The organism is Microbacterium sp. oral taxon 186 str. F0373 (assembly GCF_000411455.1).
GTDB lineage: Bacteria > Actinomycetota > Actinomycetes > Actinomycetales > Microbacteriaceae > Microbacterium.
Map to the genome: position 1 here is coordinate 217853 of NZ_KE150458.1, position 113531 is coordinate 331383.

Below are 113531 nucleotides of genomic sequence, written 5' to 3' on the forward strand. Positions count from 1 at the left end.
TCTACCAGCAGCCCACCAGCGAGCAGATCCTCGAGGTCATGCAGGCTGCGACGAACCGCCAGATCGCCCACTGACCGCGCCGCACTCATGGTGGGCATGAATACCTTCGACGAGTCCCTTCACCCGCGCGGAAACGCCGGGCAGTTCGCCACGAAGACCAACGACGCGCCCGCCGGCACTCTCGCCCCCACCGTCCGCGCCCGGGCGTGCGCGGAGTGCGAATCGAACGCCGAGTACCGCTACGCGAACATCCCGCGCGGCTACCGCACCAAGAATGACCCGCTGTACTGCGGCGCCCACGCTGCGAAGGTCGCCGCCGAGGGGCAGCCCATTGAGGCAATCCCCACCGGACCGGCGACCGTGTGGCTCGTCGAAGGGGACGACCACGAGTACGAGCTCGTCGAGGCGTGCTCCGAGGATGAGGCGCTCGACATCGCCGCCGATCAGTTGAAGGATCGGTACGGCGACGAGGAAGACGGCGAGGACTACGATCCGCGTGACTCCCTCACAATCGTCGGCGCCTTCACGGGTGACCCGGACGACACCGACGAGCTCGTGTTCATCGAGACCGAGGGCGCTGACGACGAGGCCCGCGCGCTCGAAGCGCTCGCCTACATCTGACCGTGCATGTGAGGACCGATGAGCACCTTCGACGAGACCAAGCACCCGCGCGGCCAGGCCGCCAACTCCGGCCAGTTCGCGGCGAAGACGAACGAGCCGCCGGCGGGAACGCTCGATGACCGTGCCGCCCGAATGGCGGCCGCGGCATCCCTTGAGGTTGAGCTGAGCGCACTCCGCAGGTCGCGCGTCCCATCCGACGAGGACAAGGCTCGGGAGGCCGAACTGAGATCCCAGATCGCTGACGCCTACGCGCGTCCCTCCCGGCAGCGGAAGCCGATCAGCAAGCTCAGCCTGACGCCCATGAACCGCACGGCGCAGTCGTTCATCCCCTACGACGATCGGGAGGACAAGCTCGAGCTGAACCCGCCGTATCAGCGCGGTTCTGTTTGGTCCCTGGGCCAGAGGCGCGCACTCATCGAGTCCATCCTGCGCGGGATTCCTATCGGGGCGGTCACCATCAACGATCGCTGGGCCACAAACGGGTACACCGGCACGGTCGGGTATGCGTGCGTCGATGGCAAGCAGCGCATCGAGACGATCCGCGGCTTCTTCGCCGACGAGTTCTCGGTCCCCGCCGACTGGTTCGAAGACAACGAGATCGCTGACGAGGACGAGGACGGAGAGATCCGCTTCTCCCAGCTCGCTGAGCGCGGACGACGCCGTGCGGAGAACTGGGCCATCCCGACGATTCAGGCAGCTGTCCCGACAGTTGCGGGGGAGGCGCGCTTGTATGGGCTTCTCAACAGTGGCGGCACCGCCCAGACCGAAGAGAACCTGCGGATCGCTCAGGGCGTCGCCGAGGGGGAGCTCTAGCGCTGAGGACCGTGCATGTGTGAAGCAGACAACAGTCACGCGCACGAAGGACGTCCCATGAGTGTTCAGGTGAAGACCACCCGTACTATCGTCGAGACCCGCCGCTACGAGCGTACCGTTCCCGACCTGCAGCTTGACGTCCTCCCGCGCAAGCTCCGAGCAGAAGCCCTCCACATCGTCGTGACAGAGACGATCGGCGGGCCCTACGCGGGAACCTCGGTCTGGCTGCACACAAACCGCTACCGCAAGGATGGCGAGCTGTCCGCGGCGCAGCCGCGACGGTTCCCGATCCACGAGCTCGCCGACGCACGATCGCGACTGCGAATGTGGACGCCCCACATCTTCGAGACCACGTTCACAGATGAGACGAACGGCCGTCTCGTCGACCTCCACGCGCAGGTTCTCGAGGAGCTCACCAGCGTCGACTGGGACAGCATCTGATGGCGATCCGGTTCTGTGGCGACGCGGATCTGCACGCCGCTCACCGCTGGCCCTTCGTCGTCCCGGCGGGAGAGTTCGAGGAATACTGCCTCGGACGGCACTCTGTAAGTGAGGGCAGCTGGTTCGCAGCGAGCCACCGCCGCGGAGACCACCGCAGCGCCCACTTCTACCTCGAGGTGTCCGCAAGGTCACTCTGCGGATACGGGCACCAGAAACAAGGCGGTCTGCCGTTCGACCCGGGCCTGGGCTGCACGACCGTGCCCGATCCTCGTCTGGGCGAACCCCGCTACCGACGTACCTGCTCGCACTGCCTCAAAGCGATCGGCTGATAGCCGCACTCATGGTGGTCATGAGCACCCACGACGAGACCCTCCACCCGCGCGGCCAGGCCGGCAACGCCGGACAGTTCCGCGCGAAGGAGAACAGTGCCCCTGTCGAAGCGCTGAACCCGCGCGGTGAGCTCGACGACGCCAACACGCTGTACCACCAGAACACCGACCAACTTCGAAACCTGGTCGTTCGCTACCTGCGCGTCGGCATGCCCGCCGACGCGGCACGAGTAGAGTTCGAGCTGTCCGACCAGGGCGACTATGTCTACGTAGCGCGGGCCTTCGACGCCAACGAGTCGGAAATCGACATCGAGGATGACTACGACACGTGGGCAGACGTGGACGACGTCGTCTCACATCTCGGCGACCCAGACGACAACCGCACCGTCTTCCGGGACCTGTTCGAGCGCACCGACCGACAGGTGTTCACCTGGGTTCGCTCGGAGCCTTCGGACGAGGCCGAGGCCGCATCCATCCGATCTCGCATCGACCGTCTGCGCCAGACTCGGCAAGAGCTTGGTGCCCGATCCCAGGCGGCCGCGATCGTCGCCGTCCGCCGACTACTTCCGGAGGGTGCGAAAGCGACACTCACCTGGGGCGACCAGACCGGTCCCGACTACCTCACCGTCGACAAGCTCACCCTCGCCGACGGCTCGATCGTCGATGGCGGGGAGTCCGCGGACGACGCCGGCGTCGACTGGGACGAGATTGACATGGCGGCCAGCGATATCCGTGACGGGAAAGACCCGAGTCTCCGTGCCGTCGACGACCGCGGCATGTACTTCGAGCTCGACCAGCTGGCGGCCTAACGCCGTACTCATGGTGGTCATGAGCCCCTTCAACGAAAGCGATCACCCGCGCGGCCAGGCAACGAATGCGGGCCAGTTCCGCGCGAAGGCCAACACGATGCCAACAGCCAACCTCGCGATGTCAGCGAACGATCTCGCCTCCCAGCCGATCGGTTTTGAAGAGCTGGTCGAGATGCAGATGAACCCTGACCGCTACGCGGTCATCGACGTCGACCACAGCGAGATCACGTCGCGGCGCTACGCCGCCGAAGGTGACATTCCCTCACGACGGCTGAACAGCGATCGACCGAGCTTCATGGGAGGAGGTGAACGTGACTTCCATCTCGCCCTCGAACGGATCGACGCAATCTGGGATCCCACCGCGCCTATTGGAGCGCGATCTGATGAGCTCATCGCCGACATGCGCCGCTCCGGTGCTCTCGGCGTCGGCGGAGAGGCTGGACTCGAGGCTTACGCGCGAGCGATCGTCTGGAACGAGTCCGGCGGGTACCTCGACGAGGAGCAGGTCAATCACCCCCTTGACCACATCCAGTCCGGCGGCACCAACTATCGCAACGAGGCACGTGCGTTCGGTTACCACCCGGAGCAGTACGTCATCGATGTCGCCGCGGCAGCGCGGGCGGCCAGCTACCGGGAGGCACACGCCGAGAACGATGAGGCTCGCCTCGCCGCGGCAATCCGACGGGTCACGCTCACGGAAATCGCGGGGCACGCATCCCGGAACCTTGATCGAGGATGGTCCACTCGCGAGGACGACATCGAACAGCTCACCGAACGCGCTCGGCGATACAACGCCGCGGCCACGAACTCCACCGACGCGATGATGCGTTCGCAGAGCGCGGTTCGGGCGCGCGCATGCCAGGACGCACTCGACCTGATCCTCCGAGACATCTGACCGCGTCCAAATCACGACGCCAGCGCCCAGCCAACGATGCGCGCCAGTTCAGACAACGGGCCATGCGAGCGAGCTCTTCCAACCGGCGCTAGCCGTTGGGTGTGCCGCAGGGGTGGTAGCCGACCGCCACTACCCGGAGTGTGATCGACCATGGCTAACCCGTTCCTATTCCTCGGCGGCGTTGCCGTTGGCGTCATCACAGCAGGTATCGGTGTACTCGCCGTCCCCGGCTGGATCAACTCCGCTCACGACGCGGCAGCAATCAACGACCTGAGCACCATTCGTGCCGCAGAGTCGGCCGCGGTCATGCACCTAGGCGCCTACACCGACAGCCTGGGAAAGCTGAAGGACGGGTCCCTCGGCGTCAAGTTTCAGGCCTCAGACGGCGTGCGACTCTTGGGTATCAAGGCGGACGGTCAGGACTCATGGTGCGCAGCAACGCTCTCGCAATCCGGCATCATCTTCGCTGCGACCGCATCAAACGCCACGACACCTTCCGGATCGGACGCCGGCGCCGTGATGCGCGCCGCGGGATGCTCAACGGACGCCATCAACGCCGTTCTTGACACGGCCTACGGTGCCCTCGTTGAGACACGACGCAACCTCGTACTCAACCCCGTCATGGGAACCGGTGACGGACTCGGATGGTCCTCCTACTACAACCCCACCGTCGAGTTCGCGCCCAGCGATGGCCCCACCGGCGGGACCATGCAGGTCGTCAAGAAGGGCGCCGGGAATGCGAATCAGGGGCGGGCCGCGAACACTTCGCTCGCGATCGCTGATCTCCCACTGAACACGCCCTTCCAGCTCATCGCCCGGGTGAAGGCCCCTGCAGGTCGTGAGTACCGGGTCGCGCACAACGCGGATGCCGGCGCCGGCGGTGAGGCATTCGTCGACATGGTCGGCAACGGATCCTGGCAAGAGATCGTGTTGACTGGTGTCACCCGCGGCGCGATCGCTTCTGTCCCAGCGCCACCGCGGGTGCTGGTGATCTCGACCGCCGCAATGAACCCAGGGCTGGCAGTTGGCGAGACGCTGTTCATGATCGACTCCGCTTCACTCGAATACAACACAGCCGGAGCGTTCTTCTACGGCGGCGCCGATGCTGGCGGATCCCTGAGCGCGACCCGCTGGGTCGGCGCTCCAGATCGGAGCCCCAGCATCTACCTCGAGCGCAAGCGTCCCTAGCGTCCCGGAGTCGAGATCGCGGGAACTCCCTGGAGAGGGCTCGCCTACTTGTACAGGACCGTTCCGGGTCGCGAAGTTGTCCAAGCCGCCCGGAAGCCGTCGTCTGCAGGAACGCCGGGGTAGAACCACGGACGGGCGGCATCCTGCGGCCCCAGATAGAGGTCTGCGTCGCCAAACTCGATGACGGTGCCAGCAGAGTGCCCTCGAATGTCGAAGCCTAGGCGGAGATTGGTTCCCGGCTGAACGCCGGTGGGCACCCGGACGGTCGCCCAAGCTTCGACGACCTCACCGGCTTTGATCACAGACGATGCGGGGTGAGATGAGGCCAGAATGGCGGTGCCCGCATCCTCGTTCCAGAAGCGCATCGCGCTCAGACTGAGGTCTTCGCTCACCTTCAGGCGGTATCTGACGGTGAATGTCGCGCCCGGCGGGACGTAGTCGCCGACCCGGACGGAGAAGTCACCGTTGTTGGCGCGAACGGTCGTGAAGGTGATCCGGTAGGCCTTCTTCGACAACGACCAATCGACGCCAGCGATGCTTCCGACGGCGGTGTTCTGCCCCGTCGTCCCCTGCCACATGTAGTACCCAGTGAAGGATGTCGCCCCGGGGTTCGGGTGGAGGTTCTCGTAGGCCACGAGGGCCAAGTCCCACGGCTGCGGAAGCGGGACTCCTTCAGCGGTGATCCGACTCGTTGCAGGGCCACTGATTGTGGTGCCGGCCGCAGTCACAGCTTCTTCGAGCGTCAACCCCTTGCCCACTGTCGTCCCCCCGGACAGGCGAGCCAGATAGATGCCGGTCTTCGCGCGGGAGACGCCAAGCCACGCGGAGCGGTCTGCGTTCGCGGAGACCGCGAGCTTGGCGCCCTCGGAAGGCTGGATACGAACGTCTTGCGCGGCGCTCAGGGCAGGCAACGTCTGTGCGTAGAAACCGTCAACCGTCAACCTTGCGCTCTGCGCGTCGGCCACCATGCTGAGATCGTTCAGCGCATTGGCTTCCTGTGCTGCGTTGATCCAGCCCGGCACTGCGAGCACTCCGATGCCCGCAGTCACGACTCCGACGGCGACACCGCCGAGCACAAGGAAGGGATTTGCCATGGGGTCACACTCCGGTCTGAGGTCGTCTGGACCGCCACCCCTGCGGCAACCGTCAACGCTCCGGCGTGGTGCTTCTCCGCATCGACAGCCGCCGCCTCCTCCTGGATGCTTCGTCCAGGATGAGTCGGTGGCTGTCGAGACGATCTCGGTGCGCTCCTGCCAAGACGAGCGCCCTCAGCTTGAACTTCGCCAGGTGCCTCGCTGACGGGGCGCGATCATCCGCTAGTGAGCGGCGGAGGGCTAGGGGATCTGACGTGATTCGTCGGCAGCCCAAGCGCTGTTCGGTGAGATCAGCTGATTTGAGTCCGACCTAGGGCGTGTTGATCAAGAGGTTCAGGCTCAGGATCGGCGAGTCTCGATGGTGTGACGCGTCAGGAGATCTCGGATGAGGTGTGGGCTGTTCTGGAGCCGCTGATGCCGGTGCCGGTCGGCAGGTCGCGGCCGTGGACGGATCATCGTCTCGCGGTCGAGGGCATGGCCTGGAAGTACCGCACGGGGGCGCCCTGGCGGGATGTGCCGGAGCGGTTCGGGAAGTGGAACTCGATCTACAAGCGGTTCGCGCGCTGGGCCGAGGACGGCACCTGGGAGAAGCTGCTCGCCGAGGTGCAGAAGCAGTCGGACGCGGCGGGCAAGCTCGACTGGGTGGTGTCGATCGACTCGACGATCGCGCGCGTGCACCAGCACGGCGCGACCCTCAGCCGCGACACAGGGGGCTGTGTCGAATCACAAGAATCCGCGGGAAGAGCCGCCTGATCACGGGATCGGCCGCTCCCGTGGCGGGTTGACGAGCAAGGTGCATCTCGTCTGCGACGGGCGTGGACGTCCGCTGAGCTGGGTGATCACCGGCGCGAACATCAACGACACCACGATGATGACCGCCACACTCGAGCAGATCCACGTCCCTCGAGCTGTCGGCCGTCCGAGGCGGCGCCCGGATCGGGTGCTCGCCGACAAGGGCTACCCGTCGAAGAAGAACAGGGCGTGGCTGCGGGAGCGGAAGATCGCCGCGACGATCCCGGAACGCGACGACCAGATCGCGCACCGCCGCAGGAAGCCTGGCCGGCCCATCGACTTCGGGGAAGCCCAGCAGGAGCGCTACAAGGGACGCAACGTCGTCGAGCGCTGCTTCAACAAACTCAAGCAATGGCGCGGCATCGCGATGCGCTCAGACAAGACAGCCCGCTCCTACCGCGCCGCGATAGCCCTCGCCGCCACGCTGATCTGGATCAAGACCGACTTAATCCACACGGCCTAGGAGTGATCTGGCTGAGCGATGCGCCGATCTTTTGGTCGTCCGGACCGGCGGGCCAGAACTGAATCAGATAGTGCTCGCACGCTTCGGTGACGACTTGGTCTGGGGCGGCGGCCCTACCTCTGGCCGATATGCGAAACCGGAGGTTCCCGAGAGGCGAAGCGTCCGGTGCCGATGCGCTCGCACCCGGCGGAGGTAGCTCGGAAGCGCCGTGTACTGCCACTGGCGATCCGGGAATGTGCTCGGCGGTGAACTCGACGACGTCCTCCCAGCCGCTGCCGGCGATAGCCGCCACGCGGGCAGGAGCCTCTTGGAGGCACTCGAGTTCGACGGCGACCGGGCCCATCGCGATACCAGTCCGAAGGTACAGCTTCGGCCAGATGATCATGATCAGCCCGGTCGCCGCGAGGGCGGCGGGGGAGGCAGTCGACGGGTGCACAACACCGTCGAGGTCGATGAGGCCGTTCTCGGCCCGCACTTCGGCTCTTGCTCCCACGATGTCTCCCTTCGCCGCTGTTCGAATCAGACGATCTCGACGTAGAACGCGTCGGCGTCAATGACGCGGAACGGCGCGTACAGCACCGAGTTCAACAGGCTACCGGCGGCACTGTTCTGGGTCGCGTCAATCATGCACACGCTGTAGCCAGCCGCTCCCGTCGACGGCGGACCGCTGAGCGTGACCTGGCACCAGCTCTGCGTGCGAGGCCCTCCACCGCTCAGTGCTGCGCCCTCGTAGGTGGAAGCGAACGGGTACTCGTCGCAGCTCTTGCCTGCTGGGCGGGGGAGTGACGCCGGGCAAGAGGTTGCCCGGTTCGCTGCCTGCAGCGAGCTGTCCACGAGGCGGTGCATGGGGTTCGAGTAGGAACCGCCGCGCAGGCCCGAGGCCTGAGCGCCAGCGACGTGTGGTCCAAACTCGGTGAAGGAGGTGCTGTCGTAGCGGATCACCGGAGTGATCGCGGGTACGACGCACCCGATCGCCGCGCGCCCAGGCACCGCATTGTCGCAACGGACGGGCACCGGAGAGGTCTCGGTCCAGAACGCCGGGTTTACACTCGTCGGCGACTTGAAGGTGATGGTCCACGTCGGCGTACCAAGCGCAGACTGACCGGTCGCGCCAGTCCATTGCCAATAGGCCTCACCGTCCGCGTTGCCCATGGCTGATGGGGTCTGCACGGGGAATGTCTGGCTGGTCTGCGCACAGTTAGCTCCGGAGCAGGTCGCCGTTCCTGAGATCTGTGTGCCAACAGCCGCCCCGGTGATGACGGTCGGGGAGACGCGAATCTGGTCCGCCCAGGTGTTCAAGCCTGCGTCCATGTAGATGTAGTTGTAGACCAGGAAGTTCATCGTCCCAACCACGGGCCCTGTTGGTGCACCGTTCACCATCTGGCGCACTTCCAACAGTCCCGAGCTGATGCCGCACAAGCTCGTGCGGGTTCCCCGGTATCCAGCATCAGCTCCGGCTGCGAGGCACCAGCTCGGCCAGGCGACCATCGCGAAGGGCTGAACCATTCCCTCGGAGCGGTTCGCATCGGGAATCTCCGCGGTTCCGGCGCCCATCGTGATGCACAGTGCGACGTCGTCGGAGACGGTGCATTGCGGCTCGGACGACGTCCGCGACAGGGATCTTGACCCTTCTACGGGCTGCGGCGAGTCTTCGACGCTTACGGCCGCCGCCAAGTCGTCCGGCACCGGCTCGGCGGCGCCTGTGGCAGCGGTGTCCGCAACCGCAGGCGAGGCGAACCCGAGGGTTGTCGCGCTCAGCAGCAGCACAGTCAGCAGGCTGGCTTTGATCGGCTTTCTTCGCATGTCTGTCTCCTTCGATCGAACGTGCCTGGCGATCAAGGGAAGACATGTCGCCAGGTCTCTCTGCGCTCAGTCTCCGATATATCGCAGCTCATCGATAGCTACTTAAGTGCTAATTCATAGGTTGCTGTAGACGTCAATTCATCCTCGCCACCATGCGCCAAAATCCGCCGCACTCATGTGTGCATGAGCACCTTCGACGCGTCCCTGCACCCCCGAGGCCAAGCAGCCAACCACGGCCAGTTCATCAACAAGGCGAACGATGCTCCGACTGGTGTGCTCGCGGCTCCGGTTGAATCGTCCACGGGATCTATCCTTAAGGAGCGCTCGAGCGCCGCGTCGCTGCACGCCTCGGCCCGCAACACCTATCTCCTGGCCAACCGTGACGCCGCCACCGCACTGCTTCGCGAGCAGTTCCCGGGCGTGCAGATGGCGATCTTCACCCGCAACTGGGATGACGACCAGGTCAAGCTCCACCAGCTACTCGGAACCGCCAACATCGACTTCACCGAGAGCACCGACTGGGCTGAGCTCAGCAAGGAGCAGCGGGATGCCTACCGGGATGCACAGGCGTGGGTGGGGGAGATGGGCGATGACATCGCCAGCTACCTCGAGCCCTCTGACGAGGAGCACGACGGGTGGTACGAGTACCAGATCGATCTGACGACGCAGCCGAAGCACACCGACGCTACGCACTACACGCTCGAGCAACTGGAACGCTCTGAGCGGTCGGCACTGTGTGCCGCGCTCAGCGATATGGACGGGCGCGCCATCTCCACCTTCGACACCGATGAGATCGTCTACCAGCTGCAAGAGGGCTACTGGGCGGAGGCAGATGAGCTCGCCCTCGCCGACAAGCTCACCGCCCGGTACGGGAGCATCGAGAAGGCAGCCGACGCCATCGCCGCATCGACCGAATGGGGCGAGTTGCGAGAGGAGGTCGACCGGCACGCGCGCGAGCAGATGATCGACCACCTCGCCCGCGCCGCCACCAACCTCATCTGGGCGGAGGGGGCCGAATGACCACTTTCGATGCTGCGCTCCACCCCCGAGGACGGGCACAAAACGCAGGACAGTTCCGCCAAAAGGAGAACGAAGCTCCAGGCGCCGGCCTGGAGAGGCGATCTGTTGCCGAGATGCAGGCAGAACGCATACAGGAGCTTGAGGATCACTGGTTCGCCCTGTGGACCGACGCCGGACCGAACGCAGAGCTGGACCTCGCAGGAGAGGACCCCGGTCGCCAAGCAGACCTCGCTCGCACCACAACCGACCCGCGCACGCTCGCACAGCTCGCCCGGAACACGGTCGGTGACGTCGGCAGCGCCGTCGCACGCAACCCCCACACACCAGCCTCAGTTCTGCACTACCTCGCGACCAGCCAGGACCGAGCCCGCGCGTACGAAGACCGATTCCATGCGATCCACAATGTGGCGTGCGACCCCGCGACAATCCGAGGCCTGTGGGATGCCCCGCTGAACAGCGAGTGGTCCCGGCCCCTTCGCATAGACATAGCCACCGCACCGAACACACCCGGCGACATCCTTCGCGACCTCGCCTTCCGGTCCTACTCGCCGCAGGCCGGCGATCACCCCAACTTCCCCGAGGAAGCTCTCGCCGCGGCGGTCTCTGACCCCACCCGCGCTCACCTGGTGGTCGGCAACGCGAAGCTCACCGACGAGCAGCTGCGAGCTGCTCTCAGGGCGGTCGACCCATTCACAGATGATGATGACGACGAGATCTGGGCCGTCCTCACGGCAGCCGGGGCAGCCAAGCATCCGAACGCTTCCGAAGAGACGGTCAAATCGCTGCTGACGCACCCGGACGCGCACGTACGGAAGACCGCGAAGGACCGACTCACCGGCAACCGCATCACCCGGTCCCGCGCCGCGGCGGAACGTGAGATGCGCGATGCGGGAGGCAGCGAAGAGGAGATCACGCTTGCGGGCAACATCGCCGCCCGTGGCGCCCTCGAAGGCAACGAGTGGGGGCAGGCGTGAACACTCACGGCGAGGACCTTCATCCTCGCGGGCAGGCCGTCAACGCTGGCCAATTCCGGACGAAGGCGAACGACGCGCCCACACAGGGGCTTAGTGGAACCGCGGACGACTACGCGGGCCGCGGACCGCTTTGGTGCACGAACCTCAACCCGCACGGGGAACATTCGACGCGAAACCAGGTCGGCGGCACGGACTACTGCTCCGGCCGCCCCGACCCCGCGGACCCTGCCACCTACCTTCCGACCCCCAGCGACCAGGACGGCACGGCGCGGGCTGCCGCATATCGCGCGGACCACCCCGCGACCGCCAGCGAGCAGGCAGCCGCGGATGACGCCATCGCCACGTTCATCCGCAAACGCGGCATCACTCCCGCGTTTGCGGACGGAGAAGAACCGCCGGTGGTGACACTCGGATACGCACTCGGCGATCAGGTGGCATATGAGGCGATCCGCGAGCTCCTCGTCGACGCTCAGCGAGCCGCTCTCTCCGAAGCGCGCAAATCCGCTATCCGGGCGGCAGCAGGACTCTGGGGGCCAACAACGAAGGTTCCCAGCTTCGACGAACTCGAGTCCGGAATCAGCGGACCGAATGCTCACGCCGTCGAGTATCTGCGTGGGCAAGTCGAGACGATCGCGGACACGTTCGGCGCAGGACAAGTCGCTGATGCGCACCACGTCATCTACGACGAGATCCGCGCCGCCGCGGGGGAGCTGTGAGCACTCGTACCGGCTTGGAGTTGCCGCAGGGGTGGGTGAGGCAGGGAGCAACCGCGTCGGGGCTGGCGTTCAGTGAGTGTTCTGCCAGCCCCGACGTACCCGTCTAGTCCGCAGGCTCAGCAACGACAAGGGGTCAAGCCCCGGGACGTGGTGTAGCGGTCGGTGATCCTTCTGCTGTTGATTTCGGTTAGGCGCTGAGTTCGAGGACGGTGTCGGTGGTCGCCTCCGTTCCGGTGTCGGGGACGAGGGTGAGGCGGGACTTGGCGAGGATGTCGAGGCCGAGGTAGCGGCGTCCTTCGGCCCATTCGTCGGTCTGTTCGGCGAGGACCGCGCCGACGAGGCGGATGATCGCGTCACGGTTGGGGAAGATCCCGACGGAGTCGGTGCGGCGGCGGATCTCGCGGTTCAATCGCTCGTTCGGGTTGTTGGACCAGATCTGCTGCCAGAGCCCTTCGGGGAACCCGGTGAACGCGAGGATGTCCGCCCGGGCGGTATCGAGGTGGTCGTGCGCGTCAGGGAGCTTGCCGTCGACGTAGTCCAGGAGCCGGTCGAACTGCGCGTTCACTGCGTCAGCGTCGGGCTGGTCGTAAACGGAGTGCAGCATCGCCTTCACCGCCGGCCACATGCTCTTCGGCGTCACCGACATCAGGTTCGCCGCGTAATGGGTTCTGCATCGCTGCCAGACCGCGCCGGGCAGGTTCGCGGCGATCGCTTCGACGAGACCTGCGTGAGCGTCGGAGGTGACGAGGCGGACCCCGCCGAGTCCACGAGCGACGAGGTCGGCGAAGAAGCTGTTCCATGCCGCTCCGGTCTCCGACGTTGCGACCCGCAGCCCGAGGACTTCGCGGCGCCCGTCGGCGTTCACGCCGGTCGCGACCAGCACGACCGCATTGATCACGCGGCCACCCTCACGGACCTTCATCGTCAGCGCATCGGCGGCGACGAACGTGAACGGGCCGGCGTCGCCGAGGGGCCGGTGCCGGAACTGGTCGACGTGCTCGTCGAGGTCGGCCGCCATCCGGGAGACCTGCGACTTCGACAGCGAGTGGATCCCGAGGGTCTTCACCAGCTTGTCCATCCGACGCGTCGAGACGCCCGCGAGGTAGCAGTCCGCGACGACCGTGATCAGCGCGGTCTCGGCCCGTTTGCGGCGTTCCAGCAGCCATTCCGGGAAGTACGTCCCTTGCCGCAGTTTCGGGATCTGAACGTCGATGGTGCCGACCCGGGTGTCCAGGTCGCGGTGCCGGTAGCCGTTGCGCTGGGCGACGCGGTCCGGGGAGGGCTTACCCCACTCCGCGCCGACGACGGCATCCGCGTCGGCGGACAGCAGCGCGTTGATCGTGGACTGCAGCAGGCTGCGCATCAGATCCGGCGACGCGTCGGTCAGGGCTTCAGCGAGCACGCTCGCAGGGTCGACAATATGAAGTGCGGTCATCGTGATGATGCCTTTCGAGTGGAGGTAAGAGACTTCTCGAAGGATCACACGGTGACCGCGCTTACGTCGGGAACGACGAGCCGGCCACCGCGGGCTACACCACCTTAAGGGGCACTACTCGACAAGGTGCCCGAAGCCCGCGGTATCTACACGATTGTGCCGTGAGTGATGCCACTCACCAGGTGCCGTGTTCCCCGCCTCGTAGGCAGCGTCCGCGAGCTCATCAAGCGTGCGGCCGACGACGGGCTCACCTCGCCTCTGAGCTGATGCGATCAAGGCCCACAGGTCCCGGGAGTGGATCGGTGTCGTGGTCGTGATGGACTTCAGGTGCGCGTCCCAAAGGTCATCTGCATCCCGGCCGTAGTCCTCCTCGAACCTCTCCCGGACCGCGGCGACCTGCGCTTCATAGATCGCAGTCTCGATGGGGCGAACGTAGCGGTAGGCGGCCGTCTCAGCGGCACGACGTTCTTCACGTTCAGCCTTCGCGGCTGCCGCGCATCGCGAACGGTAGGCCTGCACGAGCTCGTGGAATGGCTCGTCTAGCCACACCAGTCGGGGGCGCACTTCGGAGTACCGGGTCGCGTCGTCCGGCCACCAAGGGATTCCGTCGGCGTACTTCGCGAAGGAGTAATCGCCCGTGTTGGAGGTTGCGACCAGCTGCGGCGACTCGCCACCCGCGTCGACCCGCCAGCTGAGCGCCTTGATTGCCGGGTTGGTCAGAGCCCACCGCCAACCGAATGAGCTCTCATCGGGGACGACGATCGCATTCTCCGGGTCGTCTCCGACCCAGTAGTAGGCGCGCATTCTGCGCTCGACGGGATTCTTCGGATCCCAGAACTCGATGACGCAGATGGCGGTGCCGGCCGCTGCGGCCTGCTCCCGCGCCTGCGCGACGAGGGTGGCGCGTTCCGGCTCGCTGAGTCTCTGCTTCCGAACCTGACCGTGCGTCCACGTCGCCCACTCCTCCGCCTGCCACGCGACGTGCAGGGCCGCGGCGGTGCGCGTCGCAAGGATCTGCCACCGCTTCGTGTCCCCAAGAGAGCCATTCCGGCGGATCCTTGTGACGTCGAGGAAGACCCCCGGCTCGTGAGCGCCGGGGGAGGGTGCATAGGCGAACCATCGGCCCTGACGGTCGCGCGCAACGGCTATGACGCCGGGCACGGTCTGACCGGCGGCGACGATCAAGTCTTCGGCGGCGTCGCCGGCGGCAGCGCGCCGCGAGCGGTACTCCGCGAGAATCTGGTCAGCGGCCTTCTTCTCGTGGGACCCAGAGCCATTGAGTGGCTTGGACCACGTGTGAGCAACCTTCCACCAGTGCACGAGCTCGTCCACCAACGCGGGCGCGTCTGAGGCCTCTGCCCCCTCTGTGGCGAGTAACGCTTCAAGTAGGACACGGAACTCCCGCTCCGCGTCTGCCTCCGCCCGCTTGGCCTCGAGCGCGGCACGGATGACCGGGACCATCGACAGGAAGTGTTTCGAGCGTTCCTCCCGCGAGGCGAGAAACCATTCCAACTCCGGGACTGTGATCAGGTCGAACGGGAGCACCCAGTCGTCGGATGCCATCACGACGCATGAGGCGCGCTGCTTCGGGGCGACGGGCATCTCACCCACGTAGTGGTAGCCGGGTCGGTCGGGGACGGGAACGTTGCGCTTGTAGACGCTGTCCGTACGTTCGAACCGAATGACGAACCCGCCATCTTTGCGTCCCTCGATGAGGTGCGGCACCCCTGTTGCCGGGCGAGTATCGATCCGGTCGGGGTACAGCCGAGGGTGGTAGCCGCGCCGGTACGACTCGCCTCGCACGTACTCGTCACGGAAGCCCTCCGAGTGCCAGTCTCCGATCACGCGCAGGCCGGGGCGCAGGAGCGCGTTCAGTCGACGCTGCCACTGCGAGAACGTCTCGCTCGCCTCTCCGAGCTGCAACGACTGGTCGCCGTCCTGGATCAGCTGGATCTTGCCGCGGTCCTGGTCACGCACGGACATGAAGTCAACGCCGCCCTCAGGGAGCGGATGCCAAACGGGAGTGCGCTCCGTGATGCCTTTGAGGACGAGCATGACCCTCATGTAGTGACGGCGCCGCGCGTCAGCGACCTTCTCGAGCTTGAACCATTCCTCTGACCCTGGGCGGACTGGCTCGCCAACCTTCATCCCGAACAGCTTCTGGTCGAACACGTCGACGAACTCGGTGCGGTTTGGCAGGATCCGGTCGATGAGACGCAACTTCGGGTCCACGGTCAGGAGATACAGCTTCTCGCCGTTGCGTAGGAGCCAGAACGATTCACTGTTCGCTTCATCGCGGGCCGCGTCCTCGAAGGCGTTGCCGCTCCTGCTTTTGACCCGGGTGGGCACGAGGACGACAACTCCCTTCTCCTCGGGGAGCACCCGCGAGAGGTTCGCGTCGTCGGCGCACAGCCACGAGATGAACTCGGGGATGCCGTCAGCGTCCATGCCGGTCTGCCCGGCTCCCATGAGCACGAGCGATTCCTCGGCCATCACGAGAATCTTCTGGCGAACAGTGATGGGAGTGTCGGCCGGCGCAGGCTTGCCGTCCCGGATCAGCTGGAGGCTCTCGTCACGGCCGAGGTATAGGTCGACGGACCACATCACCTCGGTCATCTTCGCGAGCTGCTCCTGCAGCGGGCGCATCTGAGCTTCGAGCTCGGCGCGCTCCTTTTCGAACTGCGCCTCCATCTCGCGACGTTGCCGGTCGAGCTCTCCACGCTTGCGGGCGAGGTCTGCTCGTGCCTGCTCCTGCGCGCGGCTGATCGACGCGCGCTGCCTTGCGAGTTCGACGCGGGCGTTCACGATCGCTTCACGCGTGGATGCCGCGTCGGCACCCGTGTAGGGGATGAGGCTTCCGCCTTCCGTCTCGGTCATGGCCTGCACATGCACGGTGGCGGCCGGCTGCTGCGCCGCACTCATGGTGGGCATGACCACCTTTGACGAATCGCTCCACCCTCGCGGCAACGCCGGACGGTTCGCCGCGAAGCGGAACGATGCGCCGGCGCAGACGCTCGACGCGCCCATCGCGGACCCGTTCTCGCATCAGGCAGCCTTCCCGATCCCGGACGCCGACCGTGAGGTCTTCGCCGAAGCTGCCACCTTCCGCGATATCGACGACCTGTACATCGCGCGCCCGCGGGACCGCGGGTACACGGCCGACCTCACCCTCCGGTGGGCGGGGATCGCACGCGGCCGTGAACTCCGCGCGGCCGGAGACGCCGGCATCCCGACCTCGCTTCCCGAAGCGAACCCGTTCGCTCACACGCAGAACGACGTGGAGCTGTTCGAGATGTACACGCAGATCACCGAGGAGCCGCCCGGCGACGGCGAGATGTCATCGAACCAGTGGTCGAACTGGGTGCTCCGGCTGACGGAGCAATACAACGCGCGTCGTATGGAACTGGTCCGGGCGGATGTCCTGGGCAGCTATCGCATGTGACATCGAGGATGTCGCCGGTGCACGCCAGGATTTCAAGGAGGAGGTCAAGTGGATCAGATGGCCGTGATCGTGGGCGACTCGCTCGCTCGTATCCAGCAGACCTTCGAAGCGTGGGTGGCACCTGCGGCGCCCGCCGTGGAGGAAGCTCATCGATCCTTCAACGAGGTGGTGTTGCCGGGCCTCACCAGCGTGACCAGGGGAGTGGTCGCCCTGCAGGAGTTCACCGGACCGCAACTCTTCACCACCATCGTCCTCGTCTGCGGCGTATTCGTGCTGCTCGCTGTGGGTTCCGCTGTTGCGTACCGCTCCCCGTAGCGATCGGCCGCATGTATGTGGGTATGAGCTCCTTCGACGCCTCGGACCACCCTCGCGGGCAGGCCGCCAACGCCGGCCAGTTCCGCGAGAAGGCTAACGACGCCCCCGACAGTGAGCTCACCGCCGATGTCGACGACGAGCCGTGTAACAAGTGGATGATCCTCGCCGACCGGCTCCTCGACTTCTCAAAGGCCGTCGAGAGGGAGAACCGCCGCCTCGAGCGCGCGGGCGTCGACGAGCGGTTCACGTTCACGCACGAGCGTAAGGTCTGGCGGGACGAGCACGGTCGACCGTGGATGGTCGAAGCAATCGAGCTGAACCGGCCCCGCATCGCCGTCGGCGACTGGCAGTTCCTTGCCCAGCACGAGAAGACCGCCGCCGGGGCGATCATCACCTACCAGGCCGGGTCCGCCGGTGAGCGCGTCGAGGGCGACCCGTCGATGCGATGCGACCACTGCGGTCAGTTCCGATCCCGGCAGAAGGTGTTCACTCTCCGGGACCGGAACACTGGCGAGCTCAAGCAGATCGGGTCGAACTGTCTGTCCCTCTTCCTCGGAACGAAGCCCGAGGGCTTGTGTGCTATGGCGCGCGAAGTCGGCGCCGAGCTCCGCCTCGACGAGGACGACGACTTCGCGTCGGGCAACGCCAAGCCGAACGCCTTCGACGGCGACATGCTGCTGCTCGCCACGATTCGTCAGATCGCGCTGGATGGCGGCGAGTACGTCTCCCGCTCCAAAGCGGGCATGTACCGTACGCCCACCGCCGAGAAGGTCAAGGGACAGCTCGCCGTCCTCACCTCTGAGCCGCCGGCCCCGGCCGAGCTGGCGGAGATGAACGCTGTCGTCGACTGGGTCGGCGCGCTCGAACCGGGTGACGAGGACGACTACTTGCGCAACCTCGTCGCCGCGTTTACCCGCGATGACGACGGTGAACTCATCGTCTACTCCAAGCACGCCGGTCTCGCCGCCAGCGCCATATCCGCTTACCGCCGGCACATCGCACGCGAGGCGGAGCGTCAGAGGAAGGAGGAGCTCGCGAAGACCAAGCTCGCAGCTTTCGCCTTCAATCCCGGCGAAAGCCTCAAGGACAAGGGCCTGGAACTGAGCGTGGTGTCCATGAGGGAGGGTCACGACTACGGCTACGGGGCCCCCACCCACATCACATTGTTGGACGACGACGGGCACGTCTTCTATTGGAAGTCGACAGGGTTCCTGAGCATGCCGGTTGAGCTCGCGGACGGCACCGGATACACATTCGCGCCGAGCGAGGGTTGCCGCGTGCGAATCACGGGCGGCTCCGTGAAAGAGCACCGAGTCTCGGACTTCAACGGAGACCATGAGACCGTCATCTGGCGAGTGAAGTTCGCGCCAACGCAGCAGCAGCTCGACGACTGGGAGTCGGAGCGCGCCGCCGAGCTTGCCTCGCTCGTTTCGTCGCGCGATTAGCGCACTGACGCTTGCAGGCTATTCACGTTCGGGATCACTTCATTGCCACAAGGGTGGGACTTGTCGACCGTTGGTAATCCGAACTGGCGTTCCGCGGACCCCAGTACACTCCGATCATGTCGCTCAGCGTCGATCTGGATAGTCTGAAGGGCCTCCTCGCGCGCAAAGCCGAGACCGACGACCTCGAGTTCAAGTCGCAGTGGGATCCCGATCAGAAAGCCGATCTGATCGAGCTCTGCAAGGACATCGCAGCGATGGAATCACTTCCCGATGGTGGCTACATCATCGTCGGCGTCGACGATCATGGTGAGCCCAGTGGAAGGTTCACTGCTGAGCATGGTCGCAGTTTCGATGAGCAGAAGATTCGGTCCAAAGTCGCTTCCGTCCTCGCGGAGCCGCTCGACATCAGGGTGGCGTTGCACCACATCGATGACCACAGCTACCTCCTGATCGGAGTCGGTCCGAACCGCGACGGCATGCGAGTCATGACGAAAGACGGCGAGTACGAGGCAGAGAAGAAACCCGTACGGGTCTGGGGTGCAGGAGACGTGTTCGTGCGTCGAGGAACGTCCAGCATGCGTTGGAACCAGCACGAAGCTCGTGGCCTCATCGAGAGGATGGTCGCCATCCGGAAGGAAGAGTGGCGGGCGGACGTCCTTGCGACGATCCGAGCAGCGACGCCAGCGTTTGAGCCGGGTGGGTTCGTGAACATCAACGTGGAGATGCCGGCGCATTCCTTCGGTGCGGCCGTCGCTGAGACGATTCGCCGCGGCGACCGGGTCGGCCTCGACATGCTCCTCCGAAAGACGATCAGCAGGGCGGTCAGAGTCGTCAACGAGATCGAGGCCAAGGATGCGAGGGCGGTCGCCTCGGAGCTCAGCGAACAGCTCGACCGTCTCAACGTGATCGCTGCTTTGTCGGCTCGCTACGAGTTCGAGTCGGCTTTCGCTGACTCAATGCAGGGATACCGAGAGATCTACGACGCAGCAGACGAGGATTTCGCCAGCACTCCGCGACGATTCGCGCTTGGACACAAGGAGATCTTGGTCCACCTGTACGCCCTTGGTGCTGTACTCGTGCAGGACAGGAAATGGGCGGAGATCGCGACCGTCGCCCGTCTCACCCCGATCAGCACACACAACGGGTACTGGAAGCTGCTGCTCCGCAAGGCCGAAGTGATGGTAGCCCGCGCAGGGGTCCTGGAGGACGAAGGGCGCGCTCGCACAGGTGTCATCGAGGCCGCCAAACCAGCGGCGGCGCGTCTGTTTGAGTTGCTGGGAAGCGGGATGCCGGTGGAGCTCACGAATCTGCTGGTTGAGTTCGACATCTACCGAGGCATCGCCGCCGCGAATACAGATCCCACGGAGAAGATCGGCGCCTACACGAACTTCGCCCTCTACAACTCTGCTCGCGGCGAGCCGGCTTTCCTCACCGTGCTCGACGATTCGGCCGCACGCGCCGCCCTATTCAACGGGACAGACGCCGAGCTGGCATCTGTCTACCGGACGATGGACGCTACGGCCCAACGCGAAGCATTTCTCTTCAACGGGTGGGACGGATTCGAGAACGCACACCTCAGGCAGTTCGCGCCAGAGGACGACCCCTCTTAGCAGCTGCTCCGGCGCCAGCATCATCGCCCTCGACTCGGCGACTGCACCCCCTCGGAGCGCCTTCTGCTCCACATCACATCGTGAGGCGCCCGCGAAGCAGAAGGCTCAACAGCGTGCCGATGCCGCAGGGGTGGATCGTATGAGGCATCTCAGAACGGAAGCTTTCGGCTCATTCCCGCTAGCGGCTGCACTCTCGCTCTTCGTGTTGATCCCGTGCGCGGCCGCACTCCAGATGGCCGGGGCGATCACGACCGCCGGCTCTGCCGTCGCGGCAGGCGCGGTCGGTGTCGGCGGTGTGTACGCCGTGATGAACCTCCTCGCGTGGGGAGCGGCATTCGTCGCCGAACGATCGATCATGGCCCTTGGCTCCGTTGCCAGTTCGCACGCGGAGGACATCTAGGGCTTGCGGCCTGTGGCCGACACGCGGAGCTAAAGGACTTCGGGTACTGGCGCCGACGCGGGGTTACCCTCGCGGATGAACTCCAGAAGACGACGGCCACGGCGAGTTGTCTGCCCGGCGAACTGACCTCGGTCGGACCGCTGAGTTTCGAGCACGAAAGTGCCGAGGATAGTGTCACGCTGTAGGTCTTCGATCGCATCGCGGACCGCCGGGGTTCGGATCACGTCGGTGTCTAGTGCATCGCGAAGGGGCTCATCCATGCGGCCCCCACGGATACCAGGAAGGGCCGCATAGCTCTTTCCGTTCGCGTTGAGCCACGCCGCGGGGTCGCAATAGAAGGAGATGAGCCACACTCGGAGATCGTCGTACTGCTCGACGAGGCGGGTGTAGGCATCGATCTCTGAGGTCTTGAAGTTCGATGGGACTACGGACCTAGCGACAGCCTCGGCGAGACGACGTCGCTTCCCAGCGCTAGCCGTTTCGGAGGCGGCTCGCGAAGCGCGCTGATAGGCGGCAATGAACTCGTCGGAGTCGAGTACGTCCTCGATGCTGATTGCGTCGTCGAGGCGCTCGACCGACTCGGTAACCGCCCGTGCGATGAGAGCGTTGAAATCGTGCTGACGAGCCGCATGCCGCGACTCGAGGGCGTGCGAGAGCGTGTCGGCAGCGATACTGCCGACGAGGGGGATGAGGCTTAGGACTCCGCGGGCGGCGAACGCGAGCGCGTCCTCTGCAGGCTCGTGAGGAGGAACGGCGCCCTCGAGATCGGTCATGCGTCCCATCATGACGGGTACGGCCGACCCGGTTCGCAACGCGCCGCTCATCGAGCTTCGAGGACGACTCCTCGGACGCGCCTCGGGACACTCCCTCCACCGCGCGACGGTGGTTGATGCGACGAACGGACCATCGGAGTCCGTGATGCCGCAGGGGTGGAAGGTGCCCCTGTAGGTTTGCAATCGAGACGTTCAGCAGCGGTAGCGCAGCCCGAAGGCCAAGAGAGCTAGCCGTCCGATCGCACCGGAGAGCGTAGTGAGAACGAATGTGGTGAATACCGTGCATGTGATGAGCAGCGGAGCAAATGGCTCCCTCTAGCGAACGGAGATCACCCCAGGAACCACGGAGACCCAGAACCATGAACGCCACGCTCAAGACCATCGCCCTCGCGGCATTCGTCGCCGGTGCCATCACGCTCAGCGGCTGCACCAGCCCCGAGCCGACCGCAACCGCCCCATCACCCACGCCGTCCGCCACGAGCGCAGCTCAGCAGCCGACGGCCACTCCCACGCCGTCGATCGACCTACCTGCGGGAGTCGGAAATGGTGACCCCATCGACGCATCCGCCGCAGAGCAGCTCAACGCCGCGGCCCGCGCTGGCGGCCAGGACCGCGCCTATCAGCTTCCCGACGGACAGTGGGTGTACCTCGCCGCCGGCCAGCCGCTCCCGCAGCCTGTCCTGGACGCCGCTGCCACAGCGGCAGCATCACAGGCCGACGGCATCAACAGCTCCGACTCCGAGGTGCAGGGCGAGGCAATCAACCGGATGCTCGCCGAAGTGAAGCGGCAGAGCTCCGCGACCGGCAAGGGGTTCGTGATCGTCACGCGGATGATGTCCTACGTGGATGGATCCGGCACATCCGAGCCTCGTTGGGCTGTCAACAAGGGTTCCGGCGGGCCGTTCTCGACTCGTGATGAGGCGATCGCCTATGCGCAGACCCAACTCGGAGGTACTCCCGAGTCCACCTCGATCCTGGTCATCGACACCATCGGCTGATCGTCCGTCGGACAACACGAACGCCCGGCCAAGACAAATTGGTCGGGCGTTCGTGTTGTCGTTCAGCTCACGCACCCCGGAGCCTGCGACGGGGAGATGCTCGCAGTGCCACTCGACCCGGCGGAGTTGTACGCCGTGACGCTGGCGATAACGCTCAGTGTGCCGCTCACCTGCCCGCCTGCGTACAGGCTCATCGACGTACCTCCGGTCGTGCCGAAGTCCTTGCTGGATCGACCACCCAAGGAGTTCCGCCAGCTCGCGTACACGCCGTAGTAGCTGGCGTACGCCGAGGGGGACCAGGAGATGCCGGCGCTGGACCAGCCGCTGTTGTCGCAGAATCGGACGACCCCGCCGCTGACCGAGAGTCCACCTGGTGTGGAGGGGGCCGGCCATGGGCGCGCGCCGGACCATCCGGTCATCGCTTGGACTTGCGAACCCTGCGTGAAGTCGCTCACGCAACGCATGGTGACGTAGCCGCGGAGGGATTCGCCGTAGGGGGTGTTCCCGGATCGGGTGCCGTAGCCGCCCACGGACCCGGCGCCCATCCAGTCAGACCAGCTGGACCACCCGCTCGCGGAGTTCTGGGTCTGGTACGCCCACTGGTAGCTCGTACCAGCGGGGCATCCGCGCGGGTTGTAGTGATAGAGCGTCGCCCAGCCAGTCGAGACGTCCGACCAAGGCGTCGACGTGATCGGACGTACCGTGCCGGCAATGTAGGGGCCGTTCTGCGGACCGATCGCGAAACCGCTGATGCAACGAACATGGAAGGCAGCTTGGAAGCGCGCTCCTTCGTTCATCCAGCGTCCGGCATCCCAGGTGAAGTTGCCTCCGTTGGGCAAGCCAATCGACCAGGAACCGGCGCTCCAGCCCTCGTAGTCGACTGCAGACTGGCCGTAGCCCTGCAGACTCGTGCCCGCGGGGCACGTTGTGCCAACGGTCCCGTTCCCGAAACCCCAGGCGGGGTTGGTCGTCGCCCACCATGCGGAGAGAGACGGCTGTGTGGTGATCGGCTTCACACGCGCGGCCGAGTCGAACACTCGATTCTCAGGGCCCTGGGTGTAGCTGCTGACGCAGCGCGCTCCCGCTCCGGCCGTGAACTGAGACCCCTGGAAGATCTCCAGGACGACCCAGTCGACGTTTCCTGTCAGGGTGGTCCACTGTCCGTCGGAGGTGGGCTGGTTGGTCTGAGTGTTGATCGAGTGAGACCGCACGGACAGCCAGGCCGGGCACGTTCCGATGGTTGCGGTGACCCGCGCCTGCTGGTTGGAGTCGATGCTTGAGACGACGTTCGTCACCGTCGGCTGGGACTTGATCGGGTTGATCACCCATGCCGAGTCTCGGGACGCGGTGGGTGACGCCGAGTAGTACGGAGAGACGCACTTCGCGACAATCCGGCCCTGGTAGCGCTCACCCTCTCGAATGAGCAGCGAGGACAGGTAGGAGGGCCGCTCGGTCACCTTCAGCGAAGGGTTCGGAGTAGCCATCGCGGGGTCCTCGTTGCGACGGTCTACCCAACCCGCAGCGTACGTCGTGTCCGCAGGACAGCTGGACAGGGAAGCCTGCAGCGTGCCGTACAGGTTCCACTCTGGTCCCTCGAGCGTCGCTACGATCGACTCGATCTTCGGCGCGGTGACGATCTGCTGGACGGACTGCTTCTCAGCGGACGACTTCGACCACTCGCTCACTGCATACGGTGTACGGCACCGAGCCTGCGCCGCTGCAGTGATGCGGGCCCCCTCGGGGACACTGATTGTCTGCGATGCGCCCTCAGCCCAAGACGTCCACGTTCCAGCATTCAGGTAGTAGCGCGTGCGCGATTCCGCGGTTGTGCCCGGGGCGCAAGTCGCTGGCACCGAACTGATCGTCGCCTTCTTGTTCGCCGCGTCGTGAGCGATGTTTACGGTCGGCGGCGCCGGCGCAGCGATCGGCCGAACCCACGTCATCGTCACGACCTCGGATTCGGCGGTCCTCCCGCTCAGCACCACCCGGTACTTGGCTTGCACCTGCCACTTCGCACCTTGGAGAACGGTGGCATCGAAGTAGTTCAGCGTCGTCCAAGCCTGCCAGGTGCCCCACTGAGATTCGGTGGGCAAGCTCGTCGCCGTGGCTCCGACGTTCTGAGCCTGTCGCCAAGACCACTGAATCTCGGTTCGAGGGTCATCCAGCACAGTGAGTGCCGACAGGGTGGCTCGGAAGACATCACCGGAACGGAAGGAGCGCTCGATGACAGGAGGCCCAAGCTGACCAAGGTCAGTATCCACAACGCCAGGACGCGGTTGTTTGAGGGGCGTCTTCGCGGAGTACTTGACGGTCGTGGAACCGAACACCTGATTCATCTCGGCGTTCACATCAACGATGCTGGGTTGACTGAATGCCCACTCGTTCGCGAATAGGCCTTCCGGGCGCGCGTTCGATGAGGCTGTGACTCCACCCTCAGCGCCGCCGGCGTAGTGAAGATCACGGCCGGAAGCGTTCGTGTAGGTGAAGTGCGAGTCTGGTGCGAAACCGGTGAGCTCCCATCGTCGCTCACCGGTGACCCTCGAGTCGCAGGAGTCGCTCTCGTGTGTCTGCTGCACGTTGACGAGTGCCCGGGTGTCTCCCTTGTCTACGAACGACCACGAGTTCGTCGTGCAGAACGCTGGCATTCCGGGAGTCGGCATGTAGTACGCGAGCCGCTTGGACGGCTGATCCTTGGACGTGAAGCTGTACTCGTCAGTGACATCGACGGCTGTGGCGCTGGACAGCTGCAACTGCATCCGCTCGACCATCTGCGTCATGGAGGCGTCGCGTGTGAACATCGTCGTGAGATCGCCGCCGAGGCGGACGGCCGAGAGGATACCCAGAGCGAGTGCGCCGATGACGATGGGCCCGATGACCAGAGCTGCGAGTTGAAGGAATGTCATCCCACCCTCGTCGCGGCGGATGCCGGCGAACGCGCGTGCAGCCTTGCGAAGCCTGTGCATTATTCTCCCCGCAGTTGTCGGTGGGCCATTCGGGAACCACCCCTGCGGCAACTGCTGCGACAGGCCGTCGCCCCTATCGCTTCACCAGCTTGATCTCGATTGCTTCGATCGCTCGTCCCTGACCGGTGGTCCCCGCCGTGGCTCCGTCGGCGACCCAGGCAGTCCATCCGACGCCGCTGACGTAGACGCGGTAGGTGACCGAGTAGGCGCTTGCCCACCCGCCGGTTGTGGTCAAGGAGATTGCCTCCATCTGGAGGCCCTTCCGATCCGGGAATCCCCACGTGTTGGTGAGAGATGTTGCGTTGGCCGGAGAAGTCAGCTGTGCGCTCGCTCGCCATCCAAGGTTCGCCCAGTGCCCGTACCAGCTGATTCCGCCAGCGGTGGCTCCGGACTTGAACGCGACATTCCAGTCTTCGATCGGGACACCAGAGCCTGGGACACCGGACGTTTCACCCTGAGTCTTCAACGCTCCGTAGTTGTCTCCGATTCGGAGCACCCGGTATTGCAAGGAGGCGTCGATGCTGGGTGCGACGGGCGTCGGTGTTGGCGTAGGAGTCGGGCTTGGTCCGTACGTCGCGATGGGAGTCGGAGTAGGGACGGACGGATCGCCGCTGCCTGCGTTGGGTGCGACATATCGCAGCGTCACGACTGTCGACTCGATCCAACCGGACTCGCTCGTTGCGGATGCCACGCGAACGCGGCCCTGAGCGTCCACGGTCTGCCCCGATCGAAGCGCGATCTGGGCGGCGCTGTTGGCGCTCCATGTCGTCCATGTGCCGCCGTCGACCCTCAGACGCACCTGCTCGGTGATGGAGAATCCCGCGGTGGGCGTCACAGATGAGATTGCGCGAGCACTCGCGTTGCCGGCGCCGTCGATGTCGATGTAGACCGCTGGGGCGGCGGGAATCTCCGTTGAACGCATGATCTGCGCAGTGAGGACGACCCACTCTGAAGTTCGGGATGCCGTCGAGCAACGGGCGCGTCCCTCGGCGGTCATCTGCTGGCCCGGGGCGATCGAGCCCATCTTCGTCTTCAGCCCATCGCGCGGTGACCAGACGTCCGTTCCCATGCGGGTCCGAGACTGGAACTCGACCGAGGTACCTGACGAGCACACCGGTGTCGTGAACGTGAAGGTCGCTTTGTCGGAAACGAGAGACTTCGTGACCGCGAACCCCGTTGGCTTCGCCGGGATCCCGGTGCCGGTCGTCGCATCGAGGAGGGACATCTGACCGATTGTCCACAACGCCACATACTGGTCTGCGTTCGGGGTGCCGTCCCTTCCGGCCGCGAAGTCCCATACTGCGCGGTTTCCGTCAAGATCGGCGAGACTTGTCGCCTGCGCGAGCTTCAAGCTTGCAGTGCCGGCGCGTGTCCACGACATCCGACCGCTGGCCTGCACATTCACGTCGACGAAGACGGTTTCACCGTCGAACCGTGCCGCCGACACTTTCGTGGTCACCGATGTGCCACCGTGAGCGGACGTGTTGAAGGTTCGGCCGCCAATGCCTGCCACGACTGTGGAGGTATCCGGGTTCGCATTGACCTCAGCGAGAATCGAGCCGATGGCGGACCGCATGCTGGCTTCCGCGGCCTGCGATGCTCGCTGATTCATGTTCGACATGCTTGATGTGATCGCGATGCCGGTGAGAATGCCGAGGATCGAGACGGCGATCACTGCGTAGCCGAGAACGATGAGGACTCCGCCTCGTTCGTCGTTGCGGAGCGCGTTGAGGCGTCGTCGAAGCTTGATCATGGCTCCCACCCCTGCGGCAATCACACTCATGGCTTTGCCCCGGTCGCGTACACGAGCGGCGCGAGGACAACCTTGACGTCGGCAGCTCGAAGCGGTGCGCCGTCCAGAACTGCGGACATGACCGGAGCTGTGCACCCCGCCACTGCATCCGGCAAGGTGACGTTCGCGAAGTCGAAGTCTCCGGATGACGGTACGGCTGGTGTCATGTACCGGTTGCCGTCCTCGCAGTCGAAGACGATGCTCAACAGGGGCATGTTCGCGTCGACGTTGACCTGGAAGGTCCTCGGGGCGGATGCACTGATGCGTGCGATGGGCCATGTCGTTGTGATTCGAGTGGCCGACATCTGCGGGCTGAAGACCGTTCGGTTGCTGTCTCCGATGGTGGTGACCATCGCTGACGGCGCCGCGGAGTCACGCCCCAGCTCGCCGGAGGTGTTCATGCCCCACGTCCAGACCGAACCGTTGACGTCGAGAGCAGCCACATGCCGGGTGGAGGTGGCGACGTTGGTGAAGACCACCGCTGTCGGTGCGCTCGAGTCCACGCCGTAGGTCTTCAACGCGCTTGCGCCCGTCACTAGTGCGAAGGCGCCGCCCGACCCGCTGATGCTCTTGCTCTGTCCCGGCGACGCAGGCAGCGAAGGCCAAGGCGCCGGACCCCAGGTCGTCATGCCCGACGTTGACTGAAGAGCTGTGAAGCTCGTCCCCGCGACTGCGGCGATGATCCCTTGCACGGCGGAACGGAACGGTGTGATCCGACTCGTCGACGCAGTGGGTGTACCGAGCTGCTTGCTCTCGTTGGCACCCCAAGAGAAGGCGGTTGCGCCGTCGCGGCTCACCGCGACTCCATGCGCGGCGCCCGCTGCGACGATGCTGTACGAGCCCACGATGCTCATTCGCTGCGGCAGTCGAGTGTCGAAGGTGCGCCCGTTGCCGGCGTTGATGCCCGATCCCCACGCCCAGACGGCTCCGTCCGAGGTCGTCGCGAGGACCGTCCTCAGTCCTACGGAGACGCTCGTGAACCGCGCCGCGGAGCTCACCAATGCCGCCGTCAGGGAGTTGGTGTTCGTGCCGAGACCGTTCATGCCGTCCAGGCCGGCGCCCCACATCCAAAGGTGGCCGTTGCTGTCGATCGCCGCGGTGTTCGAGCCACCAGCCGCGATTGAGGCGAAGCGGACCGGGCCACTCTTCGCATACGCGGGTGAGTTGGCGGTGATGGTGGTTGCCCACGGGCTCGCCGTGGTGAAGTCGGCCGCGTCAGTGGTGGATCCTCGGCCAAGTTGCCCTTCGGCGCCGGAGCCAGTAACCCAGACAGCGCCGGTCGAGGAGACCGCGATCGTGTTCGTCGTCCCAGCGGCTACAGCGACGACCGTCCTGCCAGAGAGAACCTTCGTGGGCGTCGCGGAAGCGGCCGAGCCGGCGCGGCCGCCGCTGACGTCGCCCCATGCCCAGACATCGCCGATGTTGTCCAGCGCCACTGTGTGGCTTGCGGTGGCGTCGATGGCGATGAAGGTTGCCGCCGTCAGACCCGGCATCTCCGTGGGGGTGAGGGCAGGGCGTCCCAGCCCGTTCGTCGTCGGGTTCGCGCCCCAGCTGTACAGCTTGCCGGTTGCGGTCAGGAGGGTCGATGAGTCGGCGCCGCCGTCAACCGCGACCACTGGTGTGCTCGAAGGCCATCCGATCGCAACGGGGACTGTCCTGGGGGCGCTCTGATCACCGATGCCCAGCTGGCCGCCGGCGTTCTTGCCCCACGTGAAGATGGCTTGTGTTTCGCGAACCGGATCGACAGCTACGGCGAGGGCGTGCTCCGCGCCTGCCCCGATCTGCACCACGCTCTGGGTCGCGAGGACATTTCCTGCGACGTCCCGATCAATCGTGGACCCGTCGCCCAACTGTCCAGAGTTGTTCCGTCCCCAGGTCCAGACAGTTCCGTCCGCGGCCAGCGCCATGGAGAAGTCGTCGCCCGCTGCTACATCGACAAATCCGACCCCCGTGGGCAGCCCCTGAACCTCAACAGGAGCGGCGGAGCTTGTCCGTGTGCCGTTTCCGAGCTGACCGAAGTCGTTTGCTCCCCATGCCACGACGCGCCCAGTGTCGCGCGTGATAGCTACGACGTGACGGCCGCCCGCGGCGACGCTCGAGTAGGACCCCGCTACCGCCTTCGGGGAGGTCGTGGAGGAGGTGACGCCAAGTTGCCCACTGGAGCTGACGCCGGATCCGACGGTTGTGCCGAGCCGTCCGCCGACAATCACGAAGCCGTTGCCGGCTGTCACCGAGCTCGCCTTCTCGGAGTAGCTCGCCGACGCCTTCACGACCTTGCCCGTCGCTGGCAAAGCAGTGCTGTTGTTGCCGAGCTGACCGGCGAATGCCGCACCGAAGCTCCAGACCGTGCCGTCGTCGCCGAGTGTCACGGTGTGCGCGCTGCCGACGGCAACCGCCGTGACAGTTGCTCCGCCGTTCGAGCGAATGCGGTTCTGTGTTGCGAAGTCACGCGGCGCCGCTTCCGCATCCCCGGTTCCCCAGAGGCCGGGGGAGCCTTCTCCCCAGAACCACAGTCGATTTGTGGTGTCGATCGCCCATCCGCTGTTTCCTGCAGCGAGGACCTTGTCGAAGCGCGATGCGTCCACGACCAGGCCCGGAAGCGTTCGTCCGCCGATGGACCCATCGCCAAGAACGCGGTTGCTGTTCGCGCCCCAGGAGTACAGCTCTCCACTTCGAGTGACAGCGAGGGTCGTCGCGCCGTTGGACGACACGCTTCGGATGAGGAGATTCGAGGCTGCGCGTACGGGAAGTCCCGCGCCCCTGTTGTCGCCGTTGCCCAACTGACCATTGCCATTCGCGCCCCACCCGTAGAGGCGACCGTAGGCGTCGATGGCGAACGATGTATCCAAAGATGCGGAGACGCTGACCACAGCGGCCCCGAATGATGTCGGAGGGAGCTTCGTGGGTGCCGTAGCTGTGGTGGTGGAACCGAGTCCGAGAGCGGGGGACTCGCTCTGCCCCCAGCTGTAGACCACACCGCTGTCGTCGACTGCGAGCTGATGCGTCCCGCCGACGGCGACGGACGTAAACCGGGTGGATGCCGCTGATCCGGGCGTTTCTCCGGTGGGGATGATGCGTGTAGGGACGGACGCGTCGACTGTGCCGGCACGCCACTTGCCGGCTGCTGATCCCCAGCAATACAGGCCGCCGTTGGTGTCGATTGCGCACGCGTGAGAAGCTCCTGCCGACACCGACAGCCATTCGGTGCTCGTGTCGGTGATCTTCGGCTTCGTCACAGTCGAAGAGGACCCGTTTCCGAGCCGGCCATTGGAACCCAAACCCCAGGACCAGAGGTGACCGTCCTCGTCGATCGCGTACATCGAGTTTGCGCCGGCCGCGACGCTGCGGAAGGTGGTGGTCAGTCCGGTGAGCGCGGCGGGGGTGTTCACGGGCCCCGTGCCGCCTCGTCCTGCCTCACCGTTGGCGTTCGCACCCCAGGTCCACAGCTTTCCGTCTCGGTCGATTGCGACGGCGTTGCCATCGCCGACGGCGACGTCCTTCCAGTTGAGTTCGGAGGAATCGGCGATGTTCGCGGACCCGTCGAGCATGGAGATGCCCTTCACCTTGGGGAAGGTTTCGGACATCGATAGCGTCGAGGTCTCGGTCGCCGAGACGCAGTTGGTCGCCGCCGCCGAGCAGTCTGCGATGCTGCCCCACTTCCCGCCCGCGTACTTCGGCGCGCTCACGGTCACCGTCGCCGTGCTGGTTGCGGTGTTCAGTGTCAGGCTGCGTTGCGCCTGGACGGCTGTACCTGCGATGTTGACGCTGATATCAGTGGTCGTGGGAAGCGCGGACAAGGCGGTGTAGCCCTTCGCTGCCTCCCGCATCGCAGTGGCACTGATTGTGGATGCGAGCTCCCCGTTGACCTTCTGCTGTTGCATGGACGTCATGGCTGACTGCAGGCCGCCGCCGAACGCCATGCTGATGATGGCGAAGACGACAACGGCGCCGAGCAGAAGGAGCGGCTGGGAGGCTCCGCGATCGTCGCTGGCGAGACCGCGGAGCCTCGAAAGGAACCGCGAGCGGTGAGTATGTGACGAGATCATCCCAGTCCGATCCGAGCAAGAGACTTATCCGCTGCCCACCCCTGCGGCAACCAGGTGTCGGCGTCAGGCGTAGACGGCGAGAGCAGCCACGCCGGCGAGGAACAGCCCTGGCGCGAGCGGTACCGGCTCGTTCACCCGCATCCGTCCGAGCTGATGCAAGGCCATGGTGATGCCGAAGCTGGCGAGGAGAACCGAGGACGCCACGAATGCCGCAGTAGGCAGCTGCGCGCAGGGCGTTGTTGCGGCGAGCACCAGGCTGGGGAGCGCTTTGACATCACCGGCGCCCGTGCCGCCGAACGAATACGCGGCAAGCATGATCAGGCCTGTTGCGAAGGCACAGATGAGAGCGGGAAGCGGAGCTCCGCCGGCGGCCCAACCGGACAGGGCGCCAGCTGCGAGCCCGATGCTGACCGCGTTGGGGATCCGCATCGTTCGCAGGTCTATGACGGCGGCGGCACCGAGAAGGGCAACTGTCGCGGCCAAGGCCGGCGGGGCGGTGTGCCCGCCGACGACTAGGCCAAGAAGGGCCAGGAACCCGGCGGCCGCGGCCGCTCCGATACGGGATCGAAGTGCGCGCGAGCCGTCGAAGTGAAACGCGACGCCCGCGCTCATCGCAGAGACGAGGACGACGGTAGCTGGCCAGCTCAGCATGTCCACGCAGCCCTACTGCTCGCACGATCTCGCATGGTCCCCACCCCTGCGGCACGACAAAGGGGCGGCTCACGCATAAGCGAGCCGCCCCTTTGTCGTGGAGGTCAGTTGGTGACGGTGATCGGTGTCCCCGAGCCGGCCAAGACCGTCGCGAGGGTGTGGGTGGCGGCCGGAGTGCCGGTCGTCCCGACCGAGAAGCCCGAGAGTCCGGTGAGAACACCAGACGCGCTGATCGTCACCGTCCCACCCGAAGGCGAGGTGAAGCTGATCGCGCTCATGAGGTCGCTGCCGACCTGCTTGGCGTTCGAGACATACACCGCGGTGGAGTCGCTCGTGCGGAGGAAGACGCGGCCGGACTTGGACTGCGAGAGCGCCACCCACCGGTTGCCGCTGGAGGAGAGGTACACGACGTTGTTCACGCCCGACGACTCCTGGAACTTGACTCCGGTCTTCACGGCGGGGGAGCCGTACTCTCCGGAGAGAAGGTTCGCCTCGGGGATATAGCGGCCGACCTGCGTGTTCGCGGCCTCCTCAGCGAGGGCGACCTGGGCGAGATCGTTGCGGGCAGCGGAGTCGTTCGCACTGTCGATCCAGCCGGGGACCTGCAGCACACCGATGCCGGCGGTCACGACTCCGACGGCGACGCCGCCAAGGACGAGGAAAGGGTTTGCCATGATGAGTATCTCCTGGTTGATGCTGTCAAGCGAGTTGGCCGCACCGGGATCTGCTCCCTGACTGCGACGACGACGAGGAGGCGGCCTGGGGGTGGCCGCCTCCTCGTTGGATCACGAAAGCGTGATCGTCGGAGCCGTGATGGTGCCGCCGAGGGTGACGCCCGTCGGCAGGCCGCTGAACGCGGAGTTGGCGATCGCCGCGCTGAGCTTCGAGGTGCTCTTGATCACCGTGGTCGAGTCGCTCGTGCGGACGAACACGTTGCCGGACTTCGACACCGTGATCGCTGCCCAGCGGTCGCCGGCGGCGTTCAGGGCGACCGCGGACACGACGCCCGACGACTGCTGGATCTTGACGCCGGTCTTGACGGCGGGGGTGCCGTACTCGCCCGAGATGAGGTTCGCCTGCGGGATGTAGCGACCGACCTGCGTGTTGGCGGCCTCCTCGGACAGCGAGATCTGCGCGAGGTCGTTGGTTGCCGCGGAGTCGTTCGCGCTGTCGATCCAGCCGGGGACCTGCAGCACACCGATGCCGGCCGTCACGACACCGACAGCGACGCCACCGAGGACGAGGAAGGGGTTTGCCATGGGAACTCCTGATGTTGAGGGGTGGGGCGCGACGGGGTGTCTTTGCTCCTACTCGTTAGTGGTCGCTTCGTCCGCTGAGCAGCACTCTGGGGCCATATTTCCCAGATCAGAGGCCTGAACAGGGAGCGGTGGCCTAGAACAGGTCATCCGTGGTGGGCAGCGTGACACCGGTCCGGGATGTCCACAGAGCGTCAGCTCCGATCGAAGCGAACGCTCCTTGGCTGCCCACCGCGGCGTGCCCCGTAGTGGCGAAGATAAGCACTGTCCCCGCCGAGTCCTCGCACAGCGTCGCCGAGTGCACCCCGTTCGCGCTGATCGCGGTCGCGCATCGGAAGGAGCCGTTAAGGGCGCCCAGCTTTGAGGTGATGCCGAGCTCTGATGCCGCAGTCTCGGGGCGGGTGGAGGGGCGGCTCGACTTGGTGGGCGGGTCGATGCGAGCGTCAACGCCGTGAGAACCCCGCGCAAGCGTCAAGACGGCGCCGTCGCTAGCTTTGATGGTGCGAGGCGTGTCATCGGGAGTGAAGTCGACTCTCCACCCCGCAGGGTCTCCGCCAGCCTCTGTGACGGCTTCTTGCCAAGTGTCGCCGGTGCCAGATCGCGGCACGGGCACTATTGATGCGATGCTCGTCGCGTTCTCGGGCGAGGTGGTCAGGGTCAGGATCCGGTCCCCATCGACCGTCTTCGCCCCGTGTTCGGTCGTTCGCAGGATCCTGGCATCCAGCCCAGCAGCGTGCAGCTTGTCGGCCGACCAGCCTGCTGCGTCGATCGCATCGTTGAGGCTTCCGCCTGCGCCTTGGTCCCTGGTCGATGCGGTCACGATGATCACCGCGAACTCGTCGTTGCTGTTCCTGACTGCTCCGAAGTAGCTCTCACCGTCAGAGGACGCCCCCGTCGTGAACCAGAGATTGGGTGGCGGGATGAACGGCAGGGTCCCCTTGGTCTCCAACTCGCTCATCGATGGCGCGAACCTGCCAAACTCGTCGCGGAACCGTTGCTGCGCTTCGCTGATCGGGCCGACGCCGGCGATGGCCGCCGTGTCAGGGAGAGCTTGGGGTGATGCAAACCTGGGGACCACGAGCGCCGCAGCGGAGATGAGTAGCAGAAGTGCGGCTGCGCCGATCGCGATGGCGGTGGAGCGACGGTTCTTGATACTCAAGGCCAGGCGACGCCGGCGACGCCCCGTTGGCGCTGCGTTCGAAGGCGCGACAACGACGACCTCTTCCTGCATCCGCATGCGCTACTGCCCGTAGGAAAGCGTCGAACCGAACATCTCGAGCGGCGGCACCGTAACCATGGTCACCACGACGGTGAAGATGAGGGAGGAGACTCCCGCGACCGTCCCGGACACCCTCGAGACTGCCTGCTGGGTGGCGACTTCGGCTTCCCGCTCGTAAACGGTCTCAAGGTCCAGGAGAGCTTCAGGAACACGACCGGCCTGTTCGCCGATCCCGATGATGTTCTTTGCCATCGAGGGGAAGAGTTCACTGTCGAACGTGCCAGCGAAGGTGCGGCGGCCCGCCATCATGAGCTCAGCTGTGGTCAGCAGATGCTTCTTGATCGCCCGGTTCTTCGTTGCTGCCGCAGCGTCGACGAGCGCTTCCCGCTCCGGCGCACCCACGTTGATGTATGCCCCGAGCACCTTGAGCAGCTGGTACGTCTGCTGGGTCATGTTCGCCTGCCCCATGAGCGGCATGTGGAGCGCGTAGGTGTCCAACCAGGTTCGCCAGCGGTCCCACGTTCTGCCGTACACGGAGTACCAGATGAAGTAGCCGAGCACGAGCGCGAAGGCGGCACCAAGCACCCACACCGTCACATCGCTCATCACCAGGATGGCTGCAGAGACCGGCGGCACCGGCATCTCCAAGCTCTTGTACATCTCGACGAACGACGGCATGACACCGTAAGCCGTCGCGAACAGCGCCGCGAGCGAGAGCAGTCCGACCGCGACAGGTTCCGAGATCTCGCTACGCAGCTTGCGACGTGCGTCGTTGCCTGCATCCATCAGCTTCACTGCCGTGCGCAGTGCGGGCCCTGGGGCGATGGTCTTCTGTCCGACCGCGAGCATGTTGTGCACCTCGGTCGGGAAAACGCGCTCGGGCGCGAACGCCTCCACCAGCGACGCGTTCTGATCGGAGACTCGCAACTGGATGCGACGGAACGCTTCTCCGATCTGCGTGCCTTCGTACTCGCGCGCCATCACACGAATCGAGTCGAGCTCGCCGGGGGAGTTCTCGAGCATCGTCGCGAGGGCACGAACAGCGTTGGTCACGTCGATGGACTTCGGCTTCGACGTGTCATTCTTCGGGCGCTTTGGGCGACGGGGCGGCCTCGTGCCGTTGGCCTTCGCCACCTTCACATCCGACTTCCAGCGTTCGATGGCCTCCTTGTACGCCCGGTCCCGGGACTTCTTCGCCTGCGCCGACGATTCCTTGTCTGCACGCTTCTCGGCCTGCAGCTCTGCTCGCTTCGCCTTCTTCTCGTCTGCGCTCAGCTTGGGCGCCTTCTCCCGTTCCGAGAGAAGGCGCTTGGTGGCCTTGGCAGCTTTCGCCTGGTCGGCGCGAGCGGCCCGCTCCGCGGACTTCAGCGCTCGCTTATCTTCCCGGGAGAGCGCAGCATCGGAGAGAAGGTCAGCGTCGTTCGGGTCGTCCAGACGCTCCGGGTCGTGATCAAGACCGATAGGAGACTGTTTGCGCTCAGCCTTCGCGGCAATGCGCTCTCGCTTTGCCGCTTCACGCTCCGCGCGAGCAGCCTGCTTCGCGAGCAGCTTCTCCTCGCGGCGCTGCTGGCGCGCCGAAGGGGCGGGGGCGTCCATCTCGCGGGTTGAAGAGCGTGTGCGCACGGTGTTGGATCCGCTGACAACGAAGTCCTCGGGTTCACCGACGGTGTCTTCTTCGCCGACGATCCGCTGAGCCGAGCGGATCGAGTCCAGCTCGACAGCAGCCTGAGCGGACGTGGACACAGTAGGGGCGAGGCCATCATCGGAACGCCCGAACACTGTTCGCCACGAAGTGACGAGGGTCTTCCACCACCCCATTCGACCCTGGCGGTTGGAGAATGGGAGGGCAGCGTCGGCCGAGGTATCGGTGCCGAATCGGTCCTCAGCATCGGCTCGCTCCTGCTCGCGTCGGCGGAGGAAGTCATCGACCTCCTCCTTTCGTTGCGCGTCCTTCTTCTCGCGCGCCTCTGCGAGCAGTGCCGCCTCTTGCGCCTCCTGCTGCTGGAAGCGCGCTCGCGCTTCGGCGATCCGCTCGTCGATGCCGACGACGTCCTCCGGCCGCCAGACGAATGAGGTGAGCTGTGCTGCCGGTGCGGGGATCACTCCCTGGAGGTGTTCGGGGATGGGCGTGACGCCGCTCAGCATGTCGCGCACTGCCTGAACGTCGAGGCCCGCCATCCGGGCGATGTCCTCTTCAGTCACCATGGGCCGTGGTGGGTTCGCCGAGACGCTGTCTTCCTGCGTGGTGTGGGACATCCCGTCCGCTCCTCCGTGTTTGGGGGTGTGCATGCCCACCCCTGCGGCATGTTCGACCGATTACTCACCCGATGGGCGAGCCGATGGGTGGATGTGATTGCGAATCAGTCGCTCTTCGACCTCCTTCGGCTGCGACGCCTTCATTACCGCCGTCTCGAAGGAGATGATGCGTGCGACTGCGAGCCGGACAAGGTCTTCGTCGCGCGAGAACGTGCCTTCCCCCTTCGCACCCGACGAGTGGAGCGCGGCTTCGAGCTTCTCTGAGGAGCTGGTCTCGCGAATCTTCGATGCGATCGTGGAGTTGACCACGAGCAGCTCCCTCGCGGGCACGACCTTCCCATCCGTCGTCGGCACGAGCTGCTGGACGACCACAGCGCGCAGCGATCCTGCAAGCCGCTGACGAATCTCGGGCTGCTCGTCGGCGCCGAAACTGCCGACGAACGCGGCAATCGCCGAAGCGACGTCGGACGCGTGGCTGGTAGCAAGGACGAGATGGCCCTCCGCCGCCGAGTTGATGGCAGCTCGCATGACTGTCTTGTCTCGCAGCTCTCCCAGGAGGATGACGCCGGGCTTCGAACGCTTCGCGGTCACGAGACCTTGCTCGAAGGAGTCAACGTCGGTTCCGACTTGACGCTGGGAGATCAGCGAGCGGTGAGAGTGGTGCACGAACTCGACGGGGTCTTCGAGGGTGTAGATGTGACGCTGCTGCGTACTGTTCACCTCGGCGACCAGAGCCGCCTGCATCGTCGACTTTCCCGAGCCGGTCGGACCCTCGAACAGAATCAGGCCGCTCGTGTTCTCCATGACCAACTTGATCAGGGCATCCGGCACAGGGTTCCGGGAGAATCGCGAGCTCGTGAGCGATGGCGGCTCCTGGGAGAGGATACGGACGTTGAGCGCGAAGCCTCCCATCTGCCTTCTGAACGTCATGCGGAGGCGTACTCCAGCGATGTCGATCGCGTTCTCGACCGAGCCCGAGGGACCTTCCCGGAGGTCGCGGTCTCCATCGCCGGAGCGGCCGAAGATCTTCGCCCAGAGCAACAGATGATCCTCGTTACTCAGTTCCACAGTGGTGCGGTGCTCCGCGCCGTTCTCATGGACCCAGAGATTCCCGCCGCCCACGAACTGCACGTCCGAGCAGTCGGGGAACTTCCCCATGGCGGCGATCAGCAGATCCTCGAACTCCTCGTATGCGTCGATGAGGCGGCCCCGGTCATGCCCTCCGAGGGATCGGAAGGGTGCCGGGTACAGCTTCTCAGCCGGGTGCGGATCCGGGGAGGGGGAGGAGTCTTGCTGGGGGATGTCCGGCTGCGATCGTCCGGGCACTTGCGACATCGGGGGCAGCGTCGCCGTTGGCATCGCGTCCGTCACTGCGGGCAGCGGAAGCGGCAGAGGCATTGCGTGTTCGTTCATGGTCTAGCTCCTCAGGGCTGTTATCTGTCGTGATCGGGGAACCTTCGATGTCAGGGCCTCGCTCGGTTGCGGGTTGGAGGCCCAACACCCGGACTGCTTCGCGGTGGTCGGTGACGCCGTCGTCTATGAGTCGCAGCGCGCACTGCCACAACGTCTCCATTCCCTGGCCCTGCGCGACGCTGCGGAGGGCAGATGCGGATGCCCCGTCGACCATCGCCTGCACGATGACGTCGTCGATGACGAGGACTTCGTGGATGGGACGGACGCCCTTGTAGCCGGAGTCATCGCACTCCTGGCATCCGGCGCCGGCGCACGCCTTGTGAAGGACTCGGAGAAGTCTCTGCGAGACGACACCGCGAAGCTGGTTCCCGACCATTCGGGGGCTCGTCTTCGAGAGCTCGAGAAGCTGGTGTACGGCACCGATCGAATCGTTGGCGTGGATGGAGGACACAACCTTCGCGCCAGCGTTTCCGATCTCGAGGGCCGCCTGTGCCTGCTCGCCGTTGCGCACCTCACCGATCATGAGGACTTCAAGGTCAGAACGGCGGAGCCCTCGAAGTACCTCTGGCCAGCCGTTGCGTGCATTCTCGTTGATTTGAATCTGCACAGCGCCCGGCACGACCCGTTCGGCTGGATCCTCGACGGTGAAGACGTTCTTGTCAGTGCCGCCCAGCTCGCCGAGGATCGCGTACATCGTCGTTGTCTTGCCGGCGCCCATGGGCCCAGCCATCAGCAGGAGACCGTTCGGCATTCCGAGCAGGGAATCGAGAAGCCTCCGGTTCAACTCGCTGAACGCGACGTCGTCGATTGTCGGCATCTTCTGGCTTGCGGGAAGCCGCAACGCCAAAGCCTCACCCTCGACCGAGGGGAAGAGCGCGACACGAAGATCGTGCGTGCTGTACCCGGTTTCGTGCACGTACAGACCATCGGCGATCGCTTGAGCCGGCCCCGTCGAGATCGAGGCGTGCGACTTGATCCGATTGACGATCTCATAGGACAAGTCCCCCGACGCGGTCGCAACCTCCTCCATCACTCGATTCAGACGCGCGCGGACTGTGAGCTGCTTCTCGTCACGGTCAAGACGAATCTGAAGGTCGGTGACGCCCATGTTGATGGCACTGTTGAGAAGGTCGTTCACCCACTCAGTGGCATGGCGTGTGTCGCGGATCATCATCCGCATGGACGGTCACCCCCTCTCGGTCGAGATGCTGGTCGTCAGCCGAACAGGAATCCCACGTCCGCGGGACTGTGGGCCGCGCCGAGCTCAATGCCCGATCTGGCAATCGGCTTCTCCGGCACGGAGAAGTCATACTCGGGCAGAGCGGGCGGCACGAACTGCATGAGGGCGCCCATCGTTTGCAACTCATCGAGGAGATCAGCCCGTACTTCGGCGTCGCCTTCGGCGGCCGCAACGAACCGGGGGAGTTCCGCCTCGACGGTTGTTCCGCATGCTTCAGTGATGCGCGAGAGGTGAACCTGTGCAGTGTCGACGCCCTCATCTCGGATGGTCTGCAGGCACAGGTCGAAGAGGTCTTCGAGGGTGATCTGATCGGTCATGACTGTGTGAGCTCCATGGTCAGTGCGCGTCGAATGCTGTCCGCGGTGCGCTCAAGCTGAGTCGCAACCTCGGCGCAGCGTTCACGGAGGTGGGGCGGGAGCGCGCTTCCGGCGATGGCGGCAGAGATCGCCCCCGCGTGGTCGGCGTCTGCGGCATGCGCAAGGTTCTGCATGTGTGCGTAGACGCTCATTGCGAGAGACCGAGAATCGTCTGATGCATCCCCGACGGTGAAGCGGAGGACACTGAGCTCCAGCTCGAGCTCCGCAGCGTCATCGATCGTGTCGAGATACGCCGCCATACGCATTGCGTCCGGATGGGTGAGATGTGCCAGCTCGGGGTACCGTGAGGTCGTTTGCTGGCTGCTCAGCGCGGCAGTGACTCGGTTGAGTACGCCGTTTGCCGACTCGCCGGCGGCGATCTGCGCGACGCCTTCGGCCGCGATGAGGCGCACAGGAAGCGGAAGCGTGGCGTCCTCAGCGACGCTGAACACCTTGTCTACGCGGTCGAGGGTTGCTCGGGATGCGCCCACGAAGGAAGGGGTCGCGAGCCCGTGTCCCTTGCAGCAGCCGCGGATCGCGGCCGCTTGAGTGACGTCCGTAGGGGAGAGGTCGATGCGAATCGCCGGCGCCTCGACGGCTCCGAGCATGCGAATCGCCCGGGCGCGTTCCTTACCATCGACGATTTCACCGTTCGAGTTCACGACGACCGGTCGCAGGAGCCCAACCTGGGTGATCGAGTCAGCGAGCTCACGCGCCCGCTGCCCCCCGCCGGACCATTCTGTGCCGATGGGTACGGTCAAGTGGCTCGTGCCGCGGATCGCGAAGACCATTCGTCCGATTCCCCCTTCGGTGGCGATGGGCTGGGTCGTCACGCCACCCCTGCGGCGACCGCACCGTCCTGTTGCAGGAAAACGGGGAGGAGCTTCTGAATGTGCGGCTCCGACATCGGCGATGGATGCCCGTGCCCGATCAGGTGCATGATGCCGGGTGCTCCTTTCGCTGTGCCGAGCACGAGCGCGCTGAGGGCCTTCCAGCGATCTGATCCGAGCGGGGTGGCGGGTGAGGGGGTCCGGCACATCGCCTCAGCGGCAGCCCGGATGCTCGACGACGTGGTCACGTGTCGTGCGATCTCATCGAGGACCAGATCGCGCTGAGCGGGGGTGAGACCCGCCATCACGAGAAGGTGTTTGACGGCAGCGATCGCCTGAAGCTGACCCGTCGATCGTCGCGGCACTTCCGGCCGCTCGTCATTGAACGGGTCAGCGACGAGGTCGCTGGCGCTGAGGCCAGCGAGAGCCTCGGCAGAGTTGAACCGCAACGGCGCCTCCCTGCCGACGACGGCGACCTGCCGCACGGCGCGGGTAGAGGTGAGCCGCGACTGTGCCATGCTCTCGGTGGCCATGTGGTTGCGGATCGCTCCGCCGGTGAACTTCCACAACTCACTGCGCCGCGATGTCAGCTGAGCATCGGTCATTTCCTGCGTCCAGTAGCACCAGGCATAGCTGGCGCCGTCGCTCTCGTCGAGTCCGCACGCGGTCGCAAGCCGCGCGAAGCGGATGCGCGCCTCCGCGAGGACGGATTGACCAAGCTCAGACCGCCAGAGGGTCGGGTCGCCTCGAAGCGCGGAGAGGCGCTCGGCAAGAACCTCATCGGGGAGCGCGTCGACGCGCGCAGAGGAAGGCAGACCCATGCTGTCCACCCCTGCGGCACTTCACACAGGTCTGTGCCCTGGTCGAGCAGATCCTTCAGTGCATCCCCCTATGGGGGATGCACTGGCACTGACGTTCTTGGTCACGCCATGAGCGTCAGCCCGACAGAATCGCGGCTCAGCCCGACACCTCAACGCGCTTGTCGGGCTGAAGGATCCCTTGATACGGCTGGGATCAGAGCCTCCAGCCCGGCAAGCCCGACAATGCCCGACTTGCCGAGGGACCTATACGGGGAGAATCATCAACCCTCACTCATCTATCTATCTCTCTCTCCTAATAGGTATAGATATTGGAATATGTCGGGCTGGAGGCCTTCGGTAACCTCCGATCCCAGCCGGCACAAGGGGTCTCTCCAGCCCAACATGTGTCGGGCTTTGTCGGGCTGGAGGTCGGGCTTTGTCGGGCTGGAGGACCTTCTCCCTTCGCCTCGGCAGCTCGCTCCCGCCACGATCGCCGCAGGGGTGGGTCACATGGGACGCACCCACTACGACGTGCTCGGCATCACCCCGGACGCGACCAATGCTGTAATCCGTGCTGTCTACAAAGCGAAGATCCGTGAGACACACCCCGACAACGGTGGCGACGAAGACGAAGCGGCACTCGTCAACGCCGCCTTCGGAGTGCTGAGCGATGAGCAAGCACGCATCAAGTACGACCGCACGCTAGAGGCCGGAACGGGGACGCACTACACGACTCCCACAACTCCACATCCCGGCTACGTGTCCACGCAGCACCAGTCAGCCGGCGAGCCCGACCATTACCGGCCGACGGGTGCGCCACGACTACCGATCTGGCGTCGCCGCCCGATCGGACGGAACCTCCTCATCATCGCAATCGCGTGGACTCTCATCGCGGCCATCATGGGATTCATCGGCGCGCAGCGCGCACGCGACCTCGACATCGCCCAACCAGGCATTGCCGGATTCCTCCTCGCCGCACTGCCGGCACTTATCCTCTTCCTGGTCATCTCGCGTGCGAAGTGGTGGCTGCTGCTCTGCTCCTGCGTCGGATACGCACTGTTCACCGGATCCCAGTACCTCAGCGGGATCGGCACTGTCATGCTGATCGTTACGATCGCAGCGGGAGCGACCGTACGCGCCTTCATGGCCTCCGGGCGAAAGGCGCTCTCGCAGGAACTCGCCGCCGACTTCTGGGCGGCCGCCGCGAACCCGGACTTGTCCGCATGGTTCATCGCCAGAAGCATGCAGGACCGACAATGCTGTCTCACACAGCTCGTCGACGTGACCGGCTCGGGTCGCCCGGACACCTCCGCAGTCTTGTGGGGCAATCACGTCGCCGGGACGTACATCATCACGGACTTGTCCTCTTCGCCGGCCGCTGTCCTGCTCACAGTCACCGCCGCCCAGATGAAGGCGGCGAGAAAGGCTCGCGGGCGCCGATGATCACTCAGTCGAGTTCGCCGCACTACATGTGACCATGAGCTTCGACCATTCGCTCCGTCCCCGCGGGCAGGCGATCGGTTCCGGCTAGTTACGGACGGCCGCAATCACGTACCTCACGCCCGTCGGCAACGGCGTCTCCCGGCTGCAGCTCAACCCTTGATCCCTATCGCGAACGGAATCGCTATGTCTCTGACCACCGAACCCTCGAGCCTCGCCATGATCCCGGTGCTACCGATCCAGCCAGTCGGCGACGAAGTCCTCGTCTGGTGCAACCTCCTTCTTGCGTCTGCGCAGTGTTGTGAGTGCTCACTTTCGGAGTAGTCGCCCTTCCTCCCGCCCAGGCGCGCGTTGCGGGCCCGTTACGGTGGTGTGGTGCAGTCGAGTCGAGCGGCGAGGGGCCCAAGGGTCATTCGTGGTTCGTTCGCTGCGGGAATCGCGACGTTCGTCGCGACGATGTCGCATGCTGCGGGTGGGGACGGGTTGCCGCCGTGGTTGAACGTGCTGGTCGCGTTGGTGCTCGCGTTGCCAGTGTGCGTGTTCCTGGCGGGGCGGGCGTTGTCTTGGTTCCGCCTTGCTGTGGCGGTCTCGATCAGTCAGTTGCTGTTCCATGCGTTGCTGTCTGTTCCCCTCGGGGTCTCGGGTGCGCCCGCCCCGGCGCATGATCACCACGCGATGGGCTCCTCGATGCTGTCGAGCATCGGGTGGTGGCCGTTTCGATGCCGGATCACGCGGTCGCGGACGGGTCGATGTGGGTCGCGCATGTTGTCGCCGCGTTGATCACCGTGTTGATGCTCGGCCGCGGCGAGCAGGCGGTCCTCGCGGTCGCGCAACTACTGGGGCTCGCTGGCCTGGTTGCGTTGCGGTTGTTCGTCCCGTTGCGCCCGTTCCGGGTGGTGCGGGTGTTCGTGGCGGAGCCGGTCCTGGCGTTGCCTGGCCGGTTGTTCTCGGTTGTGCGGTGGCGGGGGCCTCCGGTCGTCTGCTGACGGTCCGATTTCCCTTCTTGTCATCCCTCGCGTGTGCGGCGGTGGTCGTCGCGCGCGCCAACCGAAAGGTGTTTTGCATGTCTGGACGATCTGTCCATCGTTTCCTTGTGGTCGCTGCGGCGGCCGCGATCTCCGCCGGCCTGGTGGTCGGGTCTGCGTCCGCGGCGTCCGCGCATGAGGCGCTGTCGAACACGAACCCCGAATCGGGGGCGACGGTGACCGGCCTGCCCGAGATCGAGCTGGTGTTCACCGATGTGATCCTCGACGAGCCGACCGCGGCGAAGACGGTCGTGATCGGCCCCGACGACCGGTATTACGAGACCGGGTGCAGCGACGTCGATCAGGCGGTCATGACGACGCTTGTCGAGCTCGGCGCGGCGGGCGAGTATCGGGTGCTGTGGCGGGCGGTGTCCGGTGACGGGCATCCGATTTCCGACGAGTACTCGTTCACGTATCAGCCCGCCGCCGGTGCTGCTGCGGCCGCGGGGCGTGAGACGCCGGCGTGTGGTGATGACGGTCAGCTGGCCGAGGAGTCCCCGGCCGCTCAGGTCACGGTCGCGCCGAGCGATCTTGCTGCCGAGTCTCCGGCCGCGTCGACTGAGGCGGATGCCGCGGTGGTCGCGGAGGAAGGCGCCCCGGTGTGGGTGTGGGTCGTGGTCGCGGTGGGTGTGGTCGCGGTGGCCGCGATCGTCGCGGCTGTGGTGCGCGGGTTGCGCCGCAAGACCCCGTAAGGCGCAGACGGCCGGTCGGAGATCTCCTGTCTCCGGCCGGCCGTTGTCGTTTCCGCTCGCATCGCGGGGAGCCTATGCCGTCGCGGGCGCTTCAACCTCGGGCGCTGTCGCGGGGATGCGGCGGGCAAGGACGAAGGCGGCGACCAGCCCGCCTCCCGCGATGACCCCGAGGGCCACGGCGGCGAGGATGAGGCTGACCGCGCCGAGCCATCCCGCGATCGGGTAGGTGATCAGGAAGCAGGCGTGGGAAAGGGCGAACTGGGCCGTGTAGACGAGGTTCCGGTTCGCCGGTGTGGAGGCGTCGGCGAGGAGCCGTGACGAGGGGGTGTTCACCAGCGACGTGCCCATGCCGAGGAGCACCCAGGTGCCCAGCAGCAGGAACCAGCCGGTTCCGGTGGTGACCGCGAGGGTCGTGACGGCGATCGCCGCGGTCAGTCCCGCGGTGATGACGATGCCGCCGGCGACCATCACTCGGATCACCCCGAACCGGCCCACGAGGGTCGGGATGGTGAACGCGACGATCAGCGATCCGATGCCGTAGCTGCCGAGCGCGATCGCGAGGGCCGCATCGTCGAGCCCGAACACGCCCCGCGCGTAGACGACGGAGTTGACGAGCACGATGGCGGTCCCGGCGGCGACGATCACGTTCGTGATCATCAGGAACCGCAGCGACGGGGTCCGGGCGAACACCTTGAGCCCGAGCGGGAGCCGCTGCCAGAACGTCGAGCGTGAGGGCTCCGTGTCGCGGGCGGGGAGGCGGGAGGCGAGGACGAGGGTGGCGGAGCACGTGAACCCGATCGCGGTCCCGACGAACAGGTTGTTGTAGCTGATCACTGTCAGCAGTGCCGCGGCGATCGTGGGACTCAGGATCGCCTCGAGGTCGTAGGCGAGCCGTGAGAGCGACAGGGCCTTCGTGTAGTCCTTCGCCTCCGGAAGCACGGCCGGGATAAGCGACTGGAACGCCGGGGTGAACGTCGCTGATGCGGACTGCAGCACGAACACGAGCACGTAGATTTGCCAGGTCTCGGTCACGAACGGCAGCATCAACGCGATCGCCAGGCGGATCAGGTCGGCGCCGACGAGCACCGCCTTCTTCGGTAGCCGGTCGACGAGAGCGGCAACGAGGGGCGCGACGCCCACGTAGGCGACCATCTTGATCGTCAACGCGGTGCCCAACACCGACCCGGCCGCGGACCCCGCGATATCGAACGCGAGCAGGCCGAGCGCGACGGTCAGCAGGCCCGTGCCGACGAGCGCGATCACCTGCGCGGAGAACAGCTTCGCGTAGGTGCCGTTGCGGAGAACGGTGATCATGCGTGGTGCCCCGGCGTCTCCTCGACGGTGTGCTCCGCCTGGCGGATCGCTTCGACCACCAGCCGGGTCGCGTGTTCGTCCGTGAGCCGGTAGAACATCCGGTTCCCCTCCTGACGGACCCGCACGAGCTTTCCCCACCGCATCTTCGCCAGATGCTGAGACACCGCCGCGGGGCTCCGGTCGACGATGTCCGCCAGGTGGTTCACCGAGAGCTCCTCGCCCTGCAGCGCGAGGACGATCCGAATCCGGGTCGCGTCCGCGAGGAGACGGAACACCTCGACCGCGATGTCGACGAAGTCGTTCGCGGGAGTGAGGTCATCAGGAAAAGTATCTACGTGCATACGCAGATACTAATGCAGATTGGGGTTAGTCGAGGCGGAGTGCGGGGTATCCGGAGTAGGCGGCCGCGGCGAGGGTTTGCCAGCGGTTGGCGACGCCGGTGCTGATGCCGGTGAGGTCGGAGAGGGGGCCGGCGGGCATGGTGGCGGCGAGGGCGAGGAGTGCGGCGCCGCGGAGGGAGACGATGCTGCAGCCGAGGGTCTGCAGGTCTTTGACCATCATGCTGTAGTCGGTGTGCGCGCCGGCGCGGAGCTTGGAGGGGAACAGCCAGTCGGAGTCGGTGTCCCAGCGTCGCGGGGCGTCGAGCTGCCGGCGGATCAGGGCGGGGAGCGGGTCGCGGAGCCTCACGGGTGAGGTGCCGATGGTGACGGTCATCTCGTCGCCGGTGTCGGTGATGGCGGTGCGGGTGAGTTTCGCGACGGTGGAGCTGGGGCGTCCGAGGGTGCCGCAGAGCAGGCCGCAGATCCGCGTCCGCAAGGGGATGGTCTCGTCGGTCTCGAAGCGGTGCATCCAGTCCCGTAGACGGGTATCGGGTAGCTGGTGGAGGGGTCGACCCAGCGGGACGGCGGCGGGCTCATCCGCGTCGCGCGTCCGGTGTCGGCGGCCCAGCGGATGAAGGTGCGGACCTGATCGAGGTGCCGAGGGAACTGTTCTAGGTAGTCCTCGAGGATCGTCTGGGACCCGGTGTGCAGGTCGAGGGCGTTGTCGTGGAGGTAGGTGAGAAACGCCAACGCGATCCGGCAGGAGGAGCGGGCGCGATCGAAGGTGCCGTCACTGAGGCCGTTGCGGGCGATCAGCAGCCGGGTGCGGGCGATGACGGACCATCGGCAGTAGGGGCCGAGGATGCGGGAGATCTCGGCGGGGTGGCCGGTGAGGAACCGGTCGAGCCAGCGTTCGAAGTGCGACCAGGCCTGGTCGCGGGGTGGGAGCACGCCGACGTCGGTGAGGGCGTGACGCATGAGTTCGGCGACTTGGGTGACAGGGTGCTCGTCGAGGTCTTCGTGAGAGATCTCGAGGCGCCCGGTAAGCATGTCGCGGATCAATCGGGCGGAGGCGGAGCGTCGCGGCCATTGGACCATGGATTTCGGCTCGGGGTGGTTCAGGAGCCTGACCCGGAGCGGCTCGAGCACCCCCTGCCGGTCGGGGGTGCCGGCGGCGAAGAGGGCGTCGACGGCGTCGCGGGCGCTGCAGGGATAGCACTTCTTGCCGTGACGGATGTCTTCGATGCCGCAGCTGACGCAGATGAACGGAGATGACCGTCCCGCGCAGGGTGTGCAGGCGAGGGTGCCGTCGTCTGCGACGGATGCGACCAAAGTGACGCGCTGGCATCGGGGGCAGGGTCGGCGCGTGTTGCGGATGACGTTGAAGCAGGGGCTGCAGGTCGCGCCGCCAGTGAACCGCACCCTGACGCGGGCGGTGCGCCCGCAGTGCACGCAGGGTTCGACTTTCCCGGGGGCGCATTCTGGGCAGAGCGGGCCGGCCGCAGTGGTCGTGTGCACCAGGCGTGCGTTGCCGCAGCGGCTGCAGGACTTCTTCGCGTCCGGGAGCCGCCGTCGGCAGTTGTTGCAGAGCGGTTTCCCGCCGCGGCGCAGGCAGACGAGGCGGATCCTGCCGCAGTCGCTGCATTCCTCGGCGCGCAGCACGTCGGTGCAGGGCTTGCAGATGCGCCGATCGTCGGGCCCGCGGCCGATGATCCGTTCTCGTCCGCATCGTTCGCAGACGGGCACCACCACGGCGTGCCCGTTATCGCGAACTCGGCGGAGCAAGCGCTGCACGATCGCGGGCGTCATCCGGTCACCGGCATGGGCGAGGTCGGTGGTGGTCCGGACGTAGCGGGCGATGTGCCCGCGGGTGACGGCGGCGGGCGCGAACTCGACGATGAACTCCGTGAGCGAAGCTTCGCCCATGCTCACCCAGGGTTCGCCCTGCGCGAGGAGATGGTGAACGGTGTCGGGAAGTGCGGTGGTGGGTGGCGAGGTCACTGCTTGTCGGGGCGGACGAGCTTGGCAGGGACCGTCCGCAACGACCCGAGCTCGGTGACCGTTCCGCCGACCACGCGGGTCTGCTTCACGGTGATGTCCTCGAACGTGATGAGGTCGTTGGGGGTGCAGCCGAGGATCACGCAGAGCGCGTCGAGGACTTCCATGTTGAGTCGTTGCGGCGGGCTCGTCACCAGCCGGTAGACCTGCTCTCGGGAGAGGGAGACGCCCTGCTCGGCCAGTAGCGGGCCGAGGTCGGTGGTCTTGAAGATGTCGCGCTCGGCGAGACGCCGACGCAGGTGCCACTCGAACTTGCGGGTCATGCGACGTCCTCCTTCTTTCCGAGCACCCGATCGAGCGCTTCGTGGAACACCCGGTTCTTCCAGTCATCACTGACCGAGGTGTAGATCGCCGTCGTCGACGAGTGATGATGCCCGACCTGCTCCTGAACGAACCTCTCGGCGTAGCCGAACTCGATCAGGTGCGTCACATACGAGTGCCGCAAGCTGTGCAGCGTCAGCATCGGGTCCAAGTCGAGGTCGTCGCGGATCCGCGCGAACCGGACGTCCGCGGTGCGGGTGCTGATCCGGTCGCGGCGCTCGCTCAGCCAAAGCGCCGCGGCGTTGTCCGTCGCGATCCGCGGCCGGACCTCCTCGACCCAGACCTTCAACCCGCGGGTCGCCCACTCGAACTCTGGCAGCGCGAGGATCGTGCGGCGCCGCGGTGGCGAACCTTTCATCGCCTTCCCGTAGCGAACGTGGACCTTCCCGTAAGGGCCCCAGTCGGGCATGTGCGGGTTCGGTCGCAGATCGTTGAGATCGAGCATCACCGCTTCCCGGCGGCGCAGCCCGAACGCGTAGACGGTCTTGAACAGCTGCGCGTCCCTCAGCGCCGGGATCGCCGCCTTCCCGCGGCTCGCGATCAGATCCTCCGCCATCTCATCGGCCCGCGCGAAGAACGCCTCGAGCTCGTCATACCCGAACGGTCGCCGCGATGCGCGCGCTTCGAACTCCGCCAGATGCGAGTGCGTGTTCCACGGGTGGCAGATCTGCGCCGGGACGAGCCCGAACCGCTCGAGGCAGACGTCATGCCAGTCGTAAGTCGGATTGACGAGAAACTCGCAGAACAGCTTCACCATCAGGTGGTAGCCCCGGATCGTGGAATGCGCGACCGGCTGCGGCCGCGACAGCAGCGCAGACGTGAAGTCCTCAACATCCCGCGGACCCCAGTTCCACGGATACTCGCCGGTGAACTCTTGGAACCGTCTCACACCCCACAGCCGCGCCTCAATGGTCGAGGTCGACAGGCCTCGGGACCGCAACGAGATCGCGTACCGATCGAGCATGTCGGTGAACGTGGCCCGCTCGGGGTCGAGTTGCACAACAGGCGCGAGCATCAGCGGGCGCGAAACCATTCACCCTCCAGGGATGCATCAGACGCAACGGAAACGACAGTAAATGTAACACACGGTCAACAGGCGCAACGTCTATTGCGCCTTGCCCCTCAGTTGCATCGGGCGTTACGCCGTGTACGCGGATATCGATGATCTCGCGGCTCGTCAGGCAAAAGCTGGCTCAACGCTGCCCGCGCACAGCCGATCGAGACCGCAATGACCCCGGCTCAAGTCGGCGCCCGACCATCATCAGTAAGCTGGCACGGCTTCGTTTCCGCGCCAGATCAACGATCATGCGCCAACCCGCACAGTTGCAGGAAATGCAACACAGCCCGCTTGTCTGGGAGAAGCCCAGCTGCGTCCAGTGCACCGCAACCCTGCGGGCGCTCGACGCGAAAGGTATCCCGCACCGCATCCTGGACCTCACCGAGCACCCGGACGCGATCACGATCCTCAAGAACGCCAACTTCATGCAGGCGCCCTTCGTCCAGCACGGAGATGACGTGTGGACGGGGTTTCGGCCCGACAAGATCGACGCGATCGCCAAGGCGATTGCCTGAGCAGGAGGCCAAGATGACCACGTTCAATGAGCGACTGCACCCACGCGGCCAGGCCGCGAACGCAGGCCAGTTCGCGGCGAAGAGCAACGACGCGCCACACGCGGGGCTTGCCGCAGACGAGAGCACTTCCCGATTCATCGCAATCGCCGACCAGCACGACCGCGCCGAATGGGCAGCTCGCATGGAGGCCCTGCAGTGGGAGAGGCGCGTCCGCCAGGCTTCACTCGAGAAGTTCATGGCTCTCGCTGCAGCGCACGCGCCATCCGACGCAACGCACGCGATCTTCGATGAAGAGAGCGGCACGGTCGAGCTGATCGGCTGGCAGAACATCGCCGGCGATCAGCTCGACGAAGAGCCGTTCGACGGTCATCAGCTGATGGGGTTCGAAGACTCCCACCACCTCCGCGATGCGGGCTTCGAGTTCGACGATCACAGTTTCAGGTGGGTGATCGAGCTGCGCGAGCCAGAGGCCGCGCGTCGAGACCTTCACGAGAGCGCCGTGAACTGGGGAACGGATGCTCACTACATCGATGACCGGGTCCGAGGCGACGGGGCGCTGGGCGCATTCCTCTCCGGGGTTGCCCGCCGCAGTCCCGAGATCGGAGTGTCACTGGCGCAGCTGACTGACCAACAGGTCGCGTCAGTCAACCGCGACTTCGAGGCGTTCACATCCCTGATGGCGAGCAAGATCCGAGGCGGGGTTCAAGGCTGACTGATTTGCCCTCCCCGAAGCGTCCGGAGAACACGCCACCACAAATCGAGACGCGCTCATTTCCGAGCCTCCTCGCGGAGGCGAGAACACGTGTTGAGACGCCGTACACATGGTGAGCATGAGCACTCCTTCGCCAGCAGACCTCCTTCGTCGTCAGCCCGCAGGATCGCCGGGCGGCCGCGGTGGGCAGTTCCAGGAGAAGTCGAATGACGCTCCCGCGAACCCGCTCGCCGCTGGCAGCGCCACCTCACCGGACGATCTCCCCATCCCCGATCTTGTCGAGGAGCTCCCCGCGTGGGTGTCCGACGCGGCCGCCCAGCTCACCGCCGAGTACCGGGATCTGTGGAAGCGGATGAACGCGAAGCACCGCTCCAGCACGTACGGGGCAGCCGCCCAGCTCTCTGTCCAGTCTGAAGACCCCGCTGAGCTCGCCATCCTCGGACAGTTCCAGGGCCCTGGTATCGCGCTGAACGTCGCACGCAACCCAGCGACCCCCGGATGCGTGCTGCACATGATCGCTGTGGGGGAGTCGGAGTGGCGCGACCCGGAAGCACGCCGTGCCGCCGTGGTACACCCGAACTGCCCCGAAACGACTATCCGCATCATCTGGGCACACCGGAATGTCCTCGACTATCCGGGCGTCGGGAAGGCCGCGATCTCCACAGCACCGAACACGCCCTTCGATGTTCTCGACGAGGCCGCTGCCGAGGGCGATATGACCGCGCTGGCACGACTCGCGAGTGCCACAGGATGACTCACGCCTTGCGACCGCCTAACCGGGGCCGTGCATGTGGGTGGAGACCTCCCATTCGGCGGGGTCCGCGCGCCGCGCGCCCCGACGCAGAAGAGGTCACTGCTCTTGTCCGCACCCCAGCACAAGCCCACCGATGAGCAGCAGCACGCCATCGACCTGTTCGCCAGCGGACGCAACACCGTCATCGACGCTCTCGCCGGATCCGGCAAGACGTCCACGCTGCAGATGATTGCCTCCCACGCTGGTCGGCGCCGAGGGCTCTACGCCGCGTTCAACAAAGCGATCGCTCTCGAAGCGGGTAGGAAGTTCGCGGGGACCGGCGTCACAGCGAAGACTGTGCACGCCCTCGCCTTCGCGCAGTTTGGCACGCCCATGCGTGAGCGGCTCGGGAACAAGCGGCCCGTGCAATGGGCGGAGAAGGCCCGCATCCTCGGGATCAACGATCGCTACCTCCTGCCGCCCGACCACAACGCACTCACCGGCGCCGTATCCCGCCAGCAACTCGTCGGGATGGCCACGGCGACCGTGAAGGCGTACATGCAGTCAACCGCGGAAACGATCACCGGGGACCTGGTTGAACTCATCCCTTCGCTCACCGGTTTGAAGCCCAAGTACGAACTTGAGCTTCGTGATGCGATCGCCTCTTTCGCGGAACGCTATTGGGATGACCTCACTCGCCCTGACGGTCAGCTCCGCTACGAGCACGGCGCCTACTTCAAGCAGTACGCGCTGTCACGCCCCAGCCTCCCGTACGACTTCATCATGCTCGACGAGGCGCAGGATTCCGATCCGCTCACCGTCCAGATCATCAGCGAGCAGACCAACGCGCAAGTGGTCACCGTCGGCGACGCTTTTCAGTCGATCTACGGGTGGCGTGGTGCGACGAACGCGATGGATGCGTTCCAAGGAGACCACGCCGCGCTCACGCTGTCCTTCCGCTTCGGTGATCAGATTGCCGAGTATGCGAACGGGTGGTTGGCGCTGCTCGGAGCGCACTTGCGCCTCCGGGGGATGCCCGGCTACAAGTCATCCGTCTGGCGAACCGACAAGCGCGTCCCCGAAGCGATCCTGACTCGCACGAACGCGGGCGCGATCTGGGAAATCGTGCGATGCCAGGACGAAGCACTCTCGACCGGGATCGCCGGTGAGCAGAAGGCGAAGGAGATCCGCGACCTCGCACGCGCGGCCGTGGACCTCACCGAGCGCGGCGCTACCGACCATCCGGAGCTTTCCGCCTTCAACACGTGGGCTGACGCTGTCGAGTACGCCCAGTCCGACGAGGGCGAAGACCTCCGCCCGCTCGTGGACGTGATCGAGAAGTACACCGCTCGAAAGGTCGTCCGAGCCATCGAGGCGTGCGTGCCGACCGAGAACGCTGAGGTCACCGTGTCCACCGCCCACGTGTCGAAGGGGCTCGAGTGGGTGCAGGTCCGTATCGCTGAGGACTTCCACCCTCCGCGCCCGAAGAAGGGCGTCCCCCAACCGATTCCGGCGGAGGAAGCGCGTCTCGCATACGTTGCGTCGACACGCGCTCAGCGGCATCTTGACCCGCGCGGATTCGAATGGCTCGCTGACTACCTCGCGGAGGGCGGCTGGGTTGAGGGCAACCCAGCTGGCGCGGTCATCCCGGCGTTGTCACATGCCGTGCATGTGGAAGGAGAATCGACCCCCGCGGCTGTGCCGCAGGCCCACTGATCGGAGACCACTATGACCTTCCCGGGCAACGAACCTTTCGCCTTTGACGTGACCGAGGACGGTCGGTACATTCCCGAGCACCTCGTGGCGCCCGAGCCGACTGAGTGGCAACCCGCGCAGACCGTCGTGTCTACCGAGTCTCTTCCGCTGGGCGGCGATCGGAGCCCTGAAGCGAAGGTAGCCGCCGCCATCGCGAAGGCGACGGCAGGGGGCCTGGCGGGGATGAGTCCCGCTGACCGCATCGCCGCGCTCTCCGCAATCCGTGACGCCATCGACGGCCGGGTGAAGTGGGAGAAGCAGACGATCATCGAGAACCTCCTCGGAGCACACAAGGCGCAGTCGATCCCGTCCGCCCTCGGCAACCTGTCCTTCAAGCCGGAGACACGACCGGTGAAGATCGATGAGGAGAAGCTCCTGGCATACGTGCGCGAGATCCACCCTGAGCAGATCAGTGAGCGGGTCGTCTACGAGATCGACCCTGAGTTCCGCAAGCTCCTGGTCTCGGCCGTGGTCGACGTGGCAGATGGCGACTTCGCGCTGAGCACGGATGGCACCCCCGTGGACTTCGCCTATCTGGGAGAGCCGATCGCCGCTCAGATCGCCTACCCCGCCAGCTCGGAGCAGAAGATCGTGAAGGCACAGGCTCGCCAGGCGATCGATGACCACTTCATGACTCTCGCCTCCGGCATGCTCGACGCAGCGATCGGTGGGGGTCTGTGAGCGTCCCCGGTGGCGCTGTGAAGCGCACGGCACAGATCAGCCCTGACCGTCTCACCGTCGGGTTCTTCGCGATCTCGCTGGTCATCATCGTCATGGCCTCGTCGATGGTGTTCTCCTACGTGGGAATCGCAGAGGCAGCAGCGTGGACGGGTGTGCCCTCCGGCATCCACGTCATCGCACCGATCTTCATCGACGGCGCGATCATCACCTACACCGTGTCGCTCACGATCTTCGAGTGGCGTCGCGAGGACCGGAGGATGATCCGGCATACGAAGCGTGTTCTTCGTGGCTTCACCGCGCTGTCTGTGGGCCTGAACTTCGCGCACACAGCTTCCTACTGGCGGTGGGACTTCACCGCCTACGAGGCATGGTTCGGATCTCTTATCAGCATCTCTGCACCGATCGCCGCGCTGCTTTCCGCGGAGGAAGTGGTCCGTCTTGCGTTCCGCCGCAGAGCAATTGCAGCCAGCGAAGAGCAGCCCTCTACCCCAATCGAGCCGACGATTGCCGATGTCACATGGTTGGAGCCCCGGACGAGCTCGGCCACATCGACACCGACACCGCCAGAGGAGGCTTTCATCACAGTACCGATCGGCACGCCCGTACCTGCCGAGGCACCGGCTCTCGACACAGCGGACGTCATCGCGGAGGCGGAGCGGCTCACCAAGGAGAGTGCCTTCGATCAGCCAGAACATGATGGCATCGTGCGATACCCCGCTCAGGGCGAGGTGCTGCTGCGCTTCAATGACGATGGCGCTGTGAGCCGTGAACTGTGATCTGAACGTAGCCCCTGCGAGTCGCGCCGTGCGCGGTGGCTGACGGCAGGGCTAGTCAGTTCGCTATCGATACCATGAGACCCGAGGCCGCCGGCTAACATCACCGGCGAGATTGCGGGGCATGATGCGCGCTGGACGTCTTGTGGGTCTACTCGCAGTTGCAGTGGCGGTCGCTGCGTCGCTCTCCGCCTGCACCTCGCCGGCCAAGGGGACCGCCGAGTCCGTCTCCGGAACGGTCGGCGAGGCGGGGATAGAGCTGCACCTCGAAGGCGTAACAGTGACCGCCGGCGCTGATGTCGCACCATCGGGTACGACGATGACACTTACTTCCGACACGAGGGCACAGGAAGATCTGGGCGAGTACGCGACAGCACTGTCAGGCGGGGTGTCGATCACGCTGGGTGACGGATTGCAGCCAGCCTCACCGATTTCGATATCGTTCGACGTCGGCAGGGATCTACAGGCCGGCGTCGACGTCGACGGCACCGTGGTTCCGAACATCTTCGCGTTGTCATCGCAGACGGCTGCGGGCGACTGGGTTGCGCCGACGATCGCGCAAGCCGACCTGAACACCGGGATCGTGTCAGCGCAGGTCACGCATCTGTCTTGGTTCTCACCGATCTCCGTCGCGATCGGAGAGGCATGGAAAGCCGTAAAGCAGTCGATGGGCATCGAAACGGCCCGACCGGAGTGTGCGACCGATCGTCCGAAGTTGAACGGCGTGGAGGTTGACGGCCAGCCGTGGAATGCATGGGTATGTCTCGTAGCTGACGGGAGTGGAGTCTCGGTTGAGTTGACATCGAACGCGAACTTGCCGTTCATCTTCCTTACGCGTCCCGCAGCGACAGTCACCACCCATCCTGAAGTGAGCTTCTCCGCTATCGGTACTCAGGCGTTCTTCGATGTACTCCGGCCGGACAAAGCCGACCTGCTATTGCAGGGCGGGAGCGTCACTCTCGATTTCGGTGGCGCGACACCCGACAGGATCAGCATGCGTCAGGACGGTGGGCTGTCGGTAATTCGCATCCTCCTCGACGTGGCGGGAGCATTCACGCCGGCGAAGGCGGCCCAGTCCCTGCTCATGGACAAGTTCGGTCAGCTCGAGTGCTTTGCCAAGCTCGCCCAGACCGGCCTCTCCGTCTCCGCGAGCGTGGAGCAAGTGGCCAGCTTCACCGGCGCCTTCTTCTCCTGCGCTTCCGCCGCGTTGGGCGACTTTCCTGGCGTGTCTACGATCCTCTGGGTCCTCGGCGCTGCGCCAGGCAGTGTCGTCGCTATGGTGCAGGGAGCCTTGAACTTGGTCACCGGCCTCAATGAAACCCAAGTCGTGTTCTTGTCGTCGGCATCCGCGAAACCCGAGGTCAACTGTGAGCAAATGAACGCTGCTGCGTATCAACGCGGGGTGAGAACGGCGGAGCTGCACAGCGAGATCCCACCGTTCATCCATGGGACTACGGACGGGATGCTGCAGTTCGCTGGCGGCCCGCTGGCAACCGCCACGATGCGCAAGGCAGTTCGTGTCAACGCGTGCGCCTACCCGACGTCGTTCGAGTCCGCGATCACTCAATGGAATGCTCAGCTGAACCCCGCGGACATGAAGGCGCTCGTGGACGGCCTCAGATCATCTGCCGACTACGCAGAGTCGACCAGGGGAAATGCCCTGGTGTTCACGGCTGTCATTCCCGGTGAGGACAACGGCATCATGAGCGGCTACGCCCGCTCCTTCACTTACGCGTTCGTCGGAGAGACGTGGGTCGCCCTGTCCGCGGTCGAGGACACGCTGCCCTACCTCGACTCAGCGCTAGCGGGCATCAGGTAGCGAGGCCGGTGGCGTGGTCGCGGAGCTACCCCTGGTCTCCGCGCAGAATCGCGAGAACCGAATCGACCTGCCGCATCCGCTCACGCGCCAACGGCCGCGTGATCTGGAGCTTCACCGCGATCGAGGAGACCGTGGGGGGCTCGTTGTCGAGAACGAACTCCATCCACACGTGCAGCACTTCCCGCACAGTTGGTTCGGTCACCGCACCGAAGCGCGCCTCAGCGATCTCGGCGAGGCGCCTCGTCGTGATCGACAGCTCGCCACGGACACGTACGGTGGAGTCTTCCGTCGGCCGGCCGAACCCTTCGCCTTCGCCGTCTCCAAGCTGATGGTCCATCGAGTACGACTGCAACATCCGACCCGAAACGTCCGACTCTGAAACGAGAGCCCCCTGTTTCGCCGCGTTCTTGCGGGTCGCGGTTACCTTCGTGTTGATGTACTCGACGAGCTCTCTGTCGCTGGGTTCGCGCTCGAACTTCGTGACGAACTCGCTTCGCGCGACCATCGACTGGCGGTAGCGCCGGGAGATCCCCGACATCTCTGAGGCGACGGTGACAGCGGGGGAGTCCAGCCAGCGAACGACGGAGGTCTTCGCCTTGAAGTACAGGTGAGCGGCGATCCGGTCGATACTCCCGACGGTCTCAGGTGTGATCTGACGGATGTAGCTGATCAGCTCCTCCGTGATGACCTGACGGACTTCTTCCCAGTCGTTCGTGCGCCCGTAGTGCCGCGCCAGACTGCGTCCCCACACCTCGAAGACATCGAGTGTGTAGAGGTAGGTCAGAAACGCGTCCTCGTGTACCTGCCGCACATCGGGGTCGCTCGACTCGACCGCACGCTCCAGGTAGGAGCGGAGGGTGCCCTCGTCCAGTCTCGCGCCCATCAGATGTTCACCTTGATCACTGTCATCTACCTGTCATCCTCGAGCTGGGCACTGCGAACGGGAATCCCGTCCACGGCGGAAGCTCCTTCGGGTCGAGTACATCCGCAAGCGCTCGTGCTCGACGTCCTCCTGCGCGGGCGTCGATCAGCCACATGATGGTCAGCTGATCGACATCGCGGTCGCTCGTGTGGCGATCACCGAGGATCGCCAGCACGAAGCGCAACGATGCGCGGGCTTGGCGCTTCGTCCATTCCTCTTGCCCTGACAGCAGTCTGACCAAGGTGATCCGGCGAAGCGCCTTACCCTCAGGGAGACAGGCTCTCCGGAGAATATCAGCCACGTCCGACTTGCCGACGCGCAGGTCCGCGAGGGCTCGCCCTCGCTCGGCGTTTGCTTCTAGGCGGGCGGTGTTCGCGACGGACAGCGACGGACGGCTCATGCGGTATCCGCCAAGTTCGCCGCCGGCCGGTCCGTTTCGATGTCGAAGGCTGTGATTTGCGTGTTTACGGTGGCGCCCGCGGTGAGCGCGTCGACCACGCGGCCTATACCCACCCGCTGGTCGGGAAACTCCTGCTTGTACGCTTCGAGTACGCTGCCGGCATCGACATCTCCGTTCCCGGCGAAGTAGCCGAGGTCCCGAGCAAGCCTGCGGATCACGCGGCCAAGGTGAGGGTCTCCGATGTGGTGTCGTACCTGAGTCTCCGCGCCAGACCAGATGGCGGTCGCCATGACCTGCATCACGGACTTGCAGACTGTGACATCGGTGGCCGCGACTCGGCGGATGAGGCGGATCACCACAGAGTCGGCCTGATGGGTGCCCAGCATCAGTTCATCGAGGACCGAGTCACGTTCGATCTCGTCGATGATGTGGCGGGCCGCACTGGTGTCCGAGTCCAAACCATGGATCTCTCGGTAGACGCGCAAGCTCGCACCGTTGACCGCATCTCGGGCGTAGGGGTTCAGAAGACCCGACAGGGCAAACATCTGCTCGCGGCCGTGTTCGCTGATTCGCTTCAGCTGACGGGTGAGCTCGTAGCGGCTGAATGCTTGGAGAATGCTCGGCTCGATGGGGTTGCCGAACGTTCGGCCTCTGCGGCTGGTTCCCGCGACATCCGCCGAGGAACCCCGCGAGAGGTTCCCGGCGACGTCGGCGCGGATCATCGGAGGGATGTCGCCGGTGATCTCGGCGCCGCTGTCTCCGAAGCTGGCGATGAGGACGCCATGAAGCTCAGGCAAGCTCGAGTCCTGGACGGTCCAGGGGATCTTCACGATCGCGCCGTAGGGAATGACCCGAACAGATCGGCCCGAGTCCCCGTGCCATTGAATCCGGTTGACCGAGTCGGAGCCATCGAAGTCGCGGATGGCGAACTGGGGGAGCAGGACGATCCCGGATTCGGCAAGGTCCGCAGCGTTCTCAGCGATGATGCCGTCTGCGGCCATCCCACGACTCACATGCGTGAGTACTGTGGCGAGCGTACGACCGGTCGGAAAGTACTGGCGGATCGAGTCGCGCATGACCCGCTTGCTCGGCGAGATCGCGACACTCATGCGATGTCCCCGGCCTCGTTGAGTGCCGCGATCACGCGGACTTCTTCTTTCCGAAGAGGCCTCGCTTGACGACTTTCTTGGTCCGACCGGCGTTGCCGTAGGTGCGCGGTGAGAACAGGTCGCTGCGGTTCGTGACGCGGAGCAGGATGTTGTCGATCACGGGACGCACCGACGGACTGTTGCTGTTGATCTTGCCCAGGTTCAGCTGCATCGCGAAGTCGTCGTCAACGCCGGTGTTTCCAACGAAGCTGCCGAGACCGTCGAACTTGCGCTGGAAGTAGTTGACCTCGTCCGACCCGAACTCGAGGAACTGACTGGCGAGGATGAGCGTTCGCGCCGAGGAGACGTTTTCGCGGCGGAGCTCGCTGAGGCGCTCGTGGAGGTTTTCGATGCCCGCCGCGGACTCGTCGGTGATGCCGAGCATCCATGCGTCCCCGCCGAGCATCGGGATGACGGTGTCGCGCCACAGGTCCGTGCGCTCCTCCGGTGCCTCCATGATCTGCGTGTCGACGATCACCACGTCAGCGATCGATCGGGCGTAGTCGATGATGTCGCCGTAGATCGCGGCGGAGGCATATCGAGCGCCAGCGAGGTCGCTCGGGGGGCCTAGGACGATGCAGAAATCCGGCGCATCGAGTTTCGCTGCCGCCCGCAGGTGAGCGAACTCCTGGGGCTTGAGGACTGCGGCCGCCGGGTCGCCGTGCTCGTAGGCGTCGTAGGCGCTGCGCAGCGTGGTGTCGCCCAGGCGCAGGTACTTCCGGATGTCAGCCTGGCCGCGGTTCGCGTCGATGAGGACGGCCTGTAGCCCCATCTCCGCGGCGCTCTCAGCCAGTACGATCGCGGAGCTGGTCTTGCCAACACCGCCCTTGCCTGCGGTGGAGAAGATCAGCTCTCCGTGCTTCGCCCCCAGTCGCACGTTGGTTCGCGCGCGCTGGGCCGGGCTAAGGGGGTACTGTGCGGCGGATGGCGCCGGCGGAATCGGGGCCGCCACCTCCCCTGCAGCGTCCGATGCCCGTTCGACCGTCTGCGCGCCGGAGACGAGCGCGTCCCACGCCGGGGTAGGCGCTGGTGGCGCGACCGGCGGCGTGTAGACCTCACGTGCATTCGGAGCGGTGGTCTCCGACGCCGGAACGTGAGAAGCAGGTGCGGTGTCCGGCTGTGTCTGTTCGTCGATCTCGTAGGCGGCGGGGATGTATCCCCCGAAGGGGACGGACGGGGGCGGCGCGACGGGGAGTGCCGCCTCGACTGGTGTGGCTGGCAACTCAGCGGACGTCGGCTCGAGGACGAGCGGCGGGGCAGCGGGAGCGCCGAAGACTGGGGCTGCGGGAATGAAGGGTGTTGCGGCGGGATCCACGTGAACGCCGGGAACGATGGGGGACACGACGGGAGCGCCGAAGGTGGGGGCCGCAGGAGTGGGCTCGGTGGATGCCGCCGCGGGGGAGGGTGCGCCGAAGACTGGCGCTGCGGGGGACGGGACGGGCACCTCGGCAGCCGAGGAACCGGATGCCGGTGCACCGAACGCCGGAGCGAATGTCGGCGCAGGGGAGGGCTCAAGGTGCGAGGGGGGCATCACGGGCAGCGCCGCCGGGATAGGAAGCGGTGCGGGCTCGGGGGTGACAGCGTGGTTCTTCAACGATCCGTCGGGCGCGATGATCATCGTGCCCAGCGGATCGGGAGCGCCGGCATAGCCGAGCTTCGCGAGCAGGTCGTTGAAGGTCGACGGTAGAGGCAGATGCAGCTCGGGGCGCTCTGCGAGGATGCCCACGCTCGGGCGAGTGTCGAGGATGACCAGCGTGGAAACCTTCGCGAGAGTCACGGTGGTCCACGGGACGACGACGGGGGTGTCGGAGTCGGCGACGATCAGCGGGAACGGGCCATCCTTCAAGGCATGACTGATCGCGGTCGCGGCCTCTCGGAATCCGGGTTCCGTGATGATGTCGAAGCCGAGGCCGGAGAGTTCATGGGCGATGTCTGCGGCGCCGACGACGCCGATCTTGGGTGCTGTCACGTCTGTTATGTGGCATGAGGCGATCGGAGACTCGGATTCTTGTCAGAGAACCGCGTGATTTCGCGGGAATCTGACAAGAATCGCCGCAGCGCGCGAGCGGCTGCCACATAACAGGCATGGATTCCCCCACAACCACCGCACTGTGGACTCTTGACGATTACGCCGACGCGGGCGTCATCTTCTCCGGTGCGCGCAAGCTTGCCGACTCATCCGTTGCGCCCCTCGTGGCCCAGGCGCGCGGCTACTACACCGTCGATGATCCGAAGGGCGCGAAGGAGGTCGCGAGCCTCATCTACACACCGAAGGGCACTGCCGCGGCGGCGAAGCGTCTCGCCCTGATGACGAACAACGGCAACGACTTCATGGTCATGCCTTGGCACTCCGTGGGCGACGTGATGCGGGACGGTGTCGCCGCGACCAGCGCATCCACCCAAGTACGTCCGAAGACACCGTTGCCCTCGACCGACGGAAAGCTCGCCAAGTACGAGACCCTGCCCGGACACCCCTCCGTGATCGACATCCACCCCGCCGTCTCGCCCAGCTGGGTTGCATCATCATCCCGGCTCCTCGTCACGGAGGGAATCCTCAAGGGCGACGCGGTGCTCACTGCCCAGCTCATTCAGGCCGGCATCTCCACGTCCGAACTCGCCGCCAACAAAGCTCTGGACAAGAACGCCGCTCGCCTCGTTCTCGCGGCGCTCCTCGAGCGGATCCCCGCCGGTGATCGCGTTCCTGTGCTGTCCTTCATCGGTGTCGGCAACTGGAAGCAGAATCCCGAGTGGAACGCGCTCAACTTGCGTGACAAGAAGGTCCTCGTCGCGTTCGACGGAGACCTCACCGAGAAGCGGCTCGTGTGGAAGCAGGCCGACCAGGTCTTCACCTTCCTTGAGGAGTCGAAGAAGGCTGTGCCGCAGCTGTTGAATCTCGGCGGCGCTGACGCGAAGCAGTTCATCCTCAGTGCGGGATTCGACTCGTCTCTGAAGGTCGGAATCGACGACTTCCTTACGCACATCGGAACGTGGGCTGACGCCCTCAAGCTGGTCGAGTCGCACCTGCCACCGGAGCCCTCCGCTTCCGAGGAGGAAGAGCGCGGATGGCGAGTGGACGACTGGCGGATCTCCCCCAATGGTCTCGAAGCGGACTGGTTCCGGAAGTTCGGCGTAGGCGAGGCTGCCTTCAACGCCTGGGAGAACGGCGTTGTGCGGCTTGGCGGGCGTGTTCTGTCAAACACCACGCTGCGGACGGCGGCTGACGTCGACGTGGAAGATGGTCGAGCCCATCCTGGCACCGTTGTCCGCTCCGGCGGTGGCGAAGTCGTCATCGAGGTGAAATGGGAGGACGAACTCGGCGTCTCCCGAACCGGCTTCGTCAAAGGCCCCCAGCTGTTGTTGTCCACTCTCCCCGTCGAATGGGCGAAGTTGGACGGCACCGAACTCGACACTGCCCTCACTCTTCACCCCGAGTGGCCGCCGCGCAACAAGAAGGGCGAAGGCTGGATCGCTGCGGTGAAAGCAAACCGTGCTCAGGAGATCGAGATATCCGAAGGTTGGGACACGATGGGGTACGTACCGTCGACGTCTGGCCACCCGGTCTTCGTCGTCGGCGAGAGCGTTCTCGGAGCCACCCCCGAAGACGAGAAGTCCAACCATCCGGGCGTTACCGAAGAATCGCTCGCCAAGTCCAGTTTCTATGGCGTCAATGACACCTACGGGGCGCTCGTCGAGGGCAAGAAGGACCTCGGCGCGTTCAAGAAGCAGGTCGCCGCAGACCTCCGGCTGGTCGTGGACGCGTTCACCAACGGGAAGATGTGCAAGAACCCCGTTGTCGGACCGATCCTGCTGGCAGCGGGCCTGCGCCCGACCGCTCCGACAGCGACCAGCATCCAGCTCTTCCTCTCCGGCGGCCCAGGATCCGGCAAATCCTGGTTCGCCTCGTTCATGATGGGGTTCTGGCAGAACCGCCCCGGCGCATGGAACGAGACGCACTTGCCCGGTTCGGCGAACGATACCGTCGCAGCAATCGAGTACGCCCGCGCCCGCACGCCGCTCTGGGTCATCGACGACCTCGCCCCCGGGGCGAGCCGGCAGGAAGCTGAGCGCATGGAGTCGGCGATCGACAACTCGATCCGACAGGGCTTCAACCGGTCGGGGAAGCGACGCAGCTCCGCCGAGGGCAAGCAGCAGAAGGTCTCCGCTCCCCGGGCCCTCACCGTCTACACGGCCGAGAATCAGCGCGAGAATCTGTCGATCCGACAGCGTTCCATCGACATTCGTCTGCAGCGTGGAGATGTCCTCAACGACGGCGCTGAGAAGGTTGCTGCCCTCACCAAGGACGAGCAGAACCCCATGGCACGCCTGACCGCCGCCATGATCCGGTTCTGGCTGAACGTCGACCTGCATGAAACGCCGCTGCCCGACATGCGCGCCGTCGTGCTCGACGACATCGACCTGAACACGTGGGCCGGCAAGCACCAGCTCGCACGCCGGATCATCACCCGGTCGAAGAAGGACGTGCAGGAACTGTTGCGCGACCAGTACGGCCTGACCGAGGCCGAGTCCTCTCGACGTGCCGGCGTATTCAGCGAGATGCTCTTCACTCTGGACGTCCTCTACTCGCTCGGATCGTGGGCAGGACTCAGCGATGACGATGAGGTGCTTTCCCGACTGATCGGCGACCCCGACGACGACAAAAGCCTCCACGGATCGCTGGTCGCGTACGCCGCCGAGGACCTCCGCGAGTTTCGGAGCAAGTCGAACAGCCGCAACCTCATCGAGGCGCTCCGCAACGCCTTGCAGCAGGGCGAAGCGCACCTCGACAACCCCGTGGCGCCCGGTGAGCCGCCCATCCCTGCCACGCACTCGAACGCGAACACGCTGAACCGTGCACTCGGCTGGCGGTACGACGCCGCACGCGGCGCCTGGCAACCTCAGGGGAAGAACATCGGCTACGCGGGACTGCCCGACAACGCAGCCCCGGACGAGTGGATCGCCGCTCTCAACGCGCAGAACGCATTCGCCCTCGCGCAACGCCTGTACCCGAACCTCGTCCCGCACGGGCAGAAGGCCAGCGCGTCGTGGGGCCAGGTCTGGGAGGACGAGGGCGGCGTGATGGTCAGCACGCGCTACTCGCGACCGACCGACCGGAGCTTGGGCGTGAAGGTGAAGCTCGGCGGCGACACCGGATCGAGGCTCCGGGGCATCCCCGTGCGTTTGGCGGTGTTGCTGGACGGCGGAGAAGCCGACCTCGTTTCGACGAGTTGAGCGGACGGAGTGGTGAGGCGAACGGGAATCCGCCTCACCACTCTTCTGCATCCGCCGTGCATGTGGTGGTTACGAACCCCGCCGCCCGGCAACGAGAGGAACCTGACCGTGTCTTTCGTGCACCTTCACGTACACACCGAGTACAGCGACCTGGACGGCATGATCCGAGTCAAGGATCTGTTCAACGTCGCTGCCGCTCACGGTCAGAGCGCCTCCGCGATCACCGACCACGGCAGCCTCGGCGGCATGTGGGCGGCGCAGAAGCACGCGGACGACGCTGGCGTGAAGCTGATCCCCGGCCAGGAGTTCTATCTCGCGAACGGTTCCCGGTTCGACAAGCAGCCGTTCATGGTGCCCGCCGCCGATACCTCCACAGATGAGGATTCCGAACGCGGCGACGACGACGAGGGCACCGGCACAGTCAAGTTTGTCGAGGACAAGGCTTCCGGCCGCAAGGCGCGCCCCTATCAGCACCTCACTGTGCTCGCCTACAGCGAGGCCGGCTGGCGGAACCTGGTCATCCTGAACAACGAGGCTCAGCGCACGCGTTGGCATAAGCCCCGAATCGACTTCAAGCTGCTTGCCGAGCACTCGGAGGGGCTCATTGTCCTGACCGGCTGCCTGGGAGGACCCGTCATCGGGCCGATCTCGCACTCTCGGATCGCGGCAGAGGAGCTCGCTGATCACGAGTCGCTCCGCGCCGAGCTTGAGGCAGCGATGACGCCCCGCGTCGCCGCCAGCTTCGAATCCCCGGCGCCGCCCTCCGCTGACGTGCCGCTGATCTTCGACGACTCACTTGACCCCGCACCGACCGTCTCCGTCGAGGAGCTGACTGGAGAAGAGGCAGCTGAGCGGACCGTCATCGTCAACGTCCGTCGCCGCATCCTGTCCCTCCGCGACGAGGTCGCCGAGTACCAACAGTCGGCGCAGAGCAACATCGACGCGCTGGTCGCCGCGGTCGGCCGCGACAACGTCTACGTCGAGGTCATGGACCACGGCATCGCTGAAGAGTCCGCGATCATGCAGGACGTTGTCGACCTGGCACGAAAAAACGGCCTCCCCATCGTCGCGACCAACGACGCTCACCACACTCACGAGCACGACGCGCATGCCCAGTCAGCCTGGCTCCTCGTGCAGTCGAAATCCACGATCGCTCACCCCAAGTTCCAGTTCCACGGCACCGGCTACTGGCTGAAGACCGAAGAAGAGATGCGGGCAGTGCGCCCCGAACCGTGGTGGCAGGAAGCATGCGACACCACCCAGGCGATCGCCGACCGTGTCGCCGACCGAATCCTCCCCGGACACCGTGACCTCCTCCCGAAGTTCCCGACACCGGACGGCTTCGTGAACAACCGCGAGTTCCTCTACCACCTGCTCCGGGGCGGCGCCCAGCGCATTTACGGCGGCATCAGCAAGCGGGTCCGCGATCGGGTGCGCACTGAGATGGAAGTGATCGAGGAATCCGGCTACATCGACTACTTCCTCGTCGTGCACGACCTCATCCACTGGTGCATGACAAACGGCATCCTCGTCGGCCCGGGCCGCGGATCCGCGGGAGGATCACTCGTCGCCTACCTGATGGGCATCACCCGTGTGGACCCGCTCCGCTACAACCTGCTCTTCGAGCGGTTCCTCGAGCGTGGCCGCCAGGAGCCACCGGACATCGACATCGACTTCCCGCAATCTCGCCGCGACGACGTCATCCAATACCTTCGCGACCGATGGGGGGAGGAGAACGTCGCCTTCATCGGTACGTTCCAGATCGCTCGAACGCGCGCTGCGATCAAGGACGCCGCGCGCGTCCTCGGCCTGTCGAGTGTCGGAAACAAGATGGCCACCCTCGTTCCCCTCGTCGGCGCCGTGCCGATGGGCATGTCAGAGATGACGGACCCCGCCCAGGCCGCTGCTGCCGAGTACCGCCGCTTCATCGAGAAGACGGACAAGGTCGATGAGAAGGGGCGCCCCGACGATGACGGAGTGCGTGCGGGGCAGCGCATCCACGACCTGGCCGCGTCGTTCGAGAACGTCGTCAAGGGCGTGGGCATCCACGCATCCGGCATCATCGTCTCCGCCTATCCGCTCCATGACCTTGTCCCAATGCGTCGAACGAAGCGCGGTTGGGCGCTCCAATGGACTGGCAAAGAGGCAGAGCAGGTCGGACTGCTCAAGGTGGACGTACTGGGTCTCCGCAACCTCGACATCGTCTCAAAAGCGATCGAGTACATCGAGCAGACCACCGGTGAGCAGCTGGATGCCTACTCCCTGCCAGACCCGGATGCCCCAGAAGCGGCGGACGCTGCACGGGTGCAGAAGGCTTGGCAAGTGATCGGCGAAGGCCGCACCGAGGGCCTCTTCCAGCTCGAATCTCCCAAGATGACCGAGCTCGCCCAGGACGTCGCACCCCATACGCTGAACGACCTCTCCGCCCTCGTCGCCCTCTTCCGTCCCGGCCCGATGGGCAAGGGGTTGCATACCGAGTACGCCGCCCGGAAGCGCAACCCCGCACTCGTGTCTTATCGCGACTACACCACCGACCCAGCAGAGCAGGAAGCTCTCGCCACGGTGCTGGGGGAGACCCATGGCCTCATGACCTACCAGGAGCAGGTCATGATGCTCGGCACGGTCGTGGCCGGCTTCGATGCGGCCGGACGATCCACGCTGCGCACGGCGGTGTCGAAGAAGAAGAAAGACGTGATGGAGGTCGTGGGCGCGCGTTTTCGCGACGGTGCCCCTCGTGAGCACCGCGATGACGCGGGGAACATCGTGTCGATCCCGTTCTCCGAGACCACAGCCACCGCGCTGTGGGACGCGATGGTGTCCTTCGCCGAGTACGCCTTCAATCGCTCCCACTCCGCGACGTACGGCTACCTCGCGTACATCACCGCCTTCCTCAAGGGCAACTGGCCGGTCGAGTTCTCCGCCGCCACTCTCGCTGTCACCACTGGAACGGAGAAGCGCCTGCAGGTGCTCCGATCCCTGCGCCGCGAAGGCATCGAGGTTCTCTCCCCGGACGTGAACGCAGGAAACGCCTACACGGCCCCCGCCGGCAACGGTGCGATCCGCATCGGCCTGGCCGAGGTGAAGGGCCTCAAGGAGGCGGGCATCCGCATCGCCGAGGTCCGCAGACAGGACGGACGGGCTTTCGAATCGATCAGCGACCTCTACGCACGCGTCCAGAAGCCTGCCGACGCCGAGGGCAACACGAATGGATCCGCGCTCACCAGCGGGCACGTCCGCTCGCTCATCGAAGCGGGCGCCATGGATCAGTGGTGTGACGGACGCCGCCTCGGGCTGCTTACCGTCGCGATTGCCGCGAAGAGTGTTGACATCCCCGCTCTGCCGATGGAATGGGGCACTCTCGAACGCTCCTCTCGCCAGCGTGACGCGCTCGGTCTGATCGTCGGCACCCACCCCCTGGTAGCGCTGCAGGAGCAGGTCAAGGCGTACCAGCCGTTCGGCGCGGGCGAAGGATGGAACTCGCGTGCGTCCGTCGCGGTCGTCCCGGTCACGAAGATCCCCGATCAGGACGGAGCGAACATCACCACCATCGGTGTCCTCGCAGGGTGGAGTGAGAAGGCCTACTCCAAGGGTCGTATGGCGGCCATCCTCATCGAGGGTTCCACCGCCTCCGTCGCGGGAACCATGTGGGATCGAGAGCTCAGCGAGCACATCGAATCCGGCGACATTCCCCGTGTCGGCGAGATCGTCGCTGTGACCGGCCGCGTCCGGTTCCGCACGATCGCCGCGGACCCGGACGATGGAGACTCCGAGGAGCAGATCGTGAAGGAGCTGCAGATCAGTCGCGTGCGCGCCCTACCGATCACTGAGCCGCCCCGCGACAGCTGGCCGAAGAATGAGACGGTCCGTGTCCCCATCCTCACCCGTGACGCCTTCGCCTACGAGGCAGACGCGATGGGGGTCGACGGTGAGGATGTTCCCCTCTTCGAGCCCGAGCCGGAACCGATCTACGCCCCCGAGCCCGAGCCGCAGCCCGAGCCCGAGCCGCAGCCCGAGCCCGAGCCGCAGCCCGAGGAGTATGAGCCTGCCGGCGCTCAGGTGATCTCCATCGACGAGGCGCGCGCACGTCGCGGCGCCACGCAGGAGGGGTGGAGCATCGTGGTCGTGCGCGGCGCGCCCGCGGGAACGGACCCCATCGTCGGCAACACGCCGCTCTTCCTCCTGAAGGCGATCAAGCGTCAGACCAACCTCACTGACACCGCCGCGGTCGAGTTGCGAGACCGGGTGCGAGCGGTCCTCACCGATCACTGCCGGTCCCATGGCAACACGAAGAGCATCGAAGGTGCCGTCCGCGCGTTCGACCCGGACACCGGGATGACGTTGTACCTCGGACTCGGCATTCGCACCATCGAGCCGATCGCCGGTGAGCTCGTGCTCGCGTAACCAGATTGCGGGATCTGCCGCACTCATGGTGAGCATGAGCACCTTCGACGCATCGAAGCACCCCCGTGGTCAGGTCACGAACGCCGGCCAGTTCCGACTCAAGGAGAACGACGCGCCCACAGCTCAGCTGACTCTGCCCCCGGGCGCCGAAGGGTTCCTCGCCCGCAAGCGTGAGGCGCTGCTCGCTCGAGGGTTCGTTCCCGCCACTCCCGGTCCCTCGACGGCCGGCACGCCGCTCAGCGCGAAGGGCATCGAGAACTGGTGGGTCGACGCGATCGTACGCAGCGAGGTGCGCACAGACGGCATGGCCTACCCTGTCATCCCGGACGACTACACCCCCTCCGGAGGCGTGGGTCGTGCGCTCTCCGGCAGACGCCGCACCTACCGGAAGGTGTACCAGTCCGGCGAGCTGTCGGTTCGGATGCCGTCCGTCTCAGCGATCAGACGATTCTCGGCGGAGAACGACAACGAGACCTTCGACGTCCCCGTCTCCGCCGAAGGTCCTGCCGGTAACCCGATCTCTGGACACGTGCGGGTCACGCAGACCTCACCCGGCCGTTGGGTGGTCACTGCGATCAATATGCCACCAGCCGCCCAGTCGAAGGTCGCTGAAGCCGTCAACGCCATCCTCGAAGCGCGCCGCCCGACGTACGCGCTTGCCGAGATTGAGCACGCGGGTGGATTGCTCGCCCGCGCGAAAGAGCGCCGCGCGGCCGCCGGTGCCAGCCTGGTGAAGAACGAGACCTCCGCTTGGATCCGCGCGACCGGGTACAACGATGAAACGGGCGAAGCGATCCTCAACCTGCAGGGACGTCACTACGGCTACGAGGTTCCTCGCGGCGTCTACGACTACGTCACCACCGCGTCCTCGCCCGGTGCTGCGTACAACGCGCTGATCAAGGGGCGATACGAGTCGCACGCCGTCGACGAGTGCAGCAACTGCGGCCGCTGGTATCGGCAAGGTTCTGTCCACGCCTGCCCGGATCACCGCGCGCCGACAGGCAACGTCACCCTCCATTCGAGGCGCATCCAAGCTTTCGTGCTCGGCGAACCGCTCCCGGCGCGAGTCTGAACGACTCGCCTCGGACTGTGCATGTGGTGTTCGACATCCCGCGGGCGACCGCAACGAAGAACGGAGCACCACCTTGGCCGGAGAGGAAGACGCGATCCTCGCGTGGACCGACGAGGAGACCAGCGGTCTCACACTCGACGACCATGTCCTGGAAGTTGCGGTGGTGTTTACCGACACGGACCTGAACGAGCTCGGATCGTTCGAAACGCTCGTTCGTCCGCAGCCATCGACGTTCGCGCGAATCCTCGCAGACCCGATTGTCTCCGACATGCACCGCAAGAGCGGGTTGCTCTCGGCCCTGCGCGCGGGCGGAGATGACCTGCCGACCGTTGACGAGGCAGAAGCCGCGCTACTAGGCCGTGTGGATTAAGTCGGTCTTGATCCAGATCAGCGTGGCGGCGAGGGCTATCGCGGCGCGGTAGGAGCGGGCTGTCTTGTCTGAGCGCATCGCGATGCCGCGCCATTGCTTGAGTTTGTTGAAGCAGCGCTCGACGACGTTGCGTCCCTTGTAGCGCTCCTGCTGGGCTTCCCCGAAGTCGATGGGCCGGCCAGGCTTCCTGCGGCGGTGCGCGATCTGGTCGTCGCGTTCCGGGATCGTCGCGGCGATCTTCCGCTCCCGCAGCCACGCCCTGTTCTTCTTCGACGGGTAGCCCTTGTCGGCGAGCACCCGATCCGGGCGCCGCCTCGGACGGCCGACAGCTCGAGGGACGTGGATCTGCTCGAGTGTGGCGGTCATCATCGTGGTGTCGTTGATGTTCGCGCCGGTGATCACCCAGCTCAGCGGACGTCCACGCCCGTCGCAGACGAGATGCACCTTGCTCGTCAACCCGCCACGGGAGCGGCCGATCCCGTGATCAGGCGGCTCTTCCCGCGGATTCTTGTGATTCGACACAGCCCCCTGTGTCGCGGCTGAGGGTCGCGCCGTGCTGGTGCACGCGCGCGATCGTCGAGTCGATCGACACCACCCAGTCGAGCTTGCCCGCCGCGTCCGACTGCTTCTGCACCTCGGCGAGCAGCTTCTCCCAGGTGCCGTCCTCGGCCCAGCGCGCGAACCGCTTGTAGATCGAGTTCCACTTCCCGAACCGCTCCGGCACATCCCGCCAGGGCGCCCCCGTGCGGTACTTCCAGGCCATGCCCTCGACCGCGAGACGATGATCCGTCCACGGCCGCGACCTGCCGACCGGCACCGGCATCAGCGGCTCCAGAACAGCCCACACCTCATCCGAGATCTCCTGACGCGTCACACCATCGAGACTCGCCGATCCTGAGCCTGAACCTCTTGATCAACACGCCCTAGCCGCCATCGATCAGGTCGCCCGCCCCGGGCAGATGGTCATGATGGCCGGCGGCGGGGTCTCCCACTTCGACATCGGTCACCTCGGGCGCTGGATGCCTGCGTTCGGCAACCGGCTCCACTACGGCACTGTCGACATCAGCGATGTCGTGCGGGGCTACATCTCTGCGACCGGCAATTGCGACACGTTCGCGAAGTCGCCGGTCAAGGCGCACCGCGCGATGGCTGACGTGCGTGAAGAGCTCGAGATCGCGCCCCTGATCTGGGACATGTTCCAGCAGTACGACTCGCGTCGGTTCGCAGGAGTGAAGTCGACGCCGGCGGAGCGAGTCCTCGCCGGCGCCTCACTCATCCAGGCGGCGTCTGTGCAGGAGACCGACAGGGAGCTCACCACGATCCTCGACGAACTCAGCGCCCGCGATGCCGTCGCCGGCGTCACCGTCGTGGCCACCAAGCTTCTCCAGATGCTCGCTACGAGCAGCGGCAGATCGTCCGCCGCGATCCTTGACGAGGTCCGCATGGGCGCCGTCAGATAAGCCACCGCACGCACCCGAAATTACTGTGCATGTGGGTACTGCGACCGGTCAGATACCGGCCGCGAACCCGGACCGAACGATCGTGACGGGGGATAGGGAATGAAGGCCAACCCCGGAAGGGTGAGGCAGAACGGAACCAGAGATGAGCAGCAACGACAACGTGATCACGATCGTCGGCAACCTGACGGCGGACCCCGAGCTGCGCTACACGCAGAACGGCCTGCCCGTCGCGAACCTCACGGTCGTGCAGAGCGACCGCGTGTTCGACCGTGACACGAACAGCTGGAAGGATGGCGAGCCGTCGTTCTTCCGCGCAGCGGTCTGGCGCGAGCTGGCCGAGAACGTCGCAGGCTCCCTGACCAAGGGGCAGCGCGTCATCGTGACGGGCGCGATCAAGCAGCGCAACTACAAGGACCGTGAGGGCGCTGACCGCACCAGCTTCGAGCTGGAGGTCTACGACATCGGGGCCTCGCTGAGGTTCGGCACGACGACGTTCACCCGGGCCGCCAAAAGCGACCAGGCGCAGCAGGCCGCTCCGGCTGCTGCGCCGGTGGCTCAGGCTGCACCGGTGAGCCAGCCCGCCGGACCCGCCCAGCAGCAGTATGCGCCGCCCGCCCAGCAGCAGTATGCGCCGCCCCCGCAGCAGTACCAGGCTGCGGCGCCCGCGCCGCAGCCGGTGGGCGTCGCGGCCGGCCAGGCTCTGAGCGACGACGCGTTCTGATCGACGGGAACGCTGACCAGGGTCGGAGGATCGCACCCGCGACCTTCGACCCTGGTGGCGTTGACACGAGGAAACCATGACTCTGGTCACCCGCGATGGTCCACCCATGAAGCGCATTTCGCTCACCCGCACCCGAGGCGAGACGCTCGTATGGTCCGTTCGCGCGGCCGCCGCGTACCGGCCCCCCGCACGGCCGAAGAAGCGCACCGCCGAACCAGCCCACCATCGCATCTCCCTCACTCGCACGCCGCAGGACACGTTCAGATGGATGATCCGCGGCACTCCGTGGGGCGCTCTGACGATCGTCGCAGCCGCCGCGTCTGTGCTCGCCGCCGCGGTCGCGTTGTGGATGACTGTGCCCCTCATCGACTCCTTCGTCGCCACCACCCGCACCTCGGCATCGGACGCTCTCGGCTGGATGCTCGACCAGATCGCCGCATTCCCCACCTGGCTTGGATCCCTCTTCTAGGAGATTGCTCACCAACTTCGTCGGATCGCCGCACACGTGTGGGCATGAGCTCTTTCGACGAAACGAAGCACCCCCGAGGACAGGCGGGAAACCCCGGGCAGTTCAGCAGCAAGAACAACGACGCCCCCGCCGGCTCACTCGGTGACACGAGCAACGCCCCCGGCGCCCCCATGGGACCGCTGAAAGTGACGCTGCTGCCCGAGCCCGACCCTCGCGGCGGGTTCGACACCCGTGTGGACGCACCCACCGGCCGGCACTACCTCCGAGGCAACGTCCCCCATCGCGAGGACGGCCCCGCGTACGAGGGCAACGACGGTTCCGAGGTCTACTACCAGCATGGAGAGCTGCACCGCGATCCTGCCGACGGACCCGCGGTGATCGACGAGTACGAGGGCGATCTGGTCGAGGAGTTCTACTCCCACGGGCAGCTCGTCACCCCATAGTGTCGCCGCAGGGGTGGGAGGTATGCCCACCGACCTGATGACCAGCGTTCCCGTCTGGTTTTGGGCCGCACTCTGCGCCTCCGTTGCACTGACTGCCGCGGCCACACGCGGCGCCCGGCGTACAACGAGGGATCCTCGACGCGCGTTCAACGAGACCGAACGGATGGCAGGTTTCCTGCGCGCGGGCGCGCAATGTGAGTTCGCCCGGTGGGTGTTCTTTCGCTGCACTCGCACCGCTTCCCACGGTGACCACTTCATCCCCTGGTCCAAGGGAGGTGCGACCAGCATGCGGAACTTCGTCGCAGCCTGCGCCACCTGCAACATGACAAAGGGTGCGGTGATGCCTTCTCGACTCTCACGCACGCTCATGGCAGCTAGACGCCGCCGATACTTCCCATCTGACATTCCCCGCGACGCCGGCGAATGGTGGGTGACCGGATGACAGACCAGCAGTCGACCCATCCGGGTCCCGAGGATAGGGGCGCCGGCGAGCAGATCAAGGAAGCCGGAGCGCAGATCGCTGGTGGCGCCATCCAAGGGGCGATCCAGGGCGCTGTCGTCGGTGGTGGCGCAGGCGCAGCTGCAGGGGCGGTTAAGGGTGCCGCCGTGTCCGCGGCGCAAACCCCTGTCGCGCGGAAGCTCATTGTGGGGCTGGTCGTCGCCGTCATGCTGTTCGGCGTTGCGGTCGGTCTCGGCGGTATCGGGGCAGCGTCCGCACTCGCCAGCGCAATCGCTGGCACGAGCGATCAGAACACCGAGTACGCGATCAAAGACGACAACATCAGCGGCGATGTTGTGAACTCAGCCGAGAAGACTGCGAGCCGATTCAACGTGCCGAAGGAGCTCGTCATCTCGGTGCTCCTCGCAAACGAGGGGTACGACTTCGGTGCTCTCGTCGACCGCCTCGACGTTGCTGATCCCCAGCGCGCGTTCCGCGATCTTCGGACCGGCAGCCTCTCGACGAGCACGGAGATGGCAAGGTACATCCCCGATAAGGGAACCGGCGCCGACGAAGCGAAGAAGGTGCGAAAGCTCTACGTCGATGCTCTCGCCGCAGGCGGGTTCAGCCAACCTCAGGCTGACTCGATCTACGCCGTGGCGTTGCAGTGGGCGCTCGGGAACACCCTCGACCCCGACGAGGCAGCATGTCTCGCACCGGCGACCGTAGCCGATGGCGAACAAGTGCAGATCAACGCGTCTTCTTGGACTGCCGGGCAGGTCGCGAACATGAAGATCGCTATCGGCCTCGCGAAGACGATGTTCCCCGACGACGCGCGCGCGGCCGCAACGATCGCGCTAATCACGATCCGCCAAGAGTCCGGGTTCAAGAACTACGCGAACGACGGACTGATGACACCCGACAGGGATCCCAACCCGGGCCCCTTCACCGCATCTGACTACGCAGAGCTGAAGTACAGCCTCGAACTGCCCCACGACGCCGTCGGTACGGACCACGCCTCGCTTGGCCTTCTGCAGCAGCAAGCGACGATGGGGTGGGGCGACTACAAGACGTCCACGTGGGCCTCGGGTGACTACAAGGGCGTCATTGGACGGTTGATGAACCCGTCCTACACGATCGGGAAGTTCCTCACGAAGCTCGCCGCCATTGACGGCTGGCAGTCAATGGAACCCGGCGCTGTCGCGCAGCGAATCCAGGTCTCCGCATTTCCCGACGCGTACGCCAAGCATCTGAGCCTCGCCACCGAAATCTGGCGGGTCTATGGCCCGACCAGCCCCGCCCTCGCCGTCCCCGAATCAACAGGCTGGTCCGGAGCGACCTTCAATGATGGCCCCCAGTCTGCCGGCGCCTGCAAAGGCAGTCCGTTCATCCTCAACGGGAAGTACGCCTGGCCAGTCGAGATGCGCGATGACGGGACTCCCGCCGGGTTCATCACCAGCCACTTCGGCACCCGCATACTCAACGGAGTCCCGAACTACCACTCCGGTCTCGACCTCAGCGGCAACGGCTATGGCAGCGACATCTACGCTCTGGCCGATGGTGTCGTCGTCAAGTCGAACCTCTGGTCCGCAGCGTGCGGCGAGTACATCCAGATCGCACATGCCGACGGAACTGCGACGGGATATCTGCACATGACCGACCGTCTCGTAAGCGTCGGCGAGAAGGTTACCGCCGGGCAGCTGATCGCTCACATGGGTGGCGGGCAGCCCGGCGGGTGCACGTTCGGAGCTCACCTGCACCTGTACGCGTTCGACCAGCAAGGCACACGCATCGACCCCCTGACGTACTTGACTCAGCGCGGGCTTGTGTTCCCCGCCGAACGCGATATCGCCGCCAACTAGGAGACCGACATGAACGGGAAGACCATCGCGATCGTTGCCACTGCTGGCGTACTTATCGTGGGTGGCGTGCTCATCTGGTTGGCGGTCACCGGAGGGAAAAGCGACGCTGGAGATGCCGCTTCACCCGCGCCGAGAGCCACGTTCGCGGACCGCTCCGAGAACATCGTCCCCGTCGACCGGGTCGGGCAAGCGGCTGACGGCGGGGTTTTCGATCCGCTCACCATTCCCGCAGGACTCACCTCAGGTGTTGGCGCAGACATCCCGGAAGACCAGCTGACTCAACCTGGTACGGATCTCGGCGTCGGCGACCTGATCGTCACGAATCTCTACCAGTCGGACGCATCTGCCAACCCATACGTACTGCTCGTGATCGACGGTGTAACCGAACCGCTGAAAGACTCCGAGCGTTCATCTGCGTTCGCGAGCACAGGCGTGCCCGACGATGGAGTCCGCATCGTTCAGAAGGTCACCCTCCGACTTCGGCAGATCGCCGGCAGTGGCGATATGGCTGGGTGGCATCTGGCCAAGTCCGTCATGCCCCTCAACCTGCAGCTGGAGTCGATGACGGTCCTCGACATCTCCAACGCGACCTGCGGTGCCTCCAAGACCCCTCTGGCAGGCCATGACGGCACGACCAACGACACGGTTCAGGCTTGCTTCTTCGTGTTCGGCAGCGTCAACACCCCTGCATCTCCCATCAGCAGCCTGGCCATCTCCGTGCGCATGTCCGGGAAGACGCAGCAGCTCTACATTCAGTCGAATGCTGGCCAGGATCTCAGCGTCGGCAACGCTCACGAAGCCGACCACGATCACGAGTGGTGGCAGACGGACCCGGTGACCGGCCTACCGATCGTCGATCCTCAGACCGGCAAGGTCGTGCCGAAGGAAGGGCACGAGGCTCACGAGCACTGAGCGTTGGCCGCCGTGCATGTGGTGGGTATGGCACGCGCAGCGACTCCGAAGGTCAAGCCCCCGAGGGTGATCGTCCACGCCCCGAACGTACCCGAGGTCGTCCAGGCGGCGCAGATCGCGCTCATTGCGATGAAGGCCGCGAAGGTCCACACGTGGGCGGAGTTCGTCGACAAGCCCGACAGCCAACTCCGAGCGCTGGTGAGCCTGACAGCCGACCAACAGGGAATCCTCGAGGACAACCGGCACGTGCTTCCGTACCTGCAGGTCACTCCGTTGGTGACCGTTGCGGCGTGCGGTACTTGCGGTCGATACGGACTCGTCAGCAGCGCTGCGGTCCCCGCCAAGTGCGGCTTCACGCTCCGGTGCGACGGGGCGGTGGCGAAGGCCTCCGTCCAGGACTACCGGCCGCGGCCGGCGAAGGTCGGGTAGCGCAAGCGATCCAGCGTCGGTGCCGTGCATGTGGTGGGTATGAAGTTCATCGGGAAGCTCCTCGTCGCTGCGGTTGTGATCGGCGGCGCCTGCATGTGGGTGATGTACAACGGTCACTGGAACGCAGTCATCTCCTTCACCTCGGCAGTGTTCGGCCAAGACGCGGCCGACGGCGTTGATGGGTTCGGGAATCTCTCGAAGGACGTCGGGGATGACGTCATCGACTACGGCAGCAAGCTCGCCGAGCAGATCAAGAACGGTGAGACCCCCACCCCGAACTGGGCATCTGTCGGGGAGGCCCTCAAAGGGCTTCCAGCCGTGACGGGCGAGCGACGACCGAACTACCAACGTGAAGCCTTCGGGAACGGGTGGCTGGACACCGATGGGAACGGTTGCGACACCCGCAACGACATCCTCGCGCGGGATCTCACGGACACCAAGGTCGACACCGACAGCTGCACGGTACTCAGCGGCACACTCGCAGATCCATACACAGCGTCCACCATCCAGTTCACCCGCGGCGCAGCAACCAGCTCGAAGGTGCAGATCGACCACATCGTGCCCCTCGCGCTCGCCTGGGGTGAAGGTGCATGGAAGTGGACGAGCGCGCAGCGCGAGCAGTTCGCGAACGACCCGATGAACCTCCTCGCCGTCGATGGACCCACCAACTCTGCCAAGAGCGACAAGCCGATCAGCACGTGGTTGCCCCCATCGAAGACCTACCACTGCACTTACGTTGCGCTGTATGTCGCCGTGCACGACAAGTTGACGGCGCTCACTGAAACTCCCCAGTTCTGCTCATCGAAATTCCCCACCCTGGGTCGCTCCGCCGCGTGAGGCGGGCCTCCCTCGATGCTGGTGGTCTCTGACCACGCACCAGCTCGAGAGAGGCCCTGTTCTTCATGCTTTCAGAGGAGGACGACGTGGATATCCACGCGCTCAGACGGCAGGGGATGACGATCAGTGAGATCGCCCGCCGCACCGACCATGACCGCAAGACGATCCGGGCCTACCTGAAGGGTGACCGCGTCCCCGGTCGGCGTGAACGCGCCGCGCCGGACTCGTTCGACGCGTTCGTCGACTACGCCGTTGCACGGCTGATCGAGGACCCGCACTTGTGGGCGATGACGCTGATGGATGAGCTGCGCCCGCTCGGCTATGAGGGCTCGTATCCGACGCTGACGCGGCAGATCCGTGACCGTGGGCTGCGGCCGGCGTGCACGGCCTGCGCGCATGTCACGAAGCGGCCGAACGCGATCATCGAGCATCCGCCCGGCGAGGAGACCCAGTTCGACTGGGTCGAGCTGCCCGACCCGCCCGCGTCGTGGGGGTTCGGTCACAAGAAGGCATACGCACTGGTCGGCTCGCTTGCCCACTCGGGGGTCTGGCGGGGCGTGCTGTCTTCGTCGACGGATCTACCGCATCTGCTGGTCGCGATGAGCACCCTGCTCGGGCTGCTGGGCGGGCTGACCCGCGACTGGCGGTTCGACCGGATGACCACGGTCCTCAAACAGGGCACCAGTGATCTGACGCCGATGTTCGCCGCGTTCGCTAAGCATCACGCCGTCACGGTGATCGCGTGCCGGCCCCGCAGCGGGAACCGGAAGGGGGTGGTCGAGAAGAACAACCACACCGCCGCGCAGCGCTGGTGGCGGACCGTCCCCGACGAGCTGACTCTGGAGCAGGCGCAGGCCAGTTTCGAAGCGTTCGCCAGGGGGCAGGACGATCGGCCACGCCAGACTGAGACGGGCAAGACGACCGCGAAGGCGATGCTCGCGGCGGAGCGACTGCGACCGCTGCCGCCGACTGTGTTCCCCGTGGTGGTGACCGAGGAGCGCACCGCGACCAGGCAGGCGTTGATCGACTGGCGCGGGAACCGGTACTCGGTGCCACCGGAGCTGGCCGCGACGAAAGTCATCGTCCAGCAGCGGCTCGGCGCCGACATCATCGACATCGCCACCGTCACCGGCGCGGTCGTCGCCCGGCACCGGGTCGCCGAGCCCGGGCTGGGCGTCACGACCCGCGACACCGGACACGTCACCGCCCTCGAAGCGATCGCGATGGCATCCGCGCCACCCGGACGCCCGCACCGCCGCAAGGAACGCATCCCACCCGGGACCGCCGCGCTCCGCGCCGCCGCCGCCCTGACCGGCACCACCGAACCCACCACGACCGTGATCAGCCTGGCCGCCTACGAGCAGGCCGCGAAGAACAGGAACACCCTCTCATGACCACCACGACTTCCACGACGACGACCGCAGCGAGCGTCTACCAGCAGCTGCGGACCCACCTCACCGACCTGAAACTCACCGACGCCGCCGACGCCCTCCCGAAAGTCCTCGACCAGGCACAAGCCGAGGGCTGGACCCTCACCCACGCCCTCGAGCACTTGCTGCGCATCGAGGTGACCGCGACCGACGCGCGCCGCCTGACTGGCCGGTTCCGGTTCGCGAACCTCCCCACCGGCGCCACCCTAGACGACTTCGACATAGATTCCGCCAGCGGCATAGACCGGTCACTGCTGCAAGAACTCGGCACCTGCCGCTACATCGACACCGCCACCAACGTGCTCCTGATCGGACCTCCCGGAGTCGGCAAAACCCACATCGCGACCGGACTCGGCCACGCCGCCGTCACCGCCGGCTACCGGGTCTACTTCACCTCCGCCGCCGACCTCGCCGCCCGCTGCCACCGCGCCGCGATCGAAGGAAAATGGTCGACCATGATGCGGTTCTTCGCCGGACCCACCCTCCTCATCATTGACGAACTGGGCTACCTGCCACTGCCCGGCGAAGCCGCCTCCGCACTGTTCCAGGTCATCAACCAGCGCTACTTGAAGACATCGATCGTGATCACCACGAACCGGCCCGTCGGAGCATGGGGAGAGATCCTCGGAGACACCACCGTCGCCGCCGCGATGCTCGACCGGCTCCTGCACCGATCCGTCGTGATCACCCTCGACGGCGCCTCCTACCGGCTCCGCCACCACCACGCCGCCGCAGACGAACTCCGCCGCGTCACCACCGGCACAAACCTGCGCTAACCTAACCCCGCGACCTGGGGAACTTCGATGAGCAACTCTGGGGAGATTCGCTGAGCGCCGTCAAAGTACAAGCTCGCCATGAGCAGCTCCGACAGTGCGGCGGCCGCCAAGCTGGTCAGTGCCTGCGGCTGATCAGGCCAGGGCCGTGCATGTGGGGAGCATGAGCTTCCCAGCGGTCCTCGGCCAGCCGATCACGGCCCCCACGAGAACTGGGTTCGCCAAGCTCGTCGGGACAATCCGTGAGCCGGCACTCGAAGTACATATCCACTCGAAGCTGCCGCATCCCACCATCCCTCGCACGAGCATGCTCGAGTGGGTCAAGTCACTCGGCAACGCACGGTGGGATCCTCACGAACGGGCCTGGACGATCAGCGGGCTCAACAGCCATGAGCCTTCGATGGTGCTCGCCCAGGCGGGCATCGATCTGGATTGGGATGACCGCCCCGAGGAGTTCGCCGACGTCCGTTCGGTCGACGAGCTTGCCTGGCCGATCGCGAAGCTCTCCGACAACGGCCGAACGGTCCTCGTCCGGGCCCGTCTGGCTGGATACGACCACGCGAAGGAACTGCTCGGGCTGGGCGCCATCTGGGACAAGGACCGGCGCTTCTTCCGCACCCCAGTATCTGACGTTCTCGTCCTCGATGGCGCACAGCTGATCGTCCGCCCTGGCGTGCACTGGCCACAGAGTGCGATCGATGCGGCGTGGGCCGCGCACGCGCATGTGACGGTTGACCCCGACCTCGCACCACTCACGAAGCGCCTCGGCTCTGCGCTCAGTGTCGACCAGTTCACCGACGACGAACTCCACATTCTCCAGTCGCGACTTGGCAGGCTGCCCGCCGATGGGCGTGAGCCGTTCCCGTACCAGAAGGTCGGCGCACTCGCGGTCGCCGCGGGACGCGCATGTCTGTTCGACGAACCTGGCGTCGGAAAGTCGGCCGGCGCGCTTCTAGCCGCCAGGGTGCTTGGCGCGCAGCGGACAGTCATCGTCGTACCTCCCCTCCTCACCACGAACTGGCGTCGGGAGATCGCGCACGCCGCTCTCTGCCCCGACGACCACGTCGTCACGTTCAAGCCGGGCCGGAAGGAGCCCGAACTACCCCCATCTGGTGCAGTCATCATCGCTGACAGCCTGCTCGCCTCACGACCCGCCGTACTCCAGCGGCTTATTGCGTGGCAAGCGGACGTCATGATCTTCGACGAAGCGCACCGAGCGAAGACGATCGGGTCCGCTCGCGGCGACGCCGTACTCGACCTTGGCGCGTCTGTGAAATATGCCCCGTTCGCCCTCACCGGCACGCCGATCTTCGCCTCTCCGCACGAGCTCGTCACCCTTCTCGAACTCACAAGGATGATGGCGCCGGTGTTCGGCGGCCGTCACCAGTTCCTCGCCGACTTCTGCGTTCAAGACCAGTTCGGCGGCTGGAAACCGCGGAAGAGTGCGCTCGACCGGCTGCACGCCACTCTCGTGGATCAGGTGTGGGTTCGACGTCGCAAGCGCGACGTGCTCCCGCAGCTGCCGAAGAAGATGCGCGCCGCGATGATGCTCGAAGTGCCACTCAAGGACTACCGCGAGACGCACAAGGAGGTCATTTCGAAGGTCCTCGGCTACCTGACCTGGTTCGAGGACCAGAACGGCCGTGAGCCGACCAGTGGCGAGCTGAACGAGTGGGTTCGCTTCTCCTCATTCACCCTGATCAGCCAACTACGTCAGGCGGCAGGCCTGGCAAAGATCCCGCTTGCTGCCGAGCTCATCGAGAACCACGTCCGCGAGACCGGCTGGGAGACCGATGAGAACGGGCGCCGAGTGTTCAACCGGCCGCTGCTGGTGTGGGTGCATCACAAGAGCGTCGCGGATGCGCTGTACCAAGCTGTCCCGACTTCCATCGGGGAGACGGGAGTGATTGCGGGCTTCACCTCCGACCGCGAACGCGACAGGCTCGTCGATGAGTTCGAAGCGGGATTGATCCCCGTCATGCTCTGCTCGATCACCAAGGCCGGCGTCGGCTTGACCCTTGTGCGCAGTTCCGACGCGATCTTCGCTGAGACGGACTGGACTCCCGCGCTGATCAAGCAAGCAGAAGACCGCCAGCATCGCCCGGGCGCGACAGGGGAGTCCGTTCAGTACACGACGCTCATCGCGGTCGGCACGCTCGACGAGACGATTCAGAACGTCCTGGGCCGGAAGGTCGAAGTGCTCGAGAAGGGCATCGGCGACACGGACGACTCTGTCGCAGTCCTCGCCGGCGACGATGCTCGTGGGCTGCAGGACATCGTTGACGCGGTCGTGCAGGAGGCGCTCACGATTCGCAGCAGGGAGAGGCGCTCCGCCCGCAGCTGATCGCTGATCACACACTCCTCAATTTCGTTACCTGGCCGTTATAAACGCCCGTGTCCGCGCCGTGCGTATGTGGGCATGAACACTCACATCGACTCCCTCGGCCACGCCCGCCACTCGGCTGGAACCACCGGAGGACGCGGCGGCCAGTTCGCCACCAAGACCAATGACGCACCCGCCAGCTCCCTGGCGGACGAGCCCACGACCCTCGCACCGAAGCGCTCCAGTGAGCTGACCGCCGAAGCGATCCGCGAGAGCCAGCAGATCCTGACTCGAACAGCCGCACAGATCACAACCTCCTTCCGCATCGACCCGACCAACGCGCAGGACATCGTCCAGGACGCCTGGGTTCACCTACTCGAGCGTGACAGCCGGCACGGCGACATCGCCGAACGTGCGAGTGAGCGGGCATTCCTGAACCTCACGGCTCGCAAGTTCGGCAACAACTACGGCAACGACGCACGCTTCGGCCTCCGCAGCGAAGACTTCCGCGCGCGCCGCGAGCTCCGCGCCCTCGCCGAGAAGTTCCGCGAAGAGCAGGGGCGGAAGATGACGCCCGACGAGTACGCCGCCGCAGCGCACGAGGTCCGCATGTCGTACAAGCCGGGGCAGCGCCCGAAGCCCGACTTCTACAAGGAGATCAGCCAGCTCTCCCTCGACGTCACCATCTCCGATGACGGCAGCACCACTCTCGGCGACACCCCCTCGGAGGCGGAGTCCGCGGACTACGACGACCAGGAGCACGCAGCAGCGGTCGCCCTCCATGGTCTGGAGAACAACGGACAGAGCAAGGAGTCGATCCGCGACGACATCTGGCGAATCATGTCGCTGCGAACCGAGGACGCGCCGCAGCCGGTCGCCGGTTCACTGACGGAGCCGCAGGTCGCCACCTACCGGCGCATCGTCACTCGGGCGGGCGGGGCCCACAAGGTCGCCCTCGACTGGCTCGACGGTGCGCTCGATGCGGACAGCCCCGAAGCGGTGGCATTGTTCGCGCCCTTCGGCGCCCTGGACAGGAGCCAGTGCGCTCGTGTCGTGGATGTCCTCGACGCCACTCCCAAGTACGCCGACCGACTGTGGGCCTCCGGTTTGGCTTCGGCCGCCCGATGAGTGCCGCAGGGGTGGGAAATGAGCCCAAACGAGCCGGGACAGGCAACGCGGGCACGACCTGAACAGGGGACACAACCAGCATGAACAGCAACCTGAACCTCGTCGCCGCATGGAACACGCTGTGGGCTCAGCTCACCTCGTGGGCGCCGGGACTCGGCACGTTCCTCGCCGTCGTGGGGCTCCTCGTCCTCCTTCTGGCGGTCGTCAAGTGGGTTTGGGCCAAGCGTCGCGGCAACGGAGGCGGCAGCTTCCCAACGATGGCCATCGTCTTCGGCCTTCTCCTCTGCGGGCCGACGATCGTGGTGCCGATCGTCCTCTCGATCTTGCAGCTGCTGTTCGCCATCGTCGCGAGCGCCATCGCCTGGGTCGTCACCCTCGGAAAGTGACGACGCCGGGACATGCCTGTCGTCTACAGCCTGACTGACCTCACGGGGCGCAACCGCAACGAGAACCGACGGATGGTGGTTGCAACCTTCGAGGTGAAGCGCCGGACGTTCCTCATCAGCGTCCTTTCCGTCGTCGCGTCCATGCCAATCACGACCATCGTTGGCTTCCTCTTCGGGGTCTACGCGCTGGCCGTTCCGGTCGTATTCGTGGTTGGCGGAATCTGGCTGTGGGACTCACGCCAACGCAAGGGACTCAAGCTCCTGAACTACCAGGCGATCGTCGACGGAAGGAAGGCGAGCAACGGGGTCCTCTACGCGGCAGGCCAGCCCGTCCCTAAGCCCCAGCTCGTCATGCACCAGAGGCAGTTCATTCCCCTCGTCGACAACGAACGCGGCACACCGGTGGTGCTCGGCAGCGACAACCTTTCCATCTCCCGCACTGGACGGGGCCGCAAGCCGAACGCAGAAGCAAGGTTCACGTGATCTCTCTCCTCCGCCGCGTCACCCGGTTCCGATTCGCCCTCGGCTTCGCTGGAGCGGCCGTTCTGCTGCTCATGGCATCTCCCGCAGCACACGCAACAACCGGGCAGCCCCCGTCCGGCGCTACGTCTGCTTCGTCACGCATCGTCGAGGCGGGCTGGCTGATCCCAGACGACTACGCCCCGAGCGACTCAACAGTCAACGAGCGGACGAAGAACTACATCTCCGGCACGATGATGCGCACCCTAAACCGCTGGGGCGACGCATCGAATGGGTTCCACACCAAGTACGACGGCTTCATCGGATCCCAGCTCGCCGACATGGCACAGCGCAACTGGAACCAGGGTTCTGCCATGGCCTTCGGCAACTGGGCGATGACCGTCACAAGCGAGTTCACTCAGTTCGCCGTCAACCTCGACATCATCAACGGCCTCGGCGCCGCGATGGATGGCATCGCCAAGACAATGCTGTCGGCGCTCATCGGAGTCACCGGCGGAGCAGGAGCCGGCGTGCTCTTCGGCGTCATCGCGATCCTCTCCGTCCTCCTCGCCATCTGGCGCAACTCCCGCGGAGGGCTGGCCCGAATGGCCCGCGAAGTGGGTGCGGTAATCGCCGTGATCGCCGTGGTCTTCGGCATCGGCATCACGACGCTCAACTACAACCCTGGACAGGGTGACACTTACAAGCCGGCTCCTGTCAGCCCCGGCTGGTTCGTCAAAGGCGTCAACGACTCCATCACCTCCCTGACCGCGCTGCCAGCGAAGACATTCGTCGACGGGATCGAAGGAGCCGTTTGGGGCAATGGGCTCCGAGACTCAACCCTCGGCGGCGGCCTCGGCTGCTCGAAATACACCGCCGCGATGTCAGCATCCTTCGAGCGGGGCATCTCCGCCACGACCACGAGCTCCAAGTCGCAGGTCGCGATCGCCCAGGTAACGGACAGCCTCTGGGATTCGACGGGGTTGTACGTGTGGTCGAAGACGCAGGGCGGCTATCAGAATCCCTACGCGGCGAAGGTCTACTGCCGCATTCTCGACTTCCGCAACGGCTCGTCCCCTCGTTCCAATGCGTCGATGACCTACCTTGCCGCTCTGAACAGCGGGTACGGAGCGACGGCAACCTCGCTCAGCAATGCGATCACCACAGACGCAAACCTCCGCGCCCCGTTCGCGCCCTCGTCGTCCGAGAACACGACCGCGTCGATTGTCGCTTGGGCAGCCTGCAAACCTACCGGGTTCAGCGGAGGTCGCTTCAGCTGGGCTTGGGAGGCGGACTGGGTCGGCTTCAAGGGCGGCACCGGCAACATGGGCTTCGAGATGACGGGCTCGAATGCCAACGACGAGTGCCAGAAATGGTGGGAGGCAACCAGCCCGACAGACTCTTCCGGCAAGGCCACCGGCGGCCAGGATGTTCCCGACATCTTCGATGTCAAGGGCGACGCGGGTTGGATCTCCGAACACACCGCCACCGCTGCGGGGACCACACAGGTTCGTGACTTCCTCAATGCGCTCACCGGGGTGAACCCGTGGGGCGGCACCCTCGGTGTCGTCTCGTATGCGGGCGGCGCGGCGATGACCATGGGCGCGTTCGCATTCATCGATGTCGTAGTCATCATCGCGAAGCTGTTCGCTGCGATGTTCATCATTGCCCTGTGGTTCGTTCTCATCGGGGCGATGTTCCGCCCATCCGAGATGAAGGACCGCCTTGGGAAGACCGTCAACAAGTTCCTCGGTACCGCCGTCTTCGCGGCACTGACAACCCTGATTCTGACCTTCGTGGTCATCTTCACCCGGGCTCTTATCCGCATCGGTATCGACATCTGGGGTGGAGGCTCCATCGGCTCGATGCTCTGGTCGGGGCTCGCCCCGGTACTCGCCCTCGTGCTCGTGCACATCATGTTCACGAAGGTCTTCAAGCTCCCGAGCCCCGTCTCGCTGCGCGGAGCGCAGGCGTGGAGCAAGTCAGGCATGTCCGGAGCTCTGGGCGCGGGCGTAGGCGCCGGCGTCGGGTCGTTCATGGGTACACGCCTGGGGAGCATGGCCAAGGGCGCCGCCGTCCGCGCAGGCAACGCCGCCGTCAACGCCGGTCTCAGCAAGGTCAGCGGCGGCCGTCTCGGTGGCGCCTCCGGCACCCGGTCTGCTATGGCTCCCAGCGGCTCGAAGCCGGCTGGACTCTCCGAGGAACTATCGGCGCGCGTAGACGCGGGGGAACAACTCACCCGCAAGGAACAGAAGACCGTCGACAAGACCCTCGCCGGACTGCAGGCGGACAAGACGAAGCGCGACTGGACCCTCGCGAACGAAGCAGCTGAGGACCAGAAGAGGCTCGACGCGGCAGATCTGCGCTCCGCTCGCCGCGAATACCGCCAGGAAGCTGGCGTCGCTGCACCCGGCGACATCGCGGGTGCGATCGCTGCGGGAGCTAGCGGGTTGGCGGCGAGCGTGGGGGCGGGAGCCCGCAGGGCAGGCGTGATCGTCTCGGACAAGACGGGGCTCACGGCCCTCCGCAGCGAGCTGGGATCACGTCGGGCGATCCGCCGCGAGGCGATTGCCGCCCGTAGGGCAGGCGCAGCAGAGCAGAAGACGATGCGCGAAGGAATGGCGGCGAAGGGAGCGGCGTCTCTGGCGGCCGCGAACGCGAGCGCCGCCGCTGCGCTGACGGGCGCGGAAGCCGCCGCTAAGCGCGCCCTGTGGGGCGCGTCGGCTGTCGCCGGCACCGCGTCTTCCGCGGGCGCCAAGCTGTCCGCAGCGGCAGCGAACGGGGCGGCCGCCTCGCAAGCGGTGTCGATGATGGGTGGTTCCGGGGGAGGTGCAGCCCTCGCGGGCGCGATCGCCGCAGGGCTCGGCTCTGGTGGGGGAGGCGCCTCCACCACGAGCCCCGGGAGCAGGGCGGCGAGTTCTCCCATCATGGTGACGGACCGCTCGGCCCCCGCAGCTGTCACCGATGTCATCACGCCGCAGGTGGAGGCAACGCCGGTTGTGCAGAAGCGGGATGTCATCGTCGCAGCTGCCGGAGCGTCTCACGTCCGCCGCGTGGGCGGCCCCGTGGCTCGTGTCGATGTGCCGGCCGGGACGATGGTGGGAGACGTTCGAACGGTCGCCCCCGTCCGCGCCACGGCCGTCGGTGAACCTCAAGTGAGGGTCAGCGCATCGCAGATCGCGAAGGGCGGACAGCCCGCTGGAGTGAGCGGTCGTCCGACGCCCGTCGCCCGCGGCGCTTCGATCGCAGACGCGCAGAGCGCCGTGACCCCGGCCGTCCGACGCGCCGCAAGCGTCATCAACGCCCCCGCGAACGCCGCACACGCGGCCCGTCAACAGGCCTGGAAGGCCCACGATGCAGCTGGAGAGAAGGTCCAGCAGGTGGTCAACACGCGAACCGTCCAGGCGGCGCTCAACGATGCTCGCGTGACGCGCGCCGCTGTCGGCGTTGGCGTGGATGCAGTCAAGGGATCCGCTGCCTATCGGGGAGCGGAAAAGGCTGCGCAGCGCGCCGCAGCCACGATCGCGAAGGGTGCTGCTCGCGCCGCAGCTGGTGCGCAGGCGCTCTCGGAGAGGAAGGCGAACAATGCGGCCGTTCTCGCCAGTTATAGGTCGAAGAGGGCTGCACTGGCGGATGCGCAGCAGCTCGCGGAGGACGTTGTCCAACACTCAGGGGGCGCCGTTCGTATGAAGGATGAGGGCAACACGCCTGGATCGGCGCAAGCGAAAGATGAGGGCTAGCGAATGAGTACAGTCGATGTGAGCACGCCCCCGCGTCGACCAGTCGGGGCAGCTGGGGGCACAGGCGGACAGTTCGTGCCCAAGCTCAACTCACCCCCGGAGGGCACATTGACCGAGAGCGCCACTGGAAGCTTCTTGTACCCGCCTGAGCGATTCGATTCGCTCGCCGAGTATCTCGACTTCTTCGAGAACGCGCCCATCTCCGACCAGGTGCTCTCCAACGCGTCCTACGCTTACCGCGCATGGCGGCAGAAGGAGATCCTCGCTTTCATCCACGAACGCCACGAGGAGTTCGTCAACACCCCCGGGAACATTGCCCACCGCATGGCGGCGAAGCACGGCAGCGCAGGGCTCGAGGACGCGATCAATGCGCAGCGTCCCCAGTGGAAAGCAGAGGCCGAAGAGCGGTATCCCCTCGAGAGTCTGCCTCGATCTCAGGCTCGTTCGGTGCTGCGCGCTCATCAGATCGTTGTGCTCCGAGGGATGCTGCCACAGGACGAAGAGCAGTCGGCGTTGGAGCACCTGCTGCCGCACCGTGACGTCATGGTGACCGCGAGCGACTTGGCCGACTACTACGCCACCACCGAGTGGGCAAAGAACGCGTTGACGGAGAGTGACTATGCGCAGGCAGAGGCGATGGGGCGAGTTGCCAGCCTGCTTGCCCAGCAGCAGGGCATCACGGACTACGACGACTGGCACTGACTGACACAGCACTCAGAACGCCCGCGCGATGCTGTTTCCGTCGCGCGGGCGTTCTCTCTTCCTGGACGCGGAGGCGTCAGAATGTGCCGCAGGGGTGGAGTGCGGAGACGGCAATAGCCCGACCTCTGCACCAGACGAGAGTGAGCCACCGATGACGGACCAGCCCCAGGTCAAGCGGCGGGCGTTCCTGGCGGAACCCGGAACACAGCCGCTGTTGACCACCGACCCGATCGAACACCTCGAAGGTTTCGAGCGGTTCGTCGAGGCGACCGGCATCGACCCAGCGCGAGTGCTCGCGACGCCCGTGGTCGCGTTCCCCCTCCCCGTCCCCTTCAAGGATGAAGTCGGCGGAACGCAACGTTGGGAGGGCATCGAACCCAAGATGATGTGGCTGCCGCTGTTCTGGCTCCCACCCCACCTTGCGCTTCGGTACCAATACCGCGTCATCGACGAGGCGACCGGCGGCACCACCGATGACATCGAGATCGAGTCGGACGAGGTCTGGGCCGTCCGCGTCATGCTCGAACTGACCCGCGTTGGAATGTACGACGCCGCAACCGGCACATGGGCGGACATCCTCTCCTTCTACGGCCTCGACGCGGATGACCCCGTCGACCAGGCGCGGGTGGAACTGTGGCTCAACGGGTACCCGGACGAAGTCCTGGATGCGATCGACCTCACCGAGCACATCGTGTTCGCGGACAACCCGGAGTGGGGTCTGGAAGCTGCACGACAGATGGTAGACACGCTCGTGCCAGCTCAGTGGTCGCTCACCGCAAGCGGCCTCCTGCTCGCCGCCGGCAACTACCTCGCGTTCAAGGGCGAAGGCGACAAGGAACGTCGGGACATGCTCTCCGTGCTTGGGTCTGTTGCCGTGAACGCGCTACGCACGATTCCCGCCGATGAGACGGGAATCCCCGTCAGCGAGCTCATCGAGTCGATCACGGTCGCCGCCCAGTCGACGGAGAACAGCAGCGAGCAGCTCGTCGACGACTTCATGCAGGCGCTCTCCGAAGTCTCCGAAGACTTCGAACCGTACGTCGCGGCCTACATGCAGGTCGCTGCTGAGGGCGACGCAATCGAGGTTCCCAGCGATTCCCTCGCTGATCTGCGATAACCTCAGCGCGATAGGTCCGCAGATCAGCGAAGGAGGACCTCCATGTCCGTCCAGACGCGCATTTTCACGAACCACATCGTCAGCCAGCCTGGTTCACCGTTCCAGGGTGCGCTCATGCTCGACGACAGCGGACGAGGCAATCTCACGCTGCAGGCCGACAGCGGACCAGTCCTGACCATCGATGCCGTCAGGCTCAGCGCGGTAATCGCTCTCCTCCAGGAGTGCGAAGAAGTCCGCGGATTGATGACACAGACGAGCACTGACCTGCTGATCGGCGAACCCGACCCCACCGAGCTGCTCTGACCTAGAAGGGGGTTCCGCTCGACGCCCAGGCGTCGAGACTTCCTTCGTTCGGGTCCGGTTCCTCAGCGATCCCAGCAGCCGCGTCGTTCGCCCAGGTCTCGTTCCGCTCCATCCACTCCGCTTCTGCGAGGGAGCGATCGTCAAGGGAGAAGTGCTTCGGGCAGTCAGGGTCCGGTTCGAGCGCGTCCCCTGGTTCGACCGCGCCGTAGTGAGTGAACGGTGTCGGGTTGACCAGGCACGTGCAACCGTCGCCGGCCGGAAGCCACTCTCTAGCTTCATCCAGCAGCGCGGCGGACGGGGCGTCGTTCTGCTTGTGGATGAACCTGCCGGTGGCCCCGCGAGGGTGGGCTGCGTCTACGAAGGTGCTCATGCCCACCATGAGTGCGGCGGATGAAGCGAGTCAGGGCGAGTGGGTCCGCGCGCGAGGAGGCGGGATAGCTCGATGACCGTCAGGAGCGCGGCATCCAACGACCGTGCATGTGATGTGGCATGAGCGCACCCCATGTCGAGCAACCCCGTACGGCTCCGACAGCCGAACGCGACCGTGCGGCTGTCAGTGTGCTTGCCTGCGCGTCGGCTCTCGTGCCAGCCGAGGCCAGGGAACCGCTGGTCGATCGTCTCGTCACACGTGGGGCCTGGGACACGCTCGCTTGGCTCACGAATGGTGCGGGTCCTTACGGGCGGCTTAGCCCAGCCGCGAGCTACGCGGGCCGTACGATCACTGCACCAAAGTGGGGTGCCCGTGAGCTCGACCGGATCAGCGAGTGGGAAGGAGCCGGCATCCGGCTTCTCACTCGAGCAGACGAAGACTGGCCAGCAACAATCGAGGATCTTGGCCACCTCGCGCCGGTCGCACTGTGGGTACGCGGCACCATCCCTAGGCTCCACGACGGCGCCGTATGCATCGTCGGCAGCCGGAACCTGAGTTCAGGCGGCCACTCCAAGATCGATCGGATCGTCGCAGGCCTTGACGGCGCTCACTGAAATTCCTCAGTTCTGCTCATCGAAATTCCCCACACTGGGTCGCTCCGCCGCATGAGGCGGGCCTTCCTCGATGCTGGTGGTCTCTGACCACACACCAGCCCGAGGAAGGCCCTGTTTCTCATGCTCTCAGAGAGGAGCAGCGTGGATATCCACGCTTTGAAACGGCAGGGGTTCACGATCAGCGAGATCGCCCGCCGCACCAATCACGACCGTAAGACCATTCGCGCGTACTTGAATGGGCAACGCGAGCCCGGAGTCCGCGAGTCCGCTGGCCCTGACGCGTTCGAACCGTTCGTCGACTATGTCATCGCGAGGCTGACTGAGGACCCGCACCTGTGGGCGATCACGCTGTTCGACGAGCTCGTCCCGTTGGGGTTCACGGGTTCGTATCCGACGTTGACCAGACAGATCCGCGTCCGCGGGCTGCGGCCGGCGTGCACCGCGTGCGCGCATGTCACGAAACGCGCGAACGCGGTGATCGAGCATCCGCCTGGGGAGGAGACGCAGTTCGACTGGGTCGAGATGCCCGACCCGCCAGAGCAGTGGGGATTCGGACGCAAGACCGCCTACGTCCTGGTCGGCTCTCTCGCGCACTCCGGGGTCTGGCGGGGCGTGATCTCCCCGTCGATGGACACACCGCATCTGCTGGCTGCGATGACGACCCTCCTAGCCCTGCAGGGCGGGCTCACGAGGGTTTGGCGGTTCGACAGGATGCGGACCGTCCTGGACCATACCAGCGGCGACCTCGTCCCGCAGTTCGCGGCGTTCGCGAAGCATCACGGCGTGACCGCGGTGGTCTGCCGTCCCCGGTCGGGAAACCGGAAGGGCGTGGTCGAGAAGAACAACCACACTGCCGCACAACGCTGGTGGCGCACACTGCCCGACGAACTCACTCTCGAGCAGGCGCAGGCCAGCTTGAACGCCTTCGCCGCAGGTCAGGACGACCGGCGGCGTGAGGGCGAGCTCGGGACGACGACCGCGTCCGCGCTGTTCGTGAACGAGCGGCTCAGACCGCTGCCCGCGATGGTGTTCCCGGTGATCGTGACCGAGGAGCGCACCGCGACCCGGCAGGCGCTGATCGACTGGCGCGGGAACCGCTACTCCGTCCCGCCCGAACTGGCCGCTGCGAAGGTCACCGTGTCCCAGCGGCTCGGCGCCGACAACATCGACATCGCCACCATCTCGGGCGCGGTGATCGCCCGTCACCGCCTCGCACAGCCCGGGCTCGGGATCACGGTCCGCGACACCGGACATGTCACCGCGCTCGAAGCAGTCGCGATGGCCTCGGCGCCGCCAGGACGTCCGCACCGCCGCAAGGAACGCATCCCACCTGGTGCTGCCGCCCGGCAGGCAGCAGCCGTACTCGCCGGCACCGCAGCACCCTCCACGACCGTGATCAGCCTGGCCGCTTATGAGCAGGCCGCGAAGAACAGGAACACCCTCCGATGACCACCACCACGACCGCCCCGGCAACCGCGGCCAGCATCTATCAGCAGCTGCGCGGCCACCTCACCGATCTCAAGCTCGCCGACGCCGCCGACGCGCTCCCATCCGTACTCGACCAGGCCCAAGCCGAGGGCTGGTCGCTGACACAAGCCCTTGAGCATCTGCTGCGAGTCGAGATCACCGCGACCGACGCGCGGCGCCTGGCAGGCCGGTTCCGGTTCGCGAACCTTCCCACCGGGCAGACCCTCGCCGACTTCGACCTCGATGCTGCCAGCGGCATCGACCAGTCCCTGCTTGCAGAACTGGGCACCTGCCGGTTCGTCGACACCGCCACCAACGTGCTCCTCATCGGCCCTCCCGGCGTCGGCAAGACCCACATCGCGACCGGCCTCGGCCACGCCGCCGTCACCGCCGGCTACCGGGTCTACTTCACCTCCGCAGCCGACCTCGCGGCCCGCTGCCACCGCGCCGCAATCGAGGGCAAATGGTCCACCATGATGCGGTTCTTCGCCGGCCCCACCCTGCTCATCATCGACGAGCTCGGCTACCTGCCACTGCCCGGTGAGGCCGCGTCCGCACTGTTCCAGGTCATCAACCAGCGCTACCTGAAGACCTCGATCGTGATCACCACGAACCGCCCCGTCGGAGCCTGGGGCGAGATCCTCGGCGACGCCACCGTCGCCGCCGCGATGCTCGACCGACTCCTACACCGATCCGTCGTGATCACCCTCGACGGAGCGTCCTACCGCCTCCGCAACCACCACGCCGCAGCAGACGAACTCCGCCGCATCACCACCGGCACCAACCTGCGCTAACCTTGCCCCGCGACCTGAGGAATTCCGATGAGCAACTCTGGGGAAATTCGCTGAGCGCCGTCAGCCTCCCAGTGCCAGTCATCTCTGGGCTCGCACGCGGCGCCGACGAGACGGCGCATCGCGCGGCGCTCCGTCATCGCGTGCTGACGGTAGCTGTACTGCCAAGCGGAGTCGACCACCCGTACCCTGCCGATAACCGTCACCTCGCAGAGCGAATCATCGAAGATGGAGGCGCTGTCATCAGCGAGTTCCCACCGGGAACTTCCGCCGGACGGCAGCGTTTTCTGGACCGGAACCGCATCATCGCGGCGCTCGGGTCGGGGAGCCTCATCGTCGAAGCGGGGGCAGTCTCCGGGACACTCTCAGAAGCACGTCACGCGTATCGACTCGGGCGCGTCCTGACGGCTGTGCCGGGGACTCCCGGTGCGGACAAGCTCATCGCCGACGGTATGGCATTCCCGATGCTCGGCAGCGCGGACCTGGATGCCCTGCACCATTCGGGGGTCGAGTCATCGTGACTGCGTTCAGGTTCGTGACGCTGGTCTGCGACCAGTGCTTCACCGCGTTCGACCCCGGCACGGCGCTCACTGAGCGGGACGCGCGAGCGGACGCCACTGATCGCGGGTGGACGTCACCTTCACCCGACGAGGACCGGTGCAGAAACTGCTCCGAGGCCGGCTCGCCCCCTGCATCGGGGTCAGACCTAGAGATCGGTGTGCCCGTGCTGATCTCCGCCCGATGATGGTCAGCCCTGCCGCAGGGGTGGAAGTCATGACGCCGACTGATGAGCAGACCGTGCAGGCTAGTGTGACCACTCGCCGTAGGTTCCAGTTCACGGTCAGGGGCCTACCCGCACCGCAAGGCTCGAAGTCGTTCAAGGGGATGTCAAGGGCTGGAAAAGCCATTCTTGCCGAGTCATCTAAGGCGGTGATGCCGTGGCGTCAGGACGTCGTGTCAGCCGCGTGCGACGCAATCGACAACGAACCCGGGTTCAAACCCTTCGCCGGCCCAGTACACCTCATCGTCGAGTTCTACCTGCCGCGCCCGAAGGGAGCGCCGAAGACGAGACGGGTCGTCCCCGACGTCATGCCTGACCTCTCCAAGCTGATCCGTTCCACTGAGGACGCGCTCAAGACCGCGGCCGTCTGGCGGGATGATGCACAGGTCGTGGACATCACCACCCGCAAGCGATACGCGACGTTCGGCGATGAACAGATCGGTCACCCGTGGGAGCTTCCCGGGATCGGCGCAGTCGTCACCGTAGTCGAACTCGACCACGAAGACACATGGGCGGACATGCCACTCGACATCCACGCGGCGGCCCGCTTGCCAGCGCCGGCACTGCCAGCCGGTCTATCCGGGCTTCCGTCGACCAGCCGCGCATCTCTCGATGAGTGGGGCGCGGGATCTGTGCTGATCCCCGCCTCGGCGACGGACTCACGGGCGCGCCAGTTGATTGGCAAGCTGCTGAAAGAATCGGCGGCTCGAGCGCGCCGCTTGCAGGAAGAAGGAATCGGCCCCTCTCACGCGATCGCGGTGTTCATCGAGGACGGGGCGATCCGGCTCGCCAGCCCCTTCGGGAGGCCACTCACGCCGCTTCAGCATGATGTCCTCCAACTCGCACGTGAAGCGCGGGAAGCTGACACCGAGATAGTGGTCGTGCTCGCGGCCACGGTTGAGTGAGATCGCGGCGGACACCGTGATGAGCATGCTCGCTATGGAGAACGTCGCAGGCTCGGCGTAGTGTTCACGGCGGCCGGAGAAAGGTCCGGCTCTCATGGGAACCTCGAAGAGATACGCGCACGTGGTGGCGCAGCAGATCAACGACCGTCTCGTCGACGTCGTGGCGCGCGGGGCGAAGCTTGAGAGCCTCACGGATCTAGAGCTCGAACTTGACCGTCTCCCCATAACGATCGATCCGCTCCCGAAGCCCGTCAGCGCGTGGGTCCGCTTCGACAGGATTCCCGTGCGTGTTGACGCCGAAGCCTGCCGATGGACGAGCACGGCCGTGGGGATCCGCTTCCGCGTGGGTGAGACCACCCACCGCTGCTGGGTGTGGCGAGGGGCAGTGGAAGACCGATAGCTCTGTCCGGCCGATGCGGACTCTTGGTGCCGCAGGGGTGGTTTGCAAGCAACTACCGGAGCGTGATCTCATCCATGGCCAATCCCTTCCTCGTCCTCGGCGGAATCGCCGTCGGCATCGTGACCGCAGGAATCGGGGTACTTGCTGTGCCGGGATGGATCGGCGCCGCTCAGGACTCCGCCGCGGTCAATGACCTGAGCGTGATCCGAGCGGCGGAATCCGCAGCGGTACTTCACCTCGGCGAGTACACCGACGACGACCATCTTCTGGCTTCCGGTGAGCTGGGAGTGAAGGTCCAGGCGTCTGCTGGTACCGATCTCGTCGGGCTATCCGCGGATGCGGACCGGTCATGGTGCGCCGTCACGCGCTCGAAGACGGGTGTCTACTTCGCAGCTTCGCAGGCGGTCACCTCACACGCGAGCAACTCCGACCCTTCCACAGCGATGTCGGCCGCTGGGTGCACATCTGCGGACGCGGACGCTGTTCTGGCTGCAGGCTTCGGCGCATTCGTCGAGGAGAGCCGAAACCTCGCACTCAACCCACTCGGGGGCGCATGGAAGCCCACCAGTCAGGCTGGGATCGGGTTCGACACCACCCGCTGGGGAGCGTACGGCGCTTACTCGCTTCAAGGCGAGTGGGTGCGATTCACCAGGACCACCGCCAACAACAGCAGCTACGGCTTCCACCTGAGCGGGAACCCCGAATCGGCTGGGACCGTGAGCGCGCAGATGATGGCGGTCGTGCCGGGGGAGACGTACACGCTCAGTCTCGATGCCCGGCTGTCCGCAGGCGGGTCGGGGGACTCACAGCTGCGTGTTCGATACGCGAACGAACTGAACCAATGGGTGGCAACACCGCCGAGCGCGATCGCGATCAGCGGGATCAGCGACGAAACCCGAACCTACACACTCACCTTCATCCCGCCAGCCGGGGCAACGCGGATCGCCGCCTACTTCGTGAGCTCAGCAGTGCCGGCCGGTGGTTACATCGAGGCAACTCACCTGTTCCTGTCGCGAGGGGCCACGCCTGCCCGGTATTTCGACGAGACCACCCCGGTCGATTACATGCACAGGTTCGCGTGGACCGGGCCGAGGAACCTCTCCGAGAGCGTGATGCTTATCCGCTCGAAGGGCTAGTGGGCGACACGCGGTACCGTGCATGTGGTGATCATGAACGCCTTCCACGAACGCTCTGACTACACCGCCGCCGTCGAACGTGCCGTCCAGGCCGCCGGCGCCTACTACGACGGCTACACGCCGATGATGACGGACGCCGAGTATGACGAGCTCCTTGCGGGCATCCAGGCTTACGAGCGTGAGAACCCGGACCACGTCGTGGAGCATGGGCTTTTCACCGTGGTCGCGGCGGGGGTCGGTCCGGCCGGAGATGTCCCGCACCCGACCCCGATGCTCTCTCTCGAGAAGGTCAAGAGCGAAGCCGACATCCGGAGGCTCCTCGAGCGCGTCATGGACGTCTCCGGTGGCCACGAGTCCACGCTGGTGTCGGTTCAGCCCAAGCTGGACGGGATCGCCATCCGGGCCATCTACAGCGATGCGAAGCTTGCTCAGGTAGTCACCCGTGGGGACGGGCAAGCTGGAGAAGACGTGACCGAACGCGTCCTCCGAGAGGGCGTGATCGTGAATGGGCTTCCGGAGTTCATCGGCACGAGCGCGCCGGTCGGTTTCGAGGTTCGCGGTGAGCTCGTCATGACGGTCGATGATTTCGCCCGATCCAACGCCAATCGCATCGCGTCTGGGAAGGTGGGATTCGCCAACCCCCGTAACGCGGCGGCCGGATCCGTCCGTGCGGAGACCCTCGGCTACGAGGTCCAGATGACCTTCGTCACCTACGAGCATGACGGTATCCCGGCAGACTCCGCCGCCGCCGATGCGTTCATCTACGCTGATCAACTGCCCGGCGCCAAGACCGCCAGCGCACGACAGTATCGCGGCGTCATCATGGCGTTGGAGGAGTTCGGCGCGATGCGAGCTGAGTACAGCTACCCGACCGACGGTGCCGTGATCAAGGCCATCGACCCGGCCGTTCGATCCCGGATGGGCAGCGGTTCACGCTCGCCGAAGTGGGCAGTCGCGTACAAGTACGAGGCGCAGACGGGAGAGACCACGATCCGCGACATCCTCGTGGAGGTGGGCCGCACCGGCAACCTCTCGTTCACTGCTGTGTTCGACCCGGTCCTTGTGGACGGCTCCACGATCAGCCGCGCCTCGTTGCACAACACTTCGCTGATCGCAGAGAAGGACATCCGAATCGGCTCGAAGGCGACCGTCTACAAAGCGAACGACATCATCCCTCAGGTTCTCTCTGTCACCAATGACGAGACCACCGTTCCGTGGGCTCCGCCGACCGAGGACGCCGATGGTTTCCCATATGTGCAGCGCGGCAAGTTCCTCACCTCCACCAATCCTGCTGAGTCGGTTGGCGCGCTCATCCGCTACGCTGCGTCGCGCGACGTCCTTGACATCGACGGACTCGGCTCCGAGATCGCCGATGCCCTCGTCGATGGCAACCGTGTTGAGCGGCTTGACCACCTCTTCACCCTGACGGAAGAGCAGCTCGCGAATCTGCCGATGGGTGAGACTTCCACTGGCGCCGTACGCAGACTCGGAGTGGCAAACGCCGCGAAGGTCTACGCGAACATCCAGCGAGCGAAGTCGCAGCCTCTGAATCGCGTCATAACTGCCCTCGGCGTCCGCATGACCGGACGAACGTTTGGGCGTCGTCTCGCAGCTCACTTCCGCAGCCTCGACGCACTGCTCGCCGCGACGCCCAACGACCTCCAACGGGTCGAGGGGATCGCCGCTGGCCGGGCCGAAGTGATCTACGCAGGTGTGCAGAAGAACCGAACGGTCATCGAGAACCTCATCGACCTCGGTGTGGCTTCCGAAGCTGAGACCCCAGCTGCCGGCGCCGACCTGCTCACCGGGCTCTCCGTTGTCGTCACAGGGTCCACGAAGGGCACGAAGCTCGAAGCATACGGTCGGAACGAGATGAACGAGCTCATCGAACGTCACGGCGGCAAGTCCTCCGGTTCGGTGTCGAAGAACACGTCCCTCCTCGTCGCAGGGGACGGCGCTGGCTCGAAGCTCGCCAAGGCACAGGAACTCGGCATCGAGACAATCACGCCGGACGAGTTCGCAGAGAGGATCGGGTTGTGAGCGACGAAACGCCGACCTCTTGCGAGGAGACACCTCGACCATGGTTGTGCCCCCTGCTCCTCGCGCCGACGGTCGAGCTAGATCCCCTCGGTCCGTTCCTATGCGTCCCCGGAGCGAACCTTGTTGACCTCAGCGACGTACATGATGGCGGCCTTCTTGACCCGCTGGACCGAGGCCCGGTGTGATGGCCGGTTATGACCACGCGGCGAGTGAACGCGCCCGCGCGCGCCTGCGACTCGAGCATTGCGTCAGCATCGAGTGGTTGCCGGGTGCGATCGAGTGGTCCTGCTCATGTTCCGCACGCTCCGCTGTCAGCGGCGGCTATCGCACGGAGAGCCAGGTGAACGCCTCGAAGGATCGGCACCTGAGGGCCGCGCAGCGACGCATCTACAAAGAGGAATGCGGCATCTTCGCCCCGATCACGATCCGCCGCGACCACACGTTCGTCTACCGCGGCAGGGCGTATCGCATCACACAGGGCAGCGACCGCGGCACCGCCGAATGGGACGGGTATTCCATCGTTGCGATCCTCTCCGACATCCCTGGCGATGAGGTGACAGTCGAAGAGGGCTTCTGGGCGATGAGCGATGTTCGCGCCTACCTGACGAAGGCGCAGGCGGAGAGCTGGGAATACCTGCCTGACGTCAACGGGAACGACCCGCACACGCCTGACCCTTCGGACCGCGACGAGCTGTAGGCTCAACGCGACGAGAGGCTCAGCATGGGGAACATAGTGTGGGGCGCCGGCCACCGAGCCGGATTGGCTGAGGGGGTTGCGATGGGGCGTCGTCAGACTGTCTTCGCCGTGCTCAAGGTGGCTGTGGTCATCGCGCCGATCGCCATCGATCAGTGGCGCAGGTCTCGCGACAGAGCAGTCGAGAAGGCCCTGGCGCGCACCTCCGAGTGATTCCGCCGTAGCGCTGGCGGTGGATGCCGACGCCGACCCAGTCAGCGAACACGTTGTGCCTCCACTGACCGTAATCGACGTCTTGCGGAGACGGCTCAATCGCGGACTGGCAGCCCGACGTAGAACATGCGAAAGAGCTGCGGAACAGTCTCAGGCGGCCGCCTCCGACTGATCCGACTGTGCATGTGGTGAGCATGCAGTTCGATATCGGTTCCTTCTTCATCGGCCTGGCGGTTCTGCCGGCGACCGCTGCGCTGGTCAAAGTGGCCATCACGCTCGTCTCACTCTTCGTGTTGCGCACGATCGCGCCCGACGGTTGTTTGGTGTGCGATCACCGTGGCAGCTGGAAGGTCGGGGAGCGTTCGAACGCCGCTTACTACCTCGATGATCTCCGCCATGACGTTCTCTGGAGACGGAGGCGTTGGCACGGAGCGGCATGGCGTGCGCATCGCTGGAACTCCGCCTGGGTCGACGGCGGTGAGGAGCACACCGTCAGTTGCGACCGTCCGGGCTGCGAAATCCTGGGCGTGCGCGGGCCCTACAGCGACCGCCCCATCGCGGCTGCCGTCGGCCGGCAGCATGAGCTCGCCTGCCATAGTGGATCCGTGACGACGAGTGTGAAGACTTCGCCGGCGAAGGCGACCGTGCCGTGACGGACGAGCCGTGGCGGCGCGTCCACCAGTGCTCGGCGGATGCGTGCGTGGCAACGATCGCCGACGAACGCTGGGCGATGACGAAGTCGGACTGGTTCTTCCAGCGCAACGGCGCGGCGTTCTGCCCCGATCACCTTCCGGAGTGGGTTCCGGAATGGCGGGCGCGTCGAGGGTTCTCACGACTCGCGGAGAACTCCTGACAGACCGACCATCGATGAGTTGAACGCGGCGCGGCGCCCTGGCTGATTGAGTGACAACGGCGAAGGGTGCCACACGTTCACTGTCACGACGTCCTCGCCGACGACCGGTGCGATGTGCCGCTGCCACCCCGCCTGGGCGTACCGACCGGCGAGAGCGACCACCTCTAGATACGGCAGAAGGCTCAAGAGTTCGAGGGTGGCCTGCGCACCTTCCGCTACCTCCCGCGCCGTCGGCTTGCGAGACGCGGCGCCCAGGTACCAAGGGACGATGTTCCAAGCGAGGAACCCATCGTGAAGGCCAGCTGCGTCCCTCGCGCGCCAGACAGCTTCGGCGGTGGCATCGTTGTTGTCGACGGAGATGAACCCCGATCCCCGACGCCGACTACCGGCATTTGTCATCGGCCCAGGGGCTTCCTGGAGGAAGAGCAGCTTGGCGTCGACGCCTGCCTCCGCAGGGTCGAACTGGGGGACTAGCTCCCCGGAGCGTTCCGACAGGCTTCGCGCCCATTCTCGCAGTGGCTGCACGGCACTCTCAGACTCAAGCATGGCAAGTCGGTCCACGATCAGTGCAGTGTCACGAAACCCGCGCGGGTGAGAGAGGAACACCCGTGAATCGTATCCGCCGGCCTCGCCTAGGCCTCGGACGCCCTCAGCACACGGTGGACGGTTCCCGCTGACACTCCCACGCCGCGAGCGATCTCACGGATTGACTCCTCGCGCGCCCGACGAGCGAGGATAGCCGCACGCTTGTCCGCGTCGACGACAGTGGGGCGGCCGCCGACGCGGCCTCGCGCTCGCGCCGCCTCAAGCCCGCTACGCGTTTTGCGGGAGATATCGCGACGACGGTCTTCCGCTAGGGCGAGAGCAAGATCGAGGATCAGGCTGCGCTCGACGTGCTCGCCTGCGGCGATGCCTTCAACGACCTTCACGCTGATGCCCCTTTCGAAGAGCGTGTTCAGCATCAGGAGCCCCTCGAGGAGGTTGCGGCCGAGTCGGTCAACTTCGAGCACGGTGAGCATGTCGCCCGGCCGGATGTACGCGAGGGCCGCAACCAGCCCCGGGCGCTCTGCGATCTCGAGCTTGCCGCTGACCTTCTCCTCGAAGACCTTTACGCAGATCGGGTCGAGCGCGTCATGCTGCCGAGCCGTCTCCTGCTTCTGGGTGCTGACACGCACCAGACCCACCAGCGCCATCCCGTCCCCGTCCCGAAAAGGTGACCCGCAACCCGCGGTGCGCCATCAGAGTATCGGCACGGGTTGTTGAACGCTGACGCTGTCGTCTCGCAGGCCCCGCTGCCGTCGTGCTCCGCCGTTCGATTACCGACCGTTTGTTGAACCCACCGCGCCGCCGTGCATGTGGTGGATATGACCGACTCCAGAGCGCCTCGGCTGGTGATACCGGTATGAGCGCACGCATAGCTGCAGGCTTCGCAGAGTGGCGCGAGTGCCGCGCTGAGTACGACCAGGTCCTCTACGCAAGGTACGAGCGTGCAGCTGAAGCCTGCAACGAAGCCCTCCTGAACGAACGCGGGCGCAGGAAGAGGATCGACCCCATCTCCCTGTTCATGGGTCCATCGATCCGTGCTTACGCGTACGCGTCACCAGAACTCATCGAGCACTGGGAGGCTTACCCACGGCTCACCTACGCCGAGTTCGAGCTGCAGTGGATGTCGTCCCGCGAATCTCCGAACTGGTGATCGTCCGGTCGTGCTCGTAGAGCGCAACCGCCCCTCCAAGCCATAGTCGCCGACCGCCCAAGCCGTCGCCTTGAGCGGATGCCGCAGGGGTGGGTGTCATGGCCAACCCCTTCCTCGTCCTCGGGGCGGTCGCCGTGGGCGTCGTCACAGCTGCGACCGGCGTACTCGCCGTACCGGGTTGGGTCGCTGCCGCGCAAGATTCAGCTGCCATCAGCGATCTCGCTCAAGTGTCCGCAGTCCAGGAGGCCGCGATGAGCACTCAGGGCTCCTACCTGACGACCGTCAAGGCGCTCGAGGCGGGATCCGCATCCAGCGCGAGCCCCGGCGTCAGACTGCAACGCAGCGTCGACGTCGGACTGCGACTGTCGACATCGGAAGACGGCAAGGCATGGTGCGCAGTGGCTCGCTCCGCGACCGGCCGCTACTTCGCGCGCGCATTCAGCTCCTCCGAAACAGCGAGCTCCACCTCGGCCGATGATGTGTCCGCAAAGGCTGGCTGCTCGTTCGCCTGGAAGTCGTCCCAGGATTCCGACGACGTGGACGGCGAGACCGAGACGCCACCGACAGGCGTGCCGTCAGTGCCCACCGCGACGCCAACGCCCCTGCCGACTATCGATCCCGATGACCAGGGTGAGCAGTATCCCGGCTTCGCGCCCGGCGTCCGGAACCCAGCCGGCATAGTGCGGGCAGGACCTCACACCGTGGTCACCGGCGTTGACTGGAAGGTACCCAACATGGGCCCATCCCAGCCGACCTGCGTAACCATCTCGATCGTCGGCGATCAGCCATCGAATGCGCCTTGGTCGGTGACTCTTCAACGCAACGGCGCCCCCTTCTATGGGGACGACCAGTACTGGTACGCGACGAGCACTCAGGTCCGGTTCGACGTGCGCGCGAACGAAGTAGTGGTCACGGGCGTCGATAACTGGGGTTGGAATCCAGACTGGTCGAACGCCTACATCAACGAAACGAGACCACTGACGATGGAGGTCTGTGCAACCCCAGACCTACCACCCACGGTCCTCTACGGTGACGCCTGGTATGGCGTCACGCAGCGCAGCGAGGGGGAGTGGAGCCCGACGAAGGCATGCGTCGCTCTGGAAGCCACGGGACGCATCGAGTTCACCGAGTACCCCTTCCGCTACGGCTGGGCCGGGACTCTCGACCTTCGCGATGCCAAGCGCTTCATCGAGCGCGCAGGAAAGACGGTGAACTGGGTCGAGTTCACACCATCCCCGTCCGACGGCTACCAGTTCTTCATCACCAGCGACTCGTCCACCAAGCCCGTTCACGATCGGTACGACGTGGCCTCGGGCTGGATGCTCCCACTGATAGGAAACAGCGGTCAGAAGATCACTGCGTGCGTGCACGGATACTGAGCTCGAGCCCGACCGCCAAGGCGACGATCGATTCCGGAGCTTAGGGTCATATGCTCACAGAGTGTCACCGCCGAAGAAGCATCATTTTGTTCCGCAGATGCTCCTCAACAGGTTTGCCCGCGGCGGCTATCTCTGGCATCTCCCGATCGATCGAGACGACGTGCCCCGCAAGAAGCGCCCGCGTGAAGTGGGCCATGTGAACGGAGGTCACACACTCATACGGCTCGATGGGTCGGCGGACCGTGAATCCCTCGAGAAGCGCATGAGTCTGATCGAGGGAGAGGCGAGCGCCGCCATGGCGGAGATCGAGCGCGACACCGGTCTCAAGCAGCTGCCGAGAGAACTGTCGGAACCAATCGCATGGCTAGCAAGTCTTCAGCAAGCGCGGAGTCGTGACAGGCTCGGCTACATCAGCCACGCTGTCGGGGACACTTCGGGCAGCAGGGACGCGGGGGAAGGCACGCCCTTTGATCGGCAGTCTTCCCTTCTGCGGGTTTCGACCCTCCACCTCTTCGAAGCATGGTCGAACCGCGACAACGTCTTCGCCCGACCGAAGGACGCCTGGGATCCCGTTGCCCACGCGCTTCTGGATATGAGGTGGGACGTGATGCGTTATGACTCTCGATGCCTCGCGATGTCTGACGCGTTCGCTGCTCAATACGGGATTCGAGACGGGGCACCCGACGGGTTTGAACGGGATCCGAAGATGGCTCAGTTCGGGCTCAACACGCCGCTCTGGGCGGCGCGCGGCCTCACCATCGCGATCACACCCCAGATTGCGCTCAGCCTCCATCACGAAGAGAGGCGGAAACCTGTGGCGGCCGCAGCCATCAATATGCACACGATCCGATCCGCTCGCTCGTTCGTAGCATTCCCCCTCGACTACTCACCCCAAGATGTGCTTCCAGGGTGGCTCGACTGGATCGCTGAGGCCCGGTTCATCCGTGAGGCGCTTCCGAAAGCGCTGTAGCGACGCAGCTAGTGCTGGCACCGTGCATGTGGGCGTTATGGAAGAACATGCGAAGGCGCCGTCCCTCATGGGGTGGTGGATGAACACAGAGTCGTGGACGACTCGGACCGGTGCGGTCGTTCCGTTGGAGCAGCTTTCCCCGTCCCACCGCGAGAACATCATCGCAATGATCCACTCCCGTTCCGTCGTGCGACGACTGCGATCAGTGCTGGGTTACTTCGCGCTCCTCGCCCCGGCGAACTACATCGGGTTCGACTACGAGAACGATGATGTCCTACTCGCAGATCCATTCTCGGAGTACATGGACTGGCTGGATTCCGCCAGCGACGACGAGATCGTGAACTCGCTGCCGTTGGTGAAACGGCTCGTCGAGTTGAACGCTGCCGAAGGCAACAGCAGCCCCGGCTGAAGAGAGAATCGGCATGCCGCAGGGGTGGGAGGTCACAAGCCTCTACCTCCTGGAGTTGACCTGTTCAAGAAGCGCTCTCCCCATCGTTCGCGCGCGTTCATGCCTCGTGGCGCGGCTTCCGTTGTTCTGATTGAGGACGCGGTAGCCGGCAGCGAAGTCTGTTCCGCTCTATCTCGCTCGACTCCCTGCACTCGCGCGTACGCGGCCGCAGAGCTCGGATCTGCCTCGAAGGTGTTGGAGATGATCTCGACGGGATCCCTACGCGAGCTGCCTCCGTACTGCACGCCCGATGACTTCCGGCGTCTCTTCTCTGACATCTCGATCGTCAGTCCCACGGGCGTCGCCGTACGTGTCCACGACCACAGCACCGTTCATCTGGCTTGCCCGGAAGGCGAGAGTGTTCGCGTCTCGGTGGAGCTTTATGAGGTCTTGCGGCGTTCCGCGGCAGCGACAGTGTCGCTGCCGGATGTCATCGACGCAGTGGCCGAGAAGTGGGGCCGCGCCGATTCCATCATGATTGAGGTCATCGACAAGCTTCGAGCACTCATCGTGAGCGGAGCAGTTGTCCTGGTGCCGACCAAGACGGTGAGCAGCAAGACTGGGAGCGCTACATCTAGCGCAGCGCACGCGCGGACTGCTGAGCGAACGCCTGTGACGGTGTCCTGAGTCAGTGTTTGGGCTCCCACATGTCGCGGTGGACGGCGCTTCGCCGCGACATCTGAGACTGTGTCAGCGCACGACGAGGTTCGAGATCGTCGCACCCTGGTGGCCGTACACGCCCACCCGAGTGATGCCGGTGAACGTGGGGAACGGGACGGTCACGGTCGTGTCGGTGATGATGGTTCCAGATGCCACTTCGGTCAGCACAGCGCGAAGCGAGTTGCCGACGACGGTGAGGCTCAGGTTGTAGGTCGTGTCCCGCAGAATCTTGTGGTTGACCAGCAGCGGCTGAACGCTGGCCGTGTCGAAGTTCGAACGCATCTGCAGCGACGCCGCTGTGCCGGTTTTGCTTCGCTCATCGATCGCGATGGTGAGCGCGTCAGTGCTGCTCCCGAGTGCGATCCCAGCAAGAGGGGTGCCGTCGGCGAGACGGAGGTCTGCGGAGACGGTGAAGCCATCGGTCTGGTTCACGACGTCGGCGGACGTCAGCAACGCGGAGTGAGCGATCGTGGCAGGGTGAACGGCCTTCCCTGGCAGCGAGTTCGACACCCAGTCAGCGACGTTCGATCCTCGAGCGGCCTTCCATCCCGACGCTTCGGTAGGCAGTGGTCCGGCGAATGAAATGGTGGGCGTTCCGCCGATGCCGCCGGCGTAGATGCTGACAGGCAGCTCAGGGAAGTCTGCGTTCGTGATCGTGGCGGCGTCGACGATCTTCTTGTCGCTTCGGATGACGCGGGTCGAGTCCGAGGTTCGCACGAACACGTACCCGGACTTCGAGCGCCCGATCGCGGCCCAGCGGTCGCCGCCGACGTTCGATACAGCGAACAGTGGTACGCCCGACGAGCGCTGGAGCTTCACGCCCAGGGCCGTCGACTCCACCGAGCCGCTCTCCAGGGCAGCGAGCTCGACGTACTTGCCTGCCGACGTCGATGCACTCTCCTGAGCCAGAGACACCTGCGTCAGATCGCTCATAACCGCCGAATCGTTCGCGGCGTCGATCCACCCGGGAACCTGCAGCACTCCGATACCTGCCGTGACGACACCAACGGCGACTCCGCCGAGTACGAGGAAGGGATTCGCCATGGGTTGCACACTCCAGGTAGTTGGCTTTCGATCCACCCCTGCGGCAACCTCGAAGCGCGTCTACTCGGGCGTCTTGCTCCGCGACCTCCACTACTCTGGCCGCGTGGCCATCCTGTTCGCCGCCGACTTCCCTTCGGAATCCACGCGTCTGCGTCGTGTCAACGATGGCAGCGTGCGAGCCGTTGCGCGGGGCGTTTGGACTGACTCCCCGCACCTCACCCCAGAGCAGTTGGTCGCGGCACATTGGCGGGAGATTGTCGCTCAGTTTCTGCCTGGCGCAGTCATCACCGGAAGGACGGGGTTCGATCACGTCCCAGAAGATGGGCATCTGTTCGTCTCGCACTCCCGATGGCGACCGCTGGAGCTTCCAGGTCTCATCGTCTACCCGGACGGACGCGACGAGCATCGAGACGACGACGTCGAGCTCGAGTATGGCCTGTACGGCGCGTCGATCGTCAGGGCGATCATCGACAACTCCGAGACACGCGGCAGACCCTCTGCACCGCCGCGGCGGCTAAGCGCGGAGGAGCTCCGCGATCGGCTTCGACGGATCCTCGCCGGCATGACGGGCGATGAGCGAGCTCTGCTTCTGGCCGCGATTAACAGCGACCAGAACGGTGTCGCGGCCGACACGGCGCGCGAGATCATCGCCAGCTCCTACGACGTTCCATTGTTCGACATGTTCTGAGGGCCGTGCATGTGTGGCGTATGACCGACCCTGATGAGCGCCAGCTCGCCCACGCCTCCACGATCGTCGAAGACATCCTCTCGGGCCTCATCGCGCCCGGAACTCCTCCCGAAGCGGTCGAGAGTATGCGCGTCGTGCTCAGGCCCGCTGTCGCCGCGGGCTACGCCGCTGGACAGGCATCCCGCGGGCCGGCGACGCCGCGTCTGACCATGCTCGCCGACGCGCTTCGAGCGCAACATCAGCGGGAGCAATTCGGCGACTGTACAGAGGACGGCGACCCTTTCCCTTGCCGCACGATCCGCGCACTCAACATCGTGGTCGGGCCGCCCGAAGACGAGCCGATGCTCACCGTTGACGACGTGCTTGGCGGCTGAGCGACACCACCAGGACCGCGACAACGTCATAGGCCACCGTTGATGGCTACGACTACGGGTCGAGCACGTCCCTCACAGCGACGACACCGATCTCACCGTGCTCCTCGCATCGGAAAACGAGAGTGAGGGATTCGTCCTCGAAGATGCCCACCGACATTGACCGGCCACACTCCGGGCACATCTGCGGCGGGTACACGACGTTCGCTTCGAACTCCGATGGCCCCTCGAAAGAATCCCCACTCATCCGGTCAGCGTATTGGGCAGACGCGCGTCGCTTGTGGCTCGAGAGCGCCCACCCCGCGCACGAGCCTGCGAAGCGACCGGCTCATGCTGCGGCCGCGGTCGAGAAGCCCGTGCTTCCAAAACCCTCGTATCCGCGGACGGTCGCCTCGAGCTCATCGACGATCTCGACGGTCGGTGCGAGGTAGGGGACGATGACGAGCTGTGCGATTCGGTCGCCACAGCGCACACGGAAGTGGTCGTTGCTGTGGTTGACGAGGATCACCTTGACCTCGCCGCGGTAGCTCTCGTCGATGATTCCGGGCGCGTTCAGGACGGTGATGCCGTGCTTAGAGGCCAGGCCGGAGCGAGGGCAGACCAGCCCGACCGTATTGGTAGGCAAGGCGATCGCGATGCCGGTCCCGACGAGCGCCTGCCCGCCGGGGCGGATCGTGATCTCCACATCCGAGACGAGGTCGAAGCCGGCGTCACCAGCGTGGGATCGCTCGGGGATGACAGCGGTGGGGGATAGAGGGAGGGCGCGGAGGGTCTGACTCATACCCACCACATGCACGGCGGCTACTCATGAGCCTGCGAAGACCTCGCAAGCAGCATCGTCCGCGAGCCCGGCGACGTGCCGTCGCTCCTACAGGATCTTCATATCGTGCACCGCGAGCGGGCGCAGGCGTGCCGCGCCATGTGCCCAGGCCCGCGATGGTGCTCGCGCGTCAGGCGTCCTTCGACGAGTTCGACATCGCGCCACGTGCTGACTCGGCGGGATCCGGTGATCCAGGAATGGTCCAAGATTGCGCATCCCGGTCCGAAATAGACGACGTATGTTCACGAATTGGTGAGCGTTCCAACGTAGTCGCGATAGTCTCTCAACGAGCAACGATGCGAACTCATGGCGCTCCATGCGCGAAAGGAAGTTCCTGTTGACCAGGCATTTTTCTAGCCTCGGGCCGGTGGATCGTTTCGGATTCGGCAGTCAGGGTCCACTGCCTGTTGAAGCTGGTGAGGCATTCGATTTCGGATCAGTGGGTTCTGGGTTCGAGTCCCAGGGGGTGCACCGAAGGAAGGCCCGGCTCGCGAGTGATCGCGGACCGGGCCTTCGTCGTTGCTAACGCCCTTGCCCGCGCGCAGAACGGGAGGAGAGATCACCTCCGGAGGATGAACGCGCCGTTGCGCTCCTCCCGGGGTGAATTCTCCTCCCGAACTGCCCCCAAGCTCCGGCGAGGACGGCCTATGCCGCGTCGCCCACGAGCACCGCGGCTGCCTCTTCCGCGGCATCCGCATCGTGCGCGTCGATGCGCGCCAGCGCCCGGCGGCCGATCAGGATCGTCGCGGCCGAGATCAGCAGCGAGATGCCGGCGAACACGAACGGTACCGAGGCGTTGAACGCGTGCCACAGCGCAGCGGCGATCGGGGGAGCGGCAGCTCCGCCGAGGAAGCGGACGGCCGAGTACGCCGACGAGGCCACCGATCGCGGCAGGTCGGTCGCCTCCATCACCGACTCGGTGAGGATCGTGTTCATGAGACCCAGGAGCAGTCCGCCGACGATGATGCAGACCACCAGCCCCGCAGCCGAGGCCACGACGACCGCGGCTACGAACAGGTCGATCGCCAGCAACGGCAGCACGATGAGCATCGCCGTGCTCCGCGACAGTCGACGCAGCAGGATCGGTGCGATCCACACGCTCGTGATCGCCAGCGCCACGCCCCAGCCGAAGAAGGTCAGACCGATCCCCATCGCACCGAACCCGAGCGGGAAGGGGGAGAAGGCCAGCAGGACGAAGAAGCCGATGTTGTAGAAGAGGGCGGTGACTGCGAGCACCGCCAAGGCCGGCTGGCGCAGCGCCTGGAAAGGCGCCGACAGCGTCACGGGCGTCCGCTTCTCCTCGCCGCCGCGCAGCAGCACGAGCACCGCGAGGAAGGCGATCGCCATCAGCGCGACGACACCGAAGAACGGACCGCGCCAGCTGATCTCACCCAGGATGCCGCCGAGGAGCGGACCGATCGCGATGCCCAGACCGAGCGCCGCCTCGTACAGGATGATCGCCGCGGCGCTGCCGCCCGAGGCCGCCCCGACGATCGTCGCGAGCGCGGTCGAGATGAACAGGGCGTTGCCCAGGCCCCACCCGGCGCGGAAGCCGATCACGGCATCGACGCTTCCCGATACGGCGCACAGCAGAGCGAACACGACGATGAGGCCGAGGCCGATCAGCAGCGTCGCCTTCGTGCCGATGCGGGAGGAGATCCAGCTCGTCACGAGCATCGCAAGACCCGTGACGACGAGGTAGCTCGTGAAGAGCAGCTCGGTCTCCACGGGAGTGGCGCGCAGTGACTCGGCGATGGCGGGAAGGATCGGGTCGACCAGACCGATGCCCATGAAGGCGATGACGCACGCGAAGGCGACGGCCCAGACCTGAGCGGGCTGGCGCCAGATGGTGACCTTCTGGGACGTGTGGGCGTTGTTCATCGAGCCACCTCCGCCACGCGTGTACGCGCGTTGACGATGTCCGCGGCGCGGCGGATGGTGCGCCATTCGTCCTCGTCCAGGTCGGCGAAGCGCGGTGCGAGGGCTGAGCTCAGCACTTCCAGCCACTCGTCGAGGGCGGTCATGCCGGCCTCTGTGGCCGAGACGAGCGTTGCGCGGGAGTCGTCGGGGTCGCTCGTCCGCTCCAAGAGCCCGGCATCCGCCATCTGTGCGACCAGCCGCGTCATCCCGGGTTGAGTGACCCGCGAGAGCGTCGCCAGGTCGCCGATGCGCAGCGGTCCGTTGTCGCGGAGGAGCACCAGCGTGCGCCACTGGGCGGAGGGGGCGTCGGTGCGGGTGTCCAGGGCCACCACCCGTGTGAGGGCGTGCGCGCCGATGAGCAGTCGCAGGATGTCGTCGGAGTGTTGCATACCGCAAGCATATACCCGAGGTATGCAAAGAGGTTATCGGATCGTGACCGCGCGTCGGTGCGCGTTGTTTGACACGGGGCGTCCGCCTGCACATGATTGCAGTACCTGAATCGGTTCTCAGGTCTTCCTTCCAACGGTGAAAGGCACGCACATGCGGGTTACGAAGAAGTTGCTCCACGTGAGTTTTGTGGCCGTCGTCGCGACGACGGTTCTCGCCCTGTCGGCCTGCGCGCCGCAGGACGCGACGACGGGTGGAACGGCGACCGCCGGCGGCGGACCCGCGGAGGTCACGGTCGGTGTCGTCACGAGCGAGACAGGTCCGCTCGCCGGCTACGGCAAGCAGTATCTCGACGGCTTCAAAGCCGGTCTCGACTACGCCACCGACGGTTCCAACGAAGTGGACGGCACCAAGATCACCGTTGACTACCGCGACGATGCGGGCGACCCCGACACGGCCGTCGGCGTCGCAAAGGAGCTCATCGGTCAGGGGGTGAACATCCTGGCGGGCAGCGCCTCCTCGGGTGTCGCCGCTGCCGTCGCCGAGCAGGCGGGGCAGAACAAGGTCCTCTTCATCTCAGGCCCCGCTGCCGCCGACGCTCTGACGGGTGTGAATGCGTACACGTTCCGCAGCGGTCGTCAGTCCGCGCAGGATGTCGCGACCGCGGGCACTTTCCTCGGCGACCTCACCGGCAAGACCGTGACGGTCTTCGCCCAGAACAACGCCTTCGGCAAGGGCAACGAGGCCGCCGTCACCGCCATCCTCGGTGGGAAGGGCGCGACCGTGAACAGCGTGCTCGTCGCCGAAGACGTCACCGAGTTCACGCCGTTCGCCCAGCAGGTGCTCGCCGCCAAGCCCGACCTCGTCTTCGTCGCTTGGGCCGGTGCCACGTCCGGCGCGATGTGGCAGTCGATGAGCCAGCAGGGCGTGCTGGACGCCGTCCCCGTCGTCACCGGTCTCGGCGACTCGGCGACGTTCGGTGCCTATGGTGCGGCATCCGAGAAGATCAAGTTCCTGAACTACTACTTCCCGGGGGCCCCGGACAACGACGTGAACACCAAGATGGTCGAGGCCGTCACCAAGGCCGGCGGAACGCCCGACCTGTTCACCCCCGACGGCTTCAACGCGGCATTCATGATCGTCCACGCCGTCAAGGAAGGGAAGGGCGACGTCGAGGCGATGGTCAAGAGCCTCGAGGACTACACGTTCCAGGGCCCGAAGGGTGCGCTCACCGTGCGCGCCGGCGACCACGCGCTCATCCAGGACATGTACCAGGTCAAGCTCGTCGCCAACGGCGGCAGCTTCACACCCGCGCTCGTCGACACCGTTCCCGCCGAGCAGGTCGCCCCGGCGAAGAAGTAGATCGCGACACGGCATCCCGAAACGAGGCGCATCCGTATGAGCACCCCCGTCCCGTCCGCGCTGCTGATCGAAGGTCTCGGCCTGCAGATCGGCGGAGCGACCATCCTGAAAGACGTCGACCTCGATGTCGCGCCCGGCAGCATCGTCGGCGTGATCGGGCCGAACGGCGCAGGAAAGACCACGCTGTTCAATGTGATCTCGGGCGTCGCGCGGCCGACCGCAGGTCGCATCGTGATGGACGGTGTCGACATCACTCGCGCGTCCATCGCACAGCGTGCGCGGGCGGGACTGGGGCGCACGTTTCAGACCTCGAGCCTGTTCCCGCGCCTCAGCGTGCTGGAGAACGTGCGCCTGGCGGCCCAGGTCGGCCGCGGCGGAAACTTCTCGCTGCTGCGCTTTCCTCGCAGAACGGATGCCGCAACGGAGCTCGCTTTCGATCAGCTCGTGAAGGTCGGGCTCACCCACAAGCTCGACACGGCGGCCGGTGACATCTCCCACGGTGACAAGCGCAAGCTTGAGATCGCCGTCCTGTTGGCGACCGAGGCCAAGATCGTGCTGCTCGACGAGCCGATGGCGGGCGTCGCGTCCGGCGACGTCGCCGGGCTCGTCGACACCATCCGAGAGATGCAAGAGCTGACGGGCTGCACGGTGCTGATGGTGGAGCACCACATCGACGTGCTCATGGGCTTCGTCCAGAAGGTCGCCGTCATGTACTCCGGGTCGATCATCGCGTTCGACTCACCCGCGCGGATCATGGAGAACCCCGTGGTGCAGAGCGCCTACCTCGGCCGCGGCCTGGAGCCGGCGGGGGAGTCGGCCGCATGAGCACACCGATCCTCACGGTCACGCACCTGTCGGCAGCCATCGCGGGTCAGCAGGTCGTCGAGGACGTCTCCTTCGAAGTTCCGGCGACGGGGATCACCGCCGTGCTCGGCCGCAACGGGGTCGGCAAGACGTCGACCATGCGCGCCGTCCTGGGGCTCATCTCGCGCAAGGGGAAGGTCCTGCTCGCGGGCGAGCGCATCGACGGGTTGCCCACCCACCGCATCGTCCAGCGCGGCGTGGGCTACGTCCCGGAGGACCGCGAGGTGTTCGCCAGCCTGACCGTCGCCGAGAACCTCGCCCTCGCCGAGCGTGACAGCAAGCCGCGCCGGGAGTTCGTCGCCGAGCTCTTTCCCGACCTGATGGCGCGGCGGTCGCAGCTCGCGGGAACGCTCTCCGGTGGACAGCAGCAGATGGTGTCGGTCGCGCGAGCGCTGCTCAACGACAACCGCATCCTGTTGGTCGACGAGCCCACGAAGGGCCTCGCCCCGAAGATCGTCGGCGACGTGGCGCGCGCCCTTCAGGAAGCCGCGAAGATCGTGCCGATCCTCCTCGTGGAACAGAACCTGGACGTCGTGCGCGCTCTCGCCGACGGCGCCATCGTCATCGCCGGTGGGCGCGTCGTCCACACGGGGAAGGCGCGCGACATCCTCGACGACGACGCCCTGACCACGCGCCTGCTCGGCGTCAGCGCGGAGGTGCACTCGTGAGCAGCATCGTCCTCATCCTCCTCACCGGTGTCGGGCTCGGCGCGCTGTACTTCCTCGTCGCGTCGGGGCTGAGCCTGATCTACGGCCTGATGCACGTGCTCA

109 protein-coding genes (2 of these 109 running past the window's edge) are annotated in these 113531 nt (G+C 65.6%); 72 read left to right on the forward strand and 37 right to left on the reverse strand.

Going from position 1 to position 113531, the window contains the following annotated elements; translation table 11 throughout:
* From HMPREF1529_RS11150 to HMPREF1529_RS11180, 7 genes are all read left to right on the forward strand, one after another.
* On the forward strand, positions 1 to 74 hold the final stretch of the coding sequence (locus HMPREF1529_RS11150) for a hypothetical protein (protein WP_016464890.1). The gene continues 235 nt to the left of window position 1, outside the view; the window shows 74 of its 309 coding nt (coding positions 236-309); the start codon falls outside the window, past its left edge; the stop codon is at positions 72 to 74.
* 22 nt (positions 75 to 96) lie between these two features.
* Complete coding sequence (locus tag HMPREF1529_RS11155; protein WP_157533921.1) at positions 97 to 621, forward strand: hypothetical protein; 525 nt, start codon at positions 97 to 99, stop codon at positions 619 to 621.
* A gap of 18 nt (positions 622 to 639) precedes the next feature.
* Positions 640 to 1434 carry a DUF262 domain-containing protein gene (locus tag HMPREF1529_RS15405; RefSeq protein WP_016464892.1) on the forward strand — a complete coding sequence of 265 codons (795 nt, stop codon included), beginning with the start codon at positions 640 to 642 and terminating at the stop codon, positions 1432 to 1434.
* Between the two features lie 57 nt (positions 1435 to 1491).
* Positions 1492 to 1875, forward strand: coding sequence for a hypothetical protein (locus tag HMPREF1529_RS11165; protein WP_016464893.1), 384 nt, complete (start codon positions 1492 to 1494; stop codon positions 1873 to 1875).
* Between the two features lie 349 nt (positions 1876 to 2224).
* Positions 2225 to 3013 carry a hypothetical protein gene (locus HMPREF1529_RS11170; RefSeq protein ID WP_157533922.1) on the forward strand — a complete coding sequence of 263 codons (789 nt, stop codon included), beginning with the start codon at positions 2225 to 2227 and terminating at the stop codon, positions 3011 to 3013.
* Between the two features lie 19 nt (positions 3014 to 3032).
* Positions 3033 to 3908: a hypothetical protein gene (locus HMPREF1529_RS11175; protein ID WP_157533923.1), complete on the forward strand. Its 876-nt coding sequence runs from the start codon at positions 3033 to 3035 to the stop codon at positions 3906 to 3908.
* Between the two features lie 150 nt (positions 3909 to 4058).
* On the forward strand, positions 4059 to 5096 hold the full coding sequence (locus HMPREF1529_RS11180; RefSeq protein WP_016464897.1) for a hypothetical protein: 1038 nt from the start codon (positions 4059 to 4061) through the stop codon (positions 5094 to 5096).
* A 44-nt stretch (positions 5097 to 5140) separates the two neighbouring features.
* On the opposite strand, the gene HMPREF1529_RS11185 is transcribed toward HMPREF1529_RS11180, so the two are convergent.
* Entirely contained in the window at positions 5141 to 6145 is a 1005-nt protein-coding gene (locus HMPREF1529_RS11185) for a hypothetical protein (RefSeq protein WP_198013078.1), read from the reverse strand.
* Positions 6146 to 6553: 408 nt separating this feature from the next.
* On the opposite strand from HMPREF1529_RS11185, the gene HMPREF1529_RS15675 reads away from it, so the two are divergent.
* A protein-coding gene (locus HMPREF1529_RS15675) for an IS5 family transposase (protein WP_372445425.1) occupies positions 6554 to 7445 on the forward strand; the annotation gives its coding sequence in 2 pieces (ribosomal slippage) (positions 6554 to 6939 and positions 6938 to 7445; 894 coding nt in all).
* On the opposite strand, the gene HMPREF1529_RS11200 is transcribed toward HMPREF1529_RS15675, so the two are convergent.
* Positions 7417 to 7938 (reverse strand): hypothetical protein, encoded by a 522-nt coding sequence (locus tag HMPREF1529_RS11200; protein WP_016464901.1) that lies wholly within the window; start codon positions 7936 to 7938, stop codon positions 7417 to 7419. The genes HMPREF1529_RS15675 and HMPREF1529_RS11200 overlap by 29 nt on opposite strands.
* 26 nt (positions 7939 to 7964) lie before the next feature.
* Positions 7965 to 9248 carry a NucA/NucB deoxyribonuclease domain-containing protein gene (locus HMPREF1529_RS15410; protein WP_016464902.1) on the reverse strand — a complete coding sequence of 428 codons (1284 nt, stop codon included), beginning with the start codon at positions 9246 to 9248 and terminating at the stop codon, positions 7965 to 7967.
* A gap of 183 nt (positions 9249 to 9431) precedes the next feature.
* On the opposite strand from HMPREF1529_RS15410, the gene HMPREF1529_RS11210 reads away from it, so the two are divergent.
* From HMPREF1529_RS11210 to HMPREF1529_RS11220, 3 genes are all read left to right on the forward strand, one after another.
* Positions 9432 to 10268 (forward strand): hypothetical protein, encoded by an 837-nt coding sequence (locus tag HMPREF1529_RS11210; protein WP_016464903.1) that lies wholly within the window; start codon positions 9432 to 9434, stop codon positions 10266 to 10268.
* A gap of 113 nt (positions 10269 to 10381) precedes the next feature.
* On the forward strand, positions 10382 to 11242 hold the full coding sequence (locus tag HMPREF1529_RS11215; protein ID WP_036283379.1) for a hypothetical protein: 861 nt from the start codon (positions 10382 to 10384) through the stop codon (positions 11240 to 11242).
* A complete protein-coding gene (locus tag HMPREF1529_RS11220) occupies positions 11239 to 11958 on the forward strand; it encodes a hypothetical protein (RefSeq protein ID WP_036283382.1) in 720 nt (239 codons plus the stop codon). The genes HMPREF1529_RS11215 and HMPREF1529_RS11220 overlap by 4 nt, the downstream gene beginning before the upstream one ends.
* A gap of 187 nt (positions 11959 to 12145) precedes the next feature.
* On the opposite strand, the gene HMPREF1529_RS11225 is transcribed toward HMPREF1529_RS11220, so the two are convergent.
* Positions 12146 to 13393 carry an IS256 family transposase gene (locus HMPREF1529_RS11225; protein ID WP_016464866.1) on the reverse strand — a complete coding sequence of 416 codons (1248 nt, stop codon included), beginning with the start codon at positions 13391 to 13393 and terminating at the stop codon, positions 12146 to 12148.
* A 114-nt stretch (positions 13394 to 13507) separates the two neighbouring features.
* The gene (locus HMPREF1529_RS11230) at positions 13508 to 16324 is read right to left on the reverse strand and encodes a hypothetical protein (RefSeq protein ID WP_157533925.1); all 2817 of its coding nucleotides are present in this window, start codon (positions 16322 to 16324) and stop codon (positions 13508 to 13510) included.
* Here HMPREF1529_RS11230 and HMPREF1529_RS11235 point away from each other — a divergent pair.
* The 5 genes from HMPREF1529_RS11235 to HMPREF1529_RS15965 all read left to right on the forward strand — a co-directional run bounded on the left by HMPREF1529_RS11235 (position 16323) and on the right by HMPREF1529_RS15965 (position 20605).
* The gene (locus HMPREF1529_RS11235; protein WP_016464907.1) at positions 16323 to 16835 is read left to right on the forward strand and encodes a hypothetical protein; all 513 of its coding nucleotides are present in this window, start codon (positions 16323 to 16325) and stop codon (positions 16833 to 16835) included. The two genes, HMPREF1529_RS11230 and HMPREF1529_RS11235, sit on opposite strands and share 2 nt — an antisense overlap.
* Positions 16836 to 16883: 48 nt before the next feature.
* Positions 16884 to 17150 (forward strand): hypothetical protein, encoded by a 267-nt coding sequence (locus HMPREF1529_RS11240; protein WP_016464908.1) that lies wholly within the window; start codon positions 16884 to 16886, stop codon positions 17148 to 17150.
* Between the two features lie 23 nt (positions 17151 to 17173).
* Positions 17174 to 18595 carry a hypothetical protein gene (locus HMPREF1529_RS11245; protein WP_157533926.1) on the forward strand — a complete coding sequence of 474 codons (1422 nt, stop codon included), beginning with the start codon at positions 17174 to 17176 and terminating at the stop codon, positions 18593 to 18595.
* A 116-nt stretch (positions 18596 to 18711) separates the two neighbouring features.
* Positions 18712 to 20205: an AlbA family DNA-binding domain-containing protein gene (locus HMPREF1529_RS11250; RefSeq protein ID WP_016464910.1), complete on the forward strand. Its 1494-nt coding sequence runs from the start codon at positions 18712 to 18714 to the stop codon at positions 20203 to 20205.
* A gap of 202 nt (positions 20206 to 20407) precedes the next feature.
* On the forward strand, positions 20408 to 20605 hold the full coding sequence (locus HMPREF1529_RS15965; protein WP_198013062.1) for a hypothetical protein: 198 nt from the start codon (positions 20408 to 20410) through the stop codon (positions 20603 to 20605).
* Between the two features lie 29 nt (positions 20606 to 20634).
* Here HMPREF1529_RS15965 and HMPREF1529_RS11255 read toward each other — a convergent pair whose 3' ends face one another.
* Positions 20635 to 21378 (reverse strand): hypothetical protein, encoded by a 744-nt coding sequence (locus tag HMPREF1529_RS11255; protein WP_036283386.1) that lies wholly within the window; start codon positions 21376 to 21378, stop codon positions 20635 to 20637.
* A gap of 359 nt (positions 21379 to 21737) precedes the next feature.
* On the opposite strand from HMPREF1529_RS11255, the gene HMPREF1529_RS11260 reads away from it, so the two are divergent.
* Positions 21738 to 22376: a hypothetical protein gene (locus HMPREF1529_RS11260; protein WP_016464913.1), complete on the forward strand. Its 639-nt coding sequence runs from the start codon at positions 21738 to 21740 to the stop codon at positions 22374 to 22376.
* Between the two features lie 62 nt (positions 22377 to 22438).
* On the opposite strand, the gene HMPREF1529_RS11265 is transcribed toward HMPREF1529_RS11260, so the two are convergent.
* The 13 genes from HMPREF1529_RS11265 to HMPREF1529_RS11325 all read right to left on the reverse strand — a co-directional run bounded on the left by HMPREF1529_RS11265 (position 22439) and on the right by HMPREF1529_RS11325 (position 41219).
* Positions 22439 to 25279: a hypothetical protein gene (locus HMPREF1529_RS11265; protein WP_157533928.1), complete on the reverse strand. Its 2841-nt coding sequence runs from the start codon at positions 25277 to 25279 to the stop codon at positions 22439 to 22441.
* Positions 25280 to 25412: 133 nt separating this feature from the next.
* Complete coding sequence (locus HMPREF1529_RS16165) at positions 25413 to 27092, reverse strand: hypothetical protein (RefSeq protein WP_036283389.1); 1680 nt, start codon at positions 27090 to 27092, stop codon at positions 25413 to 25415.
* 26 nt (positions 27093 to 27118) lie between these two features.
* On the reverse strand, positions 27119 to 31177 hold the full coding sequence (locus HMPREF1529_RS11275) for an RCC1 domain-containing protein (protein ID WP_016464916.1): 4059 nt from the start codon (positions 31175 to 31177) through the stop codon (positions 27119 to 27121).
* Positions 31178 to 31240: 63 nt separating this feature from the next.
* A complete protein-coding gene (locus HMPREF1529_RS15415) occupies positions 31241 to 31828 on the reverse strand; it encodes a prepilin peptidase (protein ID WP_232212142.1) in 588 nt (195 codons plus the stop codon).
* Between the two features lie 104 nt (positions 31829 to 31932).
* Positions 31933 to 32502, reverse strand: a complete 570-nt coding sequence (locus HMPREF1529_RS11285; protein WP_016464918.1) for a hypothetical protein — start codon at positions 32500 to 32502, stop codon at positions 31933 to 31935.
* Between the two features lie 111 nt (positions 32503 to 32613).
* Positions 32614 to 33087, reverse strand: a complete 474-nt coding sequence (locus HMPREF1529_RS11290) for a hypothetical protein (protein ID WP_016464919.1) — start codon at positions 33085 to 33087, stop codon at positions 32614 to 32616.
* A 133-nt stretch (positions 33088 to 33220) separates the two neighbouring features.
* Positions 33221 to 34243 (reverse strand): hypothetical protein, encoded by a 1023-nt coding sequence (locus HMPREF1529_RS11295; protein ID WP_157533929.1) that lies wholly within the window; start codon positions 34241 to 34243, stop codon positions 33221 to 33223.
* An 81-nt stretch (positions 34244 to 34324) separates the two neighbouring features.
* Positions 34325 to 36559 carry a type II secretion system F family protein gene (locus tag HMPREF1529_RS11300; protein ID WP_016464921.1) on the reverse strand — a complete coding sequence of 745 codons (2235 nt, stop codon included), beginning with the start codon at positions 36557 to 36559 and terminating at the stop codon, positions 34325 to 34327.
* A gap of 60 nt (positions 36560 to 36619) precedes the next feature.
* Positions 36620 to 37918 (reverse strand): type IV pilus twitching motility protein PilT, encoded by a 1299-nt coding sequence (locus HMPREF1529_RS11305; RefSeq protein ID WP_332248136.1) that lies wholly within the window; start codon positions 37916 to 37918, stop codon positions 36620 to 36622.
* Entirely contained in the window at positions 37815 to 39110 is a 1296-nt protein-coding gene (locus HMPREF1529_RS16330; protein WP_157831608.1) for a GspE/PulE family protein, read from the reverse strand. The genes HMPREF1529_RS11305 and HMPREF1529_RS16330 overlap by 104 nt, the downstream gene beginning before the upstream one ends.
* A 77-nt stretch (positions 39111 to 39187) precedes the next feature.
* Positions 39188 to 39529, reverse strand: a complete 342-nt coding sequence (locus HMPREF1529_RS11315; RefSeq protein ID WP_016464924.1) for a hypothetical protein — start codon at positions 39527 to 39529, stop codon at positions 39188 to 39190.
* A complete protein-coding gene (locus HMPREF1529_RS11320; protein WP_016464925.1) occupies positions 39526 to 40401 on the reverse strand; it encodes a ParB N-terminal domain-containing protein in 876 nt (291 codons plus the stop codon). The genes HMPREF1529_RS11315 and HMPREF1529_RS11320 overlap by 4 nt, the downstream gene beginning before the upstream one ends.
* On the reverse strand, positions 40398 to 41219 hold the full coding sequence (locus HMPREF1529_RS11325) for a hypothetical protein (protein WP_016464926.1): 822 nt from the start codon (positions 41217 to 41219) through the stop codon (positions 40398 to 40400). Before HMPREF1529_RS11325 ends, HMPREF1529_RS11320 begins: the two co-directional genes overlap by 4 nt.
* A 489-nt stretch (positions 41220 to 41708) precedes the next feature.
* Between HMPREF1529_RS11325 and HMPREF1529_RS11330 the strand changes: the two genes are divergently transcribed.
* From HMPREF1529_RS11330 to HMPREF1529_RS16175, 3 genes are all read left to right on the forward strand, one after another.
* Positions 41709 to 42641, forward strand: a complete 933-nt coding sequence (locus HMPREF1529_RS11330; protein WP_016464927.1) for a J domain-containing protein — start codon at positions 41709 to 41711, stop codon at positions 42639 to 42641.
* Between the two features lie 704 nt (positions 42642 to 43345).
* Entirely contained in the window at positions 43346 to 43624 is a 279-nt protein-coding gene (locus HMPREF1529_RS16170; protein WP_198013063.1) for a hypothetical protein, read from the forward strand.
* A 77-nt stretch (positions 43625 to 43701) separates the two neighbouring features.
* Complete coding sequence (locus HMPREF1529_RS16175; protein WP_036283402.1) at positions 43702 to 44355, forward strand: copper resistance CopC family protein; 654 nt, start codon at positions 43702 to 43704, stop codon at positions 44353 to 44355.
* A 72-nt stretch (positions 44356 to 44427) separates the two neighbouring features.
* On the opposite strand, the gene HMPREF1529_RS11345 is transcribed toward HMPREF1529_RS16175, so the two are convergent.
* The 6 genes from HMPREF1529_RS11345 to HMPREF1529_RS11370 all read right to left on the reverse strand — a co-directional run bounded on the left by HMPREF1529_RS11345 (position 44428) and on the right by HMPREF1529_RS11370 (position 49383).
* Positions 44428 to 45669 carry an MFS transporter gene (locus HMPREF1529_RS11345; protein WP_016464930.1) on the reverse strand — a complete coding sequence of 414 codons (1242 nt, stop codon included), beginning with the start codon at positions 45667 to 45669 and terminating at the stop codon, positions 44428 to 44430.
* Positions 45666 to 46010, reverse strand: coding sequence for an ArsR/SmtB family transcription factor (locus HMPREF1529_RS11350; RefSeq protein ID WP_016464931.1), 345 nt, complete (start codon positions 46008 to 46010; stop codon positions 45666 to 45668). Before HMPREF1529_RS11350 ends, HMPREF1529_RS11345 begins: the two co-directional genes overlap by 4 nt.
* Before the next feature lie 25 nt (positions 46011 to 46035).
* Positions 46036 to 46383 carry a hypothetical protein gene (locus HMPREF1529_RS16180; RefSeq protein WP_036283405.1) on the reverse strand — a complete coding sequence of 116 codons (348 nt, stop codon included), beginning with the start codon at positions 46381 to 46383 and terminating at the stop codon, positions 46036 to 46038.
* Positions 46380 to 47915, reverse strand: a complete 1536-nt coding sequence (locus HMPREF1529_RS11360; RefSeq protein ID WP_157533931.1) for a hypothetical protein — start codon at positions 47913 to 47915, stop codon at positions 46380 to 46382. Before HMPREF1529_RS11360 ends, HMPREF1529_RS16180 begins: the two co-directional genes overlap by 4 nt.
* Before the next feature lie 71 nt (positions 47916 to 47986).
* Positions 47987 to 48310 carry a helix-turn-helix domain-containing protein gene (locus tag HMPREF1529_RS11365; RefSeq protein WP_016464934.1) on the reverse strand — a complete coding sequence of 108 codons (324 nt, stop codon included), beginning with the start codon at positions 48308 to 48310 and terminating at the stop codon, positions 47987 to 47989.
* A complete protein-coding gene (locus HMPREF1529_RS11370) occupies positions 48307 to 49383 on the reverse strand; it encodes a tyrosine-type recombinase/integrase (RefSeq protein ID WP_036283690.1) in 1077 nt (358 codons plus the stop codon). The genes HMPREF1529_RS11365 and HMPREF1529_RS11370 overlap by 4 nt, the downstream gene beginning before the upstream one ends.
* A gap of 146 nt (positions 49384 to 49529) precedes the next feature.
* Between HMPREF1529_RS11370 and HMPREF1529_RS16460 the strand changes: the two genes are divergently transcribed.
* The 7 genes from HMPREF1529_RS16460 (at position 49530) to HMPREF1529_RS11405 (ending at position 56413) form a co-directional block, all read left to right on the forward strand.
* Positions 49530 to 49940: a glutaredoxin domain-containing protein gene (locus tag HMPREF1529_RS16460; protein WP_332248133.1), complete on the forward strand. Its 411-nt coding sequence runs from the start codon at positions 49530 to 49532 to the stop codon at positions 49938 to 49940.
* A 13-nt stretch (positions 49941 to 49953) separates the two neighbouring features.
* On the forward strand, positions 49954 to 50652 hold the full coding sequence (locus HMPREF1529_RS11380) for a hypothetical protein (RefSeq protein WP_016464937.1): 699 nt from the start codon (positions 49954 to 49956) through the stop codon (positions 50650 to 50652).
* A 118-nt stretch (positions 50653 to 50770) separates the two neighbouring features.
* The gene (locus HMPREF1529_RS11385; RefSeq protein WP_157533932.1) at positions 50771 to 51406 is read left to right on the forward strand and encodes a hypothetical protein; all 636 of its coding nucleotides are present in this window, start codon (positions 50771 to 50773) and stop codon (positions 51404 to 51406) included.
* Positions 51407 to 51511: 105 nt separating this feature from the next.
* Positions 51512 to 53101 carry a UvrD-helicase domain-containing protein gene (locus HMPREF1529_RS11390; RefSeq protein WP_198013064.1) on the forward strand — a complete coding sequence of 530 codons (1590 nt, stop codon included), beginning with the start codon at positions 51512 to 51514 and terminating at the stop codon, positions 53099 to 53101.
* A 48-nt stretch (positions 53102 to 53149) separates the two neighbouring features.
* Positions 53150 to 53821: a hypothetical protein gene (locus HMPREF1529_RS11395; RefSeq protein WP_232212115.1), complete on the forward strand. Its 672-nt coding sequence runs from the start codon at positions 53150 to 53152 to the stop codon at positions 53819 to 53821.
* 17 nt (positions 53822 to 53838) lie between these two features.
* Positions 53839 to 54597 (forward strand): DUF2637 domain-containing protein, encoded by a 759-nt coding sequence (locus HMPREF1529_RS11400; protein WP_036283413.1) that lies wholly within the window; start codon positions 53839 to 53841, stop codon positions 54595 to 54597.
* A 163-nt stretch (positions 54598 to 54760) separates the two neighbouring features.
* A complete protein-coding gene (locus HMPREF1529_RS11405; protein WP_036283415.1) occupies positions 54761 to 56413 on the forward strand; it encodes a hypothetical protein in 1653 nt (550 codons plus the stop codon).
* Positions 56414 to 56438: 25 nt separating this feature from the next.
* Here the strand turns inward: HMPREF1529_RS11405 and HMPREF1529_RS11410 are convergent, their stop codons facing one another.
* The 4 genes from HMPREF1529_RS11410 to HMPREF1529_RS11425 are packed head-to-tail and all read right to left on the reverse strand — an operon-like array spanning position 56439 to position 60852.
* Positions 56439 to 57296, reverse strand: a complete 858-nt coding sequence (locus HMPREF1529_RS11410) for a hypothetical protein (RefSeq protein WP_016464943.1) — start codon at positions 57294 to 57296, stop codon at positions 56439 to 56441.
* A gap of 22 nt (positions 57297 to 57318) precedes the next feature.
* Complete coding sequence (locus HMPREF1529_RS16335; protein WP_157831609.1) at positions 57319 to 57735, reverse strand: hypothetical protein; 417 nt, start codon at positions 57733 to 57735, stop codon at positions 57319 to 57321.
* Complete coding sequence (locus tag HMPREF1529_RS11420) at positions 57732 to 58844, reverse strand: hypothetical protein (RefSeq protein WP_016464944.1); 1113 nt, start codon at positions 58842 to 58844, stop codon at positions 57732 to 57734. The genes HMPREF1529_RS16335 and HMPREF1529_RS11420 overlap by 4 nt, the downstream gene beginning before the upstream one ends.
* 31 nt (positions 58845 to 58875) lie before the next feature.
* The gene (locus tag HMPREF1529_RS11425; protein ID WP_016464945.1) at positions 58876 to 60852 is read right to left on the reverse strand and encodes a hypothetical protein; all 1977 of its coding nucleotides are present in this window, start codon (positions 60850 to 60852) and stop codon (positions 58876 to 58878) included.
* Between the two features lie 116 nt (positions 60853 to 60968).
* Between HMPREF1529_RS11425 and HMPREF1529_RS11430 the strand changes: the two genes are divergently transcribed.
* The 4 genes from HMPREF1529_RS11430 (at position 60969) to HMPREF1529_RS11445 (ending at position 69955) form a co-directional block, all read left to right on the forward strand.
* Positions 60969 to 64112, forward strand: coding sequence for a hypothetical protein (locus tag HMPREF1529_RS11430; RefSeq protein WP_016464946.1), 3144 nt, complete (start codon positions 60969 to 60971; stop codon positions 64110 to 64112).
* Positions 64113 to 64220: 108 nt separating this feature from the next.
* A complete protein-coding gene (gene dnaE, locus HMPREF1529_RS11435; RefSeq protein ID WP_036283421.1) occupies positions 64221 to 68513 on the forward strand; it encodes a DNA polymerase III subunit alpha in 4293 nt (1430 codons plus the stop codon).
* A 34-nt stretch (positions 68514 to 68547) separates the two neighbouring features.
* Positions 68548 to 69585 (forward strand): hypothetical protein, encoded by a 1038-nt coding sequence (locus tag HMPREF1529_RS11440; RefSeq protein ID WP_157533934.1) that lies wholly within the window; start codon positions 68548 to 68550, stop codon positions 69583 to 69585.
* Between the two features lie 73 nt (positions 69586 to 69658).
* Positions 69659 to 69955: a hypothetical protein gene (locus HMPREF1529_RS11445; protein ID WP_016464949.1), complete on the forward strand. Its 297-nt coding sequence runs from the start codon at positions 69659 to 69661 to the stop codon at positions 69953 to 69955.
* On the opposite strand, the gene HMPREF1529_RS15690 is transcribed toward HMPREF1529_RS11445, so the two are convergent.
* A protein-coding gene (locus tag HMPREF1529_RS15690) for an IS5 family transposase (RefSeq protein WP_372445425.1) occupies positions 69938 to 70829 on the reverse strand; the annotation gives its coding sequence in 2 pieces (ribosomal slippage) (positions 69938 to 70445 and positions 70444 to 70829; 894 coding nt in all). The genes HMPREF1529_RS11445 and HMPREF1529_RS15690 overlap by 18 nt on opposite strands.
* Before the next feature lie 91 nt (positions 70830 to 70920).
* Here HMPREF1529_RS15690 and HMPREF1529_RS11460 point away from each other — a divergent pair.
* The 19 genes from HMPREF1529_RS11460 (at position 70921) to HMPREF1529_RS11545 (ending at position 89888) form a co-directional block, all read left to right on the forward strand.
* Positions 70921 to 71415, forward strand: coding sequence for a hypothetical protein (locus tag HMPREF1529_RS11460; protein WP_157533935.1), 495 nt, complete (start codon positions 70921 to 70923; stop codon positions 71413 to 71415).
* 142 nt (positions 71416 to 71557) lie between these two features.
* Positions 71558 to 72136 carry a single-stranded DNA-binding protein gene (gene ssb / locus HMPREF1529_RS11465; protein ID WP_016464951.1) on the forward strand — a complete coding sequence of 193 codons (579 nt, stop codon included), beginning with the start codon at positions 71558 to 71560 and terminating at the stop codon, positions 72134 to 72136.
* Positions 72137 to 72242: 106 nt separating this feature from the next.
* Positions 72243 to 72605, forward strand: coding sequence for a hypothetical protein (locus tag HMPREF1529_RS11470; RefSeq protein ID WP_036283424.1), 363 nt, complete (start codon positions 72243 to 72245; stop codon positions 72603 to 72605).
* Between the two features lie 44 nt (positions 72606 to 72649).
* Positions 72650 to 73048, forward strand: a complete 399-nt coding sequence (locus tag HMPREF1529_RS15420; RefSeq protein ID WP_016464953.1) for a hypothetical protein — start codon at positions 72650 to 72652, stop codon at positions 73046 to 73048.
* 163 nt (positions 73049 to 73211) lie between these two features.
* Positions 73212 to 73490 (forward strand): HNH endonuclease, encoded by a 279-nt coding sequence (locus HMPREF1529_RS15695; RefSeq protein ID WP_016464954.1) that lies wholly within the window; start codon positions 73212 to 73214, stop codon positions 73488 to 73490.
* Positions 73487 to 75349, forward strand: coding sequence for a M23 family metallopeptidase (locus HMPREF1529_RS11480; RefSeq protein ID WP_016464955.1), 1863 nt, complete (start codon positions 73487 to 73489; stop codon positions 75347 to 75349). The genes HMPREF1529_RS15695 and HMPREF1529_RS11480 overlap by 4 nt, the downstream gene beginning before the upstream one ends.
* A gap of 9 nt (positions 75350 to 75358) precedes the next feature.
* Complete coding sequence (locus HMPREF1529_RS11485; RefSeq protein ID WP_016464956.1) at positions 75359 to 76261, forward strand: hypothetical protein; 903 nt, start codon at positions 75359 to 75361, stop codon at positions 76259 to 76261.
* 27 nt (positions 76262 to 76288) lie between these two features.
* Complete coding sequence (locus HMPREF1529_RS11490) at positions 76289 to 76690, forward strand: hypothetical protein (protein ID WP_016464957.1); 402 nt, start codon at positions 76289 to 76291, stop codon at positions 76688 to 76690.
* Between the two features lie 75 nt (positions 76691 to 76765).
* The gene (locus HMPREF1529_RS15425; RefSeq protein WP_232212116.1) at positions 76766 to 77527 is read left to right on the forward strand and encodes an HNH endonuclease family protein; all 762 of its coding nucleotides are present in this window, start codon (positions 76766 to 76768) and stop codon (positions 77525 to 77527) included.
* A gap of 65 nt (positions 77528 to 77592) precedes the next feature.
* Positions 77593 to 78921, forward strand: a complete 1329-nt coding sequence (locus HMPREF1529_RS11500) for a Mu transposase domain-containing protein (protein WP_016464959.1) — start codon at positions 77593 to 77595, stop codon at positions 78919 to 78921.
* Positions 78918 to 79733: an IS21-like element helper ATPase IstB gene (gene istB / locus HMPREF1529_RS11505; RefSeq protein ID WP_005052820.1), complete on the forward strand. Its 816-nt coding sequence runs from the start codon at positions 78918 to 78920 to the stop codon at positions 79731 to 79733. Before HMPREF1529_RS11500 ends, istB (HMPREF1529_RS11505) begins: the two co-directional genes overlap by 4 nt.
* A gap of 160 nt (positions 79734 to 79893) precedes the next feature.
* Positions 79894 to 82074, forward strand: a complete 2181-nt coding sequence (locus HMPREF1529_RS11510; protein ID WP_016464960.1) for a DEAD/DEAH box helicase — start codon at positions 79894 to 79896, stop codon at positions 82072 to 82074.
* A 75-nt stretch (positions 82075 to 82149) separates the two neighbouring features.
* Positions 82150 to 83181, forward strand: coding sequence for a hypothetical protein (locus tag HMPREF1529_RS11515; RefSeq protein ID WP_016464961.1), 1032 nt, complete (start codon positions 82150 to 82152; stop codon positions 83179 to 83181).
* An 80-nt stretch (positions 83182 to 83261) separates the two neighbouring features.
* Complete coding sequence (locus HMPREF1529_RS11520) at positions 83262 to 83567, forward strand: hypothetical protein (RefSeq protein WP_016464962.1); 306 nt, start codon at positions 83262 to 83264, stop codon at positions 83565 to 83567.
* Positions 83568 to 83579: 12 nt separating this feature from the next.
* Complete coding sequence (locus HMPREF1529_RS11525; protein WP_016464963.1) at positions 83580 to 84050, forward strand: hypothetical protein; 471 nt, start codon at positions 83580 to 83582, stop codon at positions 84048 to 84050.
* Positions 84047 to 87766, forward strand: coding sequence for a hypothetical protein (locus tag HMPREF1529_RS11530; protein WP_016464964.1), 3720 nt, complete (start codon positions 84047 to 84049; stop codon positions 87764 to 87766). Before HMPREF1529_RS11525 ends, HMPREF1529_RS11530 begins: the two co-directional genes overlap by 4 nt.
* 75 nt (positions 87767 to 87841) lie before the next feature.
* Positions 87842 to 88468 (forward strand): hypothetical protein, encoded by a 627-nt coding sequence (locus HMPREF1529_RS11535; protein ID WP_016464965.1) that lies wholly within the window; start codon positions 87842 to 87844, stop codon positions 88466 to 88468.
* A gap of 151 nt (positions 88469 to 88619) precedes the next feature.
* A complete protein-coding gene (locus HMPREF1529_RS11540; protein ID WP_016464966.1) occupies positions 88620 to 89585 on the forward strand; it encodes a hypothetical protein in 966 nt (321 codons plus the stop codon).
* Between the two features lie 42 nt (positions 89586 to 89627).
* The gene (locus tag HMPREF1529_RS11545; protein WP_016464967.1) at positions 89628 to 89888 is read left to right on the forward strand and encodes a hypothetical protein; all 261 of its coding nucleotides are present in this window, start codon (positions 89628 to 89630) and stop codon (positions 89886 to 89888) included.
* 1 nt (position 89889) lies between these two features.
* On the opposite strand, the gene HMPREF1529_RS15430 is transcribed toward HMPREF1529_RS11545, so the two are convergent.
* Positions 89890 to 90258, reverse strand: a complete 369-nt coding sequence (locus HMPREF1529_RS15430) for a hypothetical protein (protein ID WP_157533936.1) — start codon at positions 90256 to 90258, stop codon at positions 89890 to 89892.
* Positions 90259 to 90377: 119 nt separating this feature from the next.
* Between HMPREF1529_RS15430 and HMPREF1529_RS16495 the strand changes: the two genes are divergently transcribed.
* The 11 genes from HMPREF1529_RS16495 to HMPREF1529_RS11605 all read left to right on the forward strand — a co-directional run bounded on the left by HMPREF1529_RS16495 (position 90378) and on the right by HMPREF1529_RS11605 (position 100152).
* Positions 90378 to 90872 carry a DNA-processing protein DprA gene (locus HMPREF1529_RS16495; protein WP_084675254.1) on the forward strand — a complete coding sequence of 165 codons (495 nt, stop codon included), beginning with the start codon at positions 90378 to 90380 and terminating at the stop codon, positions 90870 to 90872.
* Between the two features lie 141 nt (positions 90873 to 91013).
* On the forward strand, positions 91014 to 92321 hold the full coding sequence (locus HMPREF1529_RS11555; RefSeq protein WP_231860846.1) for a Mu transposase domain-containing protein: 1308 nt from the start codon (positions 91014 to 91016) through the stop codon (positions 92319 to 92321).
* Complete coding sequence (gene istB, locus HMPREF1529_RS11560) at positions 92318 to 93133, forward strand: IS21-like element helper ATPase IstB (RefSeq protein ID WP_016464970.1); 816 nt, start codon at positions 92318 to 92320, stop codon at positions 93131 to 93133. Before HMPREF1529_RS11555 ends, istB (HMPREF1529_RS11560) begins: the two co-directional genes overlap by 4 nt.
* A 2-nt stretch (positions 93134 to 93135) precedes the next feature.
* Positions 93136 to 93651, forward strand: a complete 516-nt coding sequence (locus HMPREF1529_RS15705) for a DNA-processing protein DprA (RefSeq protein WP_198013066.1) — start codon at positions 93136 to 93138, stop codon at positions 93649 to 93651.
* Between the two features lie 253 nt (positions 93652 to 93904).
* Positions 93905 to 94816, forward strand: a complete 912-nt coding sequence (locus HMPREF1529_RS15435) for a RusA family crossover junction endodeoxyribonuclease (RefSeq protein ID WP_084675263.1) — start codon at positions 93905 to 93907, stop codon at positions 94814 to 94816.
* Positions 94817 to 95239: 423 nt separating this feature from the next.
* A complete protein-coding gene (locus HMPREF1529_RS11585) occupies positions 95240 to 96352 on the forward strand; it encodes a hypothetical protein (RefSeq protein WP_157533937.1) in 1113 nt (370 codons plus the stop codon).
* Between the two features lie 33 nt (positions 96353 to 96385).
* Positions 96386 to 98392 carry an NAD-dependent DNA ligase LigA gene (ligA, locus tag HMPREF1529_RS11590; RefSeq protein ID WP_016464974.1) on the forward strand — a complete coding sequence of 669 codons (2007 nt, stop codon included), beginning with the start codon at positions 96386 to 96388 and terminating at the stop codon, positions 98390 to 98392.
* A gap of 340 nt (positions 98393 to 98732) precedes the next feature.
* On the forward strand, positions 98733 to 99089 hold the full coding sequence (locus HMPREF1529_RS11595) for a hypothetical protein (RefSeq protein ID WP_232212118.1): 357 nt from the start codon (positions 98733 to 98735) through the stop codon (positions 99087 to 99089).
* Between the two features lie 81 nt (positions 99090 to 99170).
* Positions 99171 to 99299 carry a hypothetical protein gene (locus HMPREF1529_RS16420; protein WP_269634122.1) on the forward strand — a complete coding sequence of 43 codons (129 nt, stop codon included), beginning with the start codon at positions 99171 to 99173 and terminating at the stop codon, positions 99297 to 99299.
* 188 nt (positions 99300 to 99487) lie between these two features.
* On the forward strand, positions 99488 to 99952 hold the full coding sequence (locus HMPREF1529_RS11600; protein WP_157533938.1) for a hypothetical protein: 465 nt from the start codon (positions 99488 to 99490) through the stop codon (positions 99950 to 99952).
* A gap of 47 nt (positions 99953 to 99999) precedes the next feature.
* Complete coding sequence (locus HMPREF1529_RS11605) at positions 100000 to 100152, forward strand: hypothetical protein (protein ID WP_157533939.1); 153 nt, start codon at positions 100000 to 100002, stop codon at positions 100150 to 100152.
* Here HMPREF1529_RS11605 and HMPREF1529_RS11610 read toward each other — a convergent pair.
* Positions 100129 to 100698: a uracil-DNA glycosylase gene (locus tag HMPREF1529_RS11610; protein WP_016464979.1), complete on the reverse strand. Its 570-nt coding sequence runs from the start codon at positions 100696 to 100698 to the stop codon at positions 100129 to 100131. The two genes, HMPREF1529_RS11605 and HMPREF1529_RS11610, sit on opposite strands and share 24 nt — an antisense overlap.
* A gap of 86 nt (positions 100699 to 100784) precedes the next feature.
* Positions 100785 to 101345, reverse strand: coding sequence for a recombinase family protein (locus HMPREF1529_RS11615; RefSeq protein WP_016464980.1), 561 nt, complete (start codon positions 101343 to 101345; stop codon positions 100785 to 100787).
* A 209-nt stretch (positions 101346 to 101554) separates the two neighbouring features.
* Between HMPREF1529_RS11615 and HMPREF1529_RS11620 the strand changes: the two genes are divergently transcribed.
* From HMPREF1529_RS11620 to HMPREF1529_RS11640, 5 genes are all read left to right on the forward strand, one after another.
* The gene (locus HMPREF1529_RS11620; protein WP_016464981.1) at positions 101555 to 101848 is read left to right on the forward strand and encodes a hypothetical protein; all 294 of its coding nucleotides are present in this window, start codon (positions 101555 to 101557) and stop codon (positions 101846 to 101848) included.
* 98 nt (positions 101849 to 101946) lie between these two features.
* Positions 101947 to 103227: a hypothetical protein gene (locus tag HMPREF1529_RS11625; RefSeq protein ID WP_016464982.1), complete on the forward strand. Its 1281-nt coding sequence runs from the start codon at positions 101947 to 101949 to the stop codon at positions 103225 to 103227.
* Between the two features lie 61 nt (positions 103228 to 103288).
* Positions 103289 to 104197, forward strand: coding sequence for a DUF4238 domain-containing protein (locus HMPREF1529_RS11630; protein ID WP_157533940.1), 909 nt, complete (start codon positions 103289 to 103291; stop codon positions 104195 to 104197).
* Positions 104198 to 104363: 166 nt separating this feature from the next.
* Positions 104364 to 104606, forward strand: coding sequence for a hypothetical protein (locus HMPREF1529_RS11635; protein ID WP_157533941.1), 243 nt, complete (start codon positions 104364 to 104366; stop codon positions 104604 to 104606).
* A 240-nt stretch (positions 104607 to 104846) separates the two neighbouring features.
* On the forward strand, positions 104847 to 105272 hold the full coding sequence (locus tag HMPREF1529_RS11640; RefSeq protein ID WP_036283460.1) for a hypothetical protein: 426 nt from the start codon (positions 104847 to 104849) through the stop codon (positions 105270 to 105272).
* Between the two features lie 63 nt (positions 105273 to 105335).
* Here the strand turns inward: HMPREF1529_RS11640 and HMPREF1529_RS16185 are convergent, their stop codons facing one another.
* Complete coding sequence (locus tag HMPREF1529_RS16185; RefSeq protein WP_016464985.1) at positions 105336 to 106349, reverse strand: hypothetical protein; 1014 nt, start codon at positions 106347 to 106349, stop codon at positions 105336 to 105338.
* A 103-nt stretch (positions 106350 to 106452) separates the two neighbouring features.
* Between HMPREF1529_RS16185 and HMPREF1529_RS11650 the strand changes: the two genes are divergently transcribed.
* Both HMPREF1529_RS11650 and HMPREF1529_RS11655 read left to right on the forward strand, forming a co-directional pair.
* Entirely contained in the window at positions 106453 to 107037 is a 585-nt protein-coding gene (locus tag HMPREF1529_RS11650; RefSeq protein ID WP_016464986.1) for a hypothetical protein, read from the forward strand.
* Positions 107038 to 107057: 20 nt separating this feature from the next.
* A complete protein-coding gene (locus tag HMPREF1529_RS11655; RefSeq protein WP_036283466.1) occupies positions 107058 to 107411 on the forward strand; it encodes a hypothetical protein in 354 nt (117 codons plus the stop codon).
* Positions 107412 to 107736: 325 nt separating this feature from the next.
* On the opposite strand, the gene dut is transcribed toward HMPREF1529_RS11655, so the two are convergent.
* From dut to HMPREF1529_RS11675, 3 genes are all read right to left on the reverse strand, one after another.
* On the reverse strand, positions 107737 to 108189 hold the full coding sequence (gene dut, locus HMPREF1529_RS11665) for a dUTP diphosphatase (protein ID WP_016464988.1): 453 nt from the start codon (positions 108187 to 108189) through the stop codon (positions 107737 to 107739).
* Between the two features lie 684 nt (positions 108190 to 108873).
* Entirely contained in the window at positions 108874 to 110109 is a 1236-nt protein-coding gene (locus HMPREF1529_RS11670; protein ID WP_016464989.1) for an MFS transporter, read from the reverse strand.
* The gene (locus HMPREF1529_RS11675) at positions 110106 to 110537 is read right to left on the reverse strand and encodes a MarR family winged helix-turn-helix transcriptional regulator (RefSeq protein ID WP_005050063.1); all 432 of its coding nucleotides are present in this window, start codon (positions 110535 to 110537) and stop codon (positions 110106 to 110108) included. The genes HMPREF1529_RS11670 and HMPREF1529_RS11675 overlap by 4 nt, the downstream gene beginning before the upstream one ends.
* A gap of 151 nt (positions 110538 to 110688) precedes the next feature.
* Between HMPREF1529_RS11675 and HMPREF1529_RS11680 the strand changes: the two genes are divergently transcribed.
* The 4 genes in view from HMPREF1529_RS11680 to HMPREF1529_RS11695 are tightly spaced (at most 36 nt apart) and all read left to right on the forward strand, a layout consistent with a single transcriptional unit that may run on beyond the window.
* Positions 110689 to 111897 (forward strand): substrate-binding domain-containing protein, encoded by a 1209-nt coding sequence (locus tag HMPREF1529_RS11680; protein WP_016464990.1) that lies wholly within the window; start codon positions 110689 to 110691, stop codon positions 111895 to 111897.
* A 36-nt stretch (positions 111898 to 111933) separates the two neighbouring features.
* Complete coding sequence (locus HMPREF1529_RS11685) at positions 111934 to 112722, forward strand: ABC transporter ATP-binding protein (protein WP_005050067.1); 789 nt, start codon at positions 111934 to 111936, stop codon at positions 112720 to 112722.
* Complete coding sequence (locus HMPREF1529_RS11690) at positions 112719 to 113429, forward strand: ABC transporter ATP-binding protein (protein ID WP_005050069.1); 711 nt, start codon at positions 112719 to 112721, stop codon at positions 113427 to 113429. The genes HMPREF1529_RS11685 and HMPREF1529_RS11690 overlap by 4 nt, the downstream gene beginning before the upstream one ends.
* A protein-coding gene (locus HMPREF1529_RS11695; RefSeq protein WP_005050070.1) for a branched-chain amino acid ABC transporter permease crosses the window boundary here: on the forward strand, positions 113426 to 113531 show its 5' portion. It continues 770 nt past the right edge of the window; the window shows 106 of its 876 coding nt (coding positions 1-106); its start codon is at positions 113426 to 113428; its stop codon lies beyond the right edge, outside the window. Before HMPREF1529_RS11690 ends, HMPREF1529_RS11695 begins: the two co-directional genes overlap by 4 nt.

Excerpts from the sequence above, each read along its gene's own strand:
- HMPREF1529_RS11155 (WP_157533921.1), top strand. The coding sequence starts at position 97 with ATGAATACCTTCGACGAGTCCCTTCACCCGCGCGGAAACGCCGGGCAG.
- HMPREF1529_RS15405 (WP_016464892.1), top strand. The coding sequence starts at position 640 with ATGAGCACCTTCGACGAGACCAAGCACCCGCGCGGCCAGGCCGCCAAC.
- HMPREF1529_RS11165 (WP_016464893.1), top strand. The coding sequence starts at position 1,492 with ATGAGTGTTCAGGTGAAGACCACCCGTACTATCGTCGAGACCCGCCGC.
- HMPREF1529_RS11170 (WP_157533922.1), top strand. The coding sequence starts at position 2,225 with ATGAGCACCCACGACGAGACCCTCCACCCGCGCGGCCAGGCCGGCAAC.
- HMPREF1529_RS11175 (WP_157533923.1), top strand. The coding sequence starts at position 3,033 with ATGAGCCCCTTCAACGAAAGCGATCACCCGCGCGGCCAGGCAACGAAT.
- HMPREF1529_RS11180 (WP_016464897.1), top strand. The coding sequence starts at position 4,059 with ATGGCTAACCCGTTCCTATTCCTCGGCGGCGTTGCCGTTGGCGTCATC.
- HMPREF1529_RS15410 (WP_016464902.1), bottom strand. The coding sequence starts at position 9,248 with ATGCGAAGAAAGCCGATCAAAGCCAGCCTGCTGACTGTGCTGCTGCTG.
- HMPREF1529_RS11210 (WP_016464903.1), top strand. The coding sequence starts at position 9,432 with ATGAGCACCTTCGACGCGTCCCTGCACCCCCGAGGCCAAGCAGCCAAC.
- HMPREF1529_RS11215 (WP_036283379.1), top strand. The coding sequence starts at position 10,382 with ATGCAGGCAGAACGCATACAGGAGCTTGAGGATCACTGGTTCGCCCTG.
- HMPREF1529_RS11225 (WP_016464866.1), bottom strand. The coding sequence starts at position 13,393 with ATGACCGCACTTCATATTGTCGACCCTGCGAGCGTGCTCGCTGAAGCC.
- HMPREF1529_RS11235 (WP_016464907.1), top strand. The coding sequence starts at position 16,323 with ATGACCACCTTTGACGAATCGCTCCACCCTCGCGGCAACGCCGGACGG.
- HMPREF1529_RS11230 (WP_157533925.1), bottom strand. The coding sequence starts at position 16,324 with ATGCCCACCATGAGTGCGGCGCAGCAGCCGGCCGCCACCGTGCATGTG.
- HMPREF1529_RS11245 (WP_157533926.1), top strand. The coding sequence starts at position 17,174 with ATGAGCTCCTTCGACGCCTCGGACCACCCTCGCGGGCAGGCCGCCAAC.
- HMPREF1529_RS11250 (WP_016464910.1), top strand. The coding sequence starts at position 18,712 with ATGTCGCTCAGCGTCGATCTGGATAGTCTGAAGGGCCTCCTCGCGCGC.
- HMPREF1529_RS11255 (WP_036283386.1), bottom strand. The coding sequence starts at position 21,378 with ATGACCGATCTCGAGGGCGCCGTTCCTCCTCACGAGCCTGCAGAGGAC.
- HMPREF1529_RS11260 (WP_016464913.1), top strand. The coding sequence starts at position 21,738 with ATGAACGCCACGCTCAAGACCATCGCCCTCGCGGCATTCGTCGCCGGT.
- HMPREF1529_RS11265 (WP_157533928.1), bottom strand. The coding sequence starts at position 25,279 with ATGACATTCCTTCAACTCGCAGCTCTGGTCATCGGGCCCATCGTCATC.
- HMPREF1529_RS16165 (WP_036283389.1), bottom strand. The coding sequence starts at position 27,092 with ATGATCAAGCTTCGACGACGCCTCAACGCGCTCCGCAACGACGAACGA.
- HMPREF1529_RS11275 (WP_016464916.1), bottom strand. The coding sequence starts at position 31,177 with ATGATCTCGTCACATACTCACCGCTCGCGGTTCCTTTCGAGGCTCCGC.
- HMPREF1529_RS15415 (WP_232212142.1), bottom strand. The coding sequence starts at position 31,828 with ATGCTGAGCTGGCCAGCTACCGTCGTCCTCGTCTCTGCGATGAGCGCG.
- HMPREF1529_RS11285 (WP_016464918.1), bottom strand. The coding sequence starts at position 32,502 with ATGGCAAACCCTTTCCTCGTCCTTGGCGGCGTCGCCGTCGGAGTCGTG.
- HMPREF1529_RS11290 (WP_016464919.1), bottom strand. The coding sequence starts at position 33,087 with ATGGCAAACCCCTTCCTCGTCCTCGGTGGCGTCGCTGTCGGTGTCGTG.
- HMPREF1529_RS11300 (WP_016464921.1), bottom strand. The coding sequence starts at position 36,559 with ATGTCCCACACCACGCAGGAAGACAGCGTCTCGGCGAACCCACCACGG.
- HMPREF1529_RS11305 (WP_332248136.1), bottom strand. The coding sequence starts at position 37,918 with ATGCCAACGGCGACGCTGCCCCCGATGTCGCAAGTGCCCGGACGATCG.
- HMPREF1529_RS11315 (WP_016464924.1), bottom strand. The coding sequence starts at position 39,529 with ATGACCGATCAGATCACCCTCGAAGACCTCTTCGACCTGTGCCTGCAG.
- HMPREF1529_RS11325 (WP_016464926.1), bottom strand. The coding sequence starts at position 41,219 with ATGGGTCTGCCTTCCTCTGCGCGCGTCGACGCGCTCCCCGATGAGGTT.
- HMPREF1529_RS11330 (WP_016464927.1), top strand. The coding sequence starts at position 41,709 with ATGGGACGCACCCACTACGACGTGCTCGGCATCACCCCGGACGCGACC.
- HMPREF1529_RS16175 (WP_036283402.1), top strand. The coding sequence starts at position 43,702 with ATGTCTGGACGATCTGTCCATCGTTTCCTTGTGGTCGCTGCGGCGGCC.
- HMPREF1529_RS11345 (WP_016464930.1), bottom strand. The coding sequence starts at position 45,669 with ATGATCACCGTTCTCCGCAACGGCACCTACGCGAAGCTGTTCTCCGCG.
- HMPREF1529_RS11350 (WP_016464931.1), bottom strand. The coding sequence starts at position 46,010 with ATGCACGTAGATACTTTTCCTGATGACCTCACTCCCGCGAACGACTTC.
- HMPREF1529_RS16180 (WP_036283405.1), bottom strand. The coding sequence starts at position 46,383 with ATGACCGTCACCATCGGCACCTCACCCGTGAGGCTCCGCGACCCGCTC.
- HMPREF1529_RS11360 (WP_157533931.1), bottom strand. The coding sequence starts at position 47,915 with ATGGGCGAAGCTTCGCTCACGGAGTTCATCGTCGAGTTCGCGCCCGCC.
- HMPREF1529_RS11365 (WP_016464934.1), bottom strand. The coding sequence starts at position 48,310 with ATGACCCGCAAGTTCGAGTGGCACCTGCGTCGGCGTCTCGCCGAGCGC.
- HMPREF1529_RS11370 (WP_036283690.1), bottom strand. The coding sequence starts at position 49,383 with ATGCTCGCGCCTGTTGTGCAACTCGACCCCGAGCGGGCCACGTTCACC.
- HMPREF1529_RS16460 (WP_332248133.1), top strand. The coding sequence starts at position 49,530 with ATGATCTCGCGGCTCGTCAGGCAAAAGCTGGCTCAACGCTGCCCGCGC.
- HMPREF1529_RS11380 (WP_016464937.1), top strand. The coding sequence starts at position 49,954 with ATGACCACGTTCAATGAGCGACTGCACCCACGCGGCCAGGCCGCGAAC.
- HMPREF1529_RS11385 (WP_157533932.1), top strand. The coding sequence starts at position 50,771 with ATGAGCACTCCTTCGCCAGCAGACCTCCTTCGTCGTCAGCCCGCAGGA.
- HMPREF1529_RS11410 (WP_016464943.1), bottom strand. The coding sequence starts at position 57,296 with ATGGGCGCGAGACTGGACGAGGGCACCCTCCGCTCCTACCTGGAGCGT.
- HMPREF1529_RS16335 (WP_157831609.1), bottom strand. The coding sequence starts at position 57,735 with ATGAGCCGTCCGTCGCTGTCCGTCGCGAACACCGCCCGCCTAGAAGCA.
- HMPREF1529_RS11420 (WP_016464944.1), bottom strand. The coding sequence starts at position 58,844 with ATGAGTGTCGCGATCTCGCCGAGCAAGCGGGTCATGCGCGACTCGATC.
- HMPREF1529_RS11430 (WP_016464946.1), top strand. The coding sequence starts at position 60,969 with ATGGATTCCCCCACAACCACCGCACTGTGGACTCTTGACGATTACGCC.
- HMPREF1529_RS11440 (WP_157533934.1), top strand. The coding sequence starts at position 68,548 with ATGAGCACCTTCGACGCATCGAAGCACCCCCGTGGTCAGGTCACGAAC.
- HMPREF1529_RS11460 (WP_157533935.1), top strand. The coding sequence starts at position 70,921 with ATGATGGCCGGCGGCGGGGTCTCCCACTTCGACATCGGTCACCTCGGG.
- ssb (WP_016464951.1), top strand. The coding sequence starts at position 71,558 with ATGAGCAGCAACGACAACGTGATCACGATCGTCGGCAACCTGACGGCG.
- HMPREF1529_RS11470 (WP_036283424.1), top strand. The coding sequence starts at position 72,243 with ATGAAGCGCATTTCGCTCACCCGCACCCGAGGCGAGACGCTCGTATGG.
- HMPREF1529_RS15420 (WP_016464953.1), top strand. The coding sequence starts at position 72,650 with ATGAGCTCTTTCGACGAAACGAAGCACCCCCGAGGACAGGCGGGAAAC.
- HMPREF1529_RS15695 (WP_016464954.1), top strand. The coding sequence starts at position 73,212 with ATGGCAGGTTTCCTGCGCGCGGGCGCGCAATGTGAGTTCGCCCGGTGG.
- HMPREF1529_RS11480 (WP_016464955.1), top strand. The coding sequence starts at position 73,487 with ATGACAGACCAGCAGTCGACCCATCCGGGTCCCGAGGATAGGGGCGCC.
- HMPREF1529_RS11485 (WP_016464956.1), top strand. The coding sequence starts at position 75,359 with ATGAACGGGAAGACCATCGCGATCGTTGCCACTGCTGGCGTACTTATC.
- HMPREF1529_RS11490 (WP_016464957.1), top strand. The coding sequence starts at position 76,289 with ATGGCACGCGCAGCGACTCCGAAGGTCAAGCCCCCGAGGGTGATCGTC.
- HMPREF1529_RS11500 (WP_016464959.1), top strand. The coding sequence starts at position 77,593 with ATGCTTTCAGAGGAGGACGACGTGGATATCCACGCGCTCAGACGGCAG.
- istB (WP_005052820.1), top strand. The coding sequence starts at position 78,918 with ATGACCACCACGACTTCCACGACGACGACCGCAGCGAGCGTCTACCAG.
- HMPREF1529_RS11510 (WP_016464960.1), top strand. The coding sequence starts at position 79,894 with ATGAGCTTCCCAGCGGTCCTCGGCCAGCCGATCACGGCCCCCACGAGA.
- HMPREF1529_RS11515 (WP_016464961.1), top strand. The coding sequence starts at position 82,150 with ATGAACACTCACATCGACTCCCTCGGCCACGCCCGCCACTCGGCTGGA.
- HMPREF1529_RS11520 (WP_016464962.1), top strand. The coding sequence starts at position 83,262 with ATGAACAGCAACCTGAACCTCGTCGCCGCATGGAACACGCTGTGGGCT.
- HMPREF1529_RS11525 (WP_016464963.1), top strand. The coding sequence starts at position 83,580 with ATGCCTGTCGTCTACAGCCTGACTGACCTCACGGGGCGCAACCGCAAC.
- HMPREF1529_RS11540 (WP_016464966.1), top strand. The coding sequence starts at position 88,620 with ATGACGGACCAGCCCCAGGTCAAGCGGCGGGCGTTCCTGGCGGAACCC.
- HMPREF1529_RS11545 (WP_016464967.1), top strand. The coding sequence starts at position 89,628 with ATGTCCGTCCAGACGCGCATTTTCACGAACCACATCGTCAGCCAGCCT.
- HMPREF1529_RS15430 (WP_157533936.1), bottom strand. The coding sequence starts at position 90,258 with ATGAGCACCTTCGTAGACGCAGCCCACCCTCGCGGGGCCACCGGCAGG.
- HMPREF1529_RS16495 (WP_084675254.1), top strand. The coding sequence starts at position 90,378 with ATGAGCGCACCCCATGTCGAGCAACCCCGTACGGCTCCGACAGCCGAA.
- istB (WP_016464970.1), top strand. The coding sequence starts at position 92,318 with ATGACCACCACCACGACCGCCCCGGCAACCGCGGCCAGCATCTATCAG.
- HMPREF1529_RS15435 (WP_084675263.1), top strand. The coding sequence starts at position 93,905 with ATGACGCCGACTGATGAGCAGACCGTGCAGGCTAGTGTGACCACTCGC.
- ligA (WP_016464974.1), top strand. The coding sequence starts at position 96,386 with ATGAACGCCTTCCACGAACGCTCTGACTACACCGCCGCCGTCGAACGT.
- HMPREF1529_RS16420 (WP_269634122.1), top strand. The coding sequence starts at position 99,171 with ATGGGGCGTCGTCAGACTGTCTTCGCCGTGCTCAAGGTGGCTGTGGTC.
- HMPREF1529_RS11610 (WP_016464979.1), bottom strand. The coding sequence starts at position 100,698 with ATGCTTGAGTCTGAGAGTGCCGTGCAGCCACTGCGAGAATGGGCGCGA.
- HMPREF1529_RS11615 (WP_016464980.1), bottom strand. The coding sequence starts at position 101,345 with ATGGCGCTGGTGGGTCTGGTGCGTGTCAGCACCCAGAAGCAGGAGACG.
- HMPREF1529_RS11620 (WP_016464981.1), top strand. The coding sequence starts at position 101,555 with ATGAGCGCACGCATAGCTGCAGGCTTCGCAGAGTGGCGCGAGTGCCGC.
- HMPREF1529_RS11625 (WP_016464982.1), top strand. The coding sequence starts at position 101,947 with ATGGCCAACCCCTTCCTCGTCCTCGGGGCGGTCGCCGTGGGCGTCGTC.
- HMPREF1529_RS11635 (WP_157533941.1), top strand. The coding sequence starts at position 104,364 with ATGATCCACTCCCGTTCCGTCGTGCGACGACTGCGATCAGTGCTGGGT.
- HMPREF1529_RS11640 (WP_036283460.1), top strand. The coding sequence starts at position 104,847 with ATGATCTCGACGGGATCCCTACGCGAGCTGCCTCCGTACTGCACGCCC.
- HMPREF1529_RS16185 (WP_016464985.1), bottom strand. The coding sequence starts at position 106,349 with ATGGCGAATCCCTTCCTCGTACTCGGCGGAGTCGCCGTTGGTGTCGTC.
- HMPREF1529_RS11655 (WP_036283466.1), top strand. The coding sequence starts at position 107,058 with ATGACCGACCCTGATGAGCGCCAGCTCGCCCACGCCTCCACGATCGTC.
- dut (WP_016464988.1), bottom strand. The coding sequence starts at position 108,189 with ATGAGTCAGACCCTCCGCGCCCTCCCTCTATCCCCCACCGCTGTCATC.
- HMPREF1529_RS11670 (WP_016464989.1), bottom strand. The coding sequence starts at position 110,109 with ATGAACAACGCCCACACGTCCCAGAAGGTCACCATCTGGCGCCAGCCC.
- HMPREF1529_RS11675 (WP_005050063.1), bottom strand. The coding sequence starts at position 110,537 with ATGCAACACTCCGACGACATCCTGCGACTGCTCATCGGCGCGCACGCC.
- HMPREF1529_RS11680 (WP_016464990.1), top strand. The coding sequence starts at position 110,689 with ATGCGGGTTACGAAGAAGTTGCTCCACGTGAGTTTTGTGGCCGTCGTC.
- HMPREF1529_RS11685 (WP_005050067.1), top strand. The coding sequence starts at position 111,934 with ATGAGCACCCCCGTCCCGTCCGCGCTGCTGATCGAAGGTCTCGGCCTG.
- HMPREF1529_RS11690 (WP_005050069.1), top strand. The coding sequence starts at position 112,719 with ATGAGCACACCGATCCTCACGGTCACGCACCTGTCGGCAGCCATCGCG.